Annotated in this window: 75 protein-coding genes and 1 pseudogene (1 of these 76 running past the window's edge); 46 read left to right on the top strand and 30 right to left on the bottom strand. The window is 69.5% G+C overall.

From position 1 onward, the window contains the following. From KHC27_RS14155 to mmsB, 7 genes are all read left to right on the top strand, one after another. Positions 1-1,309, top strand: the 3' portion of a protein-coding gene (locus KHC27_RS14155; RefSeq protein ID WP_213340157.1) for an IlvD/Edd family dehydratase. 488 nt of this gene lie to the left of the window's left edge; 1,309 of the gene's 1,797 nt are visible here — the last part of the coding sequence; its start codon lies off the left edge, out of view; it ends in the stop codon at positions 1,307-1,309. Next, positions 1,296-2,219, top strand: a complete 924-nt coding sequence (locus KHC27_RS14160; RefSeq protein ID WP_213340028.1) for an SMP-30/gluconolactonase/LRE family protein — start codon at positions 1,296-1,298, stop codon at positions 2,217-2,219. The genes KHC27_RS14155 and KHC27_RS14160 overlap by 14 nt, the downstream gene beginning before the upstream one ends. After that, positions 2,219-3,148, top strand: coding sequence for a 2-dehydro-3-deoxygalactonokinase (locus tag KHC27_RS14165; RefSeq protein ID WP_213340158.1), 930 nt, complete (start codon positions 2,219-2,221; stop codon positions 3,146-3,148). The genes KHC27_RS14160 and KHC27_RS14165 overlap by 1 nt, the downstream gene beginning before the upstream one ends. Then, positions 3,145-3,813: a 2-dehydro-3-deoxy-6-phosphogalactonate aldolase gene (locus tag KHC27_RS14170; RefSeq protein ID WP_213340029.1), complete on the top strand. Its 669-nt coding sequence runs from the start codon at positions 3,145-3,147 to the stop codon at positions 3,811-3,813. Before KHC27_RS14165 ends, KHC27_RS14170 begins: the two co-directional genes overlap by 4 nt. An 88-nt stretch (positions 3,814-3,901) precedes the next feature. Continuing rightward, positions 3,902-4,993 (top strand): multiple monosaccharide ABC transporter substrate-binding protein, encoded by a 1,092-nt coding sequence (gene chvE / locus KHC27_RS14175; RefSeq protein WP_213340030.1) that lies wholly within the window; start codon positions 3,902-3,904, stop codon positions 4,991-4,993. 64 nt (positions 4,994-5,057) lie between these two features. After that, a complete protein-coding gene (gene mmsA / locus KHC27_RS14180; protein WP_213340031.1) occupies positions 5,058-6,593 on the top strand; it encodes a multiple monosaccharide ABC transporter ATP-binding protein in 1,536 nt (511 codons plus the stop codon). A gap of 26 nt (positions 6,594-6,619) precedes the next feature. Next, positions 6,620-7,813 carry a multiple monosaccharide ABC transporter permease gene (gene mmsB, locus KHC27_RS14185; RefSeq protein WP_213340159.1) on the top strand — a complete coding sequence of 398 codons (1,194 nt, stop codon included), beginning with the start codon at positions 6,620-6,622 and terminating at the stop codon, positions 7,811-7,813. A gap of 75 nt (positions 7,814-7,888) precedes the next feature. Here mmsB and KHC27_RS14190 read toward each other — a convergent pair whose 3' ends face one another. The 9 genes from KHC27_RS14190 to KHC27_RS14230 all read right to left on the bottom strand — a co-directional run bounded on the left by KHC27_RS14190 (position 7,889) and on the right by KHC27_RS14230 (position 19,629). Beyond that, the gene (locus KHC27_RS14190; RefSeq protein ID WP_213340032.1) at positions 7,889-8,419 is read right to left on the bottom strand and encodes a YqhA family protein; all 531 of its coding nucleotides are present in this window, start codon (positions 8,417-8,419) and stop codon (positions 7,889-7,891) included. After that, entirely contained in the window at positions 8,419-9,882 is a 1,464-nt protein-coding gene (locus tag KHC27_RS14195) for a GntP family permease (protein ID WP_213340033.1), read from the bottom strand. Before KHC27_RS14195 ends, KHC27_RS14190 begins: the two co-directional genes overlap by 1 nt. Positions 9,883-9,884: 2 nt before the next feature. Further along, positions 9,885-10,910 (bottom strand): patatin-like phospholipase family protein, encoded by a 1,026-nt coding sequence (locus KHC27_RS14200; protein ID WP_213340034.1) that lies wholly within the window; start codon positions 10,908-10,910, stop codon positions 9,885-9,887. Positions 10,911-11,017: 107 nt separating this feature from the next. After that, on the bottom strand, positions 11,018-14,122 hold the full coding sequence (locus tag KHC27_RS14205; RefSeq protein WP_213340035.1) for an efflux RND transporter permease subunit: 3,105 nt from the start codon (positions 14,120-14,122) through the stop codon (positions 11,018-11,020). Continuing rightward, a complete protein-coding gene (locus KHC27_RS14210; protein WP_213340036.1) occupies positions 14,119-15,219 on the bottom strand; it encodes an efflux RND transporter periplasmic adaptor subunit in 1,101 nt (366 codons plus the stop codon). The genes KHC27_RS14205 and KHC27_RS14210 overlap by 4 nt, the downstream gene beginning before the upstream one ends. 240 nt (positions 15,220-15,459) lie before the next feature. After that, entirely contained in the window at positions 15,460-16,686 is a 1,227-nt protein-coding gene (locus KHC27_RS14215; protein WP_213340037.1) for an FtsX-like permease family protein, read from the bottom strand. 8 nt (positions 16,687-16,694) lie between these two features. Beyond that, the gene (locus KHC27_RS14220; RefSeq protein ID WP_213340038.1) at positions 16,695-17,363 is read right to left on the bottom strand and encodes an ABC transporter ATP-binding protein; all 669 of its coding nucleotides are present in this window, start codon (positions 17,361-17,363) and stop codon (positions 16,695-16,697) included. A 2-nt stretch (positions 17,364-17,365) separates the two neighbouring features. Continuing rightward, complete coding sequence (locus KHC27_RS14225) at positions 17,366-17,797, bottom strand: hypothetical protein (protein WP_425514881.1); 432 nt, start codon at positions 17,795-17,797, stop codon at positions 17,366-17,368. Positions 17,798-17,877: 80 nt separating this feature from the next. Then, positions 17,878-19,629, bottom strand: a complete 1,752-nt coding sequence (locus tag KHC27_RS14230; protein ID WP_213340039.1) for an alkaline phosphatase — start codon at positions 19,627-19,629, stop codon at positions 17,878-17,880. A 182-nt stretch (positions 19,630-19,811) separates the two neighbouring features. Here KHC27_RS14230 and KHC27_RS14235 point away from each other — a divergent pair, with 182 nt between their 5' ends. Then, positions 19,812-20,405 carry a TetR/AcrR family transcriptional regulator gene (locus KHC27_RS14235; protein WP_213340040.1) on the top strand — a complete coding sequence of 198 codons (594 nt, stop codon included), beginning with the start codon at positions 19,812-19,814 and terminating at the stop codon, positions 20,403-20,405. Between the two features lie 189 nt (positions 20,406-20,594). Further along, positions 20,595-21,251, top strand: coding sequence for a DUF3313 domain-containing protein (locus KHC27_RS14240; protein WP_213340041.1), 657 nt, complete (start codon positions 20,595-20,597; stop codon positions 21,249-21,251). A 206-nt stretch (positions 21,252-21,457) separates the two neighbouring features. Here KHC27_RS14240 and KHC27_RS14245 read toward each other — a convergent pair whose 3' ends face one another. Further along, positions 21,458-22,168, bottom strand: coding sequence for a FadR/GntR family transcriptional regulator (locus KHC27_RS14245; protein ID WP_213340161.1), 711 nt, complete (start codon positions 22,166-22,168; stop codon positions 21,458-21,460). Positions 22,169-22,362: 194 nt separating this feature from the next. Between KHC27_RS14245 and KHC27_RS14250 the strand changes: the two genes are divergently transcribed. The 5 genes and pseudogenes from KHC27_RS14250 (at position 22,363) to KHC27_RS14270 (ending at position 26,541) form a co-directional block, all read left to right on the top strand. Next, positions 22,363-23,403, top strand: a complete 1,041-nt coding sequence (locus KHC27_RS14250; RefSeq protein WP_213340042.1) for an ABC transporter substrate-binding protein — start codon at positions 22,363-22,365, stop codon at positions 23,401-23,403. A gap of 10 nt (positions 23,404-23,413) precedes the next feature. Continuing rightward, positions 23,414-24,244, top strand: a complete 831-nt coding sequence (locus KHC27_RS14255) for an ABC transporter permease (RefSeq protein WP_213340043.1) — start codon at positions 23,414-23,416, stop codon at positions 24,242-24,244. 1 nt (position 24,245) lies between these two features. Further along, positions 24,246-25,072, top strand: a pseudogene (locus tag KHC27_RS14260) (ABC transporter ATP-binding protein). 12 nt (positions 25,073-25,084) lie between these two features. Next, the gene (locus KHC27_RS14265) at positions 25,085-25,837 is read left to right on the top strand and encodes an ABC transporter permease (protein ID WP_213340044.1); all 753 of its coding nucleotides are present in this window, start codon (positions 25,085-25,087) and stop codon (positions 25,835-25,837) included. After that, a complete protein-coding gene (locus tag KHC27_RS14270; RefSeq protein WP_213340045.1) occupies positions 25,837-26,541 on the top strand; it encodes a fumarylacetoacetate hydrolase family protein in 705 nt (234 codons plus the stop codon). Before KHC27_RS14265 ends, KHC27_RS14270 begins: the two co-directional genes overlap by 1 nt. 109 nt (positions 26,542-26,650) lie before the next feature. Here KHC27_RS14270 and radC read toward each other — a convergent pair whose 3' ends face one another. From radC to KHC27_RS14285, 3 genes are all read right to left on the bottom strand, one after another. Then, positions 26,651-27,514 (bottom strand): RadC family protein, encoded by an 864-nt coding sequence (gene radC / locus KHC27_RS14275; RefSeq protein ID WP_213340046.1) that lies wholly within the window; start codon positions 27,512-27,514, stop codon positions 26,651-26,653. Further along, positions 27,511-28,341 carry a type I methionyl aminopeptidase gene (gene map, locus KHC27_RS14280; protein ID WP_213340047.1) on the bottom strand — a complete coding sequence of 277 codons (831 nt, stop codon included), beginning with the start codon at positions 28,339-28,341 and terminating at the stop codon, positions 27,511-27,513. The genes radC and map overlap by 4 nt, the downstream gene beginning before the upstream one ends. Before the next feature lie 108 nt (positions 28,342-28,449). Next, the gene (locus tag KHC27_RS14285) at positions 28,450-29,655 is read right to left on the bottom strand and encodes a GNAT family N-acetyltransferase (protein ID WP_213340048.1); all 1,206 of its coding nucleotides are present in this window, start codon (positions 29,653-29,655) and stop codon (positions 28,450-28,452) included. 90 nt (positions 29,656-29,745) lie between these two features. Here KHC27_RS14285 and KHC27_RS14290 point away from each other — a divergent pair, with 90 nt between their 5' ends. The 4 genes from KHC27_RS14290 to KHC27_RS14305 all read left to right on the top strand — a co-directional run bounded on the left by KHC27_RS14290 (position 29,746) and on the right by KHC27_RS14305 (position 33,665). Then, positions 29,746-30,954 carry a pyridoxal phosphate-dependent aminotransferase gene (locus KHC27_RS14290; protein ID WP_246519940.1) on the top strand — a complete coding sequence of 403 codons (1,209 nt, stop codon included), beginning with the start codon at positions 29,746-29,748 and terminating at the stop codon, positions 30,952-30,954. After that, positions 30,951-31,601 carry a lysozyme inhibitor LprI family protein gene (locus KHC27_RS14295; RefSeq protein WP_213340050.1) on the top strand — a complete coding sequence of 217 codons (651 nt, stop codon included), beginning with the start codon at positions 30,951-30,953 and terminating at the stop codon, positions 31,599-31,601. Before KHC27_RS14290 ends, KHC27_RS14295 begins: the two co-directional genes overlap by 4 nt. Before the next feature lie 76 nt (positions 31,602-31,677). Further along, positions 31,678-32,589: a sugar kinase gene (locus tag KHC27_RS14300; RefSeq protein ID WP_213340051.1), complete on the top strand. Its 912-nt coding sequence runs from the start codon at positions 31,678-31,680 to the stop codon at positions 32,587-32,589. 188 nt (positions 32,590-32,777) lie between these two features. Continuing rightward, positions 32,778-33,665, top strand: coding sequence for a cation diffusion facilitator family transporter (locus tag KHC27_RS14305; protein ID WP_213340052.1), 888 nt, complete (start codon positions 32,778-32,780; stop codon positions 33,663-33,665). 44 nt (positions 33,666-33,709) lie between these two features. On the opposite strand, the gene KHC27_RS14310 is transcribed toward KHC27_RS14305, so the two are convergent. Then, positions 33,710-34,927, bottom strand: a complete 1,218-nt coding sequence (locus KHC27_RS14310; RefSeq protein WP_246519941.1) for a lytic murein transglycosylase — start codon at positions 34,925-34,927, stop codon at positions 33,710-33,712. Between the two features lie 451 nt (positions 34,928-35,378). On the opposite strand from KHC27_RS14310, the gene KHC27_RS14315 reads away from it, so the two are divergent. Beyond that, the gene (locus KHC27_RS14315) at positions 35,379-35,798 is read left to right on the top strand and encodes an NUDIX hydrolase (protein ID WP_213340053.1); all 420 of its coding nucleotides are present in this window, start codon (positions 35,379-35,381) and stop codon (positions 35,796-35,798) included. A gap of 128 nt (positions 35,799-35,926) precedes the next feature. Here KHC27_RS14315 and oxlT (KHC27_RS14320) read toward each other — a convergent pair whose 3' ends face one another. Beyond that, positions 35,927-37,243, bottom strand: a complete 1,317-nt coding sequence (oxlT, locus tag KHC27_RS14320) for an oxalate/formate MFS antiporter (RefSeq protein WP_213340054.1) — start codon at positions 37,241-37,243, stop codon at positions 35,927-35,929. 606 nt (positions 37,244-37,849) lie between these two features. Beyond that, the gene (gene oxlT, locus KHC27_RS14325) at positions 37,850-39,145 is read right to left on the bottom strand and encodes an oxalate/formate MFS antiporter (RefSeq protein ID WP_213340055.1); all 1,296 of its coding nucleotides are present in this window, start codon (positions 39,143-39,145) and stop codon (positions 37,850-37,852) included. A 579-nt stretch (positions 39,146-39,724) separates the two neighbouring features. On the opposite strand from oxlT (KHC27_RS14325), the gene KHC27_RS14330 reads away from it, so the two are divergent. The 6 genes from KHC27_RS14330 to frc (KHC27_RS14355) all read left to right on the top strand — a co-directional run bounded on the left by KHC27_RS14330 (position 39,725) and on the right by frc (KHC27_RS14355) (position 47,042). Next, on the top strand, positions 39,725-40,426 hold the full coding sequence (locus KHC27_RS14330; RefSeq protein ID WP_213340056.1) for a GntR family transcriptional regulator: 702 nt from the start codon (positions 39,725-39,727) through the stop codon (positions 40,424-40,426). A gap of 290 nt (positions 40,427-40,716) precedes the next feature. Further along, positions 40,717-41,442: a GntR family transcriptional regulator gene (locus KHC27_RS14335; protein ID WP_213340057.1), complete on the top strand. Its 726-nt coding sequence runs from the start codon at positions 40,717-40,719 to the stop codon at positions 41,440-41,442. 207 nt (positions 41,443-41,649) lie between these two features. After that, positions 41,650-43,392, top strand: a complete 1,743-nt coding sequence (gene oxc / locus KHC27_RS14340) for an oxalyl-CoA decarboxylase (RefSeq protein WP_213340058.1) — start codon at positions 41,650-41,652, stop codon at positions 43,390-43,392. Positions 43,393-43,674: 282 nt separating this feature from the next. Continuing rightward, the gene (gene frc, locus KHC27_RS14345; RefSeq protein ID WP_213340059.1) at positions 43,675-44,952 is read left to right on the top strand and encodes a formyl-CoA transferase; all 1,278 of its coding nucleotides are present in this window, start codon (positions 43,675-43,677) and stop codon (positions 44,950-44,952) included. A gap of 293 nt (positions 44,953-45,245) precedes the next feature. Beyond that, positions 45,246-45,674, top strand: a complete 429-nt coding sequence (locus tag KHC27_RS14350) for a PAS domain-containing protein (protein WP_213340060.1) — start codon at positions 45,246-45,248, stop codon at positions 45,672-45,674. A 117-nt stretch (positions 45,675-45,791) separates the two neighbouring features. Next, positions 45,792-47,042: a formyl-CoA transferase gene (gene frc / locus KHC27_RS14355; protein ID WP_213340061.1), complete on the top strand. Its 1,251-nt coding sequence runs from the start codon at positions 45,792-45,794 to the stop codon at positions 47,040-47,042. A 91-nt stretch (positions 47,043-47,133) separates the two neighbouring features. Here frc (KHC27_RS14355) and KHC27_RS14360 read toward each other — a convergent pair whose 3' ends face one another. Next, entirely contained in the window at positions 47,134-47,955 is an 822-nt protein-coding gene (locus KHC27_RS14360; protein ID WP_213340062.1) for an IclR family transcriptional regulator, read from the bottom strand. A 445-nt stretch (positions 47,956-48,400) separates the two neighbouring features. Here KHC27_RS14360 and gcl point away from each other — a divergent pair, with 445 nt between their 5' ends. From gcl to sucD, 7 genes are all read left to right on the top strand, one after another. Next, positions 48,401-50,167: a glyoxylate carboligase gene (gene gcl / locus KHC27_RS14365; RefSeq protein ID WP_213340063.1), complete on the top strand. Its 1,767-nt coding sequence runs from the start codon at positions 48,401-48,403 to the stop codon at positions 50,165-50,167. A 107-nt stretch (positions 50,168-50,274) separates the two neighbouring features. Further along, entirely contained in the window at positions 50,275-51,054 is a 780-nt protein-coding gene (gene otnI, locus KHC27_RS14370) for a 2-oxo-tetronate isomerase (protein ID WP_213340064.1), read from the top strand. A gap of 44 nt (positions 51,055-51,098) precedes the next feature. Then, positions 51,099-51,986, top strand: coding sequence for a 2-hydroxy-3-oxopropionate reductase (locus KHC27_RS14375; protein WP_213340065.1), 888 nt, complete (start codon positions 51,099-51,101; stop codon positions 51,984-51,986). 459 nt (positions 51,987-52,445) lie between these two features. Then, complete coding sequence (locus KHC27_RS14380; protein WP_213340066.1) at positions 52,446-53,423, top strand: 2-dehydropantoate 2-reductase; 978 nt, start codon at positions 52,446-52,448, stop codon at positions 53,421-53,423. Between the two features lie 11 nt (positions 53,424-53,434). Continuing rightward, positions 53,435-54,208 carry a fumarylacetoacetate hydrolase family protein gene (locus KHC27_RS14385; protein ID WP_213340067.1) on the top strand — a complete coding sequence of 258 codons (774 nt, stop codon included), beginning with the start codon at positions 53,435-53,437 and terminating at the stop codon, positions 54,206-54,208. 114 nt (positions 54,209-54,322) lie between these two features. Next, a complete protein-coding gene (gene sucC, locus KHC27_RS14390) occupies positions 54,323-55,522 on the top strand; it encodes an ADP-forming succinate--CoA ligase subunit beta (protein WP_213340068.1) in 1,200 nt (399 codons plus the stop codon). Next, complete coding sequence (sucD, locus tag KHC27_RS14395; RefSeq protein WP_213340069.1) at positions 55,522-56,418, top strand: succinate--CoA ligase subunit alpha; 897 nt, start codon at positions 55,522-55,524, stop codon at positions 56,416-56,418. The genes sucC and sucD overlap by 1 nt, the downstream gene beginning before the upstream one ends. Before the next feature lie 124 nt (positions 56,419-56,542). Here sucD and KHC27_RS21905 read toward each other — a convergent pair whose 3' ends face one another. From KHC27_RS21905 to KHC27_RS14405, 3 genes are all read right to left on the bottom strand, one after another. Next, entirely contained in the window at positions 56,543-56,671 is a 129-nt protein-coding gene (locus KHC27_RS21905; protein ID WP_281417070.1) for a hypothetical protein, read from the bottom strand. Positions 56,672-56,895: 224 nt separating this feature from the next. Beyond that, positions 56,896-59,202 (bottom strand): hypothetical protein, encoded by a 2,307-nt coding sequence (locus tag KHC27_RS14400; protein ID WP_213340070.1) that lies wholly within the window; start codon positions 59,200-59,202, stop codon positions 56,896-56,898. 47 nt (positions 59,203-59,249) lie between these two features. Continuing rightward, the gene (locus tag KHC27_RS14405; RefSeq protein ID WP_213340071.1) at positions 59,250-60,545 is read right to left on the bottom strand and encodes an adenylosuccinate synthase; all 1,296 of its coding nucleotides are present in this window, start codon (positions 60,543-60,545) and stop codon (positions 59,250-59,252) included. Between the two features lie 358 nt (positions 60,546-60,903). On the opposite strand from KHC27_RS14405, the gene KHC27_RS14410 reads away from it, so the two are divergent. The 3 genes from KHC27_RS14410 to KHC27_RS14420 all read left to right on the top strand — a co-directional run bounded on the left by KHC27_RS14410 (position 60,904) and on the right by KHC27_RS14420 (position 65,504). Next, complete coding sequence (locus KHC27_RS14410; protein WP_213340072.1) at positions 60,904-61,782, top strand: VOC family protein; 879 nt, start codon at positions 60,904-60,906, stop codon at positions 61,780-61,782. 72 nt (positions 61,783-61,854) lie between these two features. Continuing rightward, entirely contained in the window at positions 61,855-64,512 is a 2,658-nt protein-coding gene (locus tag KHC27_RS14415; protein ID WP_246519943.1) for a tetratricopeptide repeat protein, read from the top strand. A 62-nt stretch (positions 64,513-64,574) separates the two neighbouring features. Beyond that, complete coding sequence (locus KHC27_RS14420) at positions 64,575-65,504, top strand: DMT family transporter (protein WP_425514882.1); 930 nt, start codon at positions 64,575-64,577, stop codon at positions 65,502-65,504. Here KHC27_RS14420 and KHC27_RS14425 read toward each other — a convergent pair. After that, positions 65,482-66,327: a GNAT family N-acetyltransferase gene (locus KHC27_RS14425; RefSeq protein ID WP_213340073.1), complete on the bottom strand. Its 846-nt coding sequence runs from the start codon at positions 66,325-66,327 to the stop codon at positions 65,482-65,484. The genes KHC27_RS14420 and KHC27_RS14425 overlap by 23 nt on opposite strands. A 35-nt stretch (positions 66,328-66,362) precedes the next feature. Here KHC27_RS14425 and KHC27_RS14430 point away from each other — a divergent pair, with 35 nt between their 5' ends. Further along, the gene (locus tag KHC27_RS14430) at positions 66,363-66,782 is read left to right on the top strand and encodes an ion channel (protein ID WP_213340074.1); all 420 of its coding nucleotides are present in this window, start codon (positions 66,363-66,365) and stop codon (positions 66,780-66,782) included. Between the two features lie 49 nt (positions 66,783-66,831). Here the strand turns inward: KHC27_RS14430 and puuE are convergent, their stop codons facing one another. Then, complete coding sequence (puuE, locus tag KHC27_RS14435) at positions 66,832-67,749, bottom strand: allantoinase PuuE (RefSeq protein ID WP_213340075.1); 918 nt, start codon at positions 67,747-67,749, stop codon at positions 66,832-66,834. Positions 67,750-67,951: 202 nt separating this feature from the next. On the opposite strand from puuE, the gene eda reads away from it, so the two are divergent. Beyond that, positions 67,952-68,599, top strand: a complete 648-nt coding sequence (gene eda / locus KHC27_RS14440) for a bifunctional 4-hydroxy-2-oxoglutarate aldolase/2-dehydro-3-deoxy-phosphogluconate aldolase (protein ID WP_213340076.1) — start codon at positions 67,952-67,954, stop codon at positions 68,597-68,599. Between the two features lie 36 nt (positions 68,600-68,635). Here eda and KHC27_RS14445 read toward each other — a convergent pair whose 3' ends face one another. The 5 genes from KHC27_RS14445 to KHC27_RS14465 form a co-directional block, all read right to left on the bottom strand. After that, a complete protein-coding gene (locus KHC27_RS14445; RefSeq protein WP_213340077.1) occupies positions 68,636-70,018 on the bottom strand; it encodes an Ivy family c-type lysozyme inhibitor in 1,383 nt (460 codons plus the stop codon). Between the two features lie 119 nt (positions 70,019-70,137). Further along, a complete protein-coding gene (locus tag KHC27_RS14450) occupies positions 70,138-70,797 on the bottom strand; it encodes a hypothetical protein (RefSeq protein ID WP_213340078.1) in 660 nt (219 codons plus the stop codon). Positions 70,798-71,050: 253 nt separating this feature from the next. Further along, the gene (serA, locus tag KHC27_RS14455) at positions 71,051-72,637 is read right to left on the bottom strand and encodes a phosphoglycerate dehydrogenase (protein WP_213340079.1); all 1,587 of its coding nucleotides are present in this window, start codon (positions 72,635-72,637) and stop codon (positions 71,051-71,053) included. 259 nt (positions 72,638-72,896) lie between these two features. Further along, on the bottom strand, positions 72,897-74,072 hold the full coding sequence (locus KHC27_RS14460) for a phosphoserine transaminase (protein WP_213340080.1): 1,176 nt from the start codon (positions 74,070-74,072) through the stop codon (positions 72,897-72,899). Positions 74,073-74,278: 206 nt separating this feature from the next. Beyond that, positions 74,279-74,779, bottom strand: coding sequence for a BA14K family protein (locus KHC27_RS14465; RefSeq protein ID WP_213340081.1), 501 nt, complete (start codon positions 74,777-74,779; stop codon positions 74,279-74,281). A 290-nt stretch (positions 74,780-75,069) separates the two neighbouring features. Here KHC27_RS14465 and KHC27_RS14470 point away from each other — a divergent pair, with 290 nt between their 5' ends. Further along, positions 75,070-76,656, top strand: a complete 1,587-nt coding sequence (locus tag KHC27_RS14470) for a glycosyltransferase (protein WP_213340082.1) — start codon at positions 75,070-75,072, stop codon at positions 76,654-76,656. Between the two features lie 30 nt (positions 76,657-76,686). On the opposite strand, the gene KHC27_RS14475 is transcribed toward KHC27_RS14470, so the two are convergent. Then, positions 76,687-77,505, bottom strand: a complete 819-nt coding sequence (locus KHC27_RS14475) for a tellurite resistance TerB family protein (protein WP_213340083.1) — start codon at positions 77,503-77,505, stop codon at positions 76,687-76,689. Between the two features lie 394 nt (positions 77,506-77,899). On the opposite strand from KHC27_RS14475, the gene KHC27_RS14480 reads away from it, so the two are divergent. The 6 genes from KHC27_RS14480 to KHC27_RS14505 all read left to right on the top strand — a co-directional run bounded on the left by KHC27_RS14480 (position 77,900) and on the right by KHC27_RS14505 (position 85,643). After that, entirely contained in the window at positions 77,900-79,150 is a 1,251-nt protein-coding gene (locus KHC27_RS14480; RefSeq protein ID WP_213340084.1) for a sarcosine oxidase subunit beta family protein, read from the top strand. Between the two features lie 16 nt (positions 79,151-79,166). Then, positions 79,167-79,457: a sarcosine oxidase subunit delta gene (locus tag KHC27_RS14485; RefSeq protein ID WP_213340085.1), complete on the top strand. Its 291-nt coding sequence runs from the start codon at positions 79,167-79,169 to the stop codon at positions 79,455-79,457. Then, positions 79,454-82,456 (top strand): sarcosine oxidase subunit alpha, encoded by a 3,003-nt coding sequence (locus tag KHC27_RS14490; protein WP_213340086.1) that lies wholly within the window; start codon positions 79,454-79,456, stop codon positions 82,454-82,456. The genes KHC27_RS14485 and KHC27_RS14490 overlap by 4 nt, the downstream gene beginning before the upstream one ends. Further along, complete coding sequence (locus KHC27_RS14495) at positions 82,449-83,030, top strand: sarcosine oxidase subunit gamma (RefSeq protein WP_213340087.1); 582 nt, start codon at positions 82,449-82,451, stop codon at positions 83,028-83,030. Before KHC27_RS14490 ends, KHC27_RS14495 begins: the two co-directional genes overlap by 8 nt. 100 nt (positions 83,031-83,130) lie before the next feature. Beyond that, positions 83,131-84,495, top strand: a complete 1,365-nt coding sequence (locus KHC27_RS14500; protein ID WP_213340088.1) for an L-serine ammonia-lyase — start codon at positions 83,131-83,133, stop codon at positions 84,493-84,495. An 83-nt stretch (positions 84,496-84,578) separates the two neighbouring features. After that, positions 84,579-85,643 carry a GlxA family transcriptional regulator gene (locus KHC27_RS14505; RefSeq protein ID WP_213340089.1) on the top strand — a complete coding sequence of 355 codons (1,065 nt, stop codon included), beginning with the start codon at positions 84,579-84,581 and terminating at the stop codon, positions 85,641-85,643. A gap of 101 nt (positions 85,644-85,744) precedes the next feature. On the opposite strand, the gene KHC27_RS14510 is transcribed toward KHC27_RS14505, so the two are convergent. Then, a complete protein-coding gene (locus KHC27_RS14510; protein ID WP_213340090.1) occupies positions 85,745-86,485 on the bottom strand; it encodes a hypothetical protein in 741 nt (246 codons plus the stop codon). A gap of 135 nt (positions 86,486-86,620) precedes the next feature. Between KHC27_RS14510 and KHC27_RS14515 the strand changes: the two genes are divergently transcribed. Then, positions 86,621-87,706, top strand: coding sequence for a helix-turn-helix domain-containing protein (locus KHC27_RS14515; protein ID WP_213340091.1), 1,086 nt, complete (start codon positions 86,621-86,623; stop codon positions 87,704-87,706). Positions 87,707-87,712: 6 nt separating this feature from the next. Here the strand turns inward: KHC27_RS14515 and KHC27_RS14520 are convergent, their stop codons facing one another. Beyond that, positions 87,713-88,150, bottom strand: a complete 438-nt coding sequence (locus KHC27_RS14520) for an EamA family transporter (protein WP_213340092.1) — start codon at positions 88,148-88,150, stop codon at positions 87,713-87,715. A gap of 312 nt (positions 88,151-88,462) precedes the next feature. On the opposite strand from KHC27_RS14520, the gene KHC27_RS14525 reads away from it, so the two are divergent. Continuing rightward, positions 88,463-89,734 (top strand): aromatic ring-hydroxylating oxygenase subunit alpha, encoded by a 1,272-nt coding sequence (locus KHC27_RS14525; RefSeq protein WP_213340093.1) that lies wholly within the window; start codon positions 88,463-88,465, stop codon positions 89,732-89,734. Positions 89,735-89,903: the final 169 nt, after the last annotated feature.

Genomic DNA, 89,903 nt, shown 5'->3' on the forward strand with positions numbered 1-89,903 from the left:
CACCGGCTCCGGCACCATAGTGTGGAAGGCGCGCGAGCTGCTGGCGGCGGGCGAGATCGACCATGCCGGCTTCGTCAAGCTGGTGGCGTCCTCCGCCCCCTCCACGGGCTACTGCAACACCATGGGCACGGCGACGACGATGAATTCGCTCGCCGAGGCGCTGGGCATGCAGCTTCCGGGTTCTGCCGCCATTCCCGCGCCCTATCGCGACCGGCAGGAGGTGGCCTACCGCACCGGCCTGCGCATCGTCGACATGGTGCGGGAGGACCTGAAGCCCTCCGACATCCTGACCCGCGAGGCTTTTCTCAACGCCATCCGGGTGAATTCCGCCATCGGCGGCTCCACCAACGCGCCGATCCACCTCAACGCGCTGGCCCGCCATGTCGGTGTCGAGCTGACCGTGGACGACTGGCAGACCTATGGCGAGGACGTGCCGCTGCTGGTGAACCTCCAGCCGGCCGGCGAATATCTGGGCGAGGACTATTACCACGCCGGCGGCGTTCCCGCCGTGGTCAACCAGTTGATGGAACAGGGCCTTATCGCCGAGGAGGCGATGACCGCGAACGGCCGCTCCATCGGCGAGAACTGCCGCGGCCAGGCCATCGCCGACGAGGAGGTGATCCGCCCCTATGCCCGGCCGCTGAAGGAGAAGGCCGGCTTCCGTGTGCTGCGCGGCAACCTCTTCTCCTCCGCCATCATGAAGACCAGCGTGATCTCGCCGGAATTCCGCGAGCGCTACCTCTCCAACCCCGCCGATCCCGAGGCGTTCGAGGGCCCCGCCGTGGTGTTCGACGGGCCGGAGGACTACCACGCCCGCATCGACGACCCCGCGCTCGGCATCGACGAGACCACCATCCTGTTCATGCGCGGCGCCGGCCCGGTCGGCTATCCCGGCGCGGCGGAGGTGGTGAACATGCGGGCGCCGGACTACCTCATCAAGGCCGGCATCCACGCCTTGCCCTGCATCGGCGACGGCCGCCAGTCCGGCACCTCCGGCTCGCCCTCCATCCTCAATGCCTCGCCGGAAGCGGCGGTGGGCGGCGGCCTTGCCTTGCTGCGCACCGGCGACCGGGTGCGCATCGACCTGAAGCGCAACAGCGCCAACATGTTGGTGTCGGACGAAGAGCTAGAGCGCCGCCGCGCGGAGCTGGCGGCGCAGGGCGGCTACGCCTACCCCGCCCACCAGACGCCGTGGCAGGAAATCCAGCGCAGCCTGGTCGGCCAGATGGAAACCGGCGCGGTGCTGGAGCCGGCGGTGCGCTACCAGCGCATCGCACAGACGATGGGGATGCCCCGTGACAACCACTAACGCCCCCACCCCGGCCGCGCCGGCGCCGCATAGCGTGCCGGTGCAGGTGCTCGACGCCGCGCGCTGCCACCTCGGCGAAGGCCCCGGCTATGACGCCGCCAGCGACACCGCGTGGTGGTTCGACATTCTGGAGCAGAGGCTGCATGAGGTCCGGCTCGGCGAGGGACGGATCGCCGTCCAGGCCCTGCCCTTCATGGCCAGCGCCGCGGCGATGGTCGACGACGACCGTCAGTTGCTGGTGGCGGAGGACGGGCTGTACCTGCGCGAGATCGCAACCGGCCGGCTGGAACGGCTCGCCGAGATCGAGGCGGACGACGCCCGCACCCGTTCCAACGACGCCCGCGTCCACCCCAGCGGCACGCTGTGGGCCAGCACCATGGGCCGGCGCGCCGAAAGCGGCATCGGCAGCATCTATGCCTTTCGCGGCGGCGAGGTCGTGCAGCTCTTCACCGGCCTGTCGATTCCCAATGCGATCTGCTTTTCCCCCGATGGCGCAACGGGTTACTTCGCCGACACCCGGGAGAACATGCTTTATCGCGTGGCGCTCGACCCCGCCACCGGGCTGCCGCTCGGGGCGCCGACGCCGCTGCACCGCCACCACGGCGCCGGCGGCCCGGATGGCGCGGTGACCGACGCCGAAGGGCTGATCTGGTGCGCGATATGGGGCGGAGGCTGCCTCCACGTCTATTCCCCCGGCGGCACGCTGGTGCGGCGCCTCGCCGTGCCGGCGCGCCAGCCGAGCTGCCCCGTCTTCGTCGGCCCTGGGTTCGACCGACTGCTGGTCACCTCCTCCTGGCAGGGCATGGGCACGGCGATGCGCGCCGCCGACCCCGGCCACGGCCAGACCTTCCTGCTCGAAGCCGGCGTGAAGGGCCGGCCGGAGCCGCGCGTGCGGCTGGAGGCGGCATGATGGACGGCCTGGCGCATGTCGTCGTCGACTGGGGCACGTCGAGCTTCCGGCTCTGGGCGCTCGCCGCGGATGGGCGGGTGCTGGCGGAGCGCCGCAGCGCGCAGGGCCTTGCCGCCTCCGCCGCGGAGGGCTTCGAGGCGGTGCTGGAATCCCATCTCGCCGCGCTCGGCGTGGCGGATGGCGTGCCGGTGATGATGTGCGGCATGGTCGGCTCGCGCAGCGGCTGGATCGAGGCGGCCTATCTCGATGCGCCGCTGCGGCTGGAAGGCCTCGCCGAGCGGGCCGTGGCGGCGCCGGCGGCGCGGCGCCCGGTCCGCATCCTGCCGGGCATCGCCCAGCGGAGCCCGAGCCACCCCGACGTGATGCGCGGGGAGGAAACCCAGCTTCTCGCGCTGGCCGCCGAAGGCCATGACGGGCTGGTCTGCCTGCCCGGCACCCACTCCAAATGGGTGGCGCTGGAGACCGGCGCCCTCGCCGGCTTCGCCACCTTCATGACCGGCGAGCTGTTCCACCTGCTGCGCACCGCCTCCGTGGTCGCGCCGGCCATCGCGGGCGCGACGGACGGCGGAGGCGCCACCGAGGCCTTTGCCGGCGGGGTCGCCGACGCGATGGCGGCGCCGGAAACGGCGGGCAACCGGCTGTTCGAGCTGCGGGCCGGCTGGCTGCTGGCCGGCACCGCGCCGGACACCGCGCGGGACCGGCTCTCGGGCCTGCTGATCGGGCTGGAACTCGCCGGCGCCGCGCGCCGGCTGGGCCGGCTCGACGGCACCGTGCTGATCGCCTCGGGGCCGATCGCCCCGCTCTACCGCGACGCGCTGGCCCTCGCCGGCGCGGCCGGCATCCGCCTGCGCGATGCCGAATCCTGCGTCCGGGCGGGGTTGCACGCCGCCGCCCTCGCCGCCTTCCAGACCGAAGGAGCCCAGCCGTGACCGCTCACCCTCCCGTGCCGTGGCCGCGCCTGAAGCGCTCGCTGGTCGCCATCCTGCGCGGCCTCGCCCCGCACGAGGCGGAGGCGGTGGTCGGGGCGCTGATCGAGGAAGGCTTCGAGGCCATCGAGATCCCGCTGAACTCGCCCGAGCCGTTCCGCTCCATCGAGGCGGCGGCCCGTCTCGCCCCGGCCACGGTGTGGATCGGCGCCGGCACGGTGCTCGACATCGCGGCGGTGGACCGGCTGGCGCAGGCCGGCGGACGCCTCATGGTCAGCCCCAATGTCGACCCGGAGGTCATTGGCCGGGCGGCCGGGCACGGCATGGTCACCATGCCCGGCGTGCTCACCCCCACCGAGGCACTATTGGCGGTGAAGGCCGGCGCCTCGGGGCTCAAGTTCTTTCCGGCCAACCTGCTCGGCCCCGCGATCATCCAGGCGATCACGGTGATCTTGCCGCCGGGCACGGTGGTCGGCGCCGTCGGCGGCGTCGGCGAGGCGGACTTCGCCGCCTATGGCGCGGCCGGCATCCGCACCTTCGGCCTCGGCTCCAGCCTCTACCGGCCGGGCGCCGACGCCGCCGAGGTGCGGCGAAAGGCAAAGGCGGTGATCGCCGCCTATGACGCCGCCTTTCCACCCGTCACCCAGCCCCTGACCTCACCCGCCTGAGGCCTCGGCGACGGCCCCTCGCGGCCTCCAGGCCGCCACGAACACGGACCGCCGATGGCGGCCAACCCATCGCAACCGGGAGTGAAACATGAAACGCATTTCCACCGCCCTTTCCGCCCTGGCGCTCGGCGCCGTGACCTTCGGCGCCCTGACCCTGGCGGGCCTCGGCGTCAGCCCCGCCAGCGCGCAGGAAAAGGCCACGGTCGGCATCGCCATGCCCACCAAGTCCTCCGCCCGCTGGATCGCCGACGGCGACAACATGGTGAAGGTGCTGAAGGAGCGCGGCTACAACACTGACCTGCAATATGCCGAGGACGACATCCCCAACCAGCTCTCGCAGATCGAGAACATGGTGACCAAGGGCGCCAAGGTGCTGGTCATCGCCTCGATCGACGGCACCACCCTGTCCGACGTGCTGAAGCAGGCCCACGCGAAGGGCATCAAGGTCATCGCCTATGACCGCCTCATCCGCGAGACGCCGAATGTCGACTATTACGCGACCTTCGACAATTTCCAGGTCGGCGTGCTGCAGGCGCAGTCGCTGTTGAAGGGCCTCGGCTATCCCGAGAACAAGGGTCCGTTCAACATCGAGCTGTTCGGCGGCTCGCCGGACGACAACAACGCCTACTTCTTCTACAACGGCGCAATGTCGGTGCTGCAGCCGCTGATCGACAACGGCACGCTGAAGATCCCGAGCGGGCAGACCGGCATGGACAAGGTGTCGACGCTGCGCTGGGACGGCGCAACCGCCCAGGCCCGCATGGACAACCTGCTGAGCGCCTACTACTCCGACAAGAAGCTGAACGGCGTCCTCTCCCCCTATGACGGCCTGTCCATCGGCATCCTGTCCTCGCTCAAGGGCGTGGGCTATGGTTCCGGCGGCATGAAGATGCCGATCGTCACCGGGCAGGATGCGGAGGTTCCCTCCGTCAAGTCGATCCTCGCCGGCGAGCAGTATTCCACCATCTTCAAGGACACCCGCGAACTCGCCAAGGTGACCGCGGACATGGTCGACGCCTCGCTCAGCGGCAAGGAAGTCGTCGTCAACGACACCAAGACCTACAACAACGGCGTGAAGGTCGTTCCCGCCTATCTGCTGAAGCCGGTCGTGGTCGACAAGAGCAACTGGGAAGCGGTTCTGGTCGGCAGCGGCTACTACAAGCCCGGCCAGATCAACTGACGAGTCCTGCCCCGTGCCGGCGGCGGCGACCGGCCGGCACGGGGCGCTCACGAGGAGCGCAGTCATGAACGCCCTTCTGGAAATGCAGGGCATCAGCAAGCACTTCACCGGGGTGAAGGCGCTGAGCGATGTCAGCTTCACGGTCGCGCCCGGCGAGATCCACGCGCTCGTCGGGGAAAACGGCGCGGGCAAGTCCACCCTCATGAAGGTGCTGAGCGGGGTCTACCCGCACGGCTCCTATGACGGCGCCATCGTCTTCGACGGCGAGGAACGCCGCTTCCGCGACATCATCGATTCCGAGGCCCTCGGCATCATCATCATCCACCAGGAGCTCGCCCTGGTGCCGCTGATGTCGATTGCGGAGAACATCTTCATCGCCAACCCGCCCGGGCGCTTCGGCATCATCGACCGCGGCGCGGTGCACCGGCGCACGCAGGAACTGCTCGCCAAGGTGGGGCTGAACGAATCCCCGGACACGCTGATCACCAATATCGGGGTCGGCAAGCAGCAGCTCGTCGAGATCGCCAAGGCGCTGTCGAAGAAGGTGCGGCTGCTCATCCTCGACGAGCCGACCGCCAGCCTGAGCGAGAAGGACAGCCAGGCCCTGCTGGACCTGCTGCTGGAGTTCAAGGCGCAGGGCATCGCCTCCATCCTGATCTCGCACAAGCTGAACGAGGTTTCCCGCGTCGCCGACCGCATCACCGTGCTGCGCGACGGACGCACCGTCGACACGCTGGACTGCAGCGACGGCGCGGTGGAGGAAGACCGCATCATCCGCCGCATGGTGGACCGCGACCTCGAGCACCGCTACCCCAAGCGCGAGCCGAAGATCGGCGAGACGATCTTCCGCGTGTCGGACTGGTCGGCCTATCACCCGCTCCATACCGACCGCCAGATGATCCGAAACGTCGACTTCGAGGTGAAGCGCGGCGAGATCGTCGGCATTGCCGGGCTGATGGGCGCCGGCCGCACCGAATTCGCGATGAGCGTGTTCGGCCGTTCCTACGGCCAGAAGATCACCGGCCGGGTCGAGATCGAAGGCCGCGAGGCGGACGTCTCTACCGTGCGCCGCGCCATCGACGCCGGCCTCGCCTATGTCACCGAGGACCGCAAGCATCTCGGCCTGCTGCTGGCGGAAGACATCCGCAAGAACATCTCGCTGGCCAATCTCGACCGCATCGCGCCGGGCCGCGTCATCGACGACGTCCAGGAACTGAAGGTCGCCTCCGACTACCGCAGCCGCATGCGCATCCGCTGCCACAGCGTCTATCAGGAAACCGGCAAGCTCTCCGGCGGCAACCAGCAGAAGGTGGTGCTGTCGAAATGGCTGTTCACCGATCCCAAGGTGCTCATCCTCGACGAGCCGACCCGCGGCATCGATGTCGGCGCGAAGTATGAAATCTACTGCATTATCAATGAATTGGCCGATTCTGGCCGTGGCGTCGTGGTCATCTCGTCGGAGATGCCGGAGCTGCTCGGCATCTGCGACCGCATCTGCGTGATGAACGAGGGCGCGTTCGTCGGCGAATTCCCCGCCGCCGAAGCCACACAGGAGAAGATCATGCGCGCCATCATGCGCAAGGGCGAGGCACGGCCATGAGCGACACCCCCGCGAGCGAGAAGACCATGGCGCTTCAGGACAAGCCCCACCCGCCGAAGTCCGGCCATGCCGGCTTCCTCAAGAACAATCTGCGCGACTACGGGATGATGATCTCGCTGTTTGCGATCATGATCTTCTTCGAGATCGTGACCAACGGCACCCTGTTGCGGCCGCTGAACCTCACCAACCTCGTCCTGCAGAACAGCTACATCGTCATCATGGCGCTGGGCATGCTGCTCGTCATCGTCACCGGGCATATCGACCTCTCCGTGGGTTCGGTGGCGGGCTTCATCGGCGCGGTGGCGGCGGTGCTCATCGTGAAGTTCGGCGTGCACTACATACCCGCCGCGCTGATCTGCCTGGCGCTGGGCGCGCTGATCGGGGCGGCGCAGGGCTACTGGGTGGCCTATTTCAAGATCCCGTCCTTCATCGTGACGCTGGCCGGCATGCTGGTGTTCAAGGGTCTGGCGCTGGCGATCCTCGCCGGCCAGTCGGTCGGGCCCTTCCCGGTGGAGTTCCAGAAGCTCTCCTCCGGCTTCATCCCCGAACTGATACCGGACGTCACCACGCTCTACCCCACCTCGCTGGCGATCGGCGCGCTGCTGGCACTGGTGCTGGTGTGGCAGAACGTGCGCAACCGCGCCCGGCAGGAGAGTCACGGCATCGAAACCGAGCCCTATGGCTTCTTCATCGGCAAGAACCTGCTGCTCCTGGCCGTGATCATCTATTTCGCCTATCTGATCGCCTCCCATCGCGGCCTGCCGAACGTCCTCGTCATCATCACCGCGCTGGTGGCGCTCTACGCCTTCGTCACCACCCGCACGACGATCGGCCGGCAGATCTACGCCGTCGGCGGAAACGAGAAGGCGGCGAAGCTCTCCGGCATCAAGACGGAGCGGCTCACCTTCCTCACCTTCGTCAACATGGGCGTGCTGGCGGCGCTGGCCGGGCTGGTGTTCGCGGCCCGGCTCAACACCGCCACCCCCAAGGCCGGCCTCGGCTTCGAGCTGGACGTGATCGCGGCCTGCTTCATCGGCGGCGCCTCGGCCTATGGCGGCGTCGGCCGGGTCGGCGGCGCGGTGATCGGCGCGCTGATCATGGGCGTGATGAACAACGGCATGTCGATCCTCGGCATCGGCATCGACTACCAGCAGGTCATCAAGGGCCTGGTGCTGCTCGGCGCGGTGTGCCTCGACGTCTACAACCAGCGCCGCAGCTAGGCCGTCCCCCGGCCGCGCCCGGACACACCGGGAGCGGCCGCCCTCGCCGGGAGCAACTGGGAAAACGCGTGGGGGTCAATCGCCGGCGGAAGGCGTCTCGCCCGCCCCGCCGGCGTCCTGCCGCGTCAGCCGGTCGGTGAGGGCGAGCACGGTATAGGCGGCCACGAACAGCACGTTCGCCACCACCAGCCACTGCACCTGCGCGGTGCTGACGCTCACCTCCAGCTTCATCAGCGCCTTCAGCAGCGTGATGCCGGCGATGGCCATGAGGGAGGCGAACAGCTTCATCTTGAGCCCGGAGAAGCTGATGCCGCTCATCCAGGCCGGGGAGCCCGAAAGCGTCTCCCCGTCGATCCGCTCCACGAAGTTCTGGAAGCCGGAATGGATGATGATGACGAGCAGGCCGGCGACGAGCGTCAGGTCGATCAGCGACAGCAGCGCCATGATCAGCTCGACCTCGTTGAGTTCATGAAGCCGAAGGGCGAGCTGCACGATCTCGCCGAAGAAGGCGATCAGCAGCAAACCCAGCGCCAGGACGAGGCCGAGGAAGAACGGCACCATCGCCCAGCGGCACAGCACCACAGCGCGAATGACAAGGGTGCGCATCAAAAGCTCCCGAGCGCCGTGCCCAGCACGATGACCGCCGCCAGCGCGATGAGCGCCCCGACCACGGCGGCCATGACGATGTCGAGATAGCCCTCCTTGTGGGTGACGCCGCACACGGAGAGCAGCGTCACCACCGCCCCGTTATGAGGCAGGCTGTCGAGCGTGCCCGAGCCGATCACCGCCACCCGGTGCATCAGCGCGGGGTCCATGCCGATTTCCTGCGCTATCCGCAGATAGGTCGGCCCCAGCGCGTCGAGCGCGATGGTGAGGCCGCCCGAGGCCGAGCCGGTGAGGGCGGCGAGGATATTGGTCGCCACCGCGAGCGAGACCAGCGGGCCGCCGCCAATGCCCAGCACCCAGTCGCGCACCTCGGCGAAGGCGGGCAGCGCCGCCACGATGGCGCCGAAGCCGACCAGGCTGGCCACCGAGAGAATCGGCAGCACCGAGGCATTGGCCCCCGCCGTGACAGTGGCCCGCAGCACCGGCACGCTGCGGAAATTGATGGCGGCGACGGTGAGGATCGCCGCCGCCAGCGCCACGATGACCGACCACACCCCGCCCACCGCCGAGGCGGAGGTGCCGCCCCATTGCGGCAGGGCGAGGAAGGACGTGTCCATCCGCGGCAGCACCACGAAGGACATCAGCAGGTTGACGGCGATCACCACCAGTATGGGCAGCGCCGCCAGCGCGATGGGCGGGCCGCGATGCGCGGGCTCGCTGCCGTGGATTTCGGCGGGGTCGAATTCACGTGCCGTGGTGGCCCGCTCGCGCACGATCGGGTCGCTCGTCGCCCGCTCCGCCGCCTCCTCGGGTGCGGCGGAGAGGTCGCCGAAGCCCTCCCCGGCCGCCCGCGCCGCGTTCTCCCGCAGCTTCAGCCACCACAGGCCGAAACCGAGCATGATGAGCGAGGCGATAAAGCCGAGGCCGGGCGCCGCGAAGGGCGTCGTGCCAAAGAACGGCATCGGGATGGCGTTCTGGATCGACGGGGTGCCCGGCATCGCCGACATGGTGAAGGTCGAGGTGCCGAGGGCGATGGCCGCCGGCATCAGCCGCCGTGGCACGCCGGCGGAGCGGAACAGCGCCACGCCCATCGGCGCCAGCACGAAGAAGGCGACGAACAGGCTCACCCCGCCATAGGTGACGATCGCCCCCGCCAGCACCACCGCGAGGATGGCCCGCCGGGCCCCGAGCCGCGCGGTCATGGTGTCGGCGATGGTCGCGACCGAGCCGGAATCCTCCATCAGCTTGCCGAACACCGCACCCAGCAGGAACAGCGGAAAGAACTGCGCGACGAAATCCGCCGCGTTGCGCATGAAGGTCTGGGTCCAGCTCGCCAGCAGCGGCTCGCCCGAGAACGCCGCAGCGATGAGCCCGGCCACCGGCGCGAGCACGAGGATGCTGGAGCCGCGGAAGGCGAGGAAGATGAGAACGGCGAGCGCGACCAGTATGCCGAGGAGACCCATGGTCACAGCTCCGCCAGCAGCTTGTCGAAATCGACGGTGGAGGCGCGGCCGAGATCGTGACCATGGTCGGCGAGGAACACCTCGGCGGCCTTCCGGCCCTCATCCCGCAGCATGCTGACGAAGTCCCACTCCGCGTTGAACTTGGAGGAGAAGTCGAGCGTGTTCATGATGGGGTTGCGCACGATATGGACCCGCATGCGCGCCCAGTCGCAGGCTTCGCTGTCGCTACCGAGCGCGGCGGAATGGCGCTGGAGCAGCGCCATCATGTAGAGCTCCTTCACCGCCACCGCGTTGAACGACACCTCGTTCAGCCGGTTGAGGATTTCCGCTGGGGTGCGCGGCGTGCCCGGGCGCTCCAGCGGGTTGATCGGCACCAGGATGGTGTCGTCGGAGGTGAGCTCGTTCACCAGCGGCGCGAGGGTCGGGTTGCCGGAATAGCCGCCGTCCCAATAGGCCTCCCCGTCGATCTCCACCGCCTGGAAGATCGTGGGCAGACAGGCGGAGGCCATCAGCACCGCGGGGGTGATGTCGGCGTTGCGGAACACCCGCGGCCGCCCCGTGCGCACATTGGTCGCGGTGATGAACAGCTTGATCGGCGAGGCGCGCAGGCGGGCGAAGTCGATCTGCTTTTCCAGCACCGGCTCCAGCGCGTTGCCCCCCAGCGGATTGTACTGGTAGGGCGAGAACATGCGGGACATGTAGTCCATGAACATGAAGCCGGGCGCGCCTTCCAGCGACCAGCGCCCGAGCATGCGGTCGATCAGCGAGCGCCGGAACGGGCTGAAGCGCGCGGCGTCGGAGACATGGCGCCAGTAGCTCTCCAGCGCCGCGCGGGCGCCGGCGCGCCCGCCGGCGGCGAAGCCATCCGCCAGCACCGCGGCGTTCATCGCCCCGGCGGAGGTGCCGGAAACCCCCTCGATCTCCAGCCAGCTCTCCTCCAGCAGGCGGTCCAGCACGCCCCATGTGAAGGCCCCGTGGGAGCCCCCGCCCTGCAGGGCGAGGTCCACCAGCACCGAATCCCGTTCCATCCCGCTCCCCCCTGGTCCCGGCAGCCCCGGCACGGCGCTCCCGGCGTATCACATCGCCCGCGGCGGAGAGGCGCGGCGCCCCTCCCGTCCGGCTGGACAGGGCGGGATCAGCCCGCCCCGAGCCCCGCCCCGGCCTGCGCCGCTTCGGGCGCCGCGGCAGCCTCGGGCCCGGTGTCCGCCCCGAACCAGGCGACATAGAGCGCGGGCAGGAAAATCAGTGTCAGCAGCGTGCCGACCAGCAGCCCGCCCATGATGGCGAAGGCCATCGGCCCCCAGAACACCGTGGGCGCGATCGGGATCATGCCCAGCACGGTGGACACCGCGGTCAGCATGATCGGACGGAAGCGGGCGCAGGAGGCGGCGATGACCGCGTCCCGCACGGTGCGGCCGGCGGCGCGGTCGGCCTCGATCTGGCCGATGAGAATGACCGCATTCTTGGTGATCATGCCGATGAGCGCCAGCACACCGAGAATGGCGACGAAGCCGAGCGGCCGCCCCGACGCCAGCAGCGCCGCCACCACCCCGATCAGGCCGAGCGGGGCGACCGACAGCACGATGACGAGCCGCTGGAAGCTCTTCAGCTCGAACATCAGCACGGTGAACATGAGCAGCAGCATCACCGGCACGACGGCGATGACCGAGCCGAGCGAGGCCGCGCTCTCCTCCACCGTGCCGCCGACGACGATGGCATAGCCCGGCGGCAGCGTGGCGCGCAGGGCCGCGATCTTCGGCGCCAGCCCCTCCACCACGCTTTCGGGCAGCACGCCGCGCCGCACGTCGGCCTGCACGGTGAGGGTCGGCACCCGGTCGCGCCGCCAGATGGCGGGATAGTCCTGGGCATACTCGAACACCGCGATCTGCCTCAGCGGCACGGTCCGGCCGTTCGGCAGCGGCACCTGCAGCGACGCGAGCGCGCCGAGCGAGACGCGCTCCTCGTCGGTGGCGCGGGCCAGCACGTTGACGAGGTAGATGTCGTCGCGCACCTGCGTCACCGGCTGGCCGGAGAACACCGTGTTCAGCACGCCAGTGAGCTGGGCGGTGGAAAGGCCCAGCAGCCGGGCCTCGTCCTGGTTCAGCCGGATGCGCACCTGACGGGAAGGCTCGATCCAGTTGTAGTTGATCCGCTCCGCGTCGGGGCTCGAGGCCACCGCGGCGGCGAGGTCGAAGGCGATGGCCCGCACCTTCTCCACATCCGGCCCGGAAACGCGGTACTGCACCGGCCAGCCGACCGGAGGCCCCAGCTCCAGCGGGGCGACACGGGCGACGAGTTGCGGGAACTGCTCGGCCAGCACCTTGTCGAGCCGGGCGTGCAGCCGCTCCCGCGCCGCGACGTCACGGGCCACGATCACCGCCTGGGCAAAGAAATCGTTGGGAAGCTGGACGTTGAGCGGGAGGTAGAAGCGGATGGCGCCGCGCCCGACATAGGTGCTCCAGCGGGCGACGTCGGGGTCGCCGGCCAGAACCTTGTCGAAGGCCTCGGCGACGCTCTCGCTGGCATAGATCGAGGCGTTCTGCGGCGAGGCGAGGTCCACCAGCAGCTCCGGCCGGTCGGACGAGGGGAAGAACTGCCGCGGCACCAGCGGCAGGGCCAGCACCGACAGCACGAACAGGCCGAGCGTCACCGCGATGGTGATCCAGCGCAGCCGCAGGCACCCCTCCAGAAACCCGCGATACAGCCCCATGACCCGCCCGGGCCCGGCGGCGGCCGCTCTCGTCGCTTCCTTGGCCGGCGGCCGGAGGATGAGCACCTGCAGCAGCGGCGCGAACAGCACCGCGACCACCCACGACACCAGCAGCGCGATGGTCACCACCGCGAACAGGGTGAAGGTGTATTCGCCCGCCGAGCTGGCCGCGAAGCCCACCGGCACGAAACCGGCCACCGTCACCAGCGTGCCCGCCAGCATGGCGGCGGCATAGGCGGAGAAGGCGTAGGAAGCCGCGCGGATCGGCGTGTCGCCCGCGGCGAGGCGGGTGAGGGTCGCGTCCGTCGTCGTCATGGCATCGTCGACCATGAGCGCCAGAGCGATGATGAGCGCGCCGAGCGAGATGCGCTGCATGTCGATCTGCGCGATCTGCATGATGGCGAAGACCACCGCGAGGGTCAGCGGAATCGCCAGCGCGACGATGGCGCCGGCCCGCACCCCCAGCGCCACGAACGACACCACCAGGATGATCGCCACCGCCTGCCAGAGGCTTTCCATGAACTCGGCGATGGCGTCGTTCACGGTCACCGCCTGGTCGGCCACCAGCTGCACGTCGATGCCGACCGGCAGCTCGGCGACGAGGCGGTTCATCGCGGCGTCGACATTGCGGCCCATGGCGAGGATGTCGCCACCCTCGCGCATGGCGATGGCGAGGCCGATCGCCTCCCGGCCGTTGACCCGGAACATCGGCTGGGGCGGATCGGCATAGCCGCGGCGGATGGTGGCGATGTCGGCGAGGCGGATGAGCCGTCCGTTCACCACGAAATTCACGTTGGCGATGTCGGTTTCGGAGGTGAAGGCACCCGACACCCGCACCGAGATGTTCTCCGCCCCGGTCTGGATCTCGCCGGAGGGACGCACCACGTTCTGGCTCGCCAGCGCCTGCAGCACCGCGCTGCGGTCAATGCCGAGGCTGGCCAGCTCCGCCATCGAGAACTCGATGAAGATGCGCTCGTCCTGCGCGCCCAGCAGCTCGATCTTCGAGACGTCGGGCACGTGCAGCAGCTCGGAGCGCACCGCTTCCACCCGGTCGAGCAGCTCGCGATGGGTGAAGCCGTCGGCGGTGAAGCCGTAGATGATGCCGAAGGTGTCGCCGAACTCGTCGTTGAAGAACGGCCCGACGATGCCCTGCGGCAGGGTGTGGCGGATGTCGGCGACACCCTTGCGCACCTGATACCAGAGGTCCGGCACCTCGGCGGCGGTGGCCGAGCCCTTCAGATGCACGAAGATGGTGGTGACGCCCGGCCGGGTGTAGCTCTCCAGACGGTCGAGCTTCGGCACCTCCTGCAGCTTGCGCTCCAGCCGCTCGGTCACCTGACGCGTGGTTTCGTCCAGCGTGGCGCCCGGCCAGTTGGCCTGAACGACCATGGTCTTGATGATGAAGGTGGGGTCCTCGGCGCGGCCGAGCCCGCGGAACGCCATCACCCCGGCGACCACCGCCACGAGCATGGCGTAGATGATGACGGAGCGGTGCTTCAGCGCCCAGGCCGAAAGATTGAAGCCGCTCACAGCCCGGCTCCCAGCAGGCGCACCTTCTGCCCGGGGTGCAGCGCCTGCACGCCGGCCGTGACCACGATATCCCCGGGCGCCAGCCCGTCGGCCACCACCACCGCGGACGGGCTGTAGCGCAGCACCTCGATGCTGCGCAGCCCCACCGTCAGGGCCTTGGGCTCCACCACCCACACCGCCGGCCGGTCGTTCAGCCGGGTCAGCGCGCTGGCGGGTATCTCGATCACCGCGCCTTCCGGCACGGTGACGCGGCCGACCACCGTGGTGCCGAGCCGGAAGGCCTCGGGCGGGTCGATCAGCCCGACCCGGACACGGAAGGTCCGCGTCACCGGATCGGCCTGCGGCGCCACCTCGCGCACCCGTCCCTTCGCGGTGACGGCGGGATCGCTCGCCAGCGCCACCTCGACCTCCGGGTCGGCGGGAAGGCCGGAGAGCATCGGCGCCGGCACCTCGAACACGGCGTCGCGGCCATCCTGCCGGGCCGCCTCGATGACCGGCTGGCCGGCCTGCACCACCTCGCCCGGCTCGGCGCGGCGCTGGGTGACGATGCCGGCGGCGTCGGCCTTCAGTTCGGTGAAGTCGAGCCGGTCCTGCGCCATCTGCAGCCGGGCCTCGGCGTCCTCCACCTGCGAGCGGGCATTGAGGAAGGCCTGCTCCGCCTGCTCATACTGCGCCCGCGGCGTGAAGCCTCGCGCCAGAAGCTGGCTCTGCCGCTCATACTGGCTGCGGGTCTGGGTGAGCGCGGCATTGGCGGCGGAAAGCGCCGCCTGGGCGGAGCGCAGCGTGTTCTGCTCGTCCTGCGGGTCGAGCCGGGCGAGCACCTGGCCGGGGGCGATGCGGTCGCCGACATTCACCAGCCGCTCGACGATGCGCCCGCCGATGCGGAAGCCATAGGTGACCTCGTTGCGGGCCTCGACCGTGCCGGTGAGCGTGGCGGTGTCGCCGGCGGTGCGGGTCTCGGCGGTCACGGTCCGCACCGGGCGGGGCGGCGCCGCGGGCGGCTCCGTCGCCTCGCCGCAGCCGGCGAGAGCCAGCGCCAGCGCAAGGGCGCAGAGGCCGGGAAACACCCGTGCGGAGTGGCGGCGACCTTCGTCCATGCCACGAACATCATCCACCACGGCCACCCCCCACGCTGCACTGCGGCACCAGCATTATCGCGATGCGGATCGACTGGCTATACCGCCGCCGCGCAAAGCAAACCGACAACGCCAAGGGTCGCGACCAAAGTAGAACGCCGCGGTGGAAGCCGCCGGCTGTGCGGAAGCCGGCCAAGCAAGCGGCGCAAATTTATGTTCGTGTACTTTCAATATCGGCGCAAAACGGCGGTGCAGGCCGGCTCAACCGCGCAGCGCCTCGGCCGGCGACTGTCGATAGGCCAGCACCGCCGGCACCACCGCCACCACGGCGCCCGCCAGCAGCAGCAGGGCGAGCGGCATCGCATCCTCGGGCATGAAGCCGACCGGCATCGGCACCCCGGTCTGCCGCGCGAGCTGGTTGGAGAGGGCGCGCGCGCCCGCCCAGCCAAGACCCACCCCGACCAGCAGGCCCGCGCCCAGCACAAGCACCACTTCGAGCCAGACGATGGAGAACACCGCGAGCCGCGCGGCACCGAAGGCCCTGAGCGCGCCGATCTGGCGGCGACGCTGCAGAACGTGGACGAGGATGGCGAGCAGGATCGCGGCCCCGACGAGGGCCTGCGCACCGGTCGCGATCGCCGCCAGAACCAGCCGGACATCCCCGAGCGTGCCGTAGAGCCGGGTCAGCACCTCGGCCGGGAAGACCGCGAGCGTGGTCTCGCCCCGGTAGTCCCGGCGCAGCTTGTAGGCATCGGCAACCGTTCGCGGTTTGACGAGGATCGCCGGCAGGCCCGTGGCCTCCGGAGAGAGCAGAGCGGACGGATCGACCGGCGCATCGAGCCCTTCATCCGGCTGGGCCCCGCCAGGACCGGCCGGCCCGGCGGCAGCCTCGGCGTGGTGGATGCGCCACACCGCCTCGATCGGCACCAGCACCGCGCGGTCCCACGGCGTGCCGGTCGGCTTCATCCGGCCGACCACGCCATAGGTCACCCCGCCATGGACGAGGCCGACACCGAAGGCATGGCCATGCATCGGGTGGAACCGGTCGCCGAGGCGCAGCGGCACCGCGGCGCCGATGACCGCCTCATTGAGCCGGCCGAAGCCGCGGCCTTCGGCGAGGCCGCCCAGCCCCTCCAGCAGCGGCGCGCTGGTGCCGACGATCGGCCGCCCGTCGATCTCGTCGCCGAAGCCGATCGGCGCCGCCCAGGCGACGCGGGGGTCCTGCAGCAGCCCGGCCAGCACCCGGCCCGGCATCAGCGGCAGCGGCGCCGCCTGCAGGAACACCGACGAGAGCACGAGCTGAGTTTCGCTGCCCGGCGCGCCGACGACGAGATCGAACGCGTCCGCCGCGCGGGCGCTGCCGAGCCGCATCGCCCGTTCCTGAAGCGTCACCGCCACCCCGAGCGCGGTCGCCAGCGCGACGATGAGGGCGATGGCGGCGACGCCCCAGCGATGGCGGCGCAGATCGGCGAGAATGAAGCCGAGCATGGAGGGCCCTACCCGACGAGGCGGCCGGCATCGAGATGCAGGCGCCGGTTGAGGTTCGCGCGGGCGAACAGGGGATCGTGGCTGGCGATGATCAGGGTCGCCCCGGTCTCGGCCGCCAGTTCGGCCAGGAGCCCGGCGACCGCCGCGCCGGATTCCGCGTCGAGGCTGGCGGTCGGCTCATCCGCGATCAGGATGCCCGGCCGGGCCAGCAGCGCCCGCGCCACCGCCACCCGCTGCATCTGCCCGCGCGAGAGCGTCTCCACCTTCTGCCCGGCGCGGGTGATGCCGACACGCGCCAGCAGCCGCTCGGCCTCCCCGCTCAGGGCGGCGGGAAGGCGAAAGCGGGCCAGCCGCGCCGGCAGCAGCACGTTGTCGAGGGCGGAGAGCCCGGGAAATAGATGGAACTCCTGCATCACCAGACCGACATGGGCGGCACGCCAGCGGTCGCGACCGCCCTCGCCGAGCGCGGCGAGGTCGATCTCGTCCCAGCGCACCCGGCCGGCGGCCACCGGCTCCAGCCCGGTGACGATGTTGAGGAAGGTGGTCTTGCCGGCGCCGGACGCGCCGGTGAGCAGGACATGCTCGCCCGCCGCCAGATCGAGCCGCGGCACCGCCAGTGCCGGCCGGCCGAGGCCGGGATAGGACACAACGAGATCGCGGATGGCGAGCCGGGGCATGCTCAGGCCCGCTCGAAACGGGCGCCGACAAGCCGCAGCAGGCTGACGAAGCCGGTGTGCGGGTCGGTCCAGGAGCCGACCTCGAGCCGCCCCGTCACCTCGATCATGCGGTTGGCCTGTTCGAAGGTCTGGGCCCGATCGAGATAGACCACAACGATATTGTCGGGCCAGTCGGCATCCGAGGAGCAGAACGGGCAGATCGACATCGGAATCTCGGTCAGCACGAAGAAGTCGGCCTCCGCCTTCAGCGGCGGCGCCATGAAGCCGCGCATCGTCACCGGCTGGCCGGCGAGGGCCTTGACCTTGTCGGAGAAGCTGAGGCCGAGAACGCTCACGGCGCCGTAGAGATCGCCAAAGCCGAGAGGCGTCGCCGCCGCGGCGCGGGCGGGACGGGCGAGCGCCAGAAGCGGCAGCGCGCCGAGCAGTCCCAGCACCTGCCGCCGCCCGGCCCGGCGTGCGGAAACCCGGCCGTCGCCGGCCGGGTTCCATGGGTTGACGGGTGTCCGCGGGCCGCTCAATTGGCCGGAGCGATCGCCATCGCGTCGACCAGCACGCGATAGATGTCGCTCTCCTCCATATAGCCGTGGAAGCCGTCGGCGCCGGGACCGGTGGCCTGCAGCACCACGTCGTCGACCGCATGGACCGCGGTGTCGGCCGAGCGCGGCAGGTTGCCCTCGCGCTTCACCGCGCCGGGCACGTCCTTGTAGGCTTCATTGGCGACGTATTCCTTCTTCTCGTTCTGCACCGCCGGCTCGAACGGGCCGTTCATCTTGGGACGGAACGTCTCGTAATAATCCGGGAAGTTGCTGGAGAAGATGGCGAGGCGGCGGGAGACGTCGACATTGTCGGGATAGCCGTCGCCGTTCTTGTCCTCATAGTTGGGGAAGCCGGCATCGGCATAGACGCCGACCTTTTCGCGCATCTCGGTGCCCGGCTTGTTGTCGTCGATGGTGCCGATGACGGAGACGCCATGGGTGTGGTCGCCGGTCACCACGATGAGGGTGTCGGGGTGCTTCGCCGCGAAGGCCAGCCCCGCGCCCACCGCCTGGTCGAACTCGATGGTGTCGTACATCGCCCGCTCCCAGTCCATCGGATGGGACATCTTGTCGATCGAGGCGCCCTCGACCATCAGGAAGAAGCCGTCCGGGTCCTTGGCGAGCTGCTCGAGGGCGACCTCGGTCATCTTCACGAGGCCGGGCTGGTCGGGGAACTTCGACACCGTGCCCTTCTTGAGCTGCAGGCGGTCCAGCGCGACATCCATGTTGCCGGTGTGGAACAGGCCGAGGATGCGCCCGCTATTGGTGCCGCGCGCCGTCTCGAGCTCGGCCGCGGTGGTGGCCAGCGCGTAGCCGGACTCGCGGTAGCGGTCGATCAGGTCGATGTCGTCCTTGCGCTTGGAGCCCGGAACGGACTTCGGCAGGAAATAGGCCGAGCCGCCGCCGAGCACGACCTCCGGCTTCACGTCGAACATCATGAGCGCGATGTCGGCCTTGTCGGAACGCCGGCGGGTGTGGGAGACCACGGCGGCGGGGGTGGCGTCCTCGATCTCGGCGGTGGTGACGATGCCGATCGCCTTGCCGCCGGTGCGGCGCAGCGCCTCGGCGATGGTCTCGACCTTGGGGTCGTCCAGGCTGTCCTTGGTGCGGTCGGCATAGACGCCGAGCGCGTTCACCGCGGTCTTGTGGCCGGTCATGTAGGCCGACATGGTGTTGGCGCTGTCGGTGGCCACCGCATCGGTCGCCGAGGTGCCGACGAAGGCGACAGGCGAGATGCCGTCGATGTTGAGGCGGCCATTGGCCTTGCCCTCGGTCATGCCCTTGGACATCAGCCGGGCCGCGGTGCGATGGGCGACCGACAGGCCGTCGCCGAGGAAGAAGATGACGTTCTTCGCCTTCGGCTGGGCCGGCGTGGCGTACACGTCCCAGGTCACCGTCTTCACGTCGTCGCCGGCGCGGGCTTCGACGGTGTAGTGGCCGGGCTTGGCGAGCGAGGCGGCGCGCAGCATCACGGCGGAGGCATCGACGCCCGGCTCGCGCTCGACGAAGGTGAAGCCCTTGCCGAGCACGACCTCGGCGGGCTCGCCATTGAGGGTCACCTTGACGTCTTCAGCCTTCACCACGCCGGCGAATTCGACCTTCAGGTCGAAGGGCGAGCGCACCAGGATGGTGGCGCGGTCGAGCGGATAGATGGTCGCCGCGTCCGCCTCGGACGCGAAGCCGAAGCCGAGGGCGGTGGAAAGGGCGAGAACCGCCAGAGTGGCGCGCATGGCCGGTGTCCTCCTCAAGTGGATGACCCTGCCTAGTTTCCGCAGGTGTCACCGCGATGACGGCACGTCATGCGCACGGCCGACTGCGCCGTTGCGGCAGGCGCCGACCCTGGCTTGTAAGGCCCCACCGCAGCGGCTAAGCGATCGGCAGAGGGCCGCGCCGGCCCCACAGCGGAACGCCGATGGACAACAACACCCGCTCCGAGCGAACGCGCGCCGCCGTGATCCAGGCCGCGCTCGCCATCATTGCCAGGGACGGCGCCGGACACCTCACGCTGGATGCGATCGCTCGGGAGAGCGGTATCAGCAAAGGCGGCCTCATGCACCAGTTCCGCACCAAGAAGGCGGTGCTGGCGGCACTGATGGAGCACCAGGCCGCGTTCTTCGAGAACTACGCCCGCGACCACATCGCGGCCCACGGCCACCAGCACGCCCAGCCCCGGCTCGCCGCCGAAATTGCGACGCTGCACGCCGCGGTCGCCGATCCGCGTTCGCTGGCCCTCGCCCTTCTCGGCGCCGTCGCGCAGGAGCCGGAGCTGCTGGGCACCACACGAATGGCCGACCGCGAGGCGCTGGAGGTGATCCGCGCCGAAGCCGCCGACCCCGATCTCGCGACCCTGCGCTGGCTGGCGGCGCGCGGCCTGACGCTGTCGTCGCTGTTCGGCCTCTCGCCGCTGACCGACGCCGAGCGCGACCATCTGTTCACGCTGCTCGCCGACGAGGCCCGCTGGACCGGCCAGCCCGGCAGCGACCAGGCCGGCGGCAAGCAAGGCTGAAGCAGCCTTTCGGAACCCTCCACGGAGCGACGGCGAAACATCCCCACGGGGGCGAGAGGGCGCGGTTGTGTGGCTTATAAAAAAAACCGACTGAACGGTTTGTATTTTGAAAGCAACCGCGCTATACCCACCTCGCACCGGGCTGCCGGGGCCGCGCAGACCGCGAACTCCCGGAGGCCGAAACGCCCGATGCCCTCCCCCGTCAGACGCCTGCTGATCCTTTGGCTCGGCCTGCCGCTGGCCGCCTGCGCCAGCCCGGAACCCCTCGCCTATGCCGGACTCGCCTCGTCGTCCTATCTGTCGCCGAACATCAACGACAGCACCGGGCGAATGCCGTTCCGCTACAGCAGCGCGGTCGACTGGACGCACTACCGGAACGTCATCGTCGATCCGGTGGCGATCTACAGCGGCGCCGACGCCCAGTTCGGCGATCTCGACGCCGCCGACCGGCAAGCCCTGGCAAGCGACATGCAGACGGCCTTCACCCGCAGCCTCGCCACCCGCTTCACGGTGACGAACCGGCCCGGGCCGGACACGCTGCGGGTGCGGATCACCCTCACCGGCGCCGCCCGCACCGCACCCGTTCTCGGCACGCTGTCGCGGTTCGATGTGGCCGGCGGGGTCGTCAACGGCGTGCAGAGCCTGCGCGACCGTGAAGGCACGCTGACCGGCTCGGTGAGCTACGCGGTGGAGATTTTCGACTCGAGCGACAAGCGGCTGCTCGGCGCCTACGTCGCCAAGCAGTATCCCAAACCGTATGACCTGCCCTCGGGCGTCGGCCCGCTCACCGCGGCGCGCACCGGCATCGCGAAAGGCGCCGCCGAGCTGCTGGCCCAGTTCGACTGAGCCACCCGGCCGCCCGGCCGCCCGATGCCGGGCCGGCCGTCCCTGCCCCTGGCGCGCCCGGCACCGGCCGTACGCGCTCCTGTCTTCCTCGCCCCTTCCGCCCCCGGGGCGAGGGAGGGCCGAGCCGCGGATGGCGCGCCGACGCCCCGGCGCGTCGTCCGCGGCTCACCCTCGCACGCCAACGAACCGGAAACGCCCCGCTCCGCTCAGCGGTCCTCGGGGCGCGAATCCTGCTGCTCCAGCAGCTTGCGCTCGACCGACTTCAGGTGCGTGCGCATGGCGGCGGCGGCCCCGGCCATGTCGCGAAGCTCGATGGCCTCGACGATGGCGTCGTGCTCGGCGAAGCTGTGATGGGTCGGCGCCGGCCGCACCGGGGCGGTGCGCAGCCGCCCCCAGGTGACGGCGCGGCGCACCGCGTTCAGCGTGTCGAACAGGCCGAGCAGCAGGCTGTTCTGGGTGGCCTCGGCAATGGTGCGGTGCAGCCGCGTGTCCCAGCCCTCATAGTGCCGCCAGGTCTCCGCCTGCCGCGAGCGGGCAAGGCACAGCCGCATCTCGGCGATGGCCGCCGGCGTGGCGCTGAAGGCGGCGGCGCGGGCGATCTCCGGCTCCATCACCAGCCGGGCGCGCATCACCTCCGCCGGGTTGCTGCGGCGGGCGAGAGCCGAGATGTCGGCGAAGGTGTCGAGCGGCCGGCTGCCCAGGAAGGTGCCCTTGCCGACATGGCGCCAGAGCTGCCCCTCCTCCTCCAGAACGTCCAGCGCCTTGCGCAGCTCGGTGCGGGAGACGCCGAGGGCGGAGGACAGCTCGCGCTCCGGCGGCAGCCGGCCATCCTCCGGCAGGTCGCTCTGCGCGAGATAGGCGCGGAGCTGGGTGACGATCCCCTTTTCGGGGTGGGAATCCTTGGGCGGCGTCAGCATGGCGCGGTGCGGGATATTGGGCTCAACCAAATGCGGCATTGGTTCACTCTATGTCGCGGCCAAAGCACGAGGTCAAGCGGCTGTGAACTTGACCTTACGTAGCAGCCAATATAAACCAAATCATAATTGGTCGCTCACCTCGCGGGGGCAGACCGACAGTGGAACCAACCACTCGGCACAATGGGAGTCTGGAAATGCTCACGAATCGGACCTGGAGCCCGGCCAAGACCCGTCCGGCGGATCGCCGCTCCGCCTCGCGGCGGCGGGCGGCGCTGGCGGGTGTGTTCGGCCTCGCCGCCGCCCTTGCCTTCGTCCCGCAGGCAGAGGCCAAGGTGCGGGTCGCCTATGGCGACATCGCCAGCGTGGAGAACCTCCATCTGCTCGCCGCCTTCGAGCTGGCGAAGCAGAAGGGCGTCGAAATCGAGATGACCTATCTGAAGTCCGAGGACATCGCCGCGCAGGCGGTGGTCAGCGGGCAGGCGGATGTCGGCGTGGGCGGGCCCTACGCGCTGATCCAGAAGGTGAAGGTGCCGGTGCGCATCTTCCTGCAGCTCTCCACCCTGCACTTCTACCCCGCGGTGAACGCCGCCTCCTACAAGACGTGGAAGGACCTCGACGGGCAGGAGGTCGCGGTGCATTCGCGCGGCTCCGGCACCGAGGCGATCATGAAGCTGATGGAGCAGCGGCAGGGTATCACCTTCTCCAAGATCAGCTACATCCCCGGCTCGGAGGTCCGCACCGGCGCGCTGCTGCAGGGCACTGTGAAGGCCACCATCGTCGACGCCGCCGGCCGCCGCCTGCTGGAGGAAAAAGCCCCCGGCAAGTTCATCATCCTGCCCATGGACGGGGTGAACGCCACCGACGAGGCGCTGTTCGCCCGGCAGGAGTTCCTCGACAAGAACCAGAAGGACGTCGACATCATCGTCGAATCCATCCTCACCACCTGGCGCGAGGTGACCGAGAATCCGGCCGTCGTCGCGGAGTGGCGCACGAAGTACAAGCTGCTGCCGGACCTGCCGGCCGATCAGGTCGCGGAGATCACCCCCTATTTCACCGAGCTGGCGGACGCCAAGGCCTTCCCGCTGAACGGCGGCGGCACGCAGGCGGCGAAGGACGACTTCGCGTTCTACACCCTGTCGGGCCAGCTCCAGGGCGAACCGGCGAGCCTGAAGGTGGAGGATTTCTGGGCGCTCGAGCCGCTGAACCGCTCCCTCGGCAAGCTCGGCACCAATTGAGGCCGGGCGGATGGCGCTTCCCGCCCATGCGAACGGCTCCTCGCGGGCCGTTCACCCTCCCGAGGCTCCCACCGTCTGGGGGAAGCTGATGGAGCATCGCCCGGCCCTCTGGCGCGCCGCGTCGGTCGGCCTGTTCTTCCTCGCCTGGGAAATCGCGGGCCGCGTCCCGATCAGCTACGCCTTTCCCACCTTCCTCGAAACGCTGCGCGCCTTCGTCGCGATGCTGCTGGACGGCTCCCTGCTCGCCGCCTATGGCCAGACGCTGCAGCCACTCGTCATCGGCATCGCCGTCTCTGCCCTGCTCGGGGTGGGGCTCGGCATCGTGATGGGGCTGTCGCGCTTCGCGGAATGGCTGGTGGCGCCGGTCTTCATCGTGCTGCAGGCCGCGCCGATGGCCGCGCTGATCCCGCTCATCACCTTCGTCTACGGCATCGGCCTGCTGGCCAAGACGCTGGCGGTCATCATGCTGGCGCTGCCGGTCATCGCGCTGAACGGCTACAAGGCGGTGCGCAACGCCAATCCCTCGCTGGTGGCGATGTGCCGGTCGTTCCAGGGCACCCGCTGGCAGACCGTCACCCGCGTCATCATCCCCGACGCCAGCCCGGTGATCTTCGCCGGCCTGCGGCTCGGCCTCGCCGCCGGCTTCATCGGCGTCATCCTGGCCGAACTGCTGATCACGCCGACCGGGATCGGCGACCTCATCACCTACCACCGCTCCGTTGCCGACTACCCGGAGATGTACGCCGCGGTGGTCTCCATCATCCTCGTGTCCACGCTGACGCTGGCCGCGCTCGAAGCCTTCGAGCTGCGCGTGCTGCGCCCCGAGAAGAGGACATCCTGACATGCGGAACATCACCGCCGAGGCGGCCGAGGCCACCGCCACGCCCGCCGGCTCCGACGTCGCCGTGGAAGTCCGCGGCATCGGCAAGAGATCCGCGGCATCGGCAAGAGATATGCCGAGGTGGAGGCCCTGCGCGGCATCGACCTCGACTTCCCCACCGGCCGGCTCACCACCCTGCTCGGCCCTTCCGGCTGCGGCAAGACCACGCTGCTGAAGATCATCGCCGGTCTCATTCCCGCCAGCGCCGGCGAGGTGCGGGTGAACGGCAGGGTCGTCACCGGGCCGGGGCCGGAGCGCGCCTTCGTGTTCCAGGATTTCGCTCTGATGCCCTGGGCCACCGTCCTGCGCAACGTCGCCTTCGGGCTGGAACTGAAGGGCATGGGCAAGGACGAGCGGCAGTCCATCGCCCGGCGCTACATCGCCGAGGTCGGGCTCTCCGGCTTCGAGAACAAATACCCGCACGAACTCTCCGGCGGCATGCGCCAGCGCGTCGGCCTCGCCCGCGCCTTCGCGGTGAATGCCGACGTGCTGCTGCTGGACGAGCCGTTCTCCGCCGTGGACGAACAGAACCGCCGCAAGTTCCAGGAGGACCTGCTGCGCCTCGTGGCGCTGGAGAAGAAGACCTTCATCTTCGTCACCCACTCCATCGAGGAGGCGGTGTACTGCTCAGACCGCATCGTCATCCTGTCGCGCCGGCCGGGCCGGGTCGCGGAGATCATCGAGCCGCAGATCGACCGTTCCGCGCCGCCGGACGCCATCCGCCGCGACCAGGGATATCTCGATACCGTCGAGGAGATCTGGCAGGGTCTCAAGCGCTATGTGGATTGAGGGAGGCGGACCATGACGATCCTCGGCTTCCGCGTCCCGATGATGGCCTCGCTGCTGGTGTGGTGCGTGGTGTGGGAGGCGGTCGGGCAGTCCGGCGCGCTGTTCCTCATTCCCCCGCTCTCCGACGTGCTGACGGCGATGGTGGCGCTGGTGCAGACCGGCACCTGGCAGGCGGCGGCGCTCACCACGCTGCACAGCTTCGTCCTCGGCATGTTCTTCGCCATCACGGCGGGCACGCTGCTCGGCGTGCTGATGGGCCGCTTCCCGGCGGTCGACAACCTGCTCGGCATCTGGGTCAACATCTTCGTCTCGGCCCCGCTCTCGGCGCTGGTGCCGGTGCTGATGATCCTGTTCGGCATGGGCGAGACCACGGTGGTGGTCACGGTGTTCCTGTTCGCGGTGTGGATCATCGTGCTGGACGCCCGCGCCGGCATCCAGGGGGTGCCGCCCTCCCTCGTCGAGATGGGCCGCAGCTACGGGGCCTCCGCCTTCACGCTCTATGCCCGCATCATCCTGCCGGCGGCGCTGCCGGAGATCCTCGCCGGCATCCGCCTCGGCCTGGTGCGCGGCGTGAAGGGCGTCGTCATCGGCCAGCTGCTGGTCTCGATCATCGGCTATGGCGAGCTGTTCGAACTCTATTCCCGGAATTTCGACATGACGAATTTCTGGGCCCTCACCCTCATCCTCTTCGCGGCCGCGATGTTGCTTTCGGCTCTCGTCGAGGCCCTCGAGAAACGCGTCGACTATTACGCAGGAGTACGCTGATGAACGCGCCTTTGGACACCACGGTCTACGCCATCACCCCGCCGGGCATCCCGACGCTGCCGGTGGAGGGCTCGGACGCCCTGTTCCCGATCCACCGCATTTACTGCGTCGGGCGGAACTATGCCGAGCACGCCATCGAGATGGGGCACGACCCGAACAAGGAGCCGCCCTTCTTCTTCCAGAAGAACCCCGACAACGTCATCACCGACGGCACCTTCCCCTATCCCGACAAGTCCAGCGACGTGCATTACGAGCTTGAGATGCTGGTCGCCATCGGCAAGGGCGGCGTCAACATCCCGGTCGAGAGCGCGCTCGACCATGTGTGGGGCTATGGCGTGGGGCTCGACATGACCCGCCGCGACCTCCAGGGCGAGGCCAAGAAGCTCGGCCGGCCGTGGGAAGTCGGCAAGGCGTTCGAGGCCTCCGCGCCCTGCTCGGCGCTGGTGCCGGCGAGCCGCATCGGCCACCCCGACGCCGGCCGGGTGTGGCTGAACGTCAATGGCGAGCCGCGCCAGAAGGGCGACCTCAACCAGATGATCTGGAAGGTGCCGGAGATGATCTCCTACCTCTCCGGCCTGTTCGAGCTGAAGCCGGGCGACGTCATCATGTCCGGCACCCCGGCCGGGGTCGGCGCCATCGTGCGCGGCGACCGGCTGGAAGGCGGGGTCGACGGCGTCGCCACCCTCGAGGTGCGGGTGGTCTGATCCCGCTCCGGCGAAACCGGGACCTGCTGCGGAACCCGCTGACGAACGCCCGGCGCGGCCCTGCCGCCGCCGGGCGTTCCCGTTCTGGCGGCGGCGTGCGGGGCCGGCCTCAGATCAGCCGCAGCCCCCGCAGGCTGGCATGGCCGTCCTTGCCGACGATGATGTGGTCGTGCACCTCGATGCCGAGCGGCTTTGCCACTTCGGCGATGGTCTTGGTCATCTGGATGTCGGCGCTGGACGGGGTGGGGTCGCCGCTCGGGTGGTTGTGGACGAGGATCACCGCGCTCGCCGCCAGCTCCAGCGCCCGCTTCACCACCTCGCGGGGATAGACCGGGGTGTGGTCCACCGTGCCGCGCTGCTGCACCTCGTCGGCGATGAGCTGGTTGCGCTTGTCCAGGAACAGGATGCGGAACTGCTCGTGGTCGGCGAAGGCCATGGCGGCGCGGCAATATTCCAGCACCGCGCTCCAGGAGGAGAGCACCGTGCGGCCCTTGACCTTGCCGCGCGTGACGCGCTCCACCGAGGCGGCGATGAGCTTCAGCTCGGTGACGATCGCCTCTCCCACGCCCTTGATCTCGCGCAGCCGGGCCGGCGGCGCGCTCACCACCTCGGCGAAGGAGCCGAACTTCTGGACGAGCTGCTTGGCGAGCGGCTTCACGTCGGCACGGGGTACCGCGCGGAACAGCACCAGCTCCAGCAGCTCGTAATCCGGCAGCGCATCGGCACCGGCGTTTCGAAAGCGCTCGCGCAGCCTTTCCCGATGGCCGACGAAATGAGGCGTGGACTCTTCGAGGCCGGCATGCGCGCCTCCGCCGCAGCAATCCGGCGCCAGGACCTGCGGCAGGGGCCCGGCCCCCGGGGCCGCGGGGGCGGCGAAACCGGCCGGCGACCCCTCCGGCAGGGCAGCCTCCGCCGGAACCGGGTCGCCCGGAACCGGGTGGCTCGGCACCGGGTCCCCAGGCTGCCGGCTCATAGAGGGGTGCCGAAAACCGGCTTGTGGTAGCCCTTGGGCGACAGCGTGAAGATCTCCACGCCCGTCTCCGTCACGCCCACGGCGTGCTCGAACTGGGCGGACAGCGAGCGGTCCCGCGTCACCGCGGTCCAGCCGTCGGACAGCACCTTCACATGCGGGCGGCCGAGATTGATCATCGGCTCCACGGTGAAGATCATGCCCGGCAGCAGCTCCGGCCCCTCGCCGCGGCGGCCGACATGGACCACGTTCGGCTCGTCGTGGAAGAGCTGGCCGACGCCATGGCCGCAGAAATCGCGCACCACGCTCATGTGGAAGGGTTCGACGAATTCCTGGATGGCGGCGCCGATATCGCCGACATGGGCGCCGGGGCGGATGGCGCGGATGCCCCGCATCATCGATTCATAGGTGACGTCGATCAGCCGCTCCGCCCGGCGGGGGATCGGGCCGATGGCGAACATGCGGCTCGAATCGCCGTGCCAGCCGTCATAGATCAGCGTGACGTCGACATTGACGATGTCGCCCTCGCGCAGCGGCTTGTCGTTGGGGATGCCGTGGCAGACGACATGGTTGATCGAGGTGCAGGTGGACTTGCGGTAGCCCCGATACATCAGCGTCGCCGGCAGCGCGCCATTGTCCATGGCGAAGTCGAACACGACCTGGTCGATCGCGTCGGTGGTGACGCCGATATCCACCATCTCGTGCACGAGATCGAGCGCTTCGGCCGCCAGCCGGCCGGCCCGGCGCATGCCCTCGAAGGCCTCGGCGCCATGGAGCTTGATATGGCCGGTCTTCCGCAGCGGCGCGCTGGCCGCTTCCACATAGGTCATGTTCGGCACATCCCAGAATTTCTCAGCGGAATGTAAGCCATCCGCGCCGGGGCGCAACCATGGCGGCAACGGCCCGCACGGGCGGGCCCGCGCCGCGTGCGGATACGCCTATCCCAGTGCCTTGACCATGTGCACCAGCCGCCGGTCCGGCATCTGCTCCACCCGCTCGATCGAAAAGCCCTTGCGGCGATACCAGTTGATGTTCGCCGAAAGCGGCTCGCCGGTGTAGAGCCGCGCCAGCGGCCGGCCGAGCTGGCGGCCGCGCAGCTGGCCGGCTTCCAGCAGCAGGTTGCCGGTGCCCGTGCCCTGCGCCAGCGGCGAGGCGGCGAGGCTGTCGATGAGGAGGTCGTCGGCCCGCGCCTCCAGGATGAGCACCCCGGCGAGCCCATAGGGCGCGTCGACCACCCACACCTCGCGCTGGCGGAAAACCGCGGCATAGTCCCACAGCAGCGGCACCGGCTCGACGCCGAGCAGCGGGCGGTTCTTGGCATAGGCCGCCTTCTGCAGCGCCACCACCGCCGGCAGGTCCTCCAGGCTGGCGCGCCGCAGCACCCGGCCCTCCACCTCCAGCCGCTCCGCGTTCAGCGTGCCGAGCCCGACCTTCTGGGTGCCGGCGGCGTCGAAATTTTCCGGCGCCAGCCAGGTCTCGAACGCCACCGCGCGCTGCGGCCACTCCTCCTCGGTCATGCCGAACCACGCGGTGTCGCGGTTGCGGCCCTTGATGATCATGTGGTTGCGGAACACGCCCTCGAACCGGAAGCCGTAACGCTCCGCCGCCCGGCGCGAGGGCGCGTTCAGCGCATTGCACTTCCATTCGTAACGCCGGTAGCCCAGCGTCTCGAAGGCGTAGCGCGCCATCAGGTACATCGCCTCGGTGCCGCCGGGGCGCCGCTGCAGGGCGGGGGTGAAGAGGATGTTGCCGACCTCGATCACCCGGTGCGCCGGCTCGATCCTGAGATAGGTGGCGTGGCCCACCGCCCGGCCGGTCGCCTTGTCGAGAATGGCGTAGAGCAACGGGTCCTCCTTCTCCGCCGCGACGGCGTAGTAGGAGGTGAAGGATTTGAGGCTCTCGAACGGCGGCACGCCGAGATAGGCCCATTGCCACTCGCGGTCGTCGCCATGGGACAGGGTGTAGAGGTCGGAGGCATGGCGCACCACGTCGAACGGCACGATGTCGACGAAGCGCCCGGACAGCACCTCCCGCCGCGGGCGCGGCGCCGGATCGGTGTGGACCGGCTGCCCGAAAACCGGGCCTGCCCCGCCCTCCGGCGCGCGCGCTTCCGATACCCTGTCCTGCTCGCCGCCGCCCGCCATGCCAGTCTCCGTGCCGCCGCTCTTGAAGGCGCCGTCCTGTGTGTGACAGGAATAGCAAATGTGGAAGCACAAACAATGAGGACGCCCGCCATGTCCGCCGCCCTCCCCGCGCCACGTCCCTTCCCCGTCCAGGCCTTCACGCGCATCGGCGAGGAGAACGCCTTCGCGGTGCTGGCGCGGGCCACCGATCTCGCGGCGCGCGGGCACGACATCGTCAATCTCGGCATCGGCCAGCCCGACTTCGCCACGCCGCCGCACATCGTCGAGGCGGCGGTGAAGGCCCTGCGTGACGGCCACCACGGCTACACCCCCTCGGTCGGCATCGCCCCGCTGCGCGAGGCGGTGGCGGCGGACGTCCACCGCCGGCTGGGGACGAGCATCGATCCCGGCCGGGTGATGATCGTGCCCGGCGGCAAGATCACCATGTTCGCCGCCATCCTGATGTTCGGCGAGCCGGGGGCGGAGATTCTCTACCCCGACCCCGGCTTCCCCATCTACCGCTCGATGATCGAGTTCACCGGCGCCACCCCGGTCCCGGTGCCGATCCGGGAGGCGAACGGCTTTGCGGTCTCGGCGGACGAAATGCTCGGCCTCATCGGTCCCACCACCCGCCTCATCATACTCAACACACCGGCCAACCCGACGGGCGGCGTGACCCCGAAAGCGGAGATCGACGCCCTGGTGAAGGGGCTGGAGCGGCATCCCCAGGTCGCCATCCTGTCGGACGAGATCTACGACCAGTTCCTGTTCGACGGCGCCCGCCACGCCAGCCTTCTCGCCTATCCCGAAATCCGCGACCGGCTGATCCTTTTGAATGGCTGGTCAAAGACTTACGCCATGACGGGATGGCGGCTCGGCTGGTCGCTGTGGCCGGACGGGCTGTTCGAGGCGGCGCGCAAGCTGGCGGTGAATGCCTGGTCCTGCGTCAATGCGCCGGCGCAATATGGCGCACTCGCCGCCCTCACCGGGCCGCAGGATTGCGTGGCCGCCATGGTCGCCGAGTTCGACCGCCGCCGGCAGGTGGTGGTCGAGGGTCTCAACGCCCTGCCGGGCGTGAGCTGCACCCTGCCGAAAGGCGCCTTCTACGCCTTCCCGAACGTGACCGGCACCGGCTGGGGCTCGGCCAAGGCGCTGGCCTCCGCGCTGCTGGAAACAGCAGGCGTCGCCACCATCGGCGGGCCGGATTTCGGCGTGCATGGCGAGGGCTACATCAGGCTGTCCTACGCCAACTCGGAGCCTAACATTCGTAAGGCTCTTGAAAGGATGGGGAATTTCCTGTCCGAGGCGCGCGCCGCGTGAGGCGGTGGCCGCGCCGGGCCGTGCTGGCGGCGGCGCTTCTGGGTGCTGTCCCACATCCCGCGAGGGCTCAGTCGGCGGGCCAGCCGACCGCCGCGGCTGTCGCCGCTCCGGCGACAGGAGCCTGCGATCCCGCGCAGGGCAATGCCCGGCTCTATCTCGATTGCCTGGCGGCGGCGGCGAAGGCGGGGCAGGAGAGGCTCGACGCCGCCTATGCCGGGGCGCTCGCCGCCATCCGCGCCGATGAGGCGGTCGCCCCGGTGCAGCGCCAGCGCTGGGCGAATGCCATGGACGAGGCGCAGGGGCGTTTCGTGCGCTGGCGCAATTTCGAATGCCAGAACATCGCGCCCTACGAGGGTGGCGCCGCGCGCCGCACCGTGGGCGGACGGCTGATGGGACCCGATGGCCTCGGCCAGCGGCTGCTCTGCCTGATCGCCGCCAACGACGCCCGCCGCGCCGACCTCTCCCGCCGCTACCCCCCGCCGCCGGGATGGACCTACACACCCCCCGCCGCCGCCCCGGCACCCGCAACCAGCCCGCCGCCACCCGACATTCCCCCCGCGGCCGCTCCCGAAACCCCTCCGGCCCCCACCCCGCAGCCGGAGATTCCGGCGCCGACCGGGCCGGTGCGCATCATCGATATGCCGTAGCGTCAGCTCTCCCGGCTTGCCTCCCGGGCGGTTTGCAGCGAGTCTGCCGGCCCGAACCGACACGAAGGAGACTACGATGCCCCGCGCCATCGCGATCGGCGAAGTCATGGTGGAAATGGCCCGCGGCAGCGACGGGCGCTTCGCCCTCGGAGTCGGCGGCGACACCTTCAACACCGCCGTTTATCTCGCCCGCGCCGGTATCGAGACCGCCTATGCCACCGCGCTCGGCGACGAGGCCTATTCCGCCCGCATCCGCGCCGCGGCCGAGGGCGAGGGTCTTCTGGTGGAAACAATGCTGCAGGTGCCCGGCCGCGTTCCGGGACTGTACCTCATCGACACCGACGCCAAGGGCGAGCGCCATTTCACCTACTGGCGCGACACCGCCCCGGCCCGCGACCTGTTCGAGCTGCCGGGATGGGAGCGGGTGGCGGAGAGCATCGTCGAATCGAAACTCATCTATCTCTCCGGCGTGACGCTGTCGCTCTATTCCAATCTCGGCCTCGGCCGCCTGCTAGCGACGCTGGAATTCGCCCGCGAACGGGGCTCCGTCGTGGTGTTCGACGGCAATTTCCGCCCGCAGGGCTGGGGCGGCGATCTGGGCCGGGCCCGGGCGGTCTATGCCGAGGCGCTGAAGCGCACCAGCATCGCCCTGCCCGGCTATGAGGACGAGGCGCGGCTGTGGGGCGACGGGTCGCCGGCCGGCACCGCCGAGCGCATCGCTACCTTCGGGGTCGGCGAGATCGTGGTGAAGAACGGATCGCAGGGCGCCCTCATCCGTGCGGCGGGAACCTCGCAGCTCGTGCCGGCTCCGTCGCTCGCGGGCCCGGTCGTGGACACCACGGCGGCGGGCGACAGCTTCAATGCGGCCTATCTCGCCGCCCGGCTCGGCGGCGCCCAGCCGGAGACGGCGGCGGAAGCCGGCCATCGTCTCGCCGGCGCCGTCATCGGGCATCGCGGGGCGATCCTGCCGCGCACCGCAAACGCCTGAGGCGGGCGGCAAAGGCCCGATGCGTTTGGCGACAAGGAGTTGGGGTGAGAACGCTCCTGCGAATGACTTGCAAGCCATTGACATAGCTTGCATTTCGGGAGCCGACCGGTTAAGCGGACGGCCCCTCGGCCTGCTGAGGTGCCGTCGCATTCCTGCGCAACCGCTCTGAAACGGGTCCCGACCACGCCATGCACACGTCACTCCGCATCGCCATCGGCAGCGTGATCGTCAGCTTCCTCGTGCTGGGGCTTAAGTTTCTCGCCTTCCGGATGACCGGCAGCGTGGCGCTCTATTCCGACGCACTGGAAAGCCTGGTGAACGTGGCGACCGCCCTGGCTGCCGTCGCCGCCGTGAAGGTGTCCGCCCGGCCGGCGGACGATGCCCACCCCTATGGCTATGCCAAGGCGGAGTATTTTTCGGCGGTGATCGTCGGTGCCCTCATCGTGGTGGCGGCGATCTCGATTTTTCACGAGGCCTTCCAGGCGATGCGCAACCCGGCCACGCTCGACGCGCCGTGGGAGGGCCTGCTGGTGAATGCCAGCGCCGCGGTGGTGAATGCGGCGTGGTGCTTCTTCCTGCTGCGCTTCGGGCGGCGGGTGCGCTCGCCGGCTCTGATCGCCGATGCGCAGCACCTGCTGACGGATGTGATCTCGTCAGGCGGCGTGCTGGTGGGCGTCGCGCTCGCCGTCGCCACCGGCTGGGCGATCCTCGATCCGGCGCTCGCGGCCCTGGTCGCGCTGAACATCCTGTGGTCTGGCTGGGTGGTGCTGAAGGAAAGCGTCGGCGGGCTGATGGATCAGGCCGTGCCGGAAGAGACGCTCCGACTCATCCGCAGCCGCATCGCCGCGGAAGCGGTCGGCGCGATCGAGGCCCATGACGTGCGCACCCGGCAGGCCGGCCGCATGACCTTCGTCGACTTCCACCTCGTCGTCCCCGGCGACATGGCCGTCAGCGAGGCACATGCCATTTGCGACCGGATCGAGGAGGCGCTGGTGCGCGACGTGGAGGACATCCACGTCAACATTCATGTCGAGCCGGAGGCGAAGGCGAAACAGGCAGGCATCCCGGTGATCTGACACCCACCCTACCCGGACAGTCCCGGGACCGCCGCCGGCCGGCCTCAGGCCCCGCCGCGCAGCCGGGCCAGCAGCTCCGGGGTCGGGTAGGAATCCGCCGGCAACCCGAGCCGGATCTGCTCCTCCTTCACCGCGGCGCGGGTTGCGGCCCCGAGTTTGCCGTCGACCCCGCCGACATGGTGGCCACGGGCGTTGAGCAGGCGCTGGAGATCGGCGACCTCCTTCATCGACAGGACCGGGATGTTGGGGGTGCGCTTGAACGCGCCGGCGCCGTCGATGCGGGCGGCGAGATAGGCCGCCGAGGTCGCATAGACCAGTGATTGATTCCATTGGGTGTAGATGTCGAAATTGGGATAGACGAGGAAGGCCGGTCCGGTCCTGCCCATCGGCAGGAGCAGCGATGCGCCGGCATTGTCGGCCGGCAGCGGTGCCCCGCCGGCACGCCGCACGCCCCACCGCGCCCATTGCGCCCGGGGAATCTTGATGGCGAGGTCGGCCTGGTCCCATGGCAGGTTCGCCGGCACCACCACCTCCTCCAGCCAGGGCTGACCCGGCGTCCAGCCGAGCGCCCTGATATAGTTGGCCGCCGAGGCCAGCGCGTCGGCATCCGACCGCAGCAGGTCGACCCGGCCGTCGCCGTCGAAATCGACGCCGTAGTTCAGATAATGGTCCGGCAGGAACTGAAACTGCCCGAGCTCGCCCGCCCACGGGCCGCGCATGGTCTGCACGGTGAGATCACCGCGGTCGATGATCTTGAGGGCGGAGAGAAGCTGGGTGCGAAACATCTCCGGGCGCCGGCAGTCATAGGCCAGCGTCGCAACGGAGCGGATGGTGGGCTTGTCGCCCATATTCGCCCCGAAGTCCGTCTCCAGTGCCCAGAACGCGGTGATCACAGGGGCTGGCACACCGAATTGCTGTTCGATTCGGTCGAAAATGGCGGCGTGGCTCTGGATGAGCTGGCGACCTTTCTGGATGCGGTAACTCGCGACCATGCGATCGGCGAACTGGTAGAAGCTCTGGCTGAAGACGCCCTGTCCGCGGTCCGCTCCCACCACATCGGGGGCATAGGCGAGACCGTCGAGCGCTGTGGCGATGGTCTGGCGGGAAATCCCCTGCGCCGCCGCCTCCTGCCGGAACGCCGCCAGCCAGGTGGGAAACCCCGCGCCGGTCTTGCCGCACTCCGCCGCCGAAGCGGCCCCGCCCGCCAGAAGAAGAGCGATCGCCGCAAGGCCGGCCGTCCTGCTCACACGCATCTGCGCCATCCCGTCTCGTGTCGATGAGAGGCACAATGCCGTCGAAACGCCCGCCTCGCCAGAGGCGAAAGGCCGCCTTCCCGGCCAACCGCCGGGGGCATTGACGTGGCGCGAGGCCCCGGGCCGCCACCATGAACGCGCGCCGGCGCACCGGGGCGCAGCCTTGTGCCGGCCGGTGTCGGGCACCGCGCGCGGATTCGCGCGGCGGCGGCCGGTGCGCGGCCCGCCACGGCGGTTGCGGGCGCGATTCGGACCCGACATGATCGCGCCTGTCCCGCTGCCTCGCCCGGAAAGGCCGTGCCATGAACGATATGCCGATCGCTCCCGCCGCGGCCCGGCCCGGCCTGACCGGCCCCTCCGAAGCACCCGACCGATCGCACCGAGGTATGCGCCCGCCAGAGCGGGCCGCACGCCTGCGAGCCGCCGAAACCGGCCAATCCGCCGCGATGGTCGGCCGGCGATGAACGCCCGCCCCACCGTTGCGGTTCTCGCCGTCGTTCTGCGGGAGAATCGGCTGCTGCTGGTCCGCCGTGCCAACCCGCCGGATCAGGGGCTCTGGGGTTATCCGGGCGGACGGGTCGAGCCGGGTGAGACCCATGCCGCCGCGGCCTTGCGTGAACTCGCGGAGGAGACCGGCATCGTCGCCGACGCCCCGCGGCTGCTCACGGTGCTCGACTTCATCGAGCGGGACGTCGCCGGTGCGGTGGCGCACCATTTCGCCATGATCACGGTCGCGTGCCGCTGGCAGGCCGGCGAAGGGCTGGCGGCGGACGACGCGCTGGAGGCGCGGTGGTTCGACCGCACGGAGATCGACGCGCTCGGCGCCAGCGCCAGCGCACAGGTCGCGGCCATCGCCGCTCTCGCCAGCGCGGAAGGCTGAGACGGTCGCGCCTCGGCCCGCCGACGTCCCGGGCCAAAAAGAAAAGGGCCTTCCCACCATGGGAAGGCCCAGTGCTCGGAGGAACTCCGGTGGAAGCGCCTCTTGCGGGCGCCTCCCGATCGCCTGGATCAGTGGCCGCCGGCCGCGACGGGCGACAGCGTGATGCCGTTGGCCTTGGCCCATTCCGCATTGCGGGCATGGTGCTTGATCAGCATGGGGCGCAGGACGAACAGCGCCGCGAACGCCGCCGACAGGTCCATGATGGCCACGGTGTAGAGCACCGAGGACCAGGTGCCGGTCGCTTCCATCAGGATGTTGCCGAACGGCACGAGCAGGGCGGCCACACCCTTGGCGCAGTAGAGGACGCCGTAGATCTTGGCGACGTTCTTGGTGCCGAAGGTGTCAGCCGTCGTGGCCGAGAACAGCGAGTAGACCTCGCCCCAGGCCAGGAACACCATGCCGGAGAGGATGAGGAACGCCCACGGATTGTGACCGAAGGTGCCGAGCGCGACGATGCCGAGGCCTTCGATGGTGAAGGCGATGAACATGGTCTTCTCGCGGCCGATATGGTCGGAGATCCAGCCGAACAGCGGACGGGAGATGCCGTTCATGATGCGGTCGAGCATGAGGGCGAAGGGCAGCGCGGCCATCACGGTGAAGCCGAGATTGACCTGGAAGTCCTTCACGCCGAGGTCCTGGGCGATGACGCCGAGCTGGGCAACGGCCATCAGACCGCCGGTGACGGTGCCGATGAACATGGCGCCCATGACCCAGAACACCGGAGAGCGCAGCGCCTCGGGCAGGGTGTAGTCGCGGCGGGACTGGGCGACCTTGTTGGAGCCCTTGGCGTCCTTCGGCGGCTGCCGCAGGAACAGCGCGGCCAGCACGATGATGCCGCCCTGGATGAGGCCGAAGGTCCAGAAGGTTTCCGACACGCCGCTGGTCTTCAGCATGTTGGCGATCGGCAGGATGGTGAGGGCCGAGCCGGCGCCGTAGCCGCCAGCGGTCAGGCCGACCGCGAGGCCGCGCTTGTCCGGGAACCATTTGATCGCGGCGTTGACGCAGGTGGCGTAGACGCAGCCGACGCCGATGCCGCCGATGACGGCGCCCACGTAATAGAGAGTGAGCGTGTCGGCGTAGGAGTTCACGATCCACGACAGGCCGGTGAACACGCCGCCGACCAGCACCATGACGCGCGGGCCGTATTTGTCGATGAAATAGCCCTCGATCGGCGCCAGCCAGGTCTGGACCACGACGAAGATGGTGAAGGTGGTCTGGATGGCCGCGCGCGACCAGCCGAACTCACGGGTGATTTCCGGGACGAACAGGGTCCAGGCGTACTGGATGTTGGCGGCGGCGACCATGCAGACGACGCCGACGACCAGCTGAACCCAGCGGATCGAATTCGTCGACGCATCGACGGATGCAGTGCTCGAAGTGCTCAAGGGCGTTCTCCTCTCTCAACTCTCTCGCCGCGGATCGGCGCTGTGCGGCTGCGGCCTCCGGTTGACCGGAAACCTGCCGTCTCTTGTCTTTGGCCGACGGGACTTCCCAGCCGGCGAATGTCGTTGCAGCTCCCGAGTGCGTGGGTTGCCGCCCTGCCTTTGGGGATGCCGTAAGGTGCATTCCCGCATGACGCAGGGTAGTCGTACCCGACCCGCTTAAAATGATCATAATGCACAATATTATGTATGCCAATCGGCTTTTATAGCGTTGTCACACCTAATGACTTCGTGATTTTAGACAAATAGATTTTAGAATTACTTATATCCGTGCGAGATTTTAAATAAACTTGGGAATATATACCAAACGTATTTATTGGACGCCCTCAAGACCACAACGGACATCGCTCCCAGTTGAGCCCGCCGAACACGCCAGGGAAAACCGGACATCCTGGTGGGCACGCCACCAGCATGACGCAGCGTAACGTTTGACGCCTGCGGAAATACGCAGGCGTTCACCAGCCTCGGCCGCGAGCAACAGGCGCGCAAAACAAAAAGGGCGCGTCCGGCGGACGCGCCCCATAGGCCAGGAGGAGACGGAACGTTCGATCAGTGCGCGGTGACAGCCGCCTCGCCCTTGGCCGTCGCCTCGGAGGCGTGGCGGGCATGGGCCTGACGCAGCGGCTTGAGGATCACCAGCGCCATGATCGCGGCGATGATGTTGAGAGCCGCCGCCGAGATGAACACGGCATGCCAGCTGCCGGTCATCGTGGTGAGGATGCTGGTGAACGGCACGATGATGGCCGCGGTGCCCTTCGCGGTGTAGAGCAGGCCCGCATTGGTGGTGGCGAACTTCGAGCCGAAGGCGTCGCCGCACATGGCGGGGAACAGGCTGTAGATCTCGCCCCAGGCGAAGAACACGAGACCCGTCAGGATGACGAACAGGACCGGGTTCGAGCCGAACACGCTCAGCGCATAGATGCCGATGCCTTCGATGGCGAAGGCGACGAACATGGTGTTCTCACGGCCGATCTGGTCCGACACCCAGCCGAAGAACGGACGGGTGAGGCCGTTCAGCACGCGGTCGATGGCGGCGGCGAAGGTGAGCGCCGGCAGGGTGATGCCGATGAGGCTGACCGGAATGTCGGCGATGCCGAAATCCTTCGCGATCGGGCCGAGCTGGGCGGTGGCCATCAGGCCGCCGGCCGCCATCATCACGAACATCGCGTACATGACCCAGAACAGCGGGGTCGAGAGCATCTCCTTGGGGGCGAAGTCGCGGGCCGACTGGGCGACCTTCGCCACCACCGAGGCGACGTCGGACTTCTTCGGCGCGATCAGGAACAGCGCCAGCACGGTGATCACGATGCCCTGGCCGATGCCGAAATAGAGGAAGGCGGCCTCGTAGCCCTGATTCTTGATCATGTTCTGGATCGGGATCACGGTCAGCGCCGAGCCCGCACCGAAGCCGGCGGCGGTGATGCCGGCGGCGAGGCCGCGGCGATCCGGGAACCACTTCAGCGAGTTGCCGACGCAGGTGCCATACACCGCGCCCGCACCGATGCCGCCCACCGCAGCACCGACATAGAGCATGGTCAGCGAGTCGGCGTAGGCGTTAAGGACCCAGGCGAGGCCGCACATGATGCCGCCGAACAGCACGACGATCCGCGGGCCGTACTTGTCCACGAACCAGCCCTCGACCGGCACCAGCCAGGTCTCGGTGACGATGAAGATGGAGAACGCGACCTGGATCGCGGCGCGATCCCATCCATGACGCTCCTGGATGGGGTTCACGAAGAAGGTCCAGCCGTACTGCATGTTGGCGATCATGCACATGCAGATGACGCCGAACACGAGCTGCAACCAGCGCCCGTTACTCACCGATGACGTTGCGGCAGAAGTCATGTAATCCTCGGATGTTTCCTAGAGTAATGGCCAAATTCAACCATCGTTTTTCTTATTGAATGGGCAAGCTGACGCTTAGTAAGGCACCCGTCGCTCGACCGCCACTGGAAGCATGATAACCGGAATTTCGCGTTGTGCAAAATTTTGTATGCCAAAAACCCCACAAATCGCTACGGAATACATTACGTAACGTCACCTTCAGGGGCTTTTTGCTTCCCAAGGGGCGCTCGCGGCCTGGCTCTGCCTCGGCGCTCTCTCCCCTACGGCACTTCCAGGTATAGAGTGGCAGCTTCCCCAGATGTTGCGGTGCAACGCACCGTAAGGCAGCCGCCGCACGACCCGACGCAGCCCCAAGGCCCCGAATCGGCCAGATTCCGCCCATGCCGGGGCAACGCCGCGACACCTGCGCGCAGAATCCCGCCCAAACGCTCCGGTGCGCGCCGGATGGACATTGGGGGGCTGGTATACGATCATGATTCCGGCCGCGCGCCGGTCTGAATCACCGGCCGGCCCGCTGGCCCCATAATGTCGCTGCACCGCAAACCGCATGGGTGCGCCGAACTAAAGGGGAGCGCGCTCGTGGAAGCCGCCGATACGCAGATCCGCCTCAACATCGCCCCGCTGGCGGCGAACACCAGCCTGCGCACGCTCGCCTATGACGCGATCAAGAAGGCGATCACGGAAATGGACATGTACGGCCAGGATGGCGACATCCGGCTGGACGAGCGTCAGCTCTCGCAGGACCTCGGCGTGAGCCGAACGCCGATCCGCGAGGCGCTCACCGTTCTGGAACAGGAAGGCTTTGTGCGCTCGGTGCCGCGCCGGGGCATCTTCGTCGTGCGCAAATCCAAGCGCGAGATCATCGACATGATCATCGTGTGGGCCGCGCTGGAGAGCATGGCGGCGCGACTCGCCGCCCAGCGCGCCACCGATCGCGACCTGGCCGAGCTGCGTGACGTCTTCCATGATTTCGAGGACGAGGCGCCCGCCGACCACATGAACGAGTACTCCGACGCCAATATACGCTTCCACCAGACCATCATCCGGCTGAGCGGCTGCGCGATGATCGCGGAGATGACCGAGAATCTCTTCATTCACATCCGCGGCATCCGGGCGGTGTCGGTTCGCCAGGAAAACCGCTCGCAGCGCTCGATGCAGGAACATCGCGGCATCATCGCCGCCCTGGTGGCGCGCGATGCCGACCTCGCCGAGCGGCTCGTGCGCGAGCACACGCTCGGGCTGGCGGCCCATGTCGAGAAGCACGGCAAGTTTTCCACCTGACCACATGAACCGGCCCCTCCCGCCCCGCGCCGAACTCAACCGCGCCGGGGCGGAAGGCGCCGCGACTCTGTCTCGCCATCCCTTTTATGACGTGGTATTTTAAATACCCGCCTCCGCCTGTCGGCTGGGGTGGACGGGGCGGGCCGTCTTGTCGGGCGGCGATAATTTCCGCAGCGTAAGGAGAAGAGCGGCAAGGCTGTTAAAATGCCGCATACCAGATTGACGGTTGGTATTTGGTATGCCAAATTTCTTGCGAATTCCCCGCGGGCGTCTCCGCCGAGGACGTTCTCGTGAGCAGCAAGTCCGTTCTGAACAAGCGCTGGCAGAGCGGCGATCATGGCCTGGCCATTGAACGCCTGCCGGCCAAGGAGAGCTTCAAGAGCAAGGCCTATGCGGCCATCAAAGAAGCCATCACGAATATGAATATCTACGGCTCCGACGAGCCGATGCTGCTCGACGAGCGGGACATTTCCGAGCGTCTGGGCGCCAGTCGGACGCCGATCCGTGAAGCAGTGGCGATGCTTGAGCAGGAGGGCCTGCTCCGCGCCGTGCCGAGGCGGGGGATACTGGTGGTTCGCCGTACCAAGGCGGAGATCATCGAGATGATCGAAGCCTGGGCGGCGCTGGAAAGCATGGCGGCCCGCCTCGCCACTCAGCGCGCAAGCGACGAGGCGATCGCCGAATTGAGGGATTTTTTCAGGGAGTTCGACCTCAACCGAATCGAACGCGACCGGTGCGACGAATATTCCAATGCGAATATCGCGTTCCATCAGGCGCTGATCCGGCTGAGCGGCTCCAGCCTGCTCGCTGGGATGACGGAGAACCTGTTCCTTCACGTTCGGGCCATCCGCCATCGCACAATCTTCGAAATGGATCGGGCGCAACGTTCGGCGGCCGACCATCAGGAGATAATACTGGCTCTTGAGGCACGGGACGCAGACCGTGCCGAGCGTCTGGTCCGTGACCATACGCTCCGGCTTGCGAGGCATGTCGAGAGTCACGTCGATCTGGATTGAGGCGGGGCGACCCGTCCAACTGATGCTCAGGTGGGACGACCAATGGTGGAAGCGGGAGTAATTGGCCGGGGTGAAACCTGCGCCGCATGCACCCGAAAGGCGCAAAGCCAGAGTGCCGATCTCGTTTCCAGTCACCGTATGGAAGCCTGCGCGGTCTGAGAATCAGAACCGAAACGGTGCAGACAAAGATTTCCGGGAGGATGCGGAATGTCCGCAGTAGCACAGATCATTGATAACAGCGTCGAAGCTGACACCCAGGACCTTACCGATGGCTTCCATCTGGTCATCGACGCCCTGAAACTGAACGGCATCGACACGATCTACGGTGTGCCGGGCATTCCGATCACCGACCTCGGCCGCATGGCGCAGGCCGAAGGCATCCGCGTCATCTCGTTCCGCCATGAGCAGAACGCCGGCAATGCCGCCGCGATCGCAGGCTTCCTCACCAAGAAGCCGGGCATCTGTCTCACCGTTTCCGCGCCGGGCTTCCTCAACGGCCTGACCGCGCTGGCCAACGCCACCACCAACTGCTTCCCGATGATCCTCATCTCCGGCTCGTCCGAACGTGAGATCGTCGACCTGCAGCAGGGCGATTACGAGGAGATGGACCAGCTCGCCATCGCCAAGCCGCTCTGCAAGGCCGCCTTCCGCGTGCTGCACGCCGCCGATATCGGCATCGGCGTCGCCCGCGCCATCCGCGCCGCGGTGTCCGGGCGTCCGGGCGGCGTCTATCTCGACCTGCCCGCCAAGCTGTTCTCCCAGGTGATGGACGCCGACGCCGGCGCGAAGTCGCTGGTGAAGGTCATCGATCCGGCCCCGGCCCAGCTCCCCGCCCCCGCCGCGGTGAAACGTGCGCTGGACCTGCTGAAGGACGCCAAGCGCCCGCTTATCGTGCTCGGCAAGGGCGCGGCCTACGCCCAGGCCGATGACGAGATCCGCGACCTCGTCGAGAAGAGCGGCATTCCCTTCCTGCCGATGAGCATGGCCAAGGGCCTGCTGCCCGACACCCACCCGCAGTCGGCCGGCGCGGCCCGCTCGCTGGTGCTGAAGGATGCCGACGTCGTCGTCCTGATCGGCGCGCGCCTCAACTGGCTGCTGTCGCACGGCAAGGGCAAGACCTGGGGCGAGCCCGGCTCCAAGAAGTTCATCCAGATCGACATCGAGCCCCGTGAGATGGACTCGAACGTCGAGATCGCCGCGCCGCTGGTCGGCGACATCGGCTCCTGCGTCTCCGCCCTGCTCGAGGGCGTCAGCGCCGGCGACTGGCCGGCCCCGCCGGCCGAGTGGGTCAGCACCGTCAATTCCCGCAAGGAAGCCAACATCGCCAAGATGGCGCCGCGGCTCCTGAAGAACTCCACCCCGATGGACTTCCACAGCGCCCTCGGCGCGCTGCGCACCATCATCAAGGAGCGCCCGGAAACCATTCTGGTGAACGAGGGCGCCAACACCCTCGACCTCGCCCGCGGCATCATCGACATGTACCAGCCGCGCAAGCGGCTCGACGTCGGCACCTGGGGCGTGATGGGCATCGGCATGGGCTTTGCCATCGCCGCGGCGGTCGAGACCGGCAAGCCGGTGCTGGCGGTCGAGGGCGACAGCGCCTTCGGCTTCTCCGGCATGGAAGTTGAGACCGTCTGCCGCTACAACCTGCCGGTCTGTGTCGTCGTGTTCAACAACAACGGCATCTATCGCGGCACCGACTCCGACCCGCACGGCCGTGATCCCGGCACGACGGTGTTCGTGAAGGACTCCCGCTACGACAAGATGATGGAGGCCTTCGGCGGCGTCGGCGTCAACGTCACGACCCCGCACGAGCTGAGCCGCGCGGTCAACGCCGCGCTCGACTCCGGCCGCCCGACCCTCATCAACGCGGTGATCGATCCGGAAGCGGGCAGCGAGAGCGGCAACATCGGCAGCCTCAACCCGCAGAGCGTGGTGAAGAAGAAGTAAGCCATCGTCGATCGGAAGCCGTGACGCTTCCCACACGATGCCGGCCCATCAAGAGGCCAGCGGGTGTGGGGCGGGCGCCACGGCTCCGGGAACCTCTTCCCGTTCGGCGAGCGCGGCGCCGGCGGGGCCCACGGTTCCACGATGGTCACGGCCGGGGCTTCCGGGCCCCGGAAAAAGCGAACGGAACCGTGCGGGCGGGGAGCCACTCCCCGTCCGCACAACCTTATGAAAAACGATGATAAAACGGCGATCAACGCCGATTTCCACTTCGAGAGGAAACCCATGGCGAAGGCACTCGACGGCGTCCGCGTCCTAGATTTTACCCATGTTCAGTCCGGCCCCACCTGCACGCAGCTGCTTGCCTGGTTCGGCGCCGATGTCATCAAGGTGGAGCGTCCCGGCGAGGGTGACGTGACCCGCGCCCAGCTGCGCGACATCCCCAACGCCGACAGCCTCTATTTCACGATGCTGAACTCGAACAAGCGTTCGATCACGCTCGACACCAAGAACGCGCAGGGCAAGAAGGTCCTTGAGGAGCTGGTGAAGAGCTGCGACGTGATGGTGGAGAACTTCGCCCCCGGCGCGCTCGACCGCATGGGCTTCACCTGGGAACGCATCCAGGAGCTCAACCCGCGCATCATCCTCGCCTCGGTGAAGGGGTTCGGCCCCGGCCCGTTCGAGGACTGCAAGGTCTATGAGAACGTCGCCCAGTGCACCGGCGGCTCGGCCTCGACCACCGGCTTCCGCGACGGGCTGCCGCTCGTCACCGGCGCCCAGATCGGCGATTCCGGCACCGGCCTTCACCTCGCCCTCGGCATCGTCACCGCGCTGTACCAGCGCACGCTGACCGGTCGCGGCCAGAAGGTGCTGTGCGCGATGCAGGATTCGGTGCTGAACCTGTGCCGCGTGAAGCTGCGCGACCAGCAGCGGCTGGAGCGTGGCCCGCTGCGCGAATACAGCCAGTATGGCGAGGGCGTGCCGTTCGGCGACAGCGTCCCGCGCGCCGGCAACGATTCCGGCGGCGGCCAGCCCGGCCGCATCCTGAAGTGCAAGGGCTGGGAGCACGACCCCAACGCCTACATCTACTTCATCACCCAGGCGCCGGTCTGGGAGAAGATCTGCGACGTCATCGGCGAGCCGACCTGGAAGACCGATCCCGGCTATGCCACCCCGGCCGCGCGCCTTCCCCATCTCAACGAGATCTTCACCCGCATCGAGGCGTGGACCATGGCCCACACCAAGTTCGAGGCGATGGAGATCCTCAACAAATACGACATCCCCTGCGGCCCGATCCTGTCGATGAAGGAAATCGCCGAGGACCGCTCGCTCTACGCCACGGGCACGCTGGTCGAGGTGGACCATCCGGTGCGGGGCACCTATCTCACCGTCGGCAACCCCATCAAGCTGTCGGACAACGACGTGCCGGTGGAGCGCTCGCCGCTGCTCGGCGAGCACACGGAAGAGGTGCTGGCGAGCGTGCTCGGGCTCGGCGATGCCGAGATCGAGGCGATCCGGGCGTCCGGCGCCATCGGCACGCCGGTTCGTCAGGCGGCCGAATAACCATGGGACCCGGCCCGCTCGCGGGCCGGCGTCGGGACGGCTCCGGTCTGAACAGGCCGGCGCCCGAGACATCGGGACGGGACGGCATCACGCCGCCCTGTCCCAGCACTGCCGCAAGGCAGCGCGACTGTCGGAGGACGTGACAGCCATGACGTCCTGTGGGTCCGGTCTGCCATGGGTGCCGTTTCGGGATGGAACGGCGGCACCCTGGCTGGCGTGGAGACGGCGCGGCGGATGCCACGGCGGCTTCACGTCATCACGTTCGGGCCTGCGGTCCTGGTAGGTGAAGTGCCATGCGCGTGCCGGTCGACCTTAGCCAACTCGTCGCCTCGCTGGGGGATGCCGTGGTGGTGTCCGACCTGAAGGGCGACATCGTGCTCTGGAATCCCGCGGCCGAGCGCATCTTCGGCTTCACGGAAGCCGAGGCGCTGGGCCAGTCGCTGGACCTGATCATCCCCGAGCGGCAGCGGCCGCGCCACTGGCAGGGGTATGAGCAGACCATGCGGAGCGGGACGACACGCTACGGCGAAGCCGTCCTGCGGGTGCCCGCGCTGCACAAGGAGGGACACACGCTCTCCATCGCCTTCACCGTCGCCCTGCTTCACGCGGAGGACGGGTCGGTCAACGCCATCGTCGCGCTCGTGCGGGACGAAACGGCGCGCTGGAACGAGGAGCGGGACCTGCGCCGGCGGCTGCGGGAACTCGAGACGAAAGCGGGGTGACCGGCTTTCACGTGCCTTCCACCCGGTGATACGGGTGGCTTATCGCTTCCGGGTCGCGCGGAACAAGACTAAAGGCCCGGATCCACGATTGAACGTTCAAAAGGGAAATCGACTAAGATGACTAAGCCGCTTGAAGGTATAAAGATCATCGATTTCACGCATGTGCAGGCAGGCCCCGCCTGCACGCAGCTTCTGGCGTGGTTCGGCGCCGACGTCATCAAGGTTGAGCGTCCCGGCGCGGGTGACGTCACCCGCTCGCAGCTCCGCCATGTGAAGGACGCGGACGCGCTGTACTTCACCATGCTGAACTCCAACAAGCGTTCGCTGACGCTCGACACCAAGACCCCGCAGGGCAAGGAAGTCCTGACCAAGCTCATCAAAGAGTCGGACGTCATGGTGGAGAACTTCGGCCCCGGCGCGCTCGACCGCATGGGCTTCACCTGGCAGTACATCCAGGAGCTCAACCCGGGCATGATCCTCGCCTCGGTGAAGGGCTTCTCCGACGGCCACCACTATGAAGACCTGAAGGTGTACGAGAACGTCGCGCAGTGCGCCGGCGGCGCCGCCTCCACCACCGGCTTCTGGGATGGCCCGCCGACCGTTTCCGCCGCCGCGCTCGGCGACTCCAACACCGGCATGCACCTCGCCATCGGCATCCTGACCGCGCTGCACCAGAAGAACCGCACCGGCAAGGGCCAGAAGGTCGCCGTGTCGATGCAGGATTCGGTGCTGAACCTCTGCCGCGTGAAGCTGCGCGACCAGCAGCGCCTCGACGCCCTCGGCTATCTCGAGGAGTACCCGCAGTACCCGCACGGCGAGTTCTCGGACGTGGTTCCGCGCGGCGGCAACGCCGGCGGCGGCGGCCAGCCCGGCTGGGTGCTGAAGTGCAAGGGCTGGGAGACCGATCCCAACGCCTATATCTACTTCACCATCCAGGGCCACGCCTGGGCGCCGATCTGCAAGGCGCTGGGCAAGCCGGAGTGGATCGACGACCCGGCCTACAACACCGCCGAAGCCCGCCAGGACAAGATCTTCGACATCTTCGCCTTCATCGAGAGCTGGCTCGCCGACAAGACGAAGTTCGAGGCCGTCGACATCCTGCGCAAGTTCGACATCCCCTGCGCCCCGGTGCTGTCGATGAAGGAGATCGCCAACGACCCGTCGCTGCGCAAGAGCGGCACCGTGGTCGAGGTGGATCACCCCAAGCTCGGCAAGTACCTGACCGTCGGCAGCCCGATCAAGTTCTCGGACCTGACCGTCGAGGTGACCGCCTCCCCGCTGCTCGGCCAGCACACCAACGAAGTGCTCGCCGACCTCGGCTACTCCCAGGAAGAGATCGCCGCCCTGCACGACGCCAAGGCGGTCTGATCGACCTTCCCACCGACCGGAGGGCGGCATCGCCGCCCTCCGTACTCTTGACGGACCGGCCAACCTGACGCCGGCGCCGCCGGCGCTCCGCTCACAGGCCGGAGTAGCGGGTGGTGAGCTTGCGGGCGACCTCGCGCACCTGCGCACCCAGCTCGGCGATCCGCTCCGGCGGCATCCGCACCACCGGCGCGGAGATCGACACCGCCCCGATCGGCTCCTTCCACTCGTCCAGAATCGCCGCCGCCACGCAGCGCATGCCCAGCGTGTGCTCCTCATCGTCGATGGAAAAGCCGCGTTCGCCGATCACGGCAAGGTCGGCCTGCAGCGCGCGGCGGCTGACATGGGTGTGGTCGGTGTAGCGGGCGAGCTGGTCGCCGCCGAGCCAGTCGCGCCGCGCTTCCGGCGACATGACGGAGAGGATGGCCTTGCCGCTGCCCGAAGCGTGGATCGGCAGCCGGGCGCCGATGCGGAAGAAGGCCCGCACCGCGGCGTGGCTTTCCACCTGCGCGACGCAGATGAGCTCCGGCCCGTCGATCATGGCGAGGTTGACCGTCTCGTTCACCGCGAAGGACAGCTCGCGAATGGTGGCCCTGCCGATCTCCGGCAGCCGGCGGTTGCGCAGATAGGCCGAGCCGATGCGGAACAGCCCGAGCCCGACCAGCCAGTGGCCGGTCTCGGCATCATGGCCGACGAGCCCCCGCCGTTCCAGTGTCGTCAGCAGGCGATGGACGGTCGAGGTCGGCAGTTCCGCCCGCCGCGCCACTTCCGACAGCGTCACGCCATCCGCCGCGGCGAGCACCTCCAGCAGCGCGATGGCGCGGTCGAGCGACTGCACCTCGCCGCCCGTCTCGGCGCCGGCGGCCGCGTTCGAGGGGCGGCCCCGGCGGCGCGTCGTCGTCACGGCATCGCTCATTCGTTCCTCGCGCAGCAGGTTGATGCGGGTTTGGCTTCGGTCACCGGCGGGACGGCCCGGGCGTTCCCCCCGGGGCCGGACACGTCGCCAACGATCCATTCGGCTCTCCCTTAGCATAAAGCCGCAAGCGCCGCTTTTTCGCAAATCAGAAATCAATTCCATATTGCGGAAATCAGAAGCTCATGGCATCTTCCGCCCGACTTCGGAAGGATCCGAGGGCTCCCCTGCCGCACGGCACGCGACCGACGGGCCGCACCCGGACGGGGGAACGGGACCGGCGCCGCGCGGCGCCTTCCGGGAACCCTCCCGCCGGACCGCTCGCGGTCCCACCGAAGCCGGGATTTATGCCAGCGCGCCAGCCGGTCCGGTCGTCGACGCCTCCCGTGGCGAAACCGCCACAACCGATGCCCGGGCCCGACAACAAGCGCGAGGAGGAGGACTGTCCATGGCGAAAATGCGTGCCGTCGATGCTGCTATCCGGGTTCTCGAAAAGGAAGGCGTGACGACCGCCTTCGGCGTGCCCGGCGCCGCGATCAATCCGCTCTATTCCGCGATGCGCGCCTACGGCAAGACGCGCCATATCCTGGCGCGCCACGTGGAAGCCGCCTCGCACATGGCCGAGGGCTATACCCGCGCCAAGGCCGGCAATATCGGCGTGTGCATCGGCACCTCCGGCCCCGCCGGCACCGACATGATCACCGGCCTGTATTCGGCCTCGGCGGATTCGATTCCGATCCTGTGCATCACCGGCCAGGCGCCGCGCGCCCGCCTCTACAAGGAAGATTTCCAGGCCGTCGACATCGAATCGATCGCCAAGCCGGTTGCCAAGTGGGCGGTCATGGTCCGCGAGCCGGCGCTGGTGCCGATGGTGTTCCAGCAAGCCTTCCACGTCATGCGCTCCGGCCGCCCCGGCCCGGTTCTCATCGATCTGCCGATCGACGTGCAGCTCGCCGAGATCGAGTTCGACGAGGACACCTACGAGCCGCTCGCGGTCTACAAGCCGAAGGCGACCCGCAAGCAGGCCGAAAAGGCCATCGCGATGCTGAACGAGGCGGAGCGTCCGCTCATCGTCTCGGGCGGCGGCGTCATCAATGCCGACTGCGCCGACCTTCTGGTCGAGTTCGCCGAGCTGACCGGCGTGCCGGTCATTCCGACCCTCATGGGCTGGGGCACGATCCCCGACGACCATGACCTGATGGCCGGCATGTGCGGCCTGCAGACCTCGCACCGCTATGGCAACGCCACCCTGCTGGCCTCCGATTTCGTGTTCGGCATCGGCAACCGCTGGGCCAACCGTCACACCGGCTCGGTCGACGTCTACACCAAGGGCCGCAAGTTCATCCATGTCGACATCGAGCCGACCCAGATCGGCCGGGTGTTCGGCCCCGATCTCGGCATCGTCTCGGACGCCAAGGCCGCGCTCGAGCTGTTCCTCGAGGTTGCCCGCGAGTACAAGGCCGCCGGCAAGCTGAAGGACCCCTCGGCCTGGGCCGCCGAGTGTCTGGCGCGCAAGAAGACCATGCTGCGCAAGAGCCACTTCGACAACGTGCCCCTCAAGCCGCAGCGCGTCTATGAGGAGATGAACGAGGCGTTCGGCCGCAAGACCCGCTACGTCTCCACCATCGGCCTCAGCCAGATCGCCGGCGCGCAGTTCCTGAAGGTCTACGAGCCCCGCAACTGGATCAACTGCGGCCAGGCCGGCCCGCTCGGCTGGACGCTGCCGGCCGCGCTGGGCGTGCGCGCCGCCGATCCCGATGCCGAAATCGTGGCGCTGTCGGGCGACTACGACTTCCAGTTCCTCATCGAGGAGCTGGCGGTGGGCGCCCAGCACAAGCTGCCCTACCTGCATGTGGTGGTGAACAACTCCTATCTCGGGCTGATCCGTCAGGCGCAGCGCGGCTTCAACATGGACTTCGAGGTCTCGCTCGCCTTCGACAACATCAACGCCGAGGAAAATGCCGGCTACGGCGTCGACCATGTCGCGGTTGCCGAGGGCCTCGGCTGCAAGGCGGTGCGGGTGTCCTCGCCGAACGAGTTCAAGGACGCCTTCAACCGCGCCAAGGAGCTCATGAAGGAGCACCAGGTGCCGGTGGTGATGGAGTTCATCCTCGAGCGCGTCACCAACATCGCGATGGGCGCCGAGATCGACGCCGTCAACGAATTCGAGGAGGTTCTCGACCTGCCCCTCGACAGCATCGCCGAGAAGGCCTGATCCTGCCGCGCGACGCCGCCCAGCCGTGGGCGGCGTCTTCGTCCTGCGCCCGCGCCGCGTCCCGTGGCCCGGCGCCGTCGCCTGCCATGTCGTTTCAGGAGCGGTCCATGCCCCGTTTTGCCGCCAATCTCACCATGCTCTTCAATGAGGTGCCCTTCCTCGATCGCTTCGAGAAGGCCGCCGCCGCCGGCTTCACCGGCGTGGAATATCTCTTCCCCTATGACTTTCCGGTCGAGGAGCTGGTCTCCCGGCTGAAGCAGTTCGGCCTCAGCCAGGTGCTGCACAACCTGCCGGCCGGAAACTGGGGCGCGGGCGAGCGCGGCATCGCCATCCTTCCCGATCGTGTCGAGGAATTCCGCGCCGGTGTGGACAAGGCGATCGCCTACGCCACCGCCCTCGGCTGCCCCCAGGTCAACATCCTCGCCGGCATCGCCCCGGCCGGCGCCGACCGCGCGGTGCTGCACCAGACCTTTGTCGAGAATCTCAAGTTCGCCGCGCCCAAGATCAAGGATGCCGGGCTGAAGCTGCTGATCGAGCCGATCAACACCCGCGACATCCCCGGCTTCTTCCTCAACTACACGAAGCAGGCCAAGGCGATCATCGAAGAGGTCGGCTCCGACAACCTCTTCATCCAGTACGACATCTACCACATGCAGATCATGGAGGGCGATCTCGCCCGCACCATCGAGGCCAACCTGCCCCAGATCGCGCATGTCCAGCTCGCCGACAATCCCGGCCGCAACGAGCCCGGCACCGGCGAAATCAACTACGCCTTCCTGTTCCGGCACCTCGACGCCATCGGCTATAGCGGCTGGGTTGGCTGCGAGTACAAGCCGAAGGGGGAAACCGGCGCCGGCCTCGGCTGGCTCAAGACCCTTACCGCGTGACGGCACGCCACCAAGAAACCTGTTTGGGAACACGAGGAATCGAGATGAAGGTCGGATTTGTTGGTCTCGGGATCATGGGCGCGCCGATGGCGGGACACCTGATCGACGCGGGGCATGAGCTTTATCTGTTCGACATCAAGCCGGTGCCGGCGGAGCTGACGGGCAAGGGCGGCGTCGCCTGCGCGACCGGCACCGAGGTGGCCAAGAACGCCGACATCATCATCACCATGGTGCCGGACACCCCCCATGTCGCGGCCGCGCTGTTCGGTGAGAACGGCGTCGCGGCGGGTCTGACGCCGGGCAAGATCGTGGTCGACATGAGCTCGATCGCGCCGGTGGAGACGAAGGAATTCGCCAAGAAGATCAACGAGCTCGGCTGCGACTATCTCGACGCCCCGGTCTCCGGCGGCGAGGTGGGCGCGAAAGCCGCCTCGCTCACCATCATGGTGGGTGGCCCGGAAGCGGCCTTCGAGACGGTGAAGCCGCTGTTCGAGAAGATGGGCAAGAACATCACGCTCGTGGGCGGCAATGGCGACGGCCAGACCACCAAGGTGGCGAACCAGATCATCGTGGCGCTGAACATCCTCGCCGTCGGCGAGGCGCTGCTGTTCGCCTCGAAGGCGGGCGCGGACCCGGCCAAGGTGCGCCAGGCGCTGATGGGCGGCTTCGCCAACTCCCGCATCCTCGAGGTGCATGGCGAGCGCATGGTGAAGCGCACCTTCAACCCCGGCTTCCGCATCGAGCTGCACCAGAAGGACCTGAACCTGGCGCTGAGCGGGGCCCGGCAGATGCAGATGTCGCTGCCCTCCACGGCACTGGCGCAGCAGCTGTTCTCCTCGGTGGCCGCCCATGGCGGCGCCGCGCTCGACCACTCGGCGCTCGTCAAGGCGCTCGAGCTTCTTGCCAACCACACCGTCGCCCCCGACGCGTGAGGCCGGCGGCCGCCGGCCTCGCGAAAAGGGGCCGGCGCGACGGCGAACGACCTGACCAACCGACCCTGCCGGGCGCCTGTCCCGGCGGGGTCATTCCGCATCTCGCGTGTAAAGCCTGTCGAGATTCGGCCAGAAGATTGACAGCGCTTTACGCTGCACTGCGATGAACCCCGCGTATCGGCGGCGCCGGAGCGCCGGCCGTGGCAGTCATGTGACGTCATCGCGATACAATTGTTCAGCCTATACGGCGTGGACATGCGTCAACTTTGCCCACATAACTTGACGCCGTGGCCTTGCGCGCGACATTCCGGCTCGGACAACCATCCAAACGCGCGACGTAATATCACGCCGGCCTGTTTGCGCTTGACTAGGGCGGATTTCTGCCCATCATGGCATACAAAATACCAAACAAAGTGGTCCGTCATACTCAGGGGGTCGACGGACCCAGGAGGGAGCCTCATGAAGGTCTGCATTTATGGTGCCGGCGCGATCGGCGGTTATGTCGGCGTCCAGCTCAAGCGGGCGGGCGTCGATGTCAGTCTCGTGGCCCGCGGCGCGCATCTCGAAGCCATGAAGGCGAACGGGCTGAAGCTGCTCATCGACGGCGAGGAGCATGTCGAGCACATTCCCTGCTCCAGCAACCCGGCCGACCTCGGCCCGCAGGACTACGTCATCGTCGCGCTGAAGGGGCACCAGGTGCCGAGCGTGGTCGACGCGATGCAGCCCCTGCTCGGCAACGACACCGCCGTCGTCACCGCCGTGAACGGCGTGCCCTACTGGTACTACTACAAGCATGGCGACCAGCTTGAGGGTAAGACGCTGGAAAGCGTCGATCCCGGCGCGAAGCAGTGGAACGGGCTGCGCCCCGAGCGCGCCATTGGCTGCATCGTCTACCCCGCGACCGAGGTGGTCGAGCCGGGCGTGATCAAGCACGTCTATGGCGACAAGTTCCCGCTCGGCGAGCCGTCCGGCGAGATCACCGAGCGCGTCACCAAGCTGTCCGAGGCCTTTGCCGCCGGCGGCCTGCGCGCGCCGGTGCTGCCCAACATCCGTGACGAGCTGTGGCTGAAGCTGTGGGGCAACCTCTGCTTCAACCCGATCAGCGCCCTCACCCACGCCACCCTTGACGTGATCGCCTCCGATCCCGGCACCCGCGCCGTCGCCAAGGCGATGATGCTGGAGGCCCAGGAGATCGCGGTGCAGTCCGGCGTGAACTTCCGGGTCGGCGTCGAGCGCCGCATCGACGGCGCGGGCGCGGTCGGCGCGCACAAGACCTCGATGCTGCAGGACCTCGAGCGCAGCCGCGCCATGGAGATCGACCCGCTGGTGACGGTGGTTCAGGAAATGGGCCGCCTCGCCGGCATCCCCACCCCCACCATCGACATCGTCCTGTCTCTGGTGCGCCAGCGCGCCCAGATCGCCGGCTGCTACAACTGAGATCGCATCACATGGCGCATTGGGTCCGCTTCAAGCGCGCGGGCGTTGCCGAATTCGGCACGCTCGACGGCGCGACCATTTCCGTGCATTCCGGCGACATGTTCGGCGCGGCGCAGCCCACGGGTGAAACCGTGGCGCTCGCCGATGTCGAGCTGCTCGCCCCCACCGAGCCGACCAAGATCATCGCGCTGTGGAACAATTTCCACGCCCTGGCGGCGAAACTGAACTCGCCGGTCCCGGCAGATCCGCTCTATCTGCTGAAGGCCGGCTCCTGTGTGACCACGCCCGGCGCCACCGTGCGCCGGCCCGTCTCCTATGACGGGAAGATCGTGTATGAGGGCGAGCTCGGCATCGTCATCGGCAAGGCCGCCACCAACGTGTCCGAGGAAGACGCCACCGCGCACATCTTCGGCTACACCTGCGTGAACGACATCACCGCCGCGGACATCATCAACAAGGACGCCACCTTCGCCCAGTGGGTCCGCGCCAAGAGCTTCGACGGCTTCGGACCGTTCGGCCCGGCGATCGCCACCGACGTCGATCCCGCGACCCTGGTGGTGCGCACCGTGCTGAATGGCGACGAGCGCCAGCGCTACCCCATCAGCGACATGGTGTTCTCCCCCGCCCAGCTCGTCAGCCGCATCTCGCACGACATGACGCTGCTGCCGGGTGATGTCATCTGCTGCGGCACCTCGCTGGGCGTCGGCACCATGAAGGCGCCGAGCAACGCGGTCGACATCGTCATCGACGGCATCGGAACGCTCAGCAACACTTTCGTGCAGTAGCGCCAGCGCCGGCCGCCGGGCTAAAAGGGGCGGCGCGCTGAATGGAACATGGTGCGTCGCGCGGCGCGGGACTTGCTTGTCCTCGCGGTCGCCGGCGTCGGAGGAGCGGGTTGAATGAATATCCATGAATACCAGGCCAAGGGAGTGCTCCGCGAGTTCGGGGTTCCCGTGCCGAACGGCGTCGCCGTTCTGACCGCCGACGAGGCGGAAGCCGCCGCGGCCAAGATTCCCGGCCCGGTATGGGTCGTGAAAAGCCAGATCCACGCCGGCGGGCGCGGCAAGGGCAAGTTCAAGGAAGCCGAAGCGGGCGAGAAGGGCGGCGTGCGCGTCGTCAAGTCCGCCGCCGACGCGGCCGAGAACGCCAAGCTCATCCTCGGCAAGACGCTGGTGACCATCCAGACCGGCCCGGCCGGCAAGCAGGTCAACCGCGTCTATATCGAGGAAGGCTCGGAGATCGAGAAGGAGTTCTACCTCTCCGCGCTGGTCGACCGCGCCACCTCGCGTGTCGCCTTCGTCGTCTCGACGGAAGGCGGCATGGACATCGAGGAAGTCGCGCACTCCACGCCCGAGAAGATCCACACCTTCGCCGTCGACCCGGCGACCGGGGTGATGCCCCATCACGGCCGCACCGTCGCCGAGGCGCTGGGCCTCTCCGGCGACCTCGCCAAGCAGGCCGGCTCGCTGGTCGCCAAGCTCTACGCCGCCTTCACCGCGAAGGACATGGCGATGCTGGAGATCAACCCGCTGGTGGTGACCAAGGGCGGCGAGCTGAAGTGCCTCGACGCGAAGATCTCCTTCGATTCCAACTCGCTCTACCGCCACCCCGAGATCCTCGCCCTGCGCGACGAGACCGAGGAAGACGAGAAGGAGATCGAGGCGTCGAAGTACGACCTCGCCTATATCGCGCTTGACGGCACCATCGGCTGCATGGTCAACGGCGCCGGCCTCGCCATGGCGACGCTCGACATCATCAAGCTCTACGGCGAATCCCCCGCCAACTTCCTCGACGTCGGCGGCGGCGCCACCGAGGAGAAGGTGACGGCGGCCTTCAAGATCATCACCGCGGACCCGCAGGTGAAGGGCATCCTCGTCAACATCTTCGGCGGCATCATGAAGTGCGACGTCATCGCGCGCGGCGTGCTCGCCGCGGTGAAGGCGGTCGGGCTGCAGGTTCCGCTGGTGGTGCGCCTCGAGGGCACCAATGTCGAGGAAGGCAAGAAGATCATCCGCGAGAGCGGACTGAACGTCATTCCGGCGGACGATCTCGACGACGCCGCGCAGAAGATCGTCAAGGCCGTGAAGGAGGGCGTGTGATGTCGGTTCTGATCAATAAAGGCACCCGGATCATCACCCAGGGTTTCACCGGCAAGAACGGCACCTTCCACTCCGAGCAGGCGATCGCCTATGGCTCGAACGTGGTCGGCGGCACCTCGCCCGGCAAGGGCGGCTCGACCCATCTCGGCCTTCCGGTGTTCGACACCGTGGCGGAAGCCCGGGAGAAGACCGGCGCCGACGCCTCGGTGATCTATGTTCCGCCGCCGGGCGCGGCCGACGCCATCTGCGAGGCGATCGCCGCCGAGATTCCGCTCATCGTCTGCATCACCGAGGGCATTCCGGTGCTCGACATGGTGAAGGTGAAGCGCGCCCTGGACGGCTCCAAGTCGCGTCTGGTCGGGCCGAACTGCCCCGGCATCGTCACCGCCGGCGAGTCGAAGATCGGCATCATGCCGACCAACATTTTCAGCCGCGGCTCGGTGGGCGTGGTGTCGCGCTCGGGCACCCTCACCTATGAGGCGGTGTTCCAGACCACCCAGGAAGGCCTCGGCCAGACCACCGCGGTCGGCATCGGCGGCGATCCGGTGAAGGGCACCGAGTTCATCGACGTGCTGGAGATGTTCCTGGCGGACGACGCCACCGAGTCGATCGTGATGATCGGCGAGATCGGCGGCTCGGCCGAGGAAGATGCCGCGCAGTTCCTGCTCGACGAGGCCAAGCGCGGCCGCAAGAAGCCCACCGTCGGCTTCATCGCCGGCCGCACCGCGCCTCCCGGCCGCCGCATGGGCCATGCCGGCGCCATCATCTCCGGGGGCAAGGGCGGCGCCGAGGACAAGATCGAGGCGATGCGCGCTGCCGGCATCTCGGTCTCGCCCTCCCCGGCCCGCCTCGGCAAGACCCTGATCGAGCTGCTGCAGGGCAAGGCCGCGGCCTGATCCTGCGCACCCGCGCCGATCCCTAGACACCCCGCGCCACCCGGCGCGGGGTGTTTTGATTCAGGCGTGCCGCTTCATCGCTGCCAGGGACGGGAGACAGGCTCCCTCGCTGCGATGCAGCATTTCAGATCGGGAACGTCTCGGGCGGCAGGGCGAAGCTTTCCATGTCGCTCAGCGTATGGACGATGATCATCGTCATCCACGCGTGTGCGACGATCAGCGCCGGCAGAACGGGAAAAACAGACTGGATCATGGTGATATTCCGGATGTAGCTTGCTATTGCGGCGCAGCATACCGGAATGCCGCCTTTCTGGTATACGATATACCTGATACCAGCCCTGCGCAGAGCGCATGCCCTCCGAAGGCCCACGGCGACGGGGTTCTTTCACATCGGAACGCACGAGAGCGAACCCGCCCGATGCAGATCGGGCAGGCGCAACAGCCTCATCCCGCCATCCGGCGGGGCGGGCTTAAGTCTCAGGGAGCCGGCGCGGGCGCGGGCGCGGCTGCGCCGTCGGCGGGCTGGCCGGCCGGCCGGGAGGTCTGCTGAGGAATCGGCAGGCCCCAGGCACTGAAGGCTTCGCGGAAGGCGGAATCCCCGGTCGGCCCCTTCTCCAGCGCCAGAATGCCCCGGCGGCCATTGCTGAACACCAGCGGAATATCGAGCCAGTTGCGGGTGATGAGCAGGGCGAGGTTGCGCTGCCGCTCATTGTTCAGCGCGGAAAGGCCGACAAGGAAGAAGCCCGGCGTCACCCGCACCGCGAGGCCGGTGAGCGGCACGCCCTGCGCGCCCTCCGTCGGCTTGGCCCGCACGCCGGGCACATTCGCGACGGTGCCCAGGTCGAAGTCAGCGGGAAGATCGAAGCGCAGCTCGATGATGTGCGACGCCGGCAGGGTCTGGTCCTGGTTGCGGCGCAGGTTCATGTCGACCTTGATTTGCCGGTCGGGAATTTCCACCACCGCACGGATGCCGATATCGGGACCGTTGCCGTTGCCGGCATCGAAGCTTTCGGTCGACCACACCACCGTGCCGACAAACTGCTGGAGCCCCTGCTGGCCGCCGCCGGCGTTCTCCTCAAACAGCACCGCCCGCTGGGCGTTGACCGGGATCGGGGTCGACGTGCTGCGCACCACGGGCGCCGCCGCCGGCTGCGCCGCCGCCGGGGCGGGGGTCTCTGCGGCGGCTTCCGGGGCCGGGGCGGCCGGCGACTGGCTGACCCGGTCGGTGGATTTTGCCGGCGCCTGACCCTCGGCCGCCTGATCGTGAGAGGGGGCCGGGGCGGGAGCAACCGCCTGCGAGGTTCCGCTCCGAAGATCGCCGATCCAGCCGATCACCTTCTCGCGCTGGCTGAAGCCAAGGGCGACGCCGCCACCGAGAAGCGCGAGGACGAGCAGCACCACCACCAGCCGGCCCCAGCGGCGGGGCTGCGCCGGCGCCACGTCGGGCTCCGTCACTTCCCAGTCGAGTTCCGGCCGCCCGACCCGGGCCTCGGCATCGAGGCTCTCCATGTCGAAGCCGTCGCGCGGCTCCGGCTCGAGCGAAGGCGGATCGGCGAAAACGAGATCGGGCTGATAGCCCTGGCGACCGTCGCGCAGGTCCGGGAAGGCATCGTCGGCCGGCCGCGCTTCGGCGACCGGCTCGCGCGACGTCGCCGTGGCGCGGCGCAGCAGGCCACCGAGCGGCAGAGACCGACCGCCTGAAGCAGGCCGCTCCGCCGGGGCCGCCGGCGGCTCGACGTTCCGGGCCAGCGGCGGCATGGAAGGCGCCGGCGAGGGGGCGGCCGTGGGTGCCGTCACCGTGAAGGGGGGCGGCGGCACCGCCACCGGGGGCACGTTGGCCGGCTCATCGGTGGCCACGGCCGACGACGGGAGATCGACGGGCGGCGCGCCCGCGCCCGGCCAGGCGGCCGCCGGTGCATCCACCACGGGCGCTTCGACGCGGGGCGGTTCGAGACGCAAGGCCTCGTCGCGGCGGCCGTCGAGCGTCGGCTCCGCACGCGGCGTGTTCACCCGCACGGCATTGCCGCGCGACCAGAACGGCACGCGCGGCGCCGGGGCGGCAGAAATCGGCGCGTCAGGAATCGGCGCGGCAGGCGTCGGTTCGGCCACGGCCGGTTCCGGCTGCTCCGAAGCGGCGGCCGGAACTTCGGCGGGCGGAGCGTCGGGCACGGCGGGTTCGACAATGCCGGGCTCCGCCGCCACGGGGGCGGGCACGTCGGGCGGCGGCAGGTCGGCCGGGGGCACATCGGCGGCCACAGGCGGGCGGGCCGGCCGTTCCACAGGCCGCACGTCCACAGGCGCGGGCGCCGGCTCGGGCGGGCGCGCGAGCGGCGCGCGAACCGGGTCAGCCGCCTCGCGCGGCGGGGCGGCAAGCGTCGCCGGCAGCTCCAGCCGTACCCGCTCGGCAAAGGAGCGCGGTGCCGGACGCTCCGGCAGCCGGTCGCCGATCCGCGACGGTGCAGCCGCAGGCGGCGGCGCGGCGGAGGTCGGCGGCGCAACCGGGGGCGGCGGCGTCACCGTAAAGGAGGGCGGCGGCTCCGGCGGCGGCACGATATCGGCGAAGGGATCGTCCGACCCCAGATACTCCAGCTCGATGCGGCTGATGGCGACCTCAAGCGCGGACCGCTCGCGCTCGATGTCGACTTCCGGCAGCGGGGGCTCGACACCGCGCAATTGGGCGAGCAGCGCCCGGCGGGCCCGCTCATAAACGTTGCCGCGGGACCGCGCGGTGTTTGCGGGCAGACCGGCAACGGCTCGCGCCAGCAACGGATAATAGTCAGCCATCTCGCTTCGGGATCACCAGGCACCGGAGGCAAAACGCCCCCGGAACCTCAAGGTTCGAATGGGTTCTGCACGAGGATGGTGTCGGCGCGCTCCGGACTGGTGGAGAGGAGCGCGACGGGGCAACCGATCAGTTCCTCGATACGGCGGACATATTTCACGGCCTCGGCCGGCAGGTCGACCCAGGAACGGGCACCGGCGGTGGAGCCGGACCAGCCTTCGATCGTCTCGTAGATGGGCTCGACCTCAGCCTGTGCGTCCTGGCCGGCGGGGAAATAGTCGATCTCCTCGTTCCCCAGCCGGTAGCGGGTGCACACCTTGAGGCTCTCCAGCCCATCCAGCACATCAAGCTTGGTCAGGGCTATCCCGGTGATGCCGGAGGTGCGCACGGTCTGGCGCACCAGCACGGCGTCGAACCAGCCGCAGCGGCGGGGCCGCCCGGTCACGGTGCCAAATTCGTGGCCGCGCTCGCCGATCGTGCGGCCGATCTCGTCGCTGAGCTCGGTCGGGAAGGGACCCTCGCCGACGCGGGTGGTGTAGGCCTTGGTGATGCCCAGCACATAGTCGATGGCGTTGGGACCGAGGCCCGAGCCGGTCGCCGCCTGCGCCGCCACCGTGTTGGAGGAGGTGACGAAGGGATAGGTGCCGTGGTCGACGTCGAGCAGCGCGCCCTGCGCGCCCTCGTACAGGATCTTCTCGCCCCGGCGGCGGGCGTCGTCCAGCAGCGCCCAGGTGCGGTCCATATAGGGCAGAACCTTCGGCGCCAGCGCCAGCAGCTCCTCGCGCAGCGCAATCGCGTCGACCGGGTCGATGCCGAGGCCACGGCGCAGCGCATTGTGATGCGTCAGCAGCCGGTCGATCTTGCCGTCGAGGCTGGCGGGGTGGGACAGGTCGACGAGGCGGATGGCGCGGCGGCCAACCTTGTCCTCATAGGCCGGACCGATGCCGCGCTTGGTGGTGCCGATCTTGGTGCCCACGGCGGCGGCATTCTCGCGGATCGCGTCGAGCTCGCGGTGCAGCGGCAGGATGAGGGCGACGGTCTCGGCCACGCGCAGCCGCTCCGGCGAGACGTCGATGCCCTGCGCCGAAATCCGCGCGATCTCGTCGATCAGCGCCTGCGGGTCCAGCACCACGCCATTGCCGATGACCGAGAGCTTCGCGCCGCGCACGAGGCCGGAGGGCAGCAGCGACAGCTTGTAGGTGACATTGCCGACGACCAGCGTATGCCCGGCATTATGGCCGCCCTGGAAACGGACGACGACATCCGCCTGCTCGCTGAGCCAGTCGACGATCTTGCCTTTTCCCTCGTCGCCCCACTGGGAACCGACGACGACCACATTCGCCACGAGCACCGCTCCTGATATGCCATGCACCCGCCGGCATCCCGTGGGGGACGATCCGACGCAGAAGAAACCCCGGCGAAGCTATCCACCGGGGGCTGCCACCTCTTAAGGGATCGTTACAGGCGAGGCAAGAAAACTCCGGCCGCGGCCACAGGGTCCGGCCGCCATGCGACGTTTGCACGCCCCGGGCAGGGCCGGGCACGCGGAGCCGGCACGGCGCGGGTCGCGCAACCCCCGGGGCCAGACCGGCAGGCTCCCGCCGGAGCCGCAGCACAGTCCTTCCATTCCCGCACGGCGCGTCGTCTTGCGGGGCGGGCCGGATTGCCCGACATCTGACGCAGCCAGTCTTCGGGAGTCCGCCATGACCGTTTCCGCCGCCGCCACCCTGCCGCTGCTGCCGGACGCGCTGCGCCTCGGCGCCGTCCGCCTGCGGGTGCGCGAGGGCGAGCGCTCGCTCGCCTTCTACCGCGACATCGTCGGGCTGACGCCGCAGCCGGCGAAGGGCGACGGGCTGTTCCGGCTCGGTACCGGCGGCGAAACGCTGATCGAGCTGGAGGTGGTGCCCGGCGCTCCGCCCCGCCCCCCGCACACCACCGGCCTGTTTCATGTCGCCATACTGGTGCCCGACCGGGCGGCCCTCGCCATCGTGCTGCGCCGGCTGATCGAGCGCGGCGTGCCGATCGGCGCCTCGGACCATCTCGTCAGCGAGGCGCTCTATCTCGACGATCCCGACGGCAACGGCATCGAGATCTACCGCGACCGGCCCCGCAGCGAGTGGCGGTGGAACGGCGGCACCGTCGCCATGGCGACCGAGCAGCTCGACGGGCGCGGCGTGATGTCGGCCCTGCCGCTGGGCGTGGCGGTGGAAACCCCGATGCCGGCCGGGACCGTCGTCGGCCATGTCCATCTTCAGGTCGGCAATCTGGAGGCGGCCCGCCGGTTCTACGTCGACACGCTGGGTCTTGCGATCACGACGGCGTCCTATCCCGGCGCGCTGTTCGTTTCCGCCGGCGGCTATCACCATCATCTCGGGCTCAATGTCTGGCGCAGCCGCGGCGCCGGGCCGGCCGCGGCGGGCTCGACCGGCCTCGTGCATTACGAGATGCGGCTGCCGACGCCGGCCGATGTCGCGGCGGTGGCGGCGCGGCTGACGGCGGCGGGGGCGCCCGTGGAGCCGGTGCCCGGCGGCATCGCGACCGCCGACACGTGGGGAACGACCGTGCGGGTGCTGGCGGGGTGAGGCCCACGGGCAGGCGGGTTCCCGCTTGAGTTGATGCAGCCGTCCGGTACCTTCGCACGTGGCGGAGGTGCGATGGACTGGCTGGAAAAACTGGTGGATCTGGGCCTTGGCGGGCTGCCCGGCGCGGCGCTGGCGGTTGTACCTGCGGATGTCAAGGCACGCTGGCGGGACCGGCTGGCGCTCCACGATCCGCTGCGGCAGGTTTCCGCCAATCACGACCTGCTGCGCGCCACGCGGCTGGCCTGGACCACGGCGGCCAACGACATTCTCGTCGTCGTCCGGCGCGATCTGACGACGCCGGACCGGCGGCTTGAAGCCCTCCGCTCCGAAGGCACCCTTGCGGCGATCGCCGCGGCGCTGCGCGAGGTCCGGCGCGAGGCTCTGGAGCGCGACCGGGTTCCCGGTGCCTCGCCGATCGACCGGCATGTCGAGAGCATCGTCGATGGCGTGCCGGAGCGGGTGGCGCCCGGCGCCCATGCCGGGCGGGGCGACGGGCTGACGGACGGCTTCACCGTCGTGCTCGCGGAACTCGCGAGCTGCGAGGCCGGCGCCGTTCCCGAGGACTTTCGTCATGTCGCCGAGCAGGGGCTGCCGGTGGAAGGCGGCGCACCGCGCCGCTTCGGCGAACTGGTGTTCGCCGCCTTTGCCGAGCTGATCAAGAGCCCCACCGCCTACCCGGAAGCGCGCGAAGCCTTCCACATCGCCATGGACAAGGTGGCCCGCGACCTCGCCGAGGCGACGCTGGACGCTGTGCGCGGCATCGACGCCAGGCTCGATGCGCAGCTCGCCGCGCTCGACGCGCTCACCGTGTTCCGCACGGGGGCGGAGCACCATCTGGCGCTGCTGCCGCGCATCGCCGAGGACACGGCCGCGACGCGGCAGGGCGTCGAGCGCATCGAAGGCCGTCTCGATACGATGCCGAGCCAGATCGTGGCCGAGCTGATGGCGGAACTCGACCGGCGCGGCGAAGCCAGGGCCGCCGAGCAGGCTGGCCTGCAGCGGCAGGCTGTCATCGCCCTCGCCCGGCGCAACAGCGCCAATGTCGACGATTTCGACCAGGCCCTGCGGGAACTGGAACGGGCGGTCGTCATCGCCATCGAGGCCGGCGCGACGCCCGCCCGCGCCGGCAATCTCGACGCGTTCGTCGGGCAGGAGCTGGCACGGGTGGCCGAACTCTCCAATGCCGGCCGGTTCGACGACGCCGCCGCCGAAGCCGAGCGTGCCATTGCGCGCTGGGAACGCGAGGAAGAGGAGCGCCGCAAGCGCGCGCTGGCGGACGGGCTGGCCCTGCTCGAGGCCGGCATCCGGCAGGACCTGCTGCGCCGCGACGCCCAGGCCGCCGCCGCCAAGATCGCGCGTCGGGTGGAGCTTGAGGTGGCGGATCGCGCGGGGTTGTTCCAGCGGCTACGCGCGGTGGGGGGCGAATGGTTTGTGTGGGGGCGCGACGGGGGGCTGAATCTCGATCTTGAGGTGTCCATAGAGCTCGCGCGCATCGCCTTCGAAGTGGCCGGCGACGCCGACGAGCGGGGCGTGGGGTTGAACGAGCTTGGCACTGCGCTCAGCATCCTTGGCGAGCGCGAAACCGGCACGGAACGTCTCGTCGAGGCCATCGTCACCTATCGCGCCGCGCTGGAGGAATTCACCCGCGAGCGCGTGCCACTCGACTGGGCGGCAACGCAGAACAATCTCGGCAATGCATACCGCCTTCTCGGCGAGCGCGAGACCGGCACGGAACGTCTCGAACAGGCAATCGTCGCCTATCGCGCCGCGCTGGAGGAACGGACGTGCGAGCGCGTGCCACTCGACTGGGCGATGACGCAGACCAATCTCGGCGCTGCGCTCTCTGCCCTCGGCAAGCGCGAAACCGGCACGGAAAGTCTCGAACAGGCCATCACCGCCTATCGCGCCGCGCTGGAGGAATGGACGCGCGAGCGCGTGCCATTCCAATGGGCGACGGCGCAGAACAATCTCGGCAACGCGCTCTCTGACATCGGGGAGCGAGAGGCCGGCACGGAACGTCTCGAACAGGCCATAGCCGCCTATCGCGCCGCGCTGGAGGAACGTACCCGCGAGCGCGTGCCGCTCGACTGGGCGATGACGCAGAACAATCTCGGCAATGCGCTATCGATCCTCGGCGAACGCGAGGACAGTACTGAACGTCTGGAACAGGCCGTCGCCGCCTGTCGCGCCGCGCTGGAGGAGTGGACCCAGGAGCGTATGCCACTCAAATGGGCGATGACGCAAAATAATCTCGGCGCTGCGCTCCGAGCTCTCGGCGAGCGCGAGACCGGCACGGAACGCCTCAAGCAGGCCCTCGCCGCCTATCGCGCCGCGCTGGAGGAATGGACGCGCGAGCGCGTGCCACTCGATTGGGCGATGACGCAACACAATCTCGGCAATGCGCTTCGGGTCCTCGGCGAGCGCGAGGCCGGCGCGGAACGTCTCGAACAGGCCCTCGCCGCCTATCGCGCCGCGTTAGAGGAGCGCACTCCCGACCGCGTGCCGCTTGATTGGGCGGTGAGCATCGGCAATCAGGGACGAACCATGGTGAAGCTTGCCGGGCGCACCGGCGACGCCGCCATGGCGGCTGACGCACTGTCGCAGATCGAGGCGGCCCATGCCCTGTGCCGCAACGTCGGCCACGACCCCTATGCCGATGTTTTTGCCTTCTATCTCCCCGAAGCCCGCGCCCTTGTCGAACGCCTCGGCCTGCGCCCCTCGGCCGATTGACCCCGGCGGCCGGGGCGCCTAGACCCTGTGGCCGCGCGTCCTGCGCGGCTCCGGTCTTTCGCATGCCCATGTTCCGCCGCCTGCTCGACGCTCCCTATGTGCTGCTGACTCTGGTGCCGCTGCTCTGGGCCGGCAACATCGTGCTGGGGCGGCACGTCGCGGGGCAGGTGCCGCCGGTGGCGCTGGCGTGGTTCCGCTGGACGCTGGCCTTCCTCATCCTGCTGCCCTTCGCCTGGCGCTACCTCAGGCAGGACTGGCCGGTGATCCGCCGCAACATGGGCGTGCTCACCCTGCTCTCGCTGTCGGGCATCACGCTCTACAACACGCTCTATTACTGGGCGCTGCAGACCAGCCCGGCGCTGAACGGGCTGCTGATGGCCTCCGTCGCGCCGCTGCTGATCGCCGCCTGGGCCTTCGTGCTGCTGGGCGAGCGGCTCTCGCTCGGCCAGAGCGCGGGCATCCTGCTGTCGCTGGTGGGGGTGCTGGTCATATTGTGCCGCGGCGATCTCTCGGTGCTGACCGGCATCGCCTTCCACACCGGCGACATCTGGTTCTTCGTCGCCATGGTGCTCTATGCCTTCTATTCCGCGCTGCTGGCGAAGCGCCCGGCGATGAGCCGGCTCGGCTTCCTCGCCTTTTCGCTCGGCTGGGGCGCGGCGCTGCTGACGCCGGCCTTCGTGTGGGAGCGGATCGCCGGCCCGCCGCTGCATTTCAACGCGCTGACGCTGGCCTCCTTCGCCTATGTCTCGGTGTTCGCCTCGGTGCTGGCCTATCTCTTCTTCAACCGGGGCGTCGAGATCGTGGGGCCGAACCGGGCGGCGCCGTTCTTCCACCTGCTGCCGGTGTTCGGCTCGGCCCTCGCCATCCTGCTGCTGGGCGAGGCGCCGCATCTCTACCACGCGGTGGGGTATGCACTGGTGCTGGCAGGCGTGGCGGCGGCCACCTTCTTCGGGCGGCGGCGCCGCGCGGTCACCCCAGCTCGAAGCTCGTGACGCCGTAGAGCCGGGCAAGGTCCACCGGCCGGATCGGGCCGGCATACATCCGCGCCGTCTCGAACACCGGTTCAAGCCCCGCCGCCTCGGCGAGGCGGCGGGCGGCGGCATTGGGCTCCGGCACGTCGAAGAACAGCTCGCCCTCCCCCGCCACCGCCGCCAGATGGGCAAAGAGCCGTTCGGCCGCGCCCTCCGCCTCCGCCACCAGCGGACCGATCTTGAAGCCGGTGCGCGCCGGCCGCACCACGCCCCAGCCGCTCAGCCGGCCGTCGCGGAGAAGGGCAAACCCCTGATGGCCGGGCGCCGTGGTCCACGCCCGCAGGAAGGCCTCGCGCGGGGCGGGAAACACGGCGGCATCGCTCGCCGCCAGCGCGGCGAACGGCACCTGCGCGAGAGGCACCACGCCCTCCCCGGCCGCAGGGGCGACACGCGGCCGCCCGCCATAGCGGATGTTGCGGTGGGAGAAGACGAAACCGTCGCGGGCGTAGTTCGCCTGCTGCGCCAGCACCCCGTCGAGGCCGATGGTGCGGCCGGCGGCGTGGGCCCGCCCCGCCTGCCACAACCGCCAGCCGAAACCGCGCCCGCGCAGGTCCGGCCGCACGATGTAGAAGCCGAGAAAGGCGAAGGTATCGTCGTAATTCACAACGGAGAGCGTCGCCGCGGGCTCTCCCTGCCATTCCGCCACAAGGAAGCCGCGAGGATCGGCGACGGCGAAGCAGGCGGCGTCGGCGAGACCGGGGTTCCACCCCTCCGCGGCCGCCCATTCCACCGCCAGAGGGATCTCCTCCGGCATCATGTGCCGGATCTTCAGGGCTTCGGTCATGATTTCACCCGCGAATCGGAAGGCCGGAGACCCCCATGCTGCGCGACCTCGTGCTCGGGATCATGATGAACCTGGCGGTCATGATGGTCCATGTGGGAACCACCGTGCTGCTGATGATGATCCACGACCACTACCAGCCCAACCCCGCCAAGCGGCTGCCCCACGCCAAGCACGTGCTGCTCATGATGGGCTCGGTCACGCTGCTGCTGGTGGCGCATCTGTTTGAGGTCGGGCTGTGGGCGATGGTCTACCGGCTGCTCGGCCTCGTCTCGAACGGGCCGGACGCCTACTACTCCGCGTTCATGACCTACACGACCCTCGGCCTCGGCCACGCCGTGGAGCTGGAGCATGCCCGGCTGGTGGAGCCGCTGACGGCGGCCAGCGGCATCATGATGTTCGGCTGGACCACCGCGATCCTCATCAACGTGCTCCAGCGCGGCGGCAAGCAGCGCTGAACCCGTGCGGACGCAGGGCATGCGGCAGGGCCGCCCGCATGCCCCGCGCTCACGCCGGCCGGTGGTGGGCGTGCCAGTGGCGGGCGATGTCAATGCGCCGCGTCACCCACACCCGGTCGTGGCGGGCGATGTGGTCGAGGAAGCGTTCCAGCGCCACGATGCGCCCCGGCCGGCCGACGAGCCGGCAATGCAGCCCGATGTTCAACATCTTCGGCGCCTCGGCCCCTTCCGCGTACAGCGCGTCGAAGCTGTCGCGCAGATAGGTGAAGAACGGGTCGCCCGAATTGAATCCCGCCGGAATGGCGAAGCGCATGTCGTTGCTGTCAAGCGTGTAGGGAATGGTGAGGTGCGGCCCGTGCGGACCCGCGATCCAGTAGGGCAGGTCGTCGGCATAGGCATCGGAATCATAGAGGAAGCCGCCCTCCTCCATCACGATCCGGCGGGAATGCTCCGAGGTGCGCCCGGTGTACCAGCCGAGCGGGCGCTCCCCCGTGACCTCGGCGTGCAGGCGCATCGCCGCCTCGAAATGGGCCTTCTCCGCCTCATAGGTGAAGTCGCGATAGTCGATCCATTTCAGCCCGTGGCTGGCGATCTCCCAGCCGGCCTCCTTCATCGCCGCCACCGCCTCGGGGTTGCGGGCGAGCGCGGTGGCGACGCCATAGACGGTGAGCGGCAGGTTGCGGCGGGTGAACAGCCGCCACAGCCGCCAGAAGCCGGCACGGGCGCCGTATTCGTAGATCGACTCCATGTTCATGTGGCGCTGGCCGGGCCAGGGCTGCGCGCCGACGATCTCCGAGAGAAACGCTTCCGAGGCGGCGTCGCCATGCAGGACGCAGTTCTCCCCGCCCTCCTCGTAGTTCATCACGAACTGCACCGCGATGCGGGCGCCGCCCGGCCATTTCGGGTCCGGCGGGGTGCGGCCATAGCCGACGAGATCGCGGGGATAGCTGGAATCGAACGAGAACATGAGACGGCCACCAGGCGGAAGCGCGACGCGGCGCGGAGAACGCAAACTGTAGCCACCACAGCTCCAAAACGGAACTTCCTATGAATTCGGCCGGAAAAGCGTCGCCGCCCCCTCGACAATCGGAGTGCGAGGCTCTTGGATTGCCGCAGCTGCGAACAGCAGCCTGCGAACCGATCCCGCGAACAGATCACGGCCTGGCACCATGTCGCTCCCCGATCCCAGCTTCCTCCTCGCCCGCGCGCCCGTCGTGCCGGTGGTCACGGTGCCGAGCGTCGCGGCGGGGGTGAAGCTCGCCCGCGCGCTGGTGGAGGGCGGCCTGCCGCTCATCGAGGTGACGCTGCGCACCGAGCCGGCGCTGGAGGCCATCGCCGCCATCGCCGCCGAGGTGCCGGACGCCATCGTCGGCGCCGGCACGGTGACGCGGCCGGAACTGGTGGAGAAGTCGATCGCCGCCGGCGCCCGCTTCCTCGTCAGCCCCGGCGTGACGCCCGCGCTGCTGGAGGCCTTCGCCGAGGCGCCGGTGCCCGTGCTGCCCGGCTGCGCCACCCCGTCCGAGGCGATGACGCTGCACGCCATGGGCTTTTCGGTGCTGAAGCTGTTCCCGGCCGAAGCCGTGGGCGGCGCCAATCTCATCAAGTCGATCGCCGCGCCGCTGCCGGACCTGCGCTTCTGCCCGACCGGCGGCATCGGGCCGGACAATGTCGGCAAATACCTCGCCCAGCCCAATATCCTCGCCGTGGGCGGCTCCTGGGTCTGCCCCCACGACCTCGTCACCATGGGCGACTGGGAGGCGATCGTCGCCCTCTCCCGCGCCGCCAGCAAGCTGCACCGCGCCGCCTTCCCGCTGTGAGCCGGCCGCGGGCGCCGCGGCGGCACGGCGCCCGCCTCAGCCCGCCGGCCAGGTTTCCTTCCACAGCTTCATCACCTCGCCGCGCAGGGCCGGCGGCGGGTTGCCGAGCGGCTTCTTGGCGCCCGTCACCGAGACGATGCCGAAGAGTTCACGGGTCTCCGGCCGATAGAGCACCATCATGGCATTGTCGCCGCAGTCGTGGGGCTTGCAGACCGCCACCAGGAGATAGCGGGTACCGGCGAGGGAGACGGCCTTCTGCTGACCCGGCCCCTGCATGTCGACCAGCCAGTCCTCGCGGCGGGCGAGCGGACCGAGCACCTTGAGATAGGCCGCCCTGAAGCCGGCATCGCTCATCGCGTCCTTGTCGGCGAAGGCGTCGACTGTGCTGGCCTGGCCGGACACCGGCGCCGCGGGCGCTGCCGGCGGCGGCGCGGCAGCGGTGGCGGTGGCAGCGGTGGCGGTGGCAGCGGCGCCGCAACGGCGCAGCGCGGCCTTGCCCTCGGGCACGCTGGCGGCGGCGTCGAGCGCCTTCTCGGCGGCGCTGAGGCCGTCTCCGCCCATGCTCCACAAGCCGTCGCCCTTGACCGAGACGATCAGCCCGTCGCCCCCGCCGTGCAGGGCGTAGGAGATCGAGTCGTCGTCGGGGCCCATGTAGTTCGTGATCGCATTGGCCCGCGCGAACGTCCCCGCCCCCGCCGCCGTGTCGAGGCGGATCGCATCGGCGGCGATCGTCACCTTCGGCTTCAGCGTACAGTCGCCTTTCGGCGCGAAGTCGCCATGCGTCGCGGGGAACAGCGCGAGATCGGGGTTGGGAGGTCCGGCAGGGGCTGACGCGGCAGGGGCTGGCGCGGCAGGGGCTGGCGCGGCAGGAGCCGACGCAGCGGATGGCGGTGGGGCGACGGGCGGGACCGCCGGCTTGGCGGTCGACGCCTGCGCTGCCGCGTCGGCGCAGGGCGTCGCCACATAACCATGCCCGTCGAACCGCCAGACCGGCTGGCAGCCCTTCGCCTGCAGGGTGAAGTCGGCCCAGCCGCGGGAGCGCGTACCGAGCGGGCGGATGACGCCGGGCACCTTCGCCACCACGTCCCAGTCGCCGGCGGCGTTCCGGTGCAGAACAAGCGACTGGGTGCCGGGATCGGGGTAGCAGGCGGGGTCGATATCCTGCGTCACCGCCTCGCCGGAACCGTCGCCATCGAGGTCGATGAACATCACCCGCGGGTTGGTGGGATGGCCGCAGGCATTGAGAATCTTGCCCCCGGCCGCCGAGATGCCCGCCGCCGTCATCAGCTTCATGGTGTCGGCCTGATCGCGCAGCTGCGCCGCGGCAGGGCCGGCGGGCAGGAGGAGCGCCAGCGCCGCGAGCGCCAGGGTCGGGACCGGCGGAACCGCAAGGGCCGGGTTCAGGCGCGGGAAGGCCATGGGCAGAAGCTCCGCACTCCCGCGGGCGGTGCGGGTCGGGACACGATAGCCGGGCGCGAGTTGGCTGCCAGCCCGGCGCCGCTGCGACCGATCGCACCGATCCGGCGGGGCCATGGCGTTCACACCGGGCGCCGCCATCCGAAGCGCTCGCTGCGGCTCATGGTGATGCCGCGGGTCTCCAGCCAGCGGACGACGACATGCACCAGCACCATCAGCGCGGCGAGCCACGCCAGCTTCTCAACGGTGAGGCCGCCCGCGACGATGCCCCAGGCGGCATAGACCCGCTCGTCACCACCCGGCAGATACACCGCCAGGGTCGGCAGCAGGACCTCGTTGAGCGCGATGGCGAGGCCGACGACGCGCACCCAGTGGCGCGCCACGCGATAAGCCGGGTATCGCGCCGCCCGGCTCTCCGGGTACAGCGCGACGAGATAGATCGGGATGCAGATCAGCACCGAGATGACCAGGTTGTTCAGGCCTTCGTCGGTATAGAGGTCCACGCCGAGATAGAGAGAAACCGCGTAGGCGATGACGGCGGTGATGATTCCGGCCACCGGGAAAATCGGCACCGCGACGACAAAGCCGATGCCGACAAGAATGGGAATGAGCGCCAGCAGAAACAGGCCGGGCATGGCGTCTCCGCCACCTCTGCCCACGGCCGGACGGTTGCGCCCCTCGCGCTCGGCGACGCCGCGATCATAGGCTTCGCGGTCGATCGGCACATGGTGCGTGTAGCCGTCGCGGCCGGCAATATAGTCAGGATCCAGATTATTGACCATGCCACCCCTGCCCCGCAGACACGCCTGATGACGGGAAACATCATCATCTGGCCCATCTGCGGCGGCAAGAGCGGTTGTGCCGGCGCGTCATGCATTTTACGGCGTGTGGAGACGCGCGAGGGCCGAAACCACCGGCCCTCGTGCTGATTACGTTAGGTCATCATCCGCCCGGTAGCCTTCCGGCTCCGCTGTTCATCCGAATACTTCCGCCCGATGGTCACGCGCGCCCGATGCCGGGGACGCGCGACCGGCATCAGAACGTCAGCGGCTTGGCCTGCTTCACATGCGGCAGCGCCTGCACCTTGGCCAGCACCTCGCCCGGCACCGCGCCGTCCACCTCGACCAGCGCGATGGCATCGCCGCCCTGACGGTCGCGGCCGAGCGCGAAGGTCGCGATGTTCACCCCGGCGTCGCCGAGCAGGCTGGCGAAGCGGCCGACGAAGCCCGGCTTGTCCTCGTTGGTGACGTAGATCATCGAGGGCGCGAATTCGGCGTCGACCTTGATGCCCTTGATGTCGACCATGCGCGGGCGGCCATCGGCGAAGACGGTGCCGGAGATCGAGCGTTCCATCCTGTCGGTCACCACCGTCAGCGTCACCAGGCTCTCGAAGTCGCCGGTGGCGGCGCGGGTGGTCTCTTCCACCACGATGCCGCGCTCCTTGGCGATGCTGGGGGCGGAGACGACGTTGATGTCCTGCAGCGCCGGGCGCAGCAGGCCGGCCACCGCGGCGGAGGTCAGCGCCTTGATCTTCAGCTCCGCCGCCGCGCCCTCATAGGTGATGCGCACGGTCTGGATGTCGGTGTCGGTGAGCTGGCCGGCGAAGGAGCCGAGCTTTTCCGCCAGCTCGATGAAGGGCTTCAGCTTCGGGGCTTCTTCCGCCGTAATCGAGGGGAAGTTCACCGCGTTGGAAATGGCGCCGCGCAGCAGATAGTCGCTCATCTGCTCCGCCACCTGCAGCGCCACATTCTCCTGCGCTTCCGTGGTGGAGGCGCCGAGATGGGGGGTGCAGATCACGTTGGGCAGGCCGAACAGCGGGTTTTCGGTCGCCGGCTCGGTGACGAACACGTCGAAGGCCGCGCCCGCGACATGGCCGCTCTTCAGCGCCTCGGCGAGCGCCGCCTCGTCGACCAGCCCGCCGCGGGCGCAGTTGACGATGCGCACGCCCTTCTTGGTCCGGGCGATCGCCTCGGCGGAGAGCACGTTGCGGGTCCGCTCGGTCAGCGGGGTGTGCAGGGTGATGACATCGGCCCGGGCGAGCAGGTCGTCCAGTTCCACCTTCTCGACGCCGAGGTCGAGCGCCCGCTCCGGCGAGAGGAAGGGGTCGTAGGCCACCACCTTCATCCTCAGCCCCAGCGCGCGGTCGGCGACGATGGAGCCGATATTGCCGCAGCCGATGATGCCGAGCGTCTTGGCGGTGAGCTCGACGCCCATGAAGCGGTTCTTCTCCCACTTGCCGGCCTGGGTGGAGGCGTCGGCGGCGGGAATCTCGCGGGCCAGCGCGAACATCATGGCGATGGCGTGCTCGGCGGTGGTGATGGAATTGCCGAACGGCGTGTTCATCACGATCACGCCCTTGGCGGTGGCGGCCGGGATGTCGACATTGTCGACGCCGATGCCGGCGCGGCCCACCACCTTCAGCTTCTTGGCATTGGCGAGAATCTTCGGCGTCACCTTGGTGGCCGAGCGGATGGCGAGGCCGTCATAGTCGCCGATGATCTCGGCGAGCTTGTCCTTGTCCTTGCCGAGAGCCGGCTGGAAATCGACCTCAATGCCGCGATCCTTGAAGATCTGCACCGCGGCGGGGGAGAGGGCGTCGGAGATCAGTACACGGGGAGCCATGGGATCAGGTCCGTTTGGGGATCGCCCGCAGCGGGGGCGGATCGGTCGTTCGGAAAGGGGTCCCGCCGCTGGCGGGAGGAGACGGCGAAGCGTTCGTCGGGCGCCCGCCCCTTCGCAGAGGGCGGGGAGAGGGTCTGCTCCAGCGGAAAGACGCGGCCGGGAGGAGGAAGCCAATTTTCCGTCGGAGCACCGCATCGGCCCCTTCGCCGCCTCCTCGCGTCAGCGGCGGGGAAGCGGAGAGGCGATCAGGCGAAGGCGGTCAGGCGGCGCGCTTGAGGCCCGCCTTCGCCTCGGCATAGGCCCAGTCCAGCCAGGGCGTCAGCGCCTGCAGGTCGGCCGCCTCCACCGTGGCGCCGGCCCAGATGCGCAGGCCCGCCGGGGCATCGCGATAGGCGCCGATGTCATAGGCGACGCCGGCCTTTTCCAGCGCGGCCGCCAGCGCCTTGGCGAAGGCTTCCTGCGCCTCCGCCGGCAGCGCCTTCACCTCGGGGTCGGCGACGACGAGGCACACGCTGGTGTTGGAGCGGTTGGCAGGATCGCGGGCGAGGAAATCGACCCAGCCGGTGGCCTCGACCCAGTCCGCCAGCACCTTGAAATTGGCGTTGGACCGGCCGACGAGGCCCTTGAGCCCGCCGAGCGACTGCGCCCATTCCAGCGCGTCGATATAGTCCTCGACGCAGAGCATGGACGGGGTGTTGATCGTCTCGCCCTGGAAGATGCCCTCGATCAGCTTGCCGCCGGAGGTGAGGCGGAAGATCTTCGGCAGCGGCCAGGCCGGCACATAGCTCTGCAGCCGCTCCACCGCGCGGGGCGAGAGGATGAGCATGCCGTGGGCCGCCTCGCCGCCGAGCACCTTCTGCCAGGAGAAGGTGACGACATCGAGCTTCGCCCAGTCCAGCTCCTGCGCGAAGGCGGCGGAGGTGGCGTCGCAGATGGTGAGGCCCTGCCGGTCGGCGGGAATGAAGTCGCCATTGGCGACCCGCACGCCGGAGGTGGTGCCGTTCCAGGTGAAGACCACGTCATGGTCGAAATTCACCTGCGCGAGATCGGGCAGCTCGCCATAGCCCGCCTTCAGCACCCGGGCATCCTTCAGCCGGAGCTGCTTCACCACATCGGTGACCCAGCCCTCGCCGAAGCTTTCCCACGCCAGCATGTCCACGGGGCGGGCGCCGAGCAGCGACCACAGCGCCATCTCCACCGCCCCGGTGTCGGAGGCGGGAACGATGCCGATGCGGTAGTCAGCGGGGATTTCCAGAACCTCCCGGGTGAGGTCGATGGCGCGCTTGAGCTTCGCCTTGCCGACCTTGGCGCGGTGGGACCGGCCGAGCGGCGCGCCGCTCAAGGCCTCCAGCGTCCAGCCCGGACGCTTCGCGCAGGGACCCGAGGAAAAATTGGGGTTCGCCGGCTTCGCCGCCGGCAGAGCGTTCGTCGTCATCTGTGCCATCCTTCCAGATGGGAAGCCCCTCGGTGGGGAGGGGTAGCCCGACGAAACGACTACTCCCGGACGGTCGGCGGCGTCAAGAGGCGTGCGGCGGGCTCTCCGCCGATGCCCGGCGACCGGCACGGCAAGGCCGGCGCCAAACGCAGAACGGCGCCCCCGATGGGGCGCCGTCCGCAGGTCCTTGAGGATGATAAGCCGGCTCAGTAGGGCGAGACGCACTGCTGGCGCGGCCCGTTATAGGGCTGGAAGGTGTTGTCGCTTGCCCGGTAGGAGCGGTACTGGCTCTGGCACCACGCGACATGGCCACCGCCGCCGGGGGCCGGGGCGTAGCTCGGCTGCGCCGCCATCGCCCCGCCGATCAGCGCGCCCGCGGCGAAGGCGCCCGCGGGAAACCACCAGCCATTATACTCCTGGTAGCCCGGCCGGTAGCGCGAGTAACCGCGATGGCCATTGTAGTAATGATTGCCGCTACGGTTGTAATAGCCGCGATTATAGTTGCGGGACTGGTAGCGCGGCTGGGCGTGGTGCCGCGGCTGGTAGGAGCGCTGCGCCATGCCGGGACCGCGTCCCTGGCCGCCGGTGTGCACATAGGGCCGGCCATCAGGCCCCATCTGCTTCCAGCTCGGCTGGGCGAGCGCACCGGAAACCGAGGCGGTCATGAGGGCGGCGGCCGCCGCGGCGAGCAGAGCGAACTTCTTCATGCGTTGCCTTCCGTCATTCATCGGCACGCCCGGCGCCAGCGCCTTACGTGCGGGGATGTGTCGGGGGGACAATGCGCCAGGGGGCCGGAAGGTGCCGCAGCGGCCTTCACGAAAACGTCAGAAGGCCGGTATCAGGCCGGTTTTTCCCGCATCAGCGCGCCGCTACGTCAGGGGTATTTTACCTTTGACAGCTAGAGTCGTGCGCTATAGCCCTTTTGAGGGGCGAGTAAACAAGTAGTGGGCAAGGCAGTCCTTAACGAGACGATAAGGACCGTTTCGGAACATTGTTTATGGCTTCCACCACGATTGAGGCGAATTTTACCTGGAGTGATGCGGCGCGCTCCAGCGCGGCGGAGGCGTGGGCCGGCCTTGGCGGCCACCGCGTGCTGTATGTCAGCGACAATCTCGGTGTGCCGGCCCACGCCCGCGGAATCTTCAACTACAGCGCCGGCATACTGGCCGGCCTCGCCAGCCTCGGCGTGCGCACCACGCTGCTGGTGGAGGCCCGCCCCGGCTTCGGCCTGCCCCCGCAGGTCGAGGCCGTGCTGCCGCCCGAGGCGGCGGCCGTCGCGCGGCTGGCAGAGATCTACCGCTTTCTCGGCTCATGGGCGCCCGAGCCTGCCCCCGGTGCCGCCCCCCAGCCGGCGCCGCCGCCGAAGCGGCCGCGCTGGCTGGCACGGCGCGCCCGCCAGTTGCGCCGGCTGACCGAAGGCCCGCGCCGGCTCATCGAGACGCTGCGCCGCCGCAGCGTGCCGGTCCGCACGGGGATCGTGGCGAACCGCGCGGGGCAGCTCGACTTCCTGCCGCCCAATCTCGACCATCTCGCCCATGTCGAAAGCTTCATGCTCGCGCCGAAGATCTATGCCGCGGCGAATGAGGCGGCCACGCAGAGCCAGCCGGCGCCGCTGCTCGACGCCCGCGGCTTCGCCGCGGTGATCCTCGACTGCCCCCACCACATCCGGCTGGTCGCCGATCCCGCGACGCGGATCATCGGCGTGGTGCACGACCTCATCCCGCTGACCGACCCGCAGATGGACAGCGGCACCCGCGCCAGCTTCGCGAACCGGCTCAGCACGATGACGGCCATCGCCCACCATCTGGTCTTCGTCTCGGAGACGACGCGGCAGAATTTCGCCCGGCTGTTTCCCGCTGCGGCGGCGCGGCTGGACTCCAGCGTCGTCTTCCCGCCGCTGCGCCGCGAAGCGCTCGCCGCCGCCCGGCGGAACGGCGGGCCGGAGGTGGGGGCGGACACCGCCGGCGCGGCCGCGGTGCCGAGCTTCGTCGCCATCGTCTCGGACGAAGCCCGCAAGAACATCGACCGGTTGATCGAGGCGTTCATCGAGCTGGGCCCGGTGGCGCGCCTCGTCCTGATCGGCGGGGTCGGACCACGGCTGCGCCAGCGCCTGAAGGGCGACCCGCGCGCGGCCCACATCCAGCTCGCCGGCTTCCTGGCCGATGCCGAGAAATTCGCCCATCTCGCCACCGCCGCCGGCGTCATCATGCCGAGCCTGTCCGAAGGCTTCGGCCTTCCCATCGTCGAAGGCGCGCTGTTCGGCCAGCCGGTGCTGTGCTCGGACCTGCCGGTATTCCGCGAGATCACTGCGGGCCACGCCCTGTTCTTCGATCCCCGCTCCACCGCCGACATCGTCCGCGCCCTGCGCGAACACCTCGCCGGCCCGGCCCACCTGCCGGGCCAGGCGCAGGCGCTGCAGCGGCTCTGCCACACCAGCTACGGCCCCGAGGCGACCATGGGCCGGCTCGCCCGCCTCCTCGACCTGCCGCAGGCCCGGGACAGCAGCGCGACCGCCCCCGCCGCGTCGCTGGCGGGCGCGCGGGAGCCGGCCTCCTTCCACGGCGCGGCGGTGTCCACCGCGTGAGCGGATCGGCGCGGCCGGCGGGCTGAGACCCTAGCCCGCGCGGGCCGCGCGGGCGGCGGCCTCCAGATGCGGCGTCAGCGCGGGATCGAGCCGCAGCGCCAGCGCGAGGCGGGCGAGGAAGGCGCGCTCGGCGGTGGAATCAGGGTCGATCGCCAGCAGCGCGGAGATGTAGACCTCGGCCGCCTCGGCCTCGTTCGCCACCGCGCGGGCGATGTCCTCGACGCTGGCGGGGCGGGCGAGTTCGTCGGCGAGGAAGCGCGCGGCCTCATCCAGCGCGCCGGCGTGGTTTTCCCGCAGACGGGCGGTGATGGCGGCGCGCTCGGCCTCGTCGACATGGCCGTCGGCGAGGGCGGCGGCGATCATGGTGCGCAGCAGCGTCACCGGCAGTTCGCCACGGCCGGCGGCCTCGACGTCGAAGGGCGAGCCCGGCGGCGGCAGCCGCGCCGGCTCCGGCCGGTCCGGCGGCGCGCCGGAGGGCACCGGGGTGGCGGCCTGCTCGGGAGGATTGCCGCTCCGGTAGTTCTGGTAGGCCTTGTAGGCGAGGGTGCCGACCAGCGCGAGGCCGCCCAGTGTCACCGCGTTCTTGCCCAGCTTGCGGCCGGCCTTCGAGCCCAGCACCAGCGAGACCAGCGCCCCGGCCGCGGCGCCGGAGGCGAGCGAGCCGCCATTGCCGGCGAGATACTCCTTCGCCCGCGCCATCAGGTCGCCCGGTGCCGCGCCCGAGGCGCCCGAGGCGCCCGCCGTCCCGCCGGCGCGGCTCCAGGGCGTGACCGGGCCGCCCTGTGGCGCGGCGCCGCCGGGGGTGAGAAACTGGTCGAGCAGCCGCCTGGCGTCTCGTGTGTCGAACATCTGGCTCTCCTGCGCTGCCACCCCGCCACCTCGCGAGATATGAAGCCGCGCCACCTACCGCAAGGGAAGGGACCCCATCGCGCCACGCCTTCACCCGGCGGATGGCGCGGGAAAAGGGTTTGCGCGGTGTCGCATGAGTTCAAGCGCGCCCGTCCCGCAGCGGCAGCGGGCAACCGGAAGGCCCGAACCGGCCTGAGGGCCGGCAGCGCGGCCACGGGGGCGGCCCGGCCGATGTCGCATCGGTACAACGCCGCCGCCGCAGCGATGCTCGCCCTGCCCGGCGGTCTCGGCCAGCATGGCGGCCTGTTGAAAGCCCCGTGCGGCTCCCGGCAGGCCCGACGACGCCCTCCCGGCGGCGGGGCCCGGGTCGGCCGGCGCGGGGGCGGAGGCTCCGTTGCAGAAATTCTCAGGCTTCGCTCTGCTTCGAAACGCCCTTGGCGGCCACCAGTCCTGGGGGCCCCAGTGGCGCAACCCGGCGCCGAAGGAGGCGTATGACGTCGTGATCGTCGGCGCCGGCGGCCACGGCCTCGCCACGGCCTATTACCTCGCCAAGGAGCACGGCGTCACCAATGTCGCGGTCATCGAGCGCGGCTGGCTCGGCGGCGGCAACACCGGGCGCAACACCACCATCGTGCGCTCGAACTACCTGTTCGACGAGAGTGCGGCGCTCTACGACCACGCGGTGAAGCTGTGGGAGGGCCTGTCGCAGGACCTCAACTACAACGTCATGTACTCCGCCCGCGGCGTGCTGATGCTGGCCCACAACCACCACGACGTGGTGAGCTTCCGCCGGCATGTCCACTCCAACCGCCTCAACGGCGTCGACAATGAGTGGCTCACCGCCGAGCAGTGCAAGGAATTCTGCCCGCCGCTCAACATCAAGAGCATGCGCTACCCCATTCTCGGCGGCGCCCTGCAGCGGCGCGGCGGCACCGCCCGCCATGACGCCGTGGCCTGGGGCTATGCCCGTGCCGCCGACGCGCGCGGCGTCGACATCATCCAGAACTGCGAGGTCACCGGCATCCGCCGCGACGCCTCCGGCGCGGTCACCGGGGTCGAGACCTCGCGCGGCTTCATCGGCGCCAAGAAGATCGGCGTCGTCGCCGCCGGCCACACCAGCGTGGTGATGAACATGGCCGGCGTGCGCATGCCGCTGGAGAGCTACCCGCTGCAGGCGCTGGTGTCGGAGCCGGTGAAGCCGGCCTTCCCCACCGTGGTGATGAGCAACACCATCCACGCCTACATCTCCCAGTCCGACAAGGGCGAGATGGTGATCGGCGCCGGCACCGACGCCTACACCAGCTACAGCCAGCGCGGCGGGCTCCACATCACCACCCACACGCTGGACGCCATCTGCGAGCTGGTTCCCCAGTTCCGCCGGCTGCGCATGCTGCGCAACTGGGGCGGCATCGTCGACGTCACCCCGGACCGCTCGCCCATCCTGGCGAAGACGCCGGTTCCGGGCCTCTATGTGAACTGCGGCTGGGGCACCGGCGGCTTCAAGGCGACGCCGGGCTCGGGCCATGTCTTCGCCCACACCATCGCGAAGGACGAGCCCCACCCGATCAACGCGCCCTTCAGCCTGGAGCGCTTCCGCGACGGGTTCCTGATCGACGAGGCGGCGGCCGCCGCCGTCGCGCACTGACGGGCAGGAGACACCCATGCTGCTGATCGACTGCCCCTATTGCGGCCTGCGGCCGGAAATCGAGTTCCGCTATGGCGGCGAGGCCCACATCGCCCGCCCGGCGGACCCCTCCGCCCTCAGCGACCAGGAATGGGCCGACTTCCTCTACGCCCGCACCAACCCCAAGGGAAAGCACGCCGAGCGCTGGCGCCACATCCATGGCTGCGGACGCTACTTCAACGCGGTGCGCGACACGGTGAGCGACTTCTTCGTGACCACCTACAGGACCGGCGAATCCCGCCCCGAGACTGAGGAGAGCGCGCGATGAGCGGCGCCTTCCGCACCCCCACCGGCGGCCGCATCGACCGGCTGCACCCGGTGTCCTTCACCTTCGACGGCCGCCACTACAGCGGCTTTCGCGGCGACACGCTGGCCTCCGCGCTGATCGCCAACGGGGTTCACCTCGTCGGCCGCTCCTTCAAGTACCACCGCCCGCGCGGCATCATCTCGGCCGGCTCCGACGAGCCGAACGCGCTGGTGGGGGTCGGGCGCGACGAGGCGCATTTCACCCCGAACCTGCGCGCCACCCAGGTCGAGATCCACGAGGGCCTGAAGGCGGAGAGCCAGAACCGCTGGCCCTCGCTCGCCTTCGACGCCGGCGCGATCAACGACCTCGCCAGCCCGCTGCTGCCCTCCGGCTTCTACTACAAGACCTTCATGTGGCCGGCGAAGGCGTGGACGACGTTCTACGAGCCGAAGATCCGCGCCATGGCCGGCCTCGGCCGCGCGCCGGAGGCCCCGGACGCCGACCGCTACAGCCAGCACTACGCCCATTGCGACGTGCTGGTGGTCGGCGCCGGCCCGGCCGGGCTGGCCGCCGCGCTGGCGGCGGCGGCCACCGGCGCGCGGGTCATCCTGTGCGACGAGCAGGCGGAGATGGGCGGCTCGCTGCTGGCCTCCACCCGCTCGCTGATCGACGACCTGCCGGCGCAGAAGTGGCTCGCCGAAACCCTCGCTACCCTCGCCGCGCAGGAGAACGTCACCCTGCTGCCGCGCACCACGGCGTTCGGCTATTTCCCCCACAACATGATCGCGCTGGCCGAACGGGTGTCCGACCATCTCGCCGTGCCCGACCCCGAGCTGCCGCGCGAGCGGCTATGGCAGGTGCGGGCGAAGGAAGTGGTGCTGGCCACCGGCGCGCTGGAACGCCCGCTGGTGTTCCCCGACAATGACCGCCCCGGCGTGATGCTGGCGGATTCCGCCCGCACCTATGTGAACCGCTACGGCGCCCGGCCCGGCAAGCGGGCGGTGGTGTTCACCGCCTGCGACGCCGGCTACCGCGCCGCGCTGAATCTGGCGGCGGTGGGCGTCGAGATCGCCGCCATCGCCGATCTGCGCCCCTCGCCCTCCGGCGAGCTGGCCTCCCGCGCGCTGGCCGCCGGCATCGAGGTGCGCCCGCGCACCGTCGTCACCGGCACCAGCGGCCGGCTGCGCGTCACCGGGGCGACGCTCGCCCGGCTGGGCCCGCACGATCTCGGCCCCGCCCAGAAGGTGGACTGCGACCTCGTGCTGATGTCGGGCGGCTTCACCCCGAGCGTGCACCTGTTCTCGCAGTCCCGCGGCAAGCTGGTGTGGGACGAGACGCTGCGCTGCTACATCCCCGGCACCTCGGTGGAGCGCGAGCGCTCCGCCGGCGCCAGCCGCGGCCTGTTCGAGCTCGGCGAGGCGCTGGAAGACGGCTATGCCCGGGGCGCCGCGGCGGCGCAGGCGGCGCGCGGCGGCAGCGCCCCGGCGCGCAGCTTCGCCACCCTCGCGGTGCGGCTCGGCACGGACGGCCACATCGGCGCCACCCCGCACCGGCGCAACCCCGCCTTCGCCAAGGCCTTCGTGGACTGGCAGAACGACGTCACCGCCAAGGACATCAAGCTCGCCACCCGCGAGGGTTTCCGCTCGATCGAGCACATCAAGCGCTACACCACCACCGGGATGGCGACCGACCAGGGCAAGACGTCGAACATGAACGCGCTCGGCATCGTGTCCGAGGCGCTCAAGACGCCGGTGCCGCAGATCGGCCTCACCACCTTCCGCCCGCCCTTCACCCCGACCACCTTCGGCATCTTCGCCGGCGCGGCGCGGGGCGAGCTGTTCGACCCCGCCCGCACCACCCCCATCCATGGCTGGGCGGTGGAGAACGGCGCGCTGTTCGAGGATGTCGGCAACTGGAAGCGCGCCCTCGTCTTCCCCCGCGAGGGCGAGGACCTGCACGCCGCGGTCGCCCGCGAGTGCCGGGCGGTGCGCAGCTCGGTCGGCCTGTTCGACGCCTCGACGCTGGGCAAGATCGAGATCGTCGGCCCCGACGCCGCCGAGTTCATGAACCGCATCTACACCAATGCCTGGGCCAAGCTGGAGCCCGGCCGGCTGCGCTATGGCGTGATGCTGCGCGAGGACGGCTTCGTCATGGACGACGGCGTCATCGGCCGCATGGCGCCGGACCGCTTCCACGTCACCACCACCACCGGCGGCGCGCCGCGGGTGCTGGCCCACATGGAGGACTACCTCCAGACCGAGTGGCCCGACCTCGACGTGTGGCTGACCTCCACCACCGAGCAGTGGGCGGTCATCGCGGTGCAGGGGCCGAAGGCGCGCGAGGTGCTGGCGCCGCTGGTGGAGGCAATGGACATTTCCCGCGCCGCCATGCCGCATATGAGCGTGCGCACCGGCCGGGTGGCCGGGGTGCCGGCGCGGGTGTTCAGCGTGTCCTTCACCGGCGAGCTGGGCTTCGAGGTCAACGTGCCGGCCGAGCATGGCCGCGCGGTGTGGGAGGCGATCCACGCCTCCGGCCAGAAATTCGGCATCACGCCCTACGGCACCGAGACCATGCACGTGCTGCGCGCCGAGAAGGGCTACATCATCGTCGGCCAGGAGACCGACGGCACCGCCACCCCGGACGACGTCAATCTCGGCTGGGCGGTCGGCAAGGCCAAGAAGGACTTCGTCGGCAAGCGCTCGCTCGCCCGCGCCTCGATGAGCGCGCCGGACCGCAAGCAGCTCGTCGGCCTGCTCACCGTCGACCCCGGCGTGGTGCTGGAGGAAGGCGCGCAGATCGTCGCCGACCCCAACGTTCCGGTGCCGGTGCCGATGATCGGCCACGTCACCTCCTCCTACCGCTCGGCGGTGCTGGGCCGCTCCATCGCCCTCGCCATGATCAAGGGCGGGCGGGCGCGGATCGGCTCCCGGCTGTTCGTGCCGATGCCGGCCGGCGTCATCGAGGTCGAAGTGGCCGAGCCGGTCTTCTACGATCCCAAGGGAGAGCGGTTCGATGTCTGACACCCCCAACACCGGCACGCCCTACCCCATCGTGCCGCTGGAGGCGCTCGCCGCCGCCAGCCGCCCCGGCGTCGGCGCCAGCCTGCGCCTGCTGCCGGCCGCCGCGCGGCTCGCCTTCCGCGGTCGCGAGGCGGCGATCGGGCCGGCCGGCGCCGCCTTCGGCCTCGAGCTGCCGCGCACGGCCTGCCGCTTCGCCGCCGCCGGCACCCGCGCCGCGCTGTGGCTGGGGCCGGACGAGTGGATCCTGCTCGCGCCGGGCGAGAGCCCCGCGCCGCTGGTCGAGACGCTGGAGGCGGCGCTCGCCGGGCTCCCCCACGCGCTGGTGGACGTGTCCTCGCGCAGCGTCGGCATCGAGGTGTCCGGCCCCCGCGCCGCCTTCGTGCTGAACCAGGGCTGCCCGCTGGACCTCGCTCTGGAGGCCTTCCCGGTGGGCATGTGCACCCGCACGGTGTTCGCCAAGGCCGAGATCGTCCTGCGGCGGACCGCCACGGACATCTTCCTCATCGATGTCTGGCGCTCCTTCGCGCCCTATATCTGGCAGCTCCTCGAAGAGGCGCGGCGCGGGACCGGCTGAGCCGCCCCCGCCGGTCCTCGTGACACGCGCAGAAAGCCCCCGGCCACCCGGCCCCGGTTCCTGACGGCCGGGGCCATCGCTCTTCCGGCGAGGACGTTTCATGATCAGCGTGTTCGAGCTCTTCAAGATCGGCATCGGCCCCTCCTCCTCCCACACGGTGGGGCCGATGGCGGCGGCGTTCAGCTACGTCGAGCGGCTGGACCGCGCCGGCCTGCTCGGCGAGGTCGCGCGGGTCGAGGTGGCGCTGTTCGGCTCGCTCGCCTGGACCGGCAAGGGCCACGGCACCGACAAGGCGGTGATCCTCGGGCTCGCCGGCGAGCGGCCGCAGACGGTGGACCCCGACCGCGCCGACGCTCTGGTCGCCGAGGCCCGGCAGAGCCGCCGCCTCGCCCTGGGCGGGCGCCACGGCATCGGCTTCGACCCCGCCACCGACATCCTGTTCGACGGCGTCAGCGAGACCCCCAAGCACCCCAACACCCTCGCCTTCCGCGCCTTCGACCGGCGCGGCGCGCTCATCGCCGAAGAACGCTGGTGCTCGATCGGCGGCGGCTTCGTGGTGCCGGAGGCCGAGGTCGGCCAGCCGGTGCGCAGCGACGACGCGGTGCTGCCCTTCCCCTTCCGCAACGCCCGCGAGCTGCTGGCGCGGGCGGAGGCGGCGGGGCTCTCCATCGCCGAGCTGATGGTCGCCAACGAGCACGCCCGCCGGCCCGCCGCCGAGGTGGAAGCCCATCTCGACCGCATCGTCGCGGCGATGATGTCCTGCGTCGACCGCGGCATCGCCACCACCGGGGAGCTGCCCGGCGGCCTCTCGGTCAAGCGCCGCGCCAAGGCCATCCGCGACCGGCTCATCGCCCGCAATGCCCCGACCCCGCACGAGGTGATGGACTGGGTGAGCCTCTACGCCATCGCGGTGAACGAGGAGAACGCGGCGGGCGGGCGCGTGGTCACCGCCCCGACCAACGGCGCCGCCGGGGTGGTGCCGGCGACGCTGCGCTACTACCGCGACCACTGCCCCGGCGCGAACCGGGCGGGCATGCACCTGTTCCTGCTCACCGCCACCGCCATCGGCGCGCTGTTCAAGATGAACGCCTCGATCTCCGGCGCCGAGGTCGGCTGCCAGGGCGAGGTCGGGGTGGCCTGCTCGATGGCGGCGGCCGGGCTGGCGGCGGCGCTCGGCGCCAGCAACGAGCAGATCGAGAACGCCGCCGAGATCGGCATGGAGCACCATCTCGGCATGACCTGCGACCCCATCGGCGGGCTGGTGCAGGTGCCCTGCATCGAGCGCAACGCCTTCGGCGCCATCAGCGCGGTGAACGCCGCCTCGCTCGCCCTGCACGGCGACGGCACCCATGTGGTGTCGCTCGACAAGGTCATCGTCACCATGCGCGAGACCGGCCGCGACATGGCCTCGAAATACAAGGAAACCTCGCTCGGCGGGCTCGCCGTGAACCTGCCCGAATGCTGAAGCGCCCCATGTCCCCAGACGGGGCGGCATCGACCTTGCTACCGGACCCGGCAGATTTGCTATGCTACGGGCCGGAGTATGGAATGAACCAGCAGCGCCCCCCTCTTCCCGCCACCGCCCCCGGAGGCGCGCGCCCGGCCGCCGCCAGCGCGCCGGCGCTGAATGTCGGCTTCCTGCTGACCGACAATTTCACCCTGTCCGCCTTCTCGCTGTTCGTCGACCATCTGCGCCTCGCCGCCGACGAGGGCGACCGCTCCCGCCCCATACTGGCGCGCTGGCAGGTGATGTCGTCCAGCGCCGAGCCGGTGCGGGCGAGCTGCGGCGTCACCGTCTCGCCCACCGCGCCGCTCACCGAGCCCACCGCCTTCCACTACATCGTGGTCATCGGCGGGCTGCTGCATGGCGGGCCGCAGCTCGACGAAGCGACCATCGGCTATCTCAAGCGCGCCGCGCGGGCGGGCGTGCCGCTGGTGGGCATCTGCACCGGCAGCTTCGTGCTGGCCCGCGCCGGGCTGATGACCGGGCGGCGCTGCTGCGTCTCCTGGTACCACTACCAGGATTTCCTCGACGAATTCCCCCACCACACCCCGGTCGCCGACCGGCTCTATGTGATCGACGGCGACCGCATCACCTGCGCCGGCGGCGGCGGGGCGGCGGACCTCGCCACCGCGCTGGTGGAAAAGCACATCGGCCGGGCGGTGGCGCAGAAGAGCCGCCACGTCATGATGCTGGACCGGGTGCGGCCGGGCAGCGAGGCCCAGCCGCACCCGCCCATCGTCGATCTCGTCGCCGACGACCGGGTGCGCCGGGCGCTGATCCTGATGGAGCAGCACATCGCCGATCCCCTGCCGATCGCCGACATCGCCCGCCGGCTGCAGCTCTCCACCCGGCAGCTCGAACGGCTGTTCCAGTCGGTGATGGGCCAGCGCCCGGCGGAGTTCTACCGCCGCATCCGGCTGCGCTATGCCCGCTTCCTGCTGGACACCACCGCCCGCTCGGTGACGGACATCGCGCTCGAAGCCGGCTTTTCCGACTGTGCGCATTTCTCCCGCCAGTTCAAGGCGCTGCACGGCTTCACCCCGTCCGACGCCCGCGCCACCAGCCCGGCGGCGGCGCAGACCCAGGCCGCGCAGCGGCTATTTGAGTAACACCGCGCAGCGGCTCTTCGAATAACACGGCGCGGCGGCTGTTCGAGTAGCCGGGCGCATCCGTGGTTGCGGCCCCGGCCGGGGCGCCCGCCACCCCGCTCTCAGCGGATCTCGACATGGACATAGTCGCCGGTCACCGCCACGTGGCGGGTGGCGGCGGGCTCGTTCGGCCGGGTGGCATCCACCATCGCCGCCCGCGCCTCCACCCGCCAGGCCAGCGGCGCGGTGCCGGCGAAGCGCAGGGCGGCGTCGATGGCCCGCCCGGCGACCTCGACGCTGCCGGCGGTGGCCTCCAGCGCCTCGTCATAGCGCAGCCGCAGCGCGTCGCCGGCGAAGCGGGCGCGGGCGGCGGAGCCCGCCAGCTCGAGGTCGAACGCCCCGGCCTCCACCTCCACCGCGCCGAAGCGGCCCTCCAGCCGCGCCGAGGCCGCCGGCAGGCCGATGCGCACATCCACCCCGGCGGGCAGGTCGGCGTGCAGTTCCACCGTGCAGTCGCGGACCCAGAGGAATCGCGGCGCGCTGACCACCACCCGCAGGACATCGCCCTCCACCTGCAGGCGGCTGGCGGTCTCGCAGGGCTCGTGGAACCAGCTCGAATACCACCCGCCGAACCAGCCGTCGCGCCGCGCCACGATCTGCGCCCCTGTGGGCGCGCCCTCCCGGGCGGACAGCACGAGGCGGGCGGCATCGCCCGATATCTCCACCCGCCGCACGGCGGACAGGTCGGGCAGGCTGTCGGCGCGGGCGGCGGCGAACGGCACGGGCACGCCCAGCAGCACCGACAGGACCATCAGGCAGCGGGCGGCGCGGGGCAGGCGGGGAATGGGCATCGGGCGGGTCACGGCGGCGGTCTCCGGTTGGGAAAGCCGCAGCAGGCCCGCCACCGCCGCCGGCCGCGACCTGAAACGCGATCGAGGTCGACCTGCCCCGCGATTCGGGTCACATCTGCCGCCGTCACCCCGTGCTGCGCTCCCCCGATGATCTTCGTTCCGCTGCCCTTCGTGGTCTCCCTCCTGCTGCTCCTGCTGCTGGCGCGCAGCGCGCGCGGCGGCGGCGGCGCGGGCCGCCACCACGTGCTGTTCCTCGCCCTGCTCGCGGGCTACGCCCTGCAATCGGTGCTGGTGGGGCTGAACTGGGGTTACGGGATGCGTGTGGTGCTGCCGGTGCAGGCGGTGACGGCGAGCCTGCTGGCGCCGCTGGCCTTCCTCGCCTTCCGCAGCCTCACCGAGCCCGAGACGGCGGGGCCGGCGGGCGGGCCGGCGGTCTGGCGGTGGCGCGACCTGCTGCACCTGCCGGCGCCGCTCGCGGTGGCCGGGCTGTTCCTGGTCGACACCGGGCCGGTGGGGCCGGCCATCGTCGCGCTGTTCCTCGGCTATGGCCTGGCGCTGCTCTGGCTGGCGCGGCTGGGGCCGGACGGGCTGGTGGCGGCGCGGCTGGACGGGGCGGTGCGCTCCTACCGCGCGCTGGTGGTGACGGGCGGCGCGCTCATCGCCTCGGCGCTGATGGATGTGGCGATCAGCCTCGACCTCGATCTCGCCGGCGGCCGCCACGCCCCGGCGGTGGTGACGCTCGGCAATGTGCTGGCGCTGCTGCTGCTCGGGGCCGCAGCGGCCGCCGCCGAATCGGGCGCGGCGGAGGAGGCGATGGCGGAGGCGGAAGCCGCGCCCGGGGCCGGCACGCTGGCGCCCGCCGCCTCGGCGGAGGCCCCGGCCGCCGCCCCGGCCGGCGAGGACCACGCCCTCGCCGCCGCCGCCGACGCGCTGATGCTCCGCACCCGGCTCTACGCCGATGGCGAGCTTAATCTCGGCCGGCTGGCGCGGCGGCTGGGGCGGCCGGCCCGGCAGGTCTCGCAGGCCATCAACCGCGTCCACGGCCTGTCCGTGTCGCATTTCGTCAATGGCTACCGGGTGCGCGAGGCCTGCCGGCTGCTGGAGACGACCGATCTGCCGGTCACCCGGGTGATGCTGGAGGCGGGTTTTCTCACCAAATCCAACTTCAACCGCGCGTTTCAGCGCGTCACCGGCGCCAGCCCCTCGGCCTGGCGGCAGAAGGCGCGGGGCTGAGCGGGCTCACAGCCCGCTCGCCACCAGCAGCGCGCCGCCGCCGATGAGCGCCACCCCGAGCCAGCCCACGGCGGTGAGCCGCTCGCCGAGGAACAGCGCCGCGAAGATCGCCACCAGCACCACGCTGAGCTTGTCGATGGGGGCGACGCGCGAGGCCTCGCCGAGCTGCAGCGCGCGGAAATAGCAGAGCCACGAGGCCCCCGTCGCCAGTCCCGACAGCACGAGGAACAGCACCGCGCGCGGCGCCAGCGTGGCGAGCCCCTGCCAGCCCCCGGTCAGCGTCAGCATCGCCGCGAGGGTGACGAGGATCACCACCGTGCGCACGAAGGTGGCGAAGTCGGAGCCGACCCCGGTGACGCCGACCTTGGCGAAGATGGCGGTGAGCGCGGCGAAGGCGGCGGAGAGCAGCGCCCAGAGCTGCCAGCTGGCGAAAAGCGGCTTCATCGGAGGTCCGTGACGGCGGGCGGGAAGGGAGCGGCGGGAGGGGGTGGCGGCAGCCTCCGCCGCCCGCGCCCATCATCCTGCCACGGCGGCGGCGGTCGGGCGAGCGCGGCGGCGGGCGACACGCCGCCCGCGGCATCGCCCCGGCCTGCCTCGCGGTGCGGCATGCCCATGGATGCGCCGCAAATGTCGCCCACATGAAAGGACGCGTCGCATCCGTTAAAGTCGGCGGCGCGGTTTGGTCGAACAATTCCAGAAGACGCGCGACGGCCCGACGGGAACACGGGCACCGCAAACGCGCGAGGGAGATCCGCGATGCTCGACATGACCCACACGCCCCTCAAGGCGCTGGTCGCCCGCCGCAAGCCGGGCTTCAGCCTCGAAGCGCCGTTCTACACCAGCCCCGAGATTTTCGAGGCCGACCTCGACATCATCTTCGGCCGGCACTGGATCTTCGTCGGCGTCGAGCCCGATATCCCGGAGCCGGGCGACGCCATGTCGCTCGACATCGGCAAGAGCTCCATCATCGTCACCCGCGACGACGACAATGAGGTCCGCGCCTTCCACAATGTCTGCCGCCACCGCGGCGCGCGGCTGCTGCTCGACTACAAGACCACGGTGGGCAATCTCGTCTGCCGCTACCATTCCTGGACCTATGGCCTCGATGGCAAGCTGCTCCACGCCGAGCACATGGGCACCGATTTCGACAAGGCCTGCCACGGGCTGAAGCCGGTGCACGTGCGCTCGCTGGAAGGGCTGATCTTCATCTGCCTCGCCGACGAGCCGCCGGCGGACTTCGACGTCATGGCCGCCAAGATGGCGCCCTATCTCGCCCCGCACGACCTGCGCAACGCCAAGGTCGCGTTCGAGAAGGACATCATCGAGCCGGGCAACTGGAAGCTCACCATGGAGAACAACCGCGAGTGCTACCACTGCGCGGGCAACCATCCCGAGCTGACCGTGCCGCTCTTCGCCTATGGCTTCGGCTTCGCGCCCGAGGAGCTCGACGAGCACGAGCGCCAGGAAGCGGAGAACTACGGCAAGCTGCTGAAGGCCAGCCACCGCGAGTGGGAGAGCTGCGGCTTCCCCTCCACCATGATGGAACACCTCGACGACATGGTGACCGGCTTCCGCACCGAGCGCCTGCCGCTGGCCGGCGACGGCGAGAGCCACACCGCCGACACCCGCGCCGCCTGCAAGAAGCTGCTCGGCAAGATCAACGACCCCAAGCACGGCGCGCTGCACTTCTGGACCCAGCCGAATTCCTGGCACCACTTCATGTCGGACCACGCCGTGGTGTTCTCGGTGCTGCCGCTCGATGCCGAGCGCTCGCTGCTGCGCACCAAGTGGCTGGTCCACAAGGACGCGGTGGAAGGCGTGGATTACGACCTCGAGAACCTCACCGGGGTGTGGGACGCCACCAACGACCAGGATTCGACGCTGGTCGGCTACTGCCAGGAAGGCGCGCGCAGCCCGGCCTATGAGCCCGGCCCCTACTCGCCCCACACCGAGATGCTCGTGGACAAGTTCTGCAACTGGTACATCAAGCGCATGGACGCCCACCTCTCCGGCCGCGGCGACGACTGAGCCGCCGCCGCCTTCCGACACGACCGGCCGTCCTCCGGCCGCCTTCGGGCGGCGCGGGGGACGCGTCGTCTTGTGGCGCCGCCATAATGCCGGCAGGGTCGAGCCCGCCCACGCCGCGCCGGCCCGAGACGTTGCCCAAACCTGCCGCCAAACCTGCCCCCAAGACCTG

Origin of the sequence: Ancylobacter lacus, from assembly GCF_018390635.1 — a bacterium.
GTDB classification, from domain to species: domain Bacteria; phylum Pseudomonadota; class Alphaproteobacteria; order Rhizobiales; family Xanthobacteraceae; genus Ancylobacter; species Ancylobacter lacus.

What these genes read in the sequence shown, in the direction of transcription:
- KHC27_RS14350 (WP_213340060.1), top strand. Translation starts at nt 45,246, where the DNA reads ATGCGCGTGCCGGTCGACCTTAGCCAACTCGTCGCCTCGCTGGGGGAT.
- KHC27_RS14410 (WP_213340072.1), top strand. Translation starts at nt 60,904, where the DNA reads ATGACCGTTTCCGCCGCCGCCACCCTGCCGCTGCTGCCGGACGCGCTG.
- KHC27_RS14450 (WP_213340078.1), bottom strand. Translation starts at nt 70,797, where the DNA reads ATGGTCAATAATCTGGATCCTGACTATATTGCCGGCCGCGACGGCTAC.
- KHC27_RS14400 (WP_213340070.1), bottom strand. Translation starts at nt 59,202, where the DNA reads ATGGCTGACTATTATCCGTTGCTGGCGCGAGCCGTTGCCGGTCTGCCC.
- KHC27_RS14235 (WP_213340040.1), top strand. Translation starts at nt 19,812, where the DNA reads ATGGACAACAACACCCGCTCCGAGCGAACGCGCGCCGCCGTGATCCAG.
- KHC27_RS14250 (WP_213340042.1), top strand. Translation starts at nt 22,363, where the DNA reads ATGCTCACGAATCGGACCTGGAGCCCGGCCAAGACCCGTCCGGCGGAT.
- KHC27_RS14375 (WP_213340065.1), top strand. Translation starts at nt 51,099, where the DNA reads ATGAAGGTCGGATTTGTTGGTCTCGGGATCATGGGCGCGCCGATGGCG.
- KHC27_RS14525 (WP_213340093.1), top strand. Translation starts at nt 88,463, where the DNA reads ATGCTCGACATGACCCACACGCCCCTCAAGGCGCTGGTCGCCCGCCGC.
- KHC27_RS14215 (WP_213340037.1), bottom strand. Translation starts at nt 16,686, where the DNA reads ATGCTCGGCTTCATTCTCGCCGATCTGCGCCGCCATCGCTGGGGCGTC.
- sucC (WP_213340068.1), top strand. Translation starts at nt 54,323, where the DNA reads ATGAATATCCATGAATACCAGGCCAAGGGAGTGCTCCGCGAGTTCGGG.
- map (WP_213340047.1), bottom strand. Translation starts at nt 28,341, where the DNA reads ATGACCTATGTGGAAGCGGCCAGCGCGCCGCTGCGGAAGACCGGCCAT.
- KHC27_RS14360 (WP_213340062.1), bottom strand. Translation starts at nt 47,955, where the DNA reads ATGAGCGATGCCGTGACGACGACGCGCCGCCGGGGCCGCCCCTCGAAC.
- KHC27_RS14385 (WP_213340067.1), top strand. Translation starts at nt 53,435, where the DNA reads ATGGCGCATTGGGTCCGCTTCAAGCGCGCGGGCGTTGCCGAATTCGGC.
- KHC27_RS14425 (WP_213340073.1), bottom strand. Translation starts at nt 66,327, where the DNA reads ATGACCGAAGCCCTGAAGATCCGGCACATGATGCCGGAGGAGATCCCT.
- oxc (WP_213340058.1), top strand. Translation starts at nt 41,650, where the DNA reads ATGTCCGCAGTAGCACAGATCATTGATAACAGCGTCGAAGCTGACACC.
- KHC27_RS14210 (WP_213340036.1), bottom strand. Translation starts at nt 15,219, where the DNA reads ATGGACGAAGGTCGCCGCCACTCCGCACGGGTGTTTCCCGGCCTCTGC.
- sucD (WP_213340069.1), top strand. Translation starts at nt 55,522, where the DNA reads ATGTCGGTTCTGATCAATAAAGGCACCCGGATCATCACCCAGGGTTTC.
- KHC27_RS14270 (WP_213340045.1), top strand. Translation starts at nt 25,837, where the DNA reads ATGAACGCGCCTTTGGACACCACGGTCTACGCCATCACCCCGCCGGGC.
- KHC27_RS21905 (WP_281417070.1), bottom strand. Translation starts at nt 56,671, where the DNA reads ATGATCCAGTCTGTTTTTCCCGTTCTGCCGGCGCTGATCGTCGCACAC.
- gcl (WP_213340063.1), top strand. Translation starts at nt 48,401, where the DNA reads ATGGCGAAAATGCGTGCCGTCGATGCTGCTATCCGGGTTCTCGAAAAG.
- frc (WP_213340059.1), top strand. Translation starts at nt 43,675, where the DNA reads ATGGCGAAGGCACTCGACGGCGTCCGCGTCCTAGATTTTACCCATGTT.
- KHC27_RS14165 (WP_213340158.1), top strand. Translation starts at nt 2,219, where the DNA reads ATGGACGGCCTGGCGCATGTCGTCGTCGACTGGGGCACGTCGAGCTTC.
- KHC27_RS14300 (WP_213340051.1), top strand. Translation starts at nt 31,678, where the DNA reads ATGCCCCGCGCCATCGCGATCGGCGAAGTCATGGTGGAAATGGCCCGC.
- KHC27_RS14240 (WP_213340041.1), top strand. Translation starts at nt 20,595, where the DNA reads ATGCCCTCCCCCGTCAGACGCCTGCTGATCCTTTGGCTCGGCCTGCCG.
- KHC27_RS14245 (WP_213340161.1), bottom strand. Translation starts at nt 22,168, where the DNA reads ATGCTGACGCCGCCCAAGGATTCCCACCCCGAAAAGGGGATCGTCACC.
- KHC27_RS14515 (WP_213340091.1), top strand. Translation starts at nt 86,621, where the DNA reads ATGATCTTCGTTCCGCTGCCCTTCGTGGTCTCCCTCCTGCTGCTCCTG.
- KHC27_RS14465 (WP_213340081.1), bottom strand. Translation starts at nt 74,779, where the DNA reads ATGAAGAAGTTCGCTCTGCTCGCCGCGGCGGCCGCCGCCCTCATGACC.
- KHC27_RS14200 (WP_213340034.1), bottom strand. Translation starts at nt 10,910, where the DNA reads ATGGAACGGGATTCGGTGCTGGTGGACCTCGCCCTGCAGGGCGGGGGC.
- KHC27_RS14415 (WP_246519943.1), top strand. Translation starts at nt 61,855, where the DNA reads ATGGACTGGCTGGAAAAACTGGTGGATCTGGGCCTTGGCGGGCTGCCC.
- KHC27_RS14445 (WP_213340077.1), bottom strand. Translation starts at nt 70,018, where the DNA reads ATGGCCTTCCCGCGCCTGAACCCGGCCCTTGCGGTTCCGCCGGTCCCG.
- KHC27_RS14500 (WP_213340088.1), top strand. Translation starts at nt 83,131, where the DNA reads ATGATCAGCGTGTTCGAGCTCTTCAAGATCGGCATCGGCCCCTCCTCC.
- KHC27_RS14495 (WP_213340087.1), top strand. Translation starts at nt 82,449, where the DNA reads ATGTCTGACACCCCCAACACCGGCACGCCCTACCCCATCGTGCCGCTG.
- KHC27_RS14190 (WP_213340032.1), bottom strand. Translation starts at nt 8,419, where the DNA reads ATGCGCACCCTTGTCATTCGCGCTGTGGTGCTGTGCCGCTGGGCGATG.
- KHC27_RS14485 (WP_213340085.1), top strand. Translation starts at nt 79,167, where the DNA reads ATGCTGCTGATCGACTGCCCCTATTGCGGCCTGCGGCCGGAAATCGAG.
- KHC27_RS14220 (WP_213340038.1), bottom strand. Translation starts at nt 17,363, where the DNA reads ATGCCCCGGCTCGCCATCCGCGATCTCGTTGTGTCCTATCCCGGCCTC.
- oxlT (WP_213340055.1), bottom strand. Translation starts at nt 39,145, where the DNA reads ATGACTTCTGCCGCAACGTCATCGGTGAGTAACGGGCGCTGGTTGCAG.
- KHC27_RS14420 (WP_425514882.1), top strand. Translation starts at nt 64,575, where the DNA reads ATGCCCATGTTCCGCCGCCTGCTCGACGCTCCCTATGTGCTGCTGACT.
- KHC27_RS14315 (WP_213340053.1), top strand. Translation starts at nt 35,379, where the DNA reads ATGAACGCCCGCCCCACCGTTGCGGTTCTCGCCGTCGTTCTGCGGGAG.
- frc (WP_213340061.1), top strand. Translation starts at nt 45,792, where the DNA reads ATGACTAAGCCGCTTGAAGGTATAAAGATCATCGATTTCACGCATGTG.
- KHC27_RS14475 (WP_213340083.1), bottom strand. Translation starts at nt 77,505, where the DNA reads ATGTTCGACACACGAGACGCCAGGCGGCTGCTCGACCAGTTTCTCACC.
- mmsB (WP_213340159.1), top strand. Translation starts at nt 6,620, where the DNA reads ATGGCGCTTCAGGACAAGCCCCACCCGCCGAAGTCCGGCCATGCCGGC.
- KHC27_RS14490 (WP_213340086.1), top strand. Translation starts at nt 79,454, where the DNA reads ATGAGCGGCGCCTTCCGCACCCCCACCGGCGGCCGCATCGACCGGCTG.
- serA (WP_213340079.1), bottom strand. Translation starts at nt 72,637, where the DNA reads ATGGCTCCCCGTGTACTGATCTCCGACGCCCTCTCCCCCGCCGCGGTG.
- KHC27_RS14265 (WP_213340044.1), top strand. Translation starts at nt 25,085, where the DNA reads ATGACGATCCTCGGCTTCCGCGTCCCGATGATGGCCTCGCTGCTGGTG.
- KHC27_RS14255 (WP_213340043.1), top strand. Translation starts at nt 23,414, where the DNA reads ATGGCGCTTCCCGCCCATGCGAACGGCTCCTCGCGGGCCGTTCACCCT.
- eda (WP_213340076.1), top strand. Translation starts at nt 67,952, where the DNA reads ATGTCGCTCCCCGATCCCAGCTTCCTCCTCGCCCGCGCGCCCGTCGTG.
- chvE (WP_213340030.1), top strand. Translation starts at nt 3,902, where the DNA reads ATGAAACGCATTTCCACCGCCCTTTCCGCCCTGGCGCTCGGCGCCGTG.
- radC (WP_213340046.1), bottom strand. Translation starts at nt 27,514, where the DNA reads ATGAGCCGGCAGCCTGGGGACCCGGTGCCGAGCCACCCGGTTCCGGGC.
- mmsA (WP_213340031.1), top strand. Translation starts at nt 5,058, where the DNA reads ATGAACGCCCTTCTGGAAATGCAGGGCATCAGCAAGCACTTCACCGGG.
- KHC27_RS14195 (WP_213340033.1), bottom strand. Translation starts at nt 9,882, where the DNA reads ATGGGTCTCCTCGGCATACTGGTCGCGCTCGCCGTTCTCATCTTCCTC.
- KHC27_RS14305 (WP_213340052.1), top strand. Translation starts at nt 32,778, where the DNA reads ATGCACACGTCACTCCGCATCGCCATCGGCAGCGTGATCGTCAGCTTC.
- KHC27_RS14520 (WP_213340092.1), bottom strand. Translation starts at nt 88,150, where the DNA reads ATGAAGCCGCTTTTCGCCAGCTGGCAGCTCTGGGCGCTGCTCTCCGCC.
- KHC27_RS14460 (WP_213340080.1), bottom strand. Translation starts at nt 74,072, where the DNA reads ATGACGACGAACGCTCTGCCGGCGGCGAAGCCGGCGAACCCCAATTTT.
- KHC27_RS14230 (WP_213340039.1), bottom strand. Translation starts at nt 19,629, where the DNA reads ATGCGCGCCACTCTGGCGGTTCTCGCCCTTTCCACCGCCCTCGGCTTC.
- puuE (WP_213340075.1), bottom strand. Translation starts at nt 67,749, where the DNA reads ATGTTCTCGTTCGATTCCAGCTATCCCCGCGATCTCGTCGGCTATGGC.
- KHC27_RS14430 (WP_213340074.1), top strand. Translation starts at nt 66,363, where the DNA reads ATGCTGCGCGACCTCGTGCTCGGGATCATGATGAACCTGGCGGTCATG.
- KHC27_RS14505 (WP_213340089.1), top strand. Translation starts at nt 84,579, where the DNA reads ATGAACCAGCAGCGCCCCCCTCTTCCCGCCACCGCCCCCGGAGGCGCG.
- KHC27_RS14310 (WP_246519941.1), bottom strand. Translation starts at nt 34,927, where the DNA reads ATGGCGCAGATGCGTGTGAGCAGGACGGCCGGCCTTGCGGCGATCGCT.
- KHC27_RS14470 (WP_213340082.1), top strand. Translation starts at nt 75,070, where the DNA reads ATGGCTTCCACCACGATTGAGGCGAATTTTACCTGGAGTGATGCGGCG.
- KHC27_RS14380 (WP_213340066.1), top strand. Translation starts at nt 52,446, where the DNA reads ATGAAGGTCTGCATTTATGGTGCCGGCGCGATCGGCGGTTATGTCGGC.
- KHC27_RS14290 (WP_246519940.1), top strand. Translation starts at nt 29,746, where the DNA reads ATGTCCGCCGCCCTCCCCGCGCCACGTCCCTTCCCCGTCCAGGCCTTC.
- KHC27_RS14285 (WP_213340048.1), bottom strand. Translation starts at nt 29,655, where the DNA reads ATGGCGGGCGGCGGCGAGCAGGACAGGGTATCGGAAGCGCGCGCGCCG.
- otnI (WP_213340064.1), top strand. Translation starts at nt 50,275, where the DNA reads ATGCCCCGTTTTGCCGCCAATCTCACCATGCTCTTCAATGAGGTGCCC.